A 110,395-nucleotide genomic window follows, 5' to 3' on the forward strand; every position below is an offset into this window, starting at 1 on the left:
GAAGACGGCGGCATCGCCGTCACCTGCGGATCCGCACGATTCACTCTCGCGGCCATGCCCGTCGAGGAATATCCCTCCATTCCCGAAGTCTCCGGATCATCGGGCGTCGTCCCGGCGGACGACTTCGGCACCGCCATCGCCCAGGTCGGGTTCGCCGCCTCCCGAGATGATGTGACGCCGGTGCTCACCGGTGTGCAGCTCGAGGTGTCCGGCCATAGCCTGAGCCTGGTCGCCACCGACCGCTACCGTGTCTCGCTGCGGGATGTGCCGTGGGACGGCGACGCACCGGAGCAGACCGCTCTGGTTCCCGCCCGCACGCTGACAGAGGTCGGAAAGACGTTCGGTCACGCCGGCACGATCCAGGTCGCCTTCTCCGGCGAGGGCGATCGCGAGATCATCGCGTTCACCGCGGGCAACAAGACGGTCACCTCGCTCCTGATCAAGGGGAACTTCCCTCCCGTGCGGCGTCTGTTCCCGGAGCAGACCGAGCATTACGCGGTGGTGAACACGGCCGATCTCATCGAGGCTGTTCGCCGTGTGGCCCTGGTTCTCGATCGTGCAGCGCCGCTGCGGTTCACCTTCACGTCCGACAGTGTGACCATGGATGCTTCCGGTAGCGAGCACGCCCGTGCATCCGAGTCGGTCGACGCGCACCTCTCCGGTGGCGATGACGTCACTCTGGGTCTGAACCCGCAGTACCTGACCGAGGCGCTCAGCGCTGTCAAGAGCGAGTTCGTCCGCGTGACGTTCACCTCGAGCGACAACGCGAACAAGCTCAGTCCCGTCCTGATCACCAGTCAGACCTCGGTCGACCAGGCCGGAAACGATTCGTTCAAGTACCTGCTCCAGCCCAACCTCCTCCTGCGCTGACGACCCGAACGGCTCGGCGGCGGCCGAGGCATGTCGGCGCCGAAAGGTAGGGTGAATCCGTGATTGTGGAGCATCTGAGCCTGGTGGACTTCCGCAATTATGCGACCGCCGAACTGGCACTGCTCCCCGGGCCGAACGTGCTCGTCGGACGCAACGGACAGGGCAAGACGAATCTTGCGGAAGCGGTCGTCTTCCTCGCGACTCTGGGTTCGCATCGGGTGTCCTCCGATGCGCCGATGGTCAGAGACGGCCACGAGTTCGCCGTGATCCGAGCCCGCCTGTCGGTCGGTGAGCGGAAGGTGCTCGCCGAGGTGCAGATCAACCGTCAGGGTTCGAACAAGGCGCGCATCAACGGCTCTCCATCGAAGACGAACGAGCTCCCCCGCTACGCGCACGTCGTGCTCTTCGCACCGGAAGACCTGCAGATCGTGCGGGGTGACCCGTCGTCGCGGCGGCGTTTCGCAGATCAACTGCTGATCCAGCGCACTCCCCGCATGGCTGCGGTGCTCGGCGACTACGACCGCGTGCTCAAGCAGCGCACCGCGCTGCTGAAATCGGCTCGAGCCCGCGGCATCCGCGGTGAGGCCCTCGCGACTCTCGATGTCTGGAACGACAAGCTCGTCGCCCTCGGGTCCGAGATCATCGACGCCCGTCTGCGTCTGGCTGCCGATCTGCAGCAGCCGCTCGCCGAGGCGTACACGGCGATCGCCGGGGAGGATCATCGTCCCGAGATCGAATGGGCGCTGTCGGTGCGCGGCGGAGATCCCGAAGAGGGTGAAGAGGGCTCATCCGATTCGCGCGGTGAGATCGCCGAGATGTTCCGTGCTGCGCTCGATGCCAAGCGCACCCAGGAACTCGATCGCGGCCTCACGCTCGTCGGTCCGCACCGCGACGACCTGTTGCTGCGCGTGCGCTCACTGCCGGTGAAGGGTTACGCCTCGCATGGCGAATCGTGGTCGGTCGCCCTCGCGCTGCGACTGGCCTCGGCCGAGTTGCTGCGTGCGGAATCCCCTGCCGGCGATCCCGTGCTGATCCTCGACGACGTCTTCGCCGAACTGGATGCGGATCGACGAAGACGACTCGCGGCACTCACCGTCGGCTACGAGCAGGTGGTGGTGACCGCCGCTGTCGAGGAGGATATCCCCGAAGAGCTGCACCGTCATGTGGTCCGCATTCACGCGGGCACCATCACCGACGACCGCACCGGATCCGACCAGGGCACCGGCGATGACGCAGAGGAGGAAGCAGATGAGTGACGCGGCATCCGAGACCCCCGAGACCGTCGCGACCTACCTGCGCCTGCGCGGTCTGCAGCCGAGCTCGAAATCCTGGAAGCGCAAGCGCCGCATCCGCGACGACGACGAGAACGCGCCGTTCACGCCCGGCCGCGACCCTGGCGCCCTCGGCGCCGTGCTCGACAAGCTCAGCCGGGAGTCCGGATGGGAGATCACTCTCGCGCGTGAAGACCTCGTGCGGCAGTGGGCGGATCTCGCGGGGTCCGACACCGCGAAGCACTCAGAGCCGGTCTCATTGGAGAACGGGATGCTGACGGTCAAGTGCGATTCCACGGCGTGGGCGAAGAACCTCCAGTTCATGCGTGCGACCATCCTCACCGAGATCGGCAGACGCTATCCGCAGGCGGGTGTGAACAACCTCCGTTTCATAGGACCGGACGTTCCCTCTTGGAAATGGGGCCCGAGAGCCGTCCCAGGGCGCGGTCCACGCGATACCTACGGGTAGGGCATCAACGGAGCCCCCTCAATTGATTTCAGGGCCACACACGGCCGTATAGCCGTATCTTCGGGTTCCAGACGCGCTAGACTGGGCATTCGAGATATCGATGTGGAGAATCACCTCTGATGACGCCTGAAACCCCTGCTGACGAGCCTGAATCGACAACCGGGGGCACCCCCGACGCCGAGTCCACCGCAACCCCCAAGCAGAAGCAGCAGGGCGAGTACGGAGCCAACGAGATCCAGGTTCTCGAGGGTCTCGAGGCGGTGCGCAAACGCCCCGGCATGTACATCGGCTCCACCGGACCGCGCGGTCTGCATCACCTGGTGCAGGAGATCGTCGACAACTCCGTCGACGAAGCGATGGCGGGTCACGCCGACACCATCCTCGTCACACTGCTCGCAGACGGCGGAGTCCGCGTCGTCGACAACGGTCGCGGCATCCCGGTCGATCCGCACTCCTCCGACCCGAGCAAGTCGACCGTCGAGGTCGTGCTGACGATCCTGCACGCCGGCGGCAAGTTCGGCGGCGGAGGATATGCCGTCTCCGGCGGTCTGCACGGCGTGGGTTCGTCGGTCGTGAACGCGCTCTCCACGCGATTCGACATCGAGATCAAGCGTCAGGGCCACGTGTGGACGCACGGCTTCTCGAACGGCGGTGTCCCCCGGGCCGAGGGCCTCATCAAGGGTGCCGAGACCGACGAGACCGGCACGAACATCACGTTCTGGCCGGATGCCGAGATCTTCACGGAAGGCGTCGAGTTCGACTACGAGACGCTGCGCACCCGGTTCCAGCAGATGGCGTTCCTGAACAAGGGCCTGCGCATCGAGCTCCAGGACGAGCGCGAGGGCGCGACCTACGAGGTCGAGGAAGAAGGCACGACGATCACGAAGCAGCGCAGTGATGTGTTCCTCTATGAACGCGGCCTCGTCGACTACGTGGAGTACCTGAACAGGGTGCGTCACGCCGAGGTCGTCAACGACGAGATCATCGACTTCGAGTCCGAGGACACCGAGCGCAAGATCTCGCTCGAGGTCGCGATGCAGTGGACGACCGGTTACACCGAGAACGTCTTCACGTACGCCAACACGATCAACACCCACGAGGGCGGTACGCACGAAGAGGGCTTCCGCGCCGCACTGACCACGCTGGTCAACAAGTACGCGCGTGCGAACAACCTGCTCAAGGAGAAGGACGACAACCTCTCGGGCGACGACGTGCGCGAGGGGCTCACCGCCGTCATCTCGATCAAGCTCGGCGAGCCTCAGTTCGAGGGCCAGACCAAGACCAAGCTCGGCAACACAGAGGCGAAGGCGTTCGTGCAGAAGGTCGTCGGTGATCAGCTCGGCGACTGGCTGGAGCGCAACCCGGCCCAGGCGAAGAACGTGATCCGCAAGTCGATCGATGCGGCTACCGCCCGCATGGCCGCGCGCAAGGCCCGCGAGACGGCGCGCCGCAAGAGCGTCTTCGAGTCGGCCGCGATGCCGGACAAGCTCAAGGACTGCACGAGCAAGGATCCGTCGATCAGTGAGATCTTCCTCGTCGAGGGTGACTCGGCAGGCGGTTCGGCCGTGCAGGGTCGCGACCCGCACACCCAGGCGATCCTCGCGCTGCGCGGCAAGATCCTCAACGTCGAGCGTGCTCGCCTCGACAAGGCGCTCGGCAACCGTGAAGTCCAGGCGATGATCCAGGCCTTCGGCACCGGCATCGGTGAGGACTTCGACATCGAGAAGGCGCGCTATCACAAGATCGTGCTGATGGCGGATGCCGATGTCGACGGCCAGCACATCACGACGCTGCTTCTCACGCTGCTGTTCCGCTACATGCGCGGGCTGATCGAGGCAGGCTTCGTCTACCTCGCGATGCCGCCGCTGTACAGGCTGAAGTGGTCGAACCAGCCTCACGAGTACGTGTACTCGGACGCCGAGCGCGACGCTCTGCTCAAGCACGGCCTCGAGAGCGGCAAGCGCATCCCCAAGGACAACGGCGTGCAGCGCTACAAGGGTCTCGGCGAGATGAACGCCAAGGAACTGTGGGAGACCACGATGGACCACAACACCCGCACGCTTCGTCAGGTGACCATCGAGGATGCCGCCGCGGCGGATGAGATCTTCAGCGTGCTGATGGGGGAAGACGTCGAGTCCCGCCGCAACTTCATCCAGCGCAACGCGAAGGACGTCCGTTTCCTGGACATCTAGACGTTCGTCTCCCCTCGCGTGAACGACCGGAATCGAAAGAACACACATGACTGACGAAGAACGCCCCGACGCCGCAGCCTTCCACGAGCACGGCAAGATCGATCAGGTCGATCTGAAGTTCGAGATGGAGCGCAGCTACCTCGACTACGCCATGGCGGTCATCGTCGGGCGAGCGCTGCCGGATGTGCGCGACGGCCTGAAGCCCGTGCACCGCCGTGTGATCTACGGCATGTACGACGGCGGCTACCGCCCGGACAAGGCGTTCTCGAAGTGCGCCCGCGTGGTCGGCGAGGTCATGGGTCAGTACCACCCGCACGGCGACACCGCGATCTACGACACCCTCGTGCGCCTGGTGCAGCAGTGGGCGCTGCGCTACCCGCTCGCTCTCGGCCAGGGCAACTTCGGCTCGCCGGGCAACATGGGCGCCGCGGCCCCGCGTTACACCGAGACGAAGATGGCCCCTCTCGCTCTCGAGATGGTGCGCGACATCGAAGAGGAGACGGTCGACTTCTCGCCGAACTACGACGGGCAGACCCAGGAGCCCGACGTCCTGCCGGCGCGGTTCCCGAACCTGCTCGTCAACGGCTCCGTCGGCATCGCGGTCGGTATGGCCACCAACATCCCGCCGCACAACCTGCGCGAGGTGTCGGATGCCGCCCTCTGGGCGCTGGACAACCCCGATCTGCCGCGTGAGGAGCTCCTCGAGGGACTCATCCAGCGGATCCCCGGTCCCGATTTCCCGACCGGTGCGCAGATCCTCGGTTCCAAGGGCATCCACGAGGCCTATCGCACCGGCCGAGGGTCGATCACGATGCGCGCGGTCGTCAACGTCGAGGAGATCCAGGGCCGTACGTGCCTCGTGATCACCGAGCTGCCGTACCAGGTGAACCCCGACAACCTCGCGGTGAAGATCGGTGACCTCGCTCGCGACGGCAAGATCACCGGCATCGCCGACATTCGCGACGAGACCAGCGACCGCACGGGCCAGCGCCTCGTGGTCGTGCTCAAGCGGGATGCCGTCGCCAAGGTCGTGCTGAACAACCTGTACAAGCACACTCAGCTGCAGGACAACTTCGGCGCGAACATGCTGGCGATCGTCGACGGCGTGCCGCGCACGCTCGCGCTCGACGGGTTCATCGCGAACTGGATCGCGCACCAGATCGACGTGATCGTGCGCCGCACCACCTTCCGCCTGCGCAAGGCGGAGGAGCGCATGCACATCCTGCGTGCGTACCTCAAGGCGCTCGACGCCCTCGATGAGGTCATCGCGCTGATCCGCCGCTCCCCCACGGTGGACGAGGCGCGCACCGGACTGAAGTCGCTTCTCGACATCGACGACGTGCAGGCCGACGCGATCCTCGCGATGCAGCTGCGTCGCCTCGCGGCGCTCGAGCGTCAGAAGATCATCGACGAGGCCAATGAGATCGAAGCGCAGATCGCCGAGTTCAAGGCGATCCTCGCCGATGAGGGGCGTCAGCGCACGATCATCCGCGAAGAGCTGACCGGTATCGTCGAGCGGTTCGGCGACGACCGTCGCACGCACATCCTGCAGGGCTTCGACGGCGATGTGTCGATGGAAGACCTCATCGCCGAAGAGGAGATGGTCGTCACGGTCACCCGTGACGGCTACATCAAGCGCACCCGCAGCGACAACTACCGTTCTCAGCACCGCGGAGGCAAGGGCGTCAAGGGCGCCCAGCTGCGGGCGGACGACATCGTCGAGCACTTCTTCGTCACGACCACTCATCACTGGCTGCTGTTCTTCACGGACAAGGGCCGGGTCTACCGCACCAAGACGTACGAGGTGCCGGAGGCCGGTCGTGACGCGAAGGGCACGCACGTCGCGAACCTGCTCGCACTGCAGCCGGATGAGAGCATCGCGCAGGTGCTCGACATCCGCGACTACGACGTGGCGGAGTACCTGGTGCTCGCGACCCGCGACGGACTGGTCAAGAAGACCCGCCTGACCGAGTACGACACGAACCGTCAGGGCGGTGTCATCGCGATCCGCCTGCGCGAGGAGGACGAGCTGGTCAGTGCCCTGCTCGTCGACAACACCGACGACATCCTGCTCATCTCGCGCCATGGCATGTCGTTGCGCTTCAACGCCACGGATGAGGCGCTGCGACCGATGGGACGCGCGACAGCCGGCGTGAAGGGAATGGGCTTCCGCGGCGAGGACAATCTGCTCTCGGCATCCGTCGCTGATGAGAACGCGTTCGTGTTCGTCGTCACCGACGGCGGCTATGCGAAGCGCACCGCCGTGGACGCATATCGCGTTCAGGGACGAGGCGGAATCGGCATCAAGGTCGCCAAACTCAACGACGATCGGGGCACTCTCGCGGGCGGTCTGATCGTGTCTGAGGACGACGAGGTCTTGGTGGTTCTGTCCAGCGGCAAGGTGGTACGCTCTGCCGTGGCCGAGGTGCCCGCCAAGGGCCGAGACACCATGGGAGTGGTGTTCGCCAGGACGTCCGAGAAGGACCGGATCCTCGCCATCGCACGTAACGGAGAACGTCGTATCGTCGAAGAACTGGACGAGGCGGACTCCGACACTGAGACCCCTGAGGAAAGCAACGACGTATGAGCACAGTAGCCGACAAGCTGGCGAAGAAATCGACGCGTAAGACCGGCGGCAAGCAGGTTCGCCTGCGCCTGGTCTACGTCGATTTCTGGTCGGCGGTGAAGCTCTCGTTCCTGGCAGCGGTCGCACTCGCGATCGTGACCATGGTGTCGTTCTTCCTGATCTTCCTCGTGCTGCAGGCGACCGGCATCATGTCGCAGGCGGACGAGTTCGTCGGCAACATCACGGACGGTTCCGTCTCGCTCGCCTCACTCATGGGCCTGCCCCAGGTGATGGCGTTCGCGGCGGTCGTATCGATCCTCAACCTGATCGTGGTCACGGTGCTGGGCGCTGTCGGCGCCGGCATTTACAACCTGGCCGTCAAGGTCACGGGTGGCCTGCTCGTCGGGTTCACCTCGAACTGACTCGAAGAACGAAGGGGCGGATGCTGCGGCATCCGCCCCTTCGTCGTCATACGACGCCGGCGGTGCCGAGCAATGTGCCGATCAGCCAGGTGGCGGCCAGTGCGAGCGCCCCGCCCACCACGAGTCGTATCGACGGCCGAAGCGGTGGTGATCCTCCGATTCGCGCGGCGACCGCGCCTGTCACAGCGAGGGCGATGAGAACTGCGACGAACGTGACGGGCACGCGCCATTCGGGCGGCGGGAGCAGGATGGCGAGCAGCGGCAACAGGGCGCCGAGCGTGAACGCGATCGCAGACGACATGGCCGCGTGCCACGGATTGACGAGGTCTTCCTGATCGATGCCGAGTTCGACCTCGAGATGTGCAGCCAGTGCGTCGTGCGCGGTGAGCTCTTCTGCGACCCTGAGCGCCGTCTCATCGCTCAGCCCTCGGTCACGGTAGAGGCCGGCGAGTTCGGTGAGCTCAGCATCCGGCATCGTCCGCAGCTCTTCGCGTTCCTTCGTGATGAGCGCCCCCTCGCTGTCACGCTGGCTGCTCACCGACACGTATTCGCCGAGCGCCATCGAGACCGCGCCGCCGACAAGACCGGCAAGGCCGGCGGTCAGCAGCGCCGCGTTGTCCGTGGTCGCGCCGGCCACGCCGACGACGAGGGAAGCGACGGACACGATCCCGTCGTTGGCACCGAGCACCCCGGCACGCAGCCAGTTCAGACGCTGGCCGAGCCCCGCACCGTGTGGTTCGTCCTCATGTGTGGTCATGGCATCAGTGAAGCAGATCACGTGGTCGCAGTAGGGGAAACCCGAACGGAGCTCTCCGGGTGACACGGTGTCGGGTCGGACGCCCGCGTCCTACCTTTGAGACATGACCACTCAGACTGTCCCGTCCCCGGTGTCCGCGACGCCGGCGAAAGCGCCGCCGTTGCGGCTTTTCCTCACGATCCTTCACCTGGCCGCGCTCGGAACGCTCGGCGGTGTCGTGCTCGGCATCCTCGCCGCGGCGTTCGGAACCGGTCTGGCACTGCTGTTCGTCCTCGGAATCGGACTGCTGGTCCTGGTCGGCTTCGTTTACGCCCTGTTCGGTCTCGGCTGGTTCGAGGTCGTTCGCATCAGAGGGCTGTACGCCCTTGACGTCCCCGACCTCCAGCCTCGCCGTCGCCAGCGACCCGGCTTCGGGGGGTGGCTGCGCTCGCTCGGACGTCAGAGCATCGACGGGCGCATGTGGCGGGCAGTGGCCAGCTTCGTCATCGCGTGCATCTTCGGTGCATTCGTGCTGCGGTTGTTCTGGGCACTGATCTTCTCCGCGATCACGATCTTCGCTCCACTCGGCGCGGCGGAGACGATCTCCATCCCGCTCGCGTTCGGTGTCGGACAGATCGGCGTCGAGTGGGCCGTGCTCGTCGGCATCCTCGGTGTGCTCGCCGCAGCGGCCGGAATCATCGGCCTCGCGCTGCTGCATCGTACGATCAGCCGCGCACTCGTGGTTCCGAACCGCGAAGCCGAGCTCACGGCGCAGGTGCGCACGACGAGCGCTCAGCGGGAGGGCGCGGTCCGCGCAGCCGACGTCGAGCGCACCCGCATCGAGCGCGATCTGCACGACGGCGTCCAGCCCCGGCTGGTTTCGGTCGGCATGACACTGGGTCTCGCCCAGCAGAAGATCGACGACGACCCGGCGGCGGCCAAGCAGCTGATCGGTGAGGCGCACACCTCGACGAAGGCGGCGATCACCGAGCTGCGGCAGCTCGCCCGTGGCATCCATGCGTCCGTGCTCGACGATCGCGGCCTGGATGCTGCGCTCTCGGCGCTCGCCAGCAGATCTCACATCCCCGTGCAGCTCGACGTGCGCATGGACGGACGCTGCAGCCGTGACGCCGAGGCGGCGGTGTACTTCTCGATCGCGGAATCGCTCACGAACGCCGCGAAGCATTCGCGGGCCAGTGAGTGCCGCGTGATCGTGCGACTGCGCGAAGGCGGTGTGCTGTGGGCGCGGGTCGAGGACAACGGCATGGGCGGCGCGCAGGTGCAGCCCGGTGGCGGACTCGATGGCATCTCCAACCGGGTGCTGGCGGCGGGCGGCACGTTCCGCCTCGACAGCCCCCAGGGTGGACCGACGTCGCTGGAGGTGAGTGTGCCATGCGCATCCTGATCTGTGAGGACTCCGTGCTGCTGCGTGAGGGACTCGTGCGACTGCTCGAGGACTCCGGTCATGAGGTCGTCGCGGCGCTGCCAGACACCGAAGGACTCACCGATGCGATGCAGACGACGGATCCCGAACTGTGCATCCTGGATGTGCGACTGCCTCCCACGTTCACGGACGAAGGCATCCGCGCGGCACTCGGGCTACGCAGGACGCACCCCTCGCTCCCCCTCCTCGTGCTCTCGCAGTACGTCGAGGAGCGCTACGCCAGCGACCTGATCGCCGCGCAGGGCGGCCCACTCGGCTACCTGCTCAAGGACAGGGTCGCCGACGTCTCCGAGTTCGTCGCCTCGATCGAGCGCATCGCCGAAGGCGCATCCGTTCTCGACCCGGAGGTCGTCGCGCAGTTGCTCACTCGTCGCAATCGAGACGATCGGATGCTGCAGCTCACCGAGCGCGAGCGCACGGTGCTCTCGCTCATCGCCGAGGGCAAGTCGAACCAGACGATCGCAGGGCTGCTGTTCCTCTCCGAGGGCAGCGTCGAGAAGTACATCACCTCCATCTTCCAGAAGCTCGGCCTCGAACCCGAAGCCGGCAACCGTCGAGTGCTCGCAGCGCTCGCCCACATCGAGAACACCGGAAGCGGCAACGGTCCGCACGGAAACCCGCCACAGACAGGAGCGGCACGATGAACGCCGAATCACAGAACAATCAGGGCGATCAGGGCGGGCACGACGTGCCGCTCAATCCGCCACCGGCAGCGCCGACCGTCGCATCCTCGGTGTCGTCTTCAGGTCCTGAGGCGCCCCGCGGCTCGGGCGCGCGGGCGGGTGCCATCGCGATCGCCGTCTTCGGCGGCGTGGCCCTGTTGGCGACGGGCGGTACGGCGGCGGTCGCCGCGGTGAACGACGTCACGGCGTCGACCGGTTCGCAGCAGCAGATCGACGCGACGGGCGTCACTGGACTCGACCTGGAACTCGGCGGTGCGGAAGTGCATGTCGCGTTCGGCGATGTCGACGAGGCCGAACTCGAGGTGTCCGGCAACGGGAGCGAGCGGTGGACCCTGCTCCGCGATGATGACGAGATCGTCGTGAACAGCCCCGACATGGACTTCGGCTGGTGGTTCGGGGACTGGATGGAGGACGAGGGCACCGTGGTGCTCACCCTTCCGGAGGAGCTGCTCGATGAGAGGATCGACGCCGACATCTCGCTGGGCGCGGGAAGCCTTGACGTGGAAGGCGAGTTCGGAGCCGTGGATGTCGAGATGGGGGCCGGCGCGCTGTTCATCACTGGATCGGCGGACTCGATAGAAGCGGATCTGAGCGCGGGGCGCGCCGAGTTCGAGCTCGCCGATGTGTCCAAGGCAGATTTCTCGATCTCGGCCGGCCGGCTCGAGGCCGAGCTCACCGGCACGGCGCCGGATGAGGTGCAGCTCGACGTGAGTGCGGGTTCGCTCGTGCTCACCCTGCCGGATGAAGAGTACGACGTGCGCCAGGAGGTCAGCGCCGGGTCGCTCGACAACAACCTGCAGACGTCGTCGAACGCGCGGAATTCGATCGTGGTCAGCGTCTCTGCCGGCAGTGCGGTTCTGCGGCCGGGGGACTGACCGGCGCCGATTCGGATTTTCCGTCGATCTCCGGTAAAGTCTTGGAGGTTGACGGGGCTATAGCTCAGTTGGTTAGAGCGCTTCACTGATAATGAAGAGGTCCCAGGTTCAAATCCTGGTAGCCCCACTTTTCACCTCAACTAAACACCCGTTTCGGGGCCTTAGCTCAGTTGGTAGAGCGCCTGCTTTGCAAGCAGGATGTCAGGAGTTCGAATCTCCTAGGCTCCACAGAACCAGAATCCTCGGAGTTTACGCTGAACAGCGGAATCCCGGGGAATTTCTTCTCTCCACCGCCCATTTCTCTCGCCTGACTGGTAGTGAAATGGTGAGAGAAGGTAGTGGTTCGTGTTGGGTCGAGTGCGCCCCGTGCGTTGCAGAGTTCCGCAGAATCACGGGAAACTGAGTCCGCCCACTTGCCGTCGTGCGTCTCGTGCGCCCCAGCAGGCTCCCGGAGCCAGCGGCGGGCTATCGCCCTTGCGCTGTGCTGTGCGGTCCCCTCGGCGATGCCTTCGTCCGATGCCAGACTGTACTTGCAGGCGGCGGTGACGCACTAGGCGAAGCCGCTGGGTTGCCGAGGCGGTAATAGACGATGGAGGCGAGTTTTGGGTAGTCGGCTAATCGCCGTGCTTCACAGCCGCCCGACCGGTTCGGGAGCCATCACACGCCGACGCGTCGAAGGCGTATGCGCTGCACTTGGCTGCGACTCGTTCGAGATCGTGAATCTGTACGCGGCTGAGCTGCCGACGTCCGGGTCACTGGGTGCAGCGACCTCTTCCCTGGCATGGACGGAGGGACGCAGTGAGATCGAAAGAGCGGTGCATTCTTCGGACACGAAGGCGGTGCTACTGGGGTACGGCGTGCGGTCCCCCACGGGACCGCAGCGCACGCGCTACCGCGAGCAGCTCCAGTGGCTCGCTGACCTGTTGTCCTCAAGCGGGCATGCGCCATGGACCTACGGGGATCGCCCGTCTCATCCGTCGCGATGGCAGCGAATCGCTCATCGCCACAGGCCGGGCAGCTCCGTCTATGACCTGGCTTCTGAGTTTCTCCAGCAACATGAGACCAGGAAGGAAGCCGGCAACGCCGCGTTCTAGTCCTTCGGCGCGCGAGGCGGTCGCGAGTACGGGAGCGGACGGGCGTTCCGCGTCGCGGTGGTTCTCGCCCCGTTCCCGAGACGATCACCGGTCAGTCCAGTCGCCGGCGAAGCGCCGAAGATGTCCGGCGAGCTCGGCGACGTAGGCGGTCCAGTTCTGCTTTTCCCTGAGGTCGATCGGGCGAGGGAACGGTAGGCGCGCCAGCCATAGCGGGTAGTTGCGGTCCCTCAGGCGTTCGAGCTCGGCTTGTCCGGTCCGCCCGTCGGCCCTGGTCGGGTAGAGCAGGACCGCGAGGTCGGAGGGACGGCCGTCGAGGGTCGCCAGATGGCTGTACGCGACTAGTTGGTAGCCGTCGGATGCCCCGGGAGCCCGTCCGGTGCCGAGCTTGTACTTCGCGTCCGTGACGACGACCTGACGACCCGCCCGCAGCATAAAGTCCGGGAATGAGGTCGTGGCGGGATCGACGGCCCTGTCCACCTCGATGGCGGCCGGCGGTACCCAGGGCGTAGGCACGCTCACGCCTTCCCCCGGCTGGGCGTCGCGGCTGACCGCCAGCGTGCTGAAGGCGCTCTCGAGCGCCATTTCCAAGCACTGCTCCCAGAAATTTTCCGTTGAGACGTGGACGAGCAGGGCATCGGTGGCGCTGTCGACGGTCTCGGGTTCGACCGCCACCGGCAGCGCCGCGTCCATGGCGGGCTTCCAGATCTGGTCGAGCGGCCCGAGCCACAGGCTCTCGGCGAGAAGGATGGCCTGTTCACGCTCGATCAGCGTCACGCCCGAGAGGAATCGCAGCAGATGACGTCGTCAGCGTAGCAATCGGGTCTACACCGGCCAGCTGTCCGCGTTCGGTGCCGCGGACGATCCAATGACGAGCGGCGTCAAGTCGATAGTGAGTGTCGGCGGGAGCACGAGGTCGGCAGGTTTGGGCTGGAACATTCAGGTCTCGCTTTCCATAGATTCAGCAGGTTGGTCGCTCTGCACGAGCGCCGGGTCGAGTGCGTCTCGAAGGATTTCTCTTGCCTTCGCCAGCCGGGATCGCGCTGTGGAGGCGTTGAGACCGAGGATCGCTGCGGCTTCGTGTGAGGCGAACCCATCCCAGTACGTCAGGCGTACGAGTTCGGCGTCGATCATCGGTAGAGCATCGATTGCTGCCCGAATTTCGACAGCGGCGCTTGTGCTCACGCCTGCTGGCGGAGACGCCGTCATTTCTGACGCTAGACGCTCGACGGCGGCAGAGCGTCGAGCGCGCGTCCTTCGTGAGTTGAGCATGACATTGCGCGCGGTGGTGAAGAGCCACATTCGCGCCTCGGTCGAGTCGACGGGAATCTTGCGGCGGAGCTTCCACGCAGTGAACAGCAACTCTCCGAACGCCTCAGCTGCATCCGCAGTGTTGGTCAAGCGGCGTTGGTGGTATCGCAGCAGGTCGGCTTCGTTGGCGCGGATGAGTTCCTCGAAACGGACTTGTTCGGCAGGTGACGTGGCGTCGTGATTTCGACCCACCATTATCAGTTGCAGTTCTCTGACTGACTCGAGAGGCTCACTTCGTGCCCGGGGGTCATCGCGTACCCCTTCGCGAGCAGCTCATCGAACATTGCCTTTCCAACCAACTCATGCACCGCCATCTGTGACAGCTCAGCGTCGCTCAGCTCAATACGCACGAGATCGCCATGTTCATTCAGCACAGGGTCCGCAGCCGCCATATCGGCCTTGAGCTCCGCCTCCTTCTGCGTTGTGTCCAGGCTTTCGAGGTCTAGGATTCTGACGAACTCCTGCGCATCTTGAACCAGCGGGTCGTCGGCTGCCAGCCCTTCCCACTGCACACGGATACCTTGGAAGCACGCAGACCCATTGGTACTGTTCGCGATGAACACATTGTCCGCGAACCATCCCCACGGGGTCTGATACCCATCGCCAGCTGTGGCAATCGAACCGCCGCCGACGAACAGCGCAGCTACCGCCACACTTCCAGCCCAGATGCGCGCTCGGCGAGCACGGCGTCGCCGCACATCGTTGAGAATGCACTCACGGTGCGCGGCAAGCTCCACAACCGGCGTCACGGGCGGTGCGGAGTCGCGCAACAACGTTTCGAACTCAGTGTCATTCATCGGAGAGCCTCTCTCGAACTCGTGCCTCTACTAAGTACATGTCCGTAGCTCGAGCGCTTGTCCAAGATCTGCAGAAGAAGTTCTACGACCTGGACATGTGCAAATGGATCGACACATCCTTACTGTGTCAAAACGCATCGAGATGTGAGACATCTCGTCGATGCCCACAGCTAGTTGTACTTCCTCGGGAGGGTTGCGAACACGGTTCGTTAGCCTGGTGCATCACTTTCGATTGATCCGGCCATTACATCGGTGACGGGGAGAGCTCCCGTCACTGGTGGAATGGGAGTGTCATGAGTAAGCCGAGTGTGGATGAACTGCTGCGCGGCAGCGCGAAGTCGTACGAGCCGTCAATTGCCACGAGAGCCGCATTGGAGTCGCTCGCCGATGCGTCCCGCGAGGAAGCCGTACACAGTCGAGCTAAGCGGCGTCGGCGGAACCTTTGGCTCATCCCGGGAGCCGTGGTCGCCGCAGGCGCGTTGACCGCGGGTGCGGCCGTGTTCGCCCCATACTTCGATCCCGACGTGCGGATCCCCATCGAGTACGTCACCGACACCGGGGTGGAGGTCACTTGCACATATGCGTTACGAGTGGGTTCTGTGGTTGGCGGAGAGAACCCGAAGCTTCGCGAATGGTTGACATCGCAGGACTGGAGCGGAGTCGGCCAGCGCATCTACGAGGACGCCGTCGCGAACCCGTTCATCCCCGGCGAGGACGACGAGGGCGAATGGACCCCCGAGATCGTCGACTCCGTGTCATTCTTCAACGCTGTGGGCAGGCAGACCGACGTCCCTGACGGTCTCGTTGTGTTCGGCGACGAGATCGCGGGCACCTCCGACTGCACGGGACAGCTGCATTGAGCGTGCACGTGCGCGACAACGCCGACCTCGTGCCCGGCGATCTGGCCTACACATTCCGCCAGGAGGCCCCCGGACTCCTCGGCTTCTTCGTGCGGCGCGTGTCGCCGCCGGAGGATGCCGCAGATCTGGTGAGCGAGACGTTCCTGGCCGCCTGGAAGTCGAAACAACGGGACGCGGTTGTGCCAGATCTGCGGAGGGCATGGCTGTTCGGCATCGCGCGCAAGGTCCTTTCGCAGTACCGGCGTGGCCGACATCGACGCGCGGCGCTTTCGGAACGCGTTCGCGCGTCGATAAGTGCCGATCCGGCTTCGAGCAGCCTCCATCCGCCAAACGAGTTTGATTCCGACCTCGTCGAGCATGTGCGCGAGCTCATCAGTTGTCTCTCACCGCTCGATAGGGAAATCATCGAGCTTGTTTACTGGGAGGGATTCACGCAAGAGGAAGTCGCGACGATCCTCGGAAAACCGTCTGCGACGATCCGCAGCCGTCTCTCCCGTGCGCGTGCTGTTCTGCGGGGCCAGATCGCGGAAAGCGGTGATGTCTCGTGAACGACCTACTGCTTGTCGTCGCTTCAGCGACTCTCGTGGGAAGAACACCTAGTCATCGAGGAAGCTCTCTCGGAGCATCCTCGATGTGCGGTGTCACGTAGACAGTGGCAGAAAGCGCTGGCTCGACCAGAGCCGACTAGCTTCGATCAGCTCTGCGCGCCCTTCGCTCGACTGACCCGCCGATTGTGCAGGCCGATCGCAATGAGCGCAGCGACCGGGCCGGCGAGCACGACCATCACGGTCCAGTGCCATCCGGCCGTGCTCATCAGCACTGCGCCCAGAACGATCAGGCCCGCACCCAATGCCCGCATCTGAGCCGACCCGCGCGGTGACACCTTCGGGCGTCTACCCATCGGGATCTGATCTGTTGCGTTCGCGCGCAGGGTCTTCCCCAGCGCGATGTGAAAGAAGACTATCCCGAGGACGGCGGCGACCAGGCCTGTGACGAACATGCCCTCGACGGTACCAAGGCACACCCGCCAGCGAGACATGTTGGAATCCTCACGCCGTGGAATCCTCTGGCAGCGCACGCGAGCTGGGCAATGCCCCCCTCGCGTACATCTCGAGGATGATCACAACTCAGTCTGACGCCCGATGCAGTCATCTCCGGGCCTCCGCGAGGCTGGAGTTCATGCCTTCATCGCCGATGCCACGCCACTCGTTGATCCCCCTCGTGAGCATTGGACTGCTCGCGATGGCGGTGCTGATCGTGCCCGCACCAGGCAGCGTCAGTGTCATCGGAACGCAGTGGTTCGCAACTGTCGGCTCGGGCATCCGAAACATTGATCTCATCTCGGAAGCGGGGTTGCTGCTTCTCGCTGCGACGACGATTGCCAGCATCGTGATCGCATGGGTCCGTCATCCTGAGCGCCGCGCCCGACTAGTCGCGGGCGCCGGCGGGGTGGTCGTCGCCTATGCGGTGAGCGAGGGGGCGAAGCTGCTGTTCGCGCAGCCGCGACCCTGCAACCGCTGGCCGATCGCCGCTGAGTGCCCTCCCGCCGGCGACTGGTCTTTGCCATCGAATCACGCAACGCTCGCGTTCGGTGCGGTCGTCGTGATCGCGATTGCCCTCGGGCGAACGTGGATCACGTGGCTCGCAGTGGCGATCGCAGCGCTCGTCGCGATCGGACGCGTCGCCCAGGGCGTGCACTACATTCACGATGTCGCACTCGGTGCCCTGCTGGGGCTGACGGTGACAATTGCTCTTGTCAGGCTGGTAGCGCGTCGACGACCGCGCGATCAGGATCTCCCCTGATCGTGGCGAAAGACGATCGGGCGCCGCGGCCGACGAAGAAGGGCGAGTACGAGATCCATTTCGCCTCGGCCTGCACTCGGAATGGAGGCGATCTGTAGTGTGGGCGCGCCCCACTATGGTTGCAGAGATCTCCTAGCGCTGAAGGGTCACCATGCCGAGTCATCTGTCACGCTTGCTCGCTGCCGTCGGCGCCGCGGCTCTTATCGTCACACTCGCCGCATGCTCGTCTGGCGACGACACCTCTGCCGCTCCATCGGCTGCGCCAACACGAGCAACTGAAGCTCCGAGATCGACGCCGACCCCGACGCCGGCCGCGATCGATCCGGTCACCTTCACTCTCGATTGCAGTTACGAGGATCCTTCCTTGTATGACCCCAAGAAGGTTGGCTCGACGCCCATGGATGCCATCGTCCATGTGGGGTACGACAAGTTCGAGGACGCGTGGGCCGCTGAGCTGCCCTTCACATCGTGCACGGCCCTTCGCAGCGGCGGCAGTGACTTCACATCCACCCAGCGCGCTGCCAGCCAGCAGGCTGGTCAAGCCGCGTTAGACGAGGTCAAGTACCTCTACGCCCTGTGCGCCGAAACCTCCGGTTTCTATGTGACCAAGGGTCCTGTGAGCCCGGAACAACAGGCCGAGATCGCTGGCATGTTGGTCATTTGCCCCGAGTTCCCCGGGGCCGACGCACTCCGGGCCTCGTCCGAAGCCGCAACAATCGCGGAACAACAGCGCCAACAGGGTCTGCGGTTCTGGGGTGCCGGTCTCTACATCGTCGGCACCGATGTGCAGCCAGGGACGTTCCAGACAAATGGCGACATCAAGGACTGCTACTGGGCACGGCTCGATGCGGCCGGTGAGATCATCGACAACAACTTCGTGACCGCAGCATCCCAGGTGCAGCTCACTATCGATCCAGGCGACTACTCGCTGAGTATCGAAGGTGGTTGCGGCGAGTGGGTCAACGTCGGTTGAGCCATGCTTGCGACGGCCAGTGCTCGGCGCACCTCGACGCGTCAACCTTGATTGCATCGCGTATCCCGTAGTATCGGCGGCCTCTCGATAAAGTGTCGCCATGACCCATCTGGCCGCGCGAGACGCCGACAGCCCACCTCGCACCGCGACGTCGTCCGAAGAATCCACGATGATGCAAGCTGCGCGTTCCAATGGTCGTACCCACGGTCGTGGGATGGCGCTCTCTTTTCTCAACGATGAGAACTGGGGGCCGTCGCTAGTTCTAAAGGCCCGTGGAGCGGTACACGAGATCCCGCCTCGACCTCGGCTATTGTCTCGGCGCGACGTCGGGATCGGCATACTGATTCTCTTCGCCTTGATGGTGGTCGTGCCGTTCGCACTCGCCAGTACAGGGCGAAGCGACTCGGCATACGGGGCCCTTGTACTCATCATGCTGACCGGCTGGATCGGCTTGGTTGTTGTCGCGGTTCGGGGCGTCAACCGGGACACGAAGGTCTTCGATGAGCGCATCGAGTGGTTGACACACGTCTGGTTCGACGCGGCGCTCATGATGGTGCAGCAGCGAGTTGACGACGCCCGAATCGAGGTTGAACGTGAAGATGCAGCGCATCGAGCCCGCGCGGCTGCGCGACCGAACCCCGCACCACTGGCTCAGCCATATGGCGTCTCGCCTCGTGGTGCAGAGCTAATCGTCTGCGAATGGATGCGTCACCTCGGAGCGCTGGATGCCGAAACCACGCAATTTACAGGGGATGGCGGAGTGGACGTGTCCAGCGACGCATGGATTGCCCAGGTGAAGCACTACCAAGGGACGGTCGGCGTGCAATCGGTGCGCGAGCTCGTCGGGGTCGCAGCGGTTGACGGTCGTCGCGCTCTGTTCTTCACGTCGACCGGCTACGCAGCCGGTGCTGCTGAGTTCGCCGAACGCGCAGGTGTCGGACTGTTCACCTATTCAGCCGAAGAAGGCGAACTATCTGCTGCCAACGACCTGGCAGCTTCCTTCCTTGAACACGGACTCAACTGATCCGCTGAGTCGCGTAGCGCCTTGGGAGAGCGATCCGGTGATCAGGCGCCTCTGAGCGATCGGCTATCGAACGTCGTCGAGCGGCCGCAGTGGAACGCTAAACGTTGCCGGCCGCGTCTGCGGGCGACCGTTCGGCGCGATAAAGACATAGAAGTACTGCGTGGTCAGGCGGGTTGTCCTGGTGTCTCCGGTCGTGCTTAGCGCGCCAGCCGCGTAGGCATGTCTTGCCCACTCCTCACCGAGGATCTCGGCGATCCACGCAGCAGCTTCTCCCACATCCACGGAGAGGCGCGAGTGGAGCTGCCGGTGGTGCGCTGCGACAGACAGCGTCACGACCATGCCGTCCGATGCAACATCTCCGAGGAGCGCTTGCTGGTCGACCACGTCACCGATGACGGTCAGTTCCGCGTGCCGGTCGGTCACGGACTTCAAGGGCCCGAGCGGTCGAAGCGATGGCATCTTCGAAATGTCGCCGGAACGCACCCACGTCGTGGAATCTGTCTCTTCGGAGAACAGCGCGCGGCGAAAGACGCGGATGTCCGTGGCGTGCTTTCGGGCCGGTATCGTGACGTCGATCATGGGGCAACTGTAAGCCGAGCGTCAGACGTAATGTCGCTCGGGGCATAGCAGCGACGTGCTCTCTCGGGGATATCTGGGGCGAGGGAGAACAATGACTGGGAATACCGGCGCGCACACGGACGCACCGTTGACCGTGGACGTGAAGTACGACACTGCCACCGTCAAGGTCATCCGCGGCACCGAGGGCAAGACGATCGCGAAGCGCGAGAGCGACGGCTGGGAACTGATCAGCCAGAACACCGGCACGCTCCGGACGGAGCTCGTCTTCCGCAAGCCCACCCCCAAGACACCGTGGCGCACGTACGCGATCCTCGGCGGGGTGCTGGTGGTCTTGTTCATCTTCATCGGCATCATGGCTGCCCTCAGCAACGAAGGTGAGGCCGGCGACGCAGATCCGGCGCCGGTCGAGACTCGCAGCGCGGAAGCCGCCACCCCGAGCAACGAGCGTTCGGCCGAACCGGAGGAGAGCGCGCTTGCGACAGCAGAGACCGCGCCCGAGGCCCCGGCCGGAGTGCCGACCACGGTCGACGAGCTGCTGGACAAGCTCAACTCCGCCGGAATGGGCGGCATCAAGACCGGCGACCGCTTCACCCTCACGGGCGAGCTCTTCATGTCCGAACTGTGGATGACAGGTGCAACAGGCGACTACTTCGTCATGCTGAAGGCACAGGGCGGCGCACAGGATTTGACTGTCTTCGTCGACGAAGCTGAAGCATCCGGATGGAGCAACGGGACGATCGTCGAGATGACACTTGAAGTCGTGGACGCCACGATCGATGGCGAGACATCCAGTGGGTGGCTGCGGGCAATCGCGACGAGGGTCGTCTCCTAGAACGCGTCCCTCTCGTTCGAGTCGGGGCGTCGTCGGACCGCTCAAGGCTGACTTCGGCCGCGAAATGCGACGCCGCACGACAATCCACATACAGGGAAGGAGCACTGCCTATGGAGATCCTCATCGGCCCGACTATCATCGCGGCGGGCATACTCCTGCTGATCTTCCGCTACCCCTTCATGCGATTAGGCCGTCGCTGGCTGAGCACGTGGTTCGGGCCCGCTGTCGGCGAGGAAGCCATGGATCCCCGCACTGCGGGACCGGCGATGGTCATCGTCCCGATCATCTTCATGATCTTCGGCTGCTATGTCTTCGTTGACGCTCTGCTGTTCTGAGAGGCTCGGCTCGCCAGGCTGCCGTTCTACGCGGAGAGGGAATCCTCATAATGGGTGTGTGCGTCCCAGGTGCGCCCCGCCTGTTCTAGTACTGCGGATTGATGGGGCAGAACCGGGATTATCGCCTGCTTTGCAAGCAGGATGTCAGGAGTTCGAATCTCCTAGGCTCCACAGAAAGAAGAAGCGCTGCTCCGTTCGGGGTGGCGCTTCTTGCGTTCCTGGGTCCGCCGCTCGACCATCCGCTCCTCCTCGCCCTCGTGCTGTCACTCACCCGGCCGGTAGCGATCCGGATCGATCTCCCAGTTGTGGACAGGCGGCGCCGAGCCACCGTGGCGCTGTGAATACTCCAGAAACGCATGCGCCTCGACCTCGAGCGAGTCGTCACCGTTCGCGAGCCGTTCTATGAACGGGGCCACCCACTCCCATCCGCGTTCGATCAGACGACCCGACCATCGCTCAAGGAAATCCTCGGCGATCCAGATTCCCGCGTGGTTGTCGGGCCCGTTGCGTTCACCGGTCGCGACCAGTCGCTCGTCGAACGCGATCCACACGAACTGGTTGATGTAGCCCACCGGGCTCCAATCACCGAGCTCGGTGAACCCCACAGGACGCATCACTGCTCGCTCCCTTCGCCGGAGTTCGTGTCCGCGATCTCGGGCCAGCTCCAATCGATGTCCGCTGCGTCTCGCTGCCGCGCGATCCGACTCCGACGGGACTGCTCCCGGTTCGCGTCCGGGTGGGGGAACTTCGGCCAGATCCACTCAGGCGGAAGGATGTGCAGAGCGAGCATCGTGGTCGATTGCTGCGGGTCGACGGTTCGCACCAGCACCGCCGCGTAGTCCCGCACCCTCCAGGCGTAGGTCCTGTCGACGGCGCCGGTCCTCGCCAGCTTTCGCCCGTATCCCTCGTCGGCGTCGAGCGCGGTCTCGGCATGGATGAAGTCACCGCCGAAGAAGTGAATGCAGTCGCGCTGCAGCACCGATTTCACCTGCAGCAGCCGCGCTTGTGCTTCCGGTGATCCTGATGCCTTCGCGAGAGGGAAGATCTTGACCCTCGCGCGGTCGATGACGTACGGGCTGAGTTCCTCCCAGTGAACCTCCACGCCGGAGTCCAGGCCACTGCGGATCCGCTCGAGCGTCAGCAGGATGGACAGTCCATCCGCGATCTGCGTGAAACCGGTCATATGTCCAGTATCGCGACCGCGTGGTCCACGAATGCGACGCGTGCGCCTAGAAGATGTGCGCCGAGGGGAAGGCTCCGAGGTAGTGCAACCCCGCGAATCGCTGTTCCGCAGCGATGGGCAGTGGTGGTTCGCCGTCACCCGCGGTGCCGGACATGAAGGCACTGATCGAGTCCAGCCCGCGGTCGCGGCAGGCGCGCTCGACCTCATCGATGACGACGTCGAGGACGATCCGATGTCGCACGATCGGCAGATCGAAGAAGTCCCGCACCGACAGGCGGGCATCGCCTTTGCGGAGCTCGTATCCGTAATACTGATCATCTTCGAGCTGGACTCCGACCTCCGTGGCGAGTGCACCGTCCACCACGTAGGAGCGCATATCCGCCAGGGTCGGCAGCGTCGTGACTCCGACGAACAGGTGGGTGAGACGTTCCGTCAACGGCGGCGGCGGAGTCCGGTATTCGACCGTGGCCAGGAAGCAGAAGCCGTGGAAGTCGACCGTCTCGTCGCCCTCATACGTGTGCTGTGCGAGCACGATCCACGCATTGGCCTCGATGAGACCGCGCTCGCGCGACACGTCGATCAACCGCGACGTCGCCTCCGCCGGCAGGTCATAGCTCTGCGCCAGCTCTGTGATCACCTCGGCGGCAGGGCGCGGGGAGCGCTGCTTCTGCGCATCGAGGAAGTCGTGGTCGTACCAATCGTCTCCCGCGTCCTTCACGAACTGCGCGCGTTCGGGGGAGCCAGGGGAGAGGTAGGCGTTGAGCGCCTTCTTGCTCGAGACCGTCCCCACCCAGATCGATGCGCATCTGAGTTGAGGGTCGGCGCGGTAGCGCGGCGCGTCGAAGCGATCGATGAAGTCGAGCATGGGCAGGTCTCCTCCTCGTTGTCGTCGACACGGACAGTCTGGCGCGGTCGGCCGTTCTCCCGATCACAGTCGACATAGGATCGGAGTGTGCTGATCGGTCTGATGCGTCCTGTGGAAACCCGCTCCGTCGACGTCGAAGCCGCAGATCTCGCCGGCGTCCAGACGCAGCTCGCCGCACAACGACCGGAGGGCTTCGACCTCGTCTCGGCCCCCGTGGTGATGATCAAAGGGGCAGCCGTCCTCAAGGCGAAGGGCACCTTCCAGAGCCGCGATCGCATCGAGCAGATCGAGGCCGACGACATGGATGCGCTCCTCGCCAAGGTCCCAGAGGGCTGGCAGCTCCTCAGCGTGCGCGCCGCCTGACGCCGCGAGCATCCGGCATTTCAACGCCGATGGGAGCTTTTCGCACGCTCCGAGCGTTCGAGGCGTGCGAAAAGCTCCCATCGACGCGAGTCGACGGGAACCTGACGGAAACGGGCCTAAGCCGACCTCGCGGCGAGTCCGTCCAGAACGATGCCCAGATGCCGCTCGAAGCGAGGGTCGCCGTCGTCGCGCAGGCGACCGGCTTCCTTGACCAGAGGCGCACCCTCCCCCAGCCAGGCCTCGCGCTCGGCGACGGAGTACCGCTCGGGATCGCTTTCGTCCCACTGGCGCTTCTCCTGCTCCTCGATCACGAACCCGACCACGAACGCCGTGACCAGGTCGATCGCGTCGTCGGCTTCGACTGGTGTCCACCCGGATGCTGTCGCCCAGCGTTCGAGCAGCGGCTCCTTCATTCGGATGACCTGTGGATCCGCGAGTCTCGTACCGCTGAAGATGCGGGCGCCGTCGCGGCGTGACAGGTATTCGGCTCTGAGCACGCGCGCATAGGCGGCGAGGTCTTCGCGCCAGTCGGCACCGGCAGGAATCGCGGAGAGGGCATCGGTGACGTGACGCATGACCGCGGTGGCCATCTCGTCGAGAAGCTCCTGCTTGTTGTGCACGTGCCAGTAGAGCGTGGGTGCACGAACATCGAGTCGCGCGGCGAGGGCGCGGACGGTGAGGGCGTCCATGCCCTCCTCATCGAGGAGCTCGAGCGCCGCTGCGACTATACGTTCCCTGGTGATGTCTTTCGCCACGCTTGACACTCTAACAAAGTTAAAGGAGGATGACTGCATCGTCTAACTTAGTTAAAGGAGCGAGATCATGCGTGCTGCCGTCGTCACCGAACCGGGTACCCCACCCGTCTGTGCAGAAGTCCCCGAGCCGTCCGCGCCCGACGGGCGGGAGGCACTCGAACTGGTCGGAGCAGGGGTGCACAACATCGTGCGGGGTCTGGCCTCGGGACGGCACTACAGCAGCGGCGGCGGGTTCCCGCTCGTGCCGGGGATCGACGCGGTCGCCCGAACCGACGACGGGCGCCTGGTATACACCGGATTCGCGCGTCCCCCGATGGGGACCATGGGCGAGCGGCTGTACGCGCCGATTCAGCTCGATGTTCCGTTGGGCGCCGATCCGCTGATGATCGCGGCCGGCATGAACCCTGCCCTGTCGGGCTGGGTCGTTCTCTCCGCTCGGCGCCAAGAAGTGGGCCGGCTCGGCACGGTGCTGGTCCTGGGCGCGACCGGGATGTCGGGGAGCCTGGCCGTTCAGACGGCCCATGCACTCGGAGCGGAACGAGTGATCGCCGCAGGGCGTGATCCGCAGGCGCTGGACCGACTGCGCGCCGGCGGCGCGACCACGGTGTCGCTGGAGCAGGACGGACCGGAGTCAGTGGAGGACGCGCTGGCCGCCGCCATCGGCGATGCATCCCCCGGTCTCGTGCTGGATTACGTGTGGGGTCCGGTCGCCGAGGCGGCTTTCGGTGCGCTCGGGCGCAGTGGTGAGGATCCTGATGCCGACACGTCGTACGTGCAGATCGGTTCCATGGCCGGTCCGCGGGCGTCCGTGCCCGCAGACCTTTTGCGGAGCAGACGGATCAGGATCAGCGGCAGCGGTGCGGGCTCCGCGTCGCCGGAAGAGATGCTCGCTGAGGCGCCGGAGGTCATGGCGCGGTTCGCCGACGGATCGTTGCACGTTCCGTACACCGCGTATCCGTTGGGCCGCATCGGCGAGGCCTGGGCGCACGCCGGGCGCAGCCGGGCCGTCGTCGTCCCGGACTGACGGCGGACAGAGTGATCGGACGGGAAAGGCACCGTGATGAAGAAGAGAGCGTTGGTCGTGGGGTTGGGCATCGCAGGCATGGCCGCTGCGATAGGTCTCGCGAAAGCGGGGTGGATGCCGGTCGTCATCGAGCGTTCGCGCGAACGACGGACGGGAGGCTACTTCGTCGGATTGTTCCCCGAAGGCAGGCGTGCCGCGGTCGAGCTGGGGATCGCCGATCATCTGCACATCCGCAACCCTGAGCGGAAGCCGGAGGGGAACACCTGGTCGATCGACCGGCGCGGTCGTCGCGCACCGGGCCTGGGCTTCCTCGACCAGCCGGGCGATCCTGCAGCCGTGCTGCGGGGTGACATCGAGGCGGCGCTGTGGCACGGCATCTCCGCACACGCGGTCGAGGTGCGATTCGGGACCACCGTCACGGACATCCGTGATGCGCATGGCGCCGTCGAGACCGTGCTCGAGGAATCGGCGACCGGTGCGCGTTCTCACGAGGAGTTCGACCTCGTGGTGGGTGCGGACGGGATGCGCTCGAGCGTGCGGCGGATCGTGTTCGGTCCGCAGGAGGATCACCTGAAGAACTGGGACGCGATGATCTGCGCGTTCCGGATGACGCGGCAGGTGCCGTCCTTCGGCGCGAGCGACAGCATCATCGACGCGCAGCCCCGCCGGGCGGCGTGGGTGTTCGGCTTCGCCGACCACCCTCCGACGGCGCTGTTGACCTACCGCACCCGCAATATCGAGCAGCAGTTCGCCGGATCGCACATCGATCAGCTGAGACATGTCTTCGCGGGGATGGACGGACCGGTCGTGACGCACGTCCTCGAGGAGCTGGACGCCGCACCCGAGATCCTGTTCGACTCCGTGCACCAGGTGCGGATGCCGCGGTGGAGCGCCGGCAGGGTCGTGCTCGTGGGGGATGCGGCGTGGTGCCTCAACCTCTACTCGGGCATGGGTGCCTCGTCGGCGCTGCGCGGCGGAGCCGCACTGGGGTCGGCGCTGCACGAGCATCCTGACGACCTGACGGCCGGACTGGATGCCTGGGAGGCGGGACTGCGTCCGTTCATCACCGCGCACAGACGCACAGCGCGGATCAAGCAGCAGCTCTTCGTCCCGTCAGGACCGGGTGCCGCAGTCGTGCGTTCCGGCACCCTCCGGATGGTGCGTGCGATCCGTCAGCGCCAGGTCGGCAACGATGGGAGCTTTTCGCATGCTCCAGGCCTACGACACGTGCGAAAAGCTCCCGCCGATGCCGGCAAGTGACTCGATCACGTGCGGCGGCGACGCACACCACCGGCCAGCGCCGCAAGCGCGATCTCCGTGGCGTCCCAGCCCATGCAGGCATCCGTCACACTCTGCCCGTAGACCAGGCGGCCGCGCGAGGAGACATCCAGCTTCTGCGCACCGGCGACGAGGTTGCTCTCCAGCATGACGCCCGCGACCGCCGTGCCGTCCGCGGCGATCTGCTCGCCGATCTCCGCCGCCACGATCGCCTGGCGCACGTGGTCCTTGCCGCTGTTGCCGTGACTCGCGTCGATGACAACGCGCGGCGCCAGCATCGCCGCGTCCAGGCGACGAGCCGCTTCTGCGACATGAGAGGCGTCGTAGTTGGGACCGTCGGCACCGCCGCGCAGGATCACGCCGGTGTCCGGGTTGCCGGTCGTCGCCACCAGGCTCGCGCGACCGTCGGATCCGATGCCGAGGAACGCCTGCGGGGCGGATGCTGCGGCCGCAGCATCCAGCGCCACCTGAAGCCCCCCGTCCATGCCGTTCTTGAAGCCGATCGGCATCGAAAGTCCTGACGCGAGCTGCCGGTGGATCTGGCTCTCGGTGGTACGTGCGCCGATGGCGCCCCACGTGATGAGGTCGGCGGTGTACTGCGGGCTGATCGGCTCGAGGAACTCGGTGGCGCACGGCATCCCGAGCGCGGTGACATCGCGAAGGAACCCGCGTGCCTGACGCAGCCCCTCCTCGATGTCGTGGCTGCCGTCGAGGTGCGGGTCGTTGATGAGGCCCTTCCAGCCGATCGTCGTCCGCGGCTTCTCGAAGTACGTGCGCATCACGATCAGCAGGTCGTCACGGTGCTTCTCGGCTTCGCGGACCAGCCTTCCGGCGTATTCGAGCCCTGCGGCGGGATCGTGGATCGAGCAGGGGCCGGCGACGACCAGCAGGCGGTCGTCCTCCCCGGACATGATCGCGCGCACCTGGTCCCGCGTGCGGGAGACCAGCGCGGCGCGCTCCTCGCCGACCGGCAGCTCGGCGGCGATGTCGCCGGGGGTCGGAAGAGTCGTGAACTGCGAGACGTGCAGATCGGATGTCGCGTCGAGAGTGTTCATGGGTCCTGTCCTGTCGGCAGGCGGACCCCGGATGCAGAGCCCGCCGATGAAACGGCGAAAGCCAGAGCAAATGCTCTGGCTTGTCGGCTCTGAAGGTGTCGGTATGCGCTAGATCAGCTCCGGCCCCTCCAGAGCCGACTCGAAATACGCATACCAACGGGTTGTCATGCGAAAGACACTACCGCATGGGACGGGGACTCGGTGCCGCCCTGAAACCTCGGCGCCCCTCCGCGCCGCCCACGCCCCCTTGTACGTACGCATGCAGGAGGGGGTCTGGGCGGTGGGAGGGGGCGCCGATGCGAGATCACACTGGCGACAGAGCTCAGCCCAGGGGCGTGAAGTCGCGGTTCGCGATGTGGCCTGGGCGCGGGCTCTTCGCGGCGAACGGTTCGACGAGCGCGTTATCGACGCTGTTGAACACCATGAAGACGTTCGAGCGGGCGTAGGGCGTGATGTTGTTCCCAGAGCCGTGCATGATGTTCGAGTCGAACCACAGTGCAGAACCCGCGGCGCCGGTGAACTGATCGATGCCGTACTTGTCTGCCAGCGCCGTGATGGCCGCGTGACTCGGCACCCCCGCCTCCTGCGCCTGCAGCGACTGCTCGTGGTTGTTCTCCGGCGTCTCGCCGACTGCGGGGACGAACGTGCGGTGCGAACCCGGCATCACCATGAGCCCGCCGTTGAACGGGTAGTTGTCGGTCAGGGCGATCGACAGGCTCACCGCCCGCGGCACCGGCATGCCGTCCTCCGCATGCCAGGTCTCGAAGTCGGAGTGCCAGTAGAACCCGGTGCCGGTGAAGCTCGGCATGTAGTTGATGCGCGTCTGGTGCAGGTACACCTCCGAGCCGACGATCTGCCGCGCCCGGTCGAGCACCTTCGGATCGCGGGCGAGGGCCTCGAGCACGGGGCTCAGCTTCTCGACCTCGAAGACCGAGCGCACGGTTCCGGTCGTGCGCTCCGTGATCAGTCGGTCGTCGCCCTGCAGTGCCGTGTCGGACGCGAGCCGGTCGAGCTCACCGGAGTACGACGCGACGTCCTCCGCGGAGATGAAGTCGTCGAGCACGGTGAACCCGCGCTGCTCGTGCGCCTGCAGTTCGGCCTCGGAGAAAGGCCCGTCGTCTGTGCTTCCCCACACGGCGGGTTGGGTCCTGGTGATGAAATCGGAGGGCTGCGCCAGTCGGGTCGGGAACAGGTCCTCTGCGGTGGTCGTGGTGGTCATGCGTCGTTCTCCTGTCTCTCGTGCGGATGGTGCGGATGCTGCGGGTGCGGTCACGCGGGTTCGGTGACCAGCGGGTACACGCCGTTCTCGTCGTGCACCTCGCGCCCGGTGACGGGCGGATTGAACACGCACACGACGCGCATCTCGGTGCGGGGGCGCACCTCGTGCTTGTCGTGGTCGTTGAGCAGGTACAGCGAACCGGGTGCGAGCCGGTGGGTCTCGCCGGTGCCGAGATCGGTGATCTCGCCCTCCCCCTCCACGACGAAGACGGCTTCGATGTGGTTCGCGTACCAGAACCGGCTCACGGTGCCGGCGTACAGCGTGGTCTCGTGCACCGAGAAACCGACCTTCTCCTTCGCGAGGATGATGCGCTTGCTGCGCCAGTTCTCGGTCTTGATGTCGGCGTCGGTGTCGGTGATCTCGTCGAGTGTGCGGACGATCATGCGGGGGTGTGCTCCTTGTTCTGTGCGTCGTGTGCTCTGCGGTCTGCGTCGTGGTCGACAGTGTGGTCGGCGGCATGCGGGTCCGGTTCGCCGAGCACGGCGCGCACGGAGTCGTCGATGATGCGCAGGCCGCGCTCGAGCTCGACGTCGGTGATGGTGAGAGCAGGGAGGATCTTCATGACCTCGCCCTCGGGACCGGAGGTCTCCATGAGCAGACCTCGCTCGAAGGCCGCCTGGCACACGGCATCCGCCAGTTCGCCCGACGGGAACTGCAGCCCGCGGGCGAGGCCGCGGCCCTTCGCGATGAGCTCATGCTGCGGGTAGCGGGCGACGAAGGTGTTGAACCATCCCTCGACTCGCGCGCCCTTCATGATCGTGGAGTCGCGCAGCTCGTCATCAGACCAGTAGCGACGTATGGCCGCGGCGGCCGTCGCGAACGCGGGACTGATACCGCGGAAGGTGCCGTTGTGCTCCCCTGGCTGCCAGACGTCGAGTTCGGGCTTGATCAGGGTGAGTGCCATCGGGATGCCGTAGCCGGAGATCGACTTCGACAGGCAGACGATGTCGGGCACGATGCCGGCCTCTTCGAAACTGAAGAAGTCACCCGTACGGCCGCAGCCCATCTGGATGTCGTCGACGATCAGCAGGATCTCGTGCTGCGTGCACAGCGCTGCGAGCTGACGCAGCCACTCCGCGCGTGCCGCGTTGATGCCGCCCTCGCCCTGCACGGTCTCGACGATCACGGCGGCCGGGATGTTGAGGCCGCTGCCGGAGTCCTCGAGAAGCCGTTCGAAGTAGAAGAAGTCGGGATAGTCGCCGTCGAAGTAGTCGTCGTACGGCATAGGGGTCGCGTGCACGAGGGGAACACCGGCGCCGCCGCGCTTGAGCGAGTTGCCCGTGACCGAGAGCGCGCCGAGGGTCATGCCGTGGAAGGCGTTCGTGAAGTTGATCACCGACTCGCGGCCGGTCACCTTGCGCGCCAGCTTCAGTGCGGCTTCAACGGCGTTCGCGCCGCCGGGGCCGGGGAAGACGACCTTGTAGTCGAGATCGCGAGGCTTCAGGATCAGCTCGTCGAACGTCTCGAGGAAGTCGCGCCTCGCGGAGGTGAACATGTCGAGCGAGTGCACGATGCGGTCACCGGCCAGATAGTCGAGCAGCACGCGCTTGAGCTCAGGATTGTTGTGACCGTAGTTGAGCGCGCCGGCGCCGGTGAAGAAGTCGAGGTACTCCCTGCCGTCCTCGTCGTACATCAGGCTGCCGACTGCGCGGTCGAACACGACGGGCCATGAGCGGGAGTAGCTGCGAACCTCTGATTCCAGCTGCGTGAAGATATTCATCTTGTGGGTGTTCTCCTCCTTGATAGATCACGTGCGGGGAGTGCACGCCGCCCCGGGTGGGCGGAAGTGACGGCTACATCGACGGACCGATCTCGTAGAGCCGTTCGGGTTCGTGATGCGCGGCATCCGACGGGTGCGTCAGATGTGCGCTCTCGAAGAGCGGGGTGACGACCATCGGCGCGTCGTTCCAGCGCCGTGCGAGGCTGCGGAACGTCTGCTGCGAGGCGGCGTTGTCGTCGGTGATGGTGGTCTGCAGGCTGCGCACCGGGGGGAGCACCGTCTGATCGTGGAGCAGGTCGTCCAGCATCCGCCCCGCGAGACCGAGCCCGCGGAAGCGTGCATCCACGGCGACCTGCCAGATGAACAGGCACGAGGGGTCTGCGGGTCGGCGATAGCCGATGACGAAGCCCGCGGGCTCACCGTCGACCAGTGCGATCCGGCACGTCGAGGCGAAGTCCCGGGCGTAGAGCACGTAGGCGTACGACGAGTTCAGATCGAGCGTCTGCGAGTCGCGCGCGATCCGCCACAGCTCGATCCCCTCATCGACGAGGGGCGGGCGGATCAGGCTCGTCTCACCCGACCGCGCATCGATATGCGCGGCCTGTGCTGACGTGCTCGGCTCGAGAGAGCCGGGGGAAGTCAGAGCGTGTCACCGTCCCGGATCGGGGTGTGCAGCTCGAAAGAATTCGTGTCCATGGGGTGTGATCTCCGCCGGGTGAAACAGCTTCGGTCCGCCTTCCACACTGTCATGCACGCCGGTCGACCTCAAATCCATCACGGCGTGATCGCCGTGCGCGGGCTGCTGTGGGATGCTGGGCGCATGAGCCTGCCGCACGATGATGTCGACCCCGATGGCCTGCTGGAGTACTCGGTCGTCTTCACCGACAGATCCTTGAACCACATGTCCGCACGCTTCATCTCGGTGATGCAGCAGACCTTCGAGATCCTCGGTGCGGCGTACAACGCGCACACCTCGGTCATCGTCCCGGGTGGAGGCACCTACGCGATGGAGGCGGTCGCACGTCAGCTCGCGACCGGCCGGCGCACGTTCGTCGTGCGCAACGGGCTGTTCTCGTTCCGGTGGTCGCAGATCCTCGACACCGGTGGCATCAGCGACGACGTCACGGTGCTCGCCGCCCGGCCGGAATCCGACGACGTGCACGCGGCATGGGCGCCCGCGCCCCTCGAGGAGGTGGTGGCCGCCATCCGCGCTCGCCGCCCGGAGGTGGTCTTCGCTCCGCACGTCGAGACGGCTGCCGGAATGATCCTTCCCGACGACTATGTGCGGGCGCTGGCGGATGCCGTGCACGAGGTCGGCGGGCTGCTCGTGCTGGACTGCATCGCCTCCGGAGCGATGTGGGTCGACATGAAGGCACTCGGCGTCGACGTGCTGCTCAGCGCTCCGCAGAAGGGGTGGAGCGGATCGCCCTGCGCCGGTTTCGTCATGCTCAGCGAGGCGGGAGCGGATGCTGTGCGCGAGCGGGTCTCGACGAGTTTCGCCGCAGATCTCGGCAAGTGGCTGGCCATCGCCGACGAGTACCGCGCGGGTCGCGCGGCGTATCACGCGACCATGCCGACCGACGCGCTGACCCGCAACCTGGCCGCGATGATCGAGACGCAGAGCCGCGGTTTCGAGGCGCTGCGCGGCGCGCAGATCGAACTCGCCGGACGGGTGCGGGAGCTCCTCGCAGAGCAGGGATTCCCGTCGGTCGCGGCAGCCGACTTCGCCGCTCCCGGCGTCGTCGTCGTGCACACGGATGACCCCGCGCTGAAGTCGGGTGCGGCGTTCAAGGAGCAGGGGCTGCAGATCGCCGCCGGGGTGCCGCTGCACTGCGACGAACCGGAGGGGTTCTCGACCTTCAGGATCGGGCTGTTCGGCCTCGACAAGCTCGCCGATGTCGACGGGACCGTGTCCAGGCTCGCCGCGGCGCTGGAGTCGATCGAGCGCTGATCCGCGTCTGAGTCGGGTCAGGCGACGGCGTCGACCTGGGTCAGCTCATGCGGGGCGACATTGAGCCGCTCGCAGCCGTCGGCTGTGACCACGACGATGTCCTCGATGCGTGCTCCCCACTCACCGGCGAAGTAGATACCGGGCTCGATGCTGAACGCCATGCCCTCCCTCAGTACGAGGTCGTTGCCGGGGGCGATGTACGGTTCCTCGTGCACCGAGACGCCGATGCCGTGTCCTGTCCGATGCAGGAACGCGTCGCCAAGGCCCGCGGAGGTGAGTACGTTGCGAGCGGCCGCGTCCACGTCGGATGCCGTCGCTCCCGGCCGCACGGCATCCACGGCGGCCTGCTGGGCTTCCACGAGGACGGCGATGCTCTCGGCGGCTGCGGGGTCTGGTTCACCGACCACGTACGTGCGGGTGCTGTCGGAGTTGTATCCGCTGGGCACGGCGCCGCCGATGTCGACCACGACGATGTCGCCGTTGTGGATCATCCGGTCCGACACCTCGTGATGCGGATCCGCGCCGTTCGGCCCCGATCCGACGATGACGAACTCGACCGATCGATGCCCCTCGGCCATGATCGCCTCGGTGATGTCGGCGGCGACCTCGCGTTCGGTGCGTCCGGCGCGCAGCCACTGCGGCACGCGGCGGTGCACGGCGTCGATCGCCTCTCCTGCACGACGGAGTTCGGCGATCTCGGCGGCGTCCTTGGTCATTCGGCCCTCGCGCAGTACCGGCGTCGCGAGCTCCAGTCGCACGTCGAGCCGTTCCCCGATGGGGATGACGTGCAGCGCCGGGAGTGCATCCGATATGCCCACCCGTGTCACGGTGCCGAGCGCGCCGCTCACCAGGGCGTACGGATCTTCACCGTCGACCCAGTCGAGCACGGTGAGACCGAGTTCGCCCACCGCCGTGGATCGCACCTTCGCGAGCTCCATCCGTGGAACGACCACGGTCGGCGCGAGGGACGGTCCGAGCAACAGCACCGTCAGCCGTTCGATCGTGTCGCCCTCGACCCCGACGAGGTACTGCAGGTCGGGGCCCGGCCCGACGACGACCGCATCGAGACCGGCGTCGGCAGCGAGGGCGGCCGCGCGCTCCAGCCTGGCGGTGTACACGGACGCGGGAAAGGGCAGGGTGCTCATTCCCGCCACGCTACTCCGCGGGGATCGAAGAAGCAGGAGATTCAGCGCGTTCGGCCCTCCGCCCTGCCAGACTGACGCCATGACGACAGTCTTCACCGGCCGCATCCGTCCGCTCGCCGGAGATTCCGAGGCCGACACCGAGGTCGAGTTCGAGGCGTTCGCCGTCGAGGACGGGCGGATCGTCGCACTCGGAACTGCCGCCGAGCTGAAGGCGCAGCATCCGGATGCCCACACCGTGGAGCTCGACGGCTGGGTCATGCCCGGCCTCATCGAGCCGCACGGACACCCCGCGTACTCGTCGATCCTGCTCTCGCACCTCGTCGTCGACATCCGGCCGGTCACGATCCCGGATGCCGCGGGCGTGCTCGCGGCGCTGAAGAAGGCCGTCGCGGACGCCGACGGGCAGGCCGTGTTCGCGAACGGGTGGGATGCGCTGCTGCAGCGCGGACTCCCCGACCCCGACATGAAGTGGCTCGATGAGCTCGCCGGCGACGTTCCGCTCGTCGTGATCCACAACTCGGGGCACTCGGCGTACTTCAACGCCGCCGCTGCTCGTGCCGCCGGCGTGGATCGGGACACTCCCGACCCCGCCGGTGCCAGGTTCGCCCGTGACGCGAAGGGCGACCTCTCCGGTGCCGCCTTCGAGGAGGCGGCGGTCGAGCAGGTCGTCGCCCCGATGCTCGCCCGCGCCGAGCAGCATCTTCCCGAGTTGCTCGTCGCGCACCTGCGCGATCTCTCGAGCCGCGGCATCACCACTGTCTCCGATCTGTCCTGGAATCCCGACCTGAACCCGCTGATCCGGGCGCTGCACGCGCAGGGCCGGCTGCCCGTGCGGCTGCGCTGGTACGAGATGTCGCGGCCGGGTGGTGCGGCGGCGCCGCGCGGCGATGACGACCCGATCATCCGGCAGACGGGCGTGAAGACCTGGTCGGACGGCTCGCCCTGGATCGGCAACATCGCCACGTCCTTCCCCTACCTCGACACCCCGGCCACGCGCGACCTCGGCCTGGAACCCCATCACGTCGGCACTGCGAACTACACCGCCGCGCAGCTGCTCGAGATCGCAGAGCCCTACGCGGCCGGCGGCTGGCAGCTCGCCTGTCACGCCCACGGCGACCGCGCGATCGACTCGACCCTCGACGTGTACGAGCAGATCATCACCAGGCACGCACTCACCGATCACCGCTTCCGGCTCGAGCACTGCGGAGCCATGACGTCCGCGCAGTTCGCGCGCGCAGCATCCCTCGGCGTCACCGTCAGTCTGTTCGTCGCCCACATCACCTACTGGGGCGAGGTGCTCGTCGACGATCTTTTCGGTCCGGAGCACGGGGGTGCATGGGCGGATGCCGGCGCCGCGTTCGCGGCAGGACATCGCGCCACCTTCCACAACGACGGGTGGGTCACGCCGAACGAGCCGTTCCGCAACATGGCCGTCGCCGAGACGCGCACGACCCGTTCGGGATTCCGGATGCCGGCCGGTGCACCCGTCACGCGCGCTCAGGCCCTCGCGGCCCAGACGAGAAACGCCGCCTGGCAGCTGTTCAGCGAGCACGAGGTCGGAAGCCTCGAGCCGGGGCTGCTCGCGGACTTCATCGTCGTCGACCGCGACCCGGTGACCGCGACTGCCGAAGAACTCGCCGAGACGATGGTGCGGGCGACCTACCTCGCCGGCGTGCAGGTGACCTGACCCACGGCGCGCTCCCGCTAGTGTGAAGCGCATGGATCTGCGCGTCGCGGCGTATGCCGTCGTCACCGATGACGACGACAGGGTGCTGCTCGCGCGCTGGACCGAGGGGCGACGCGTCGCGTGGACGATGCCGGGGGGCGGCCTCGAGGAGGGCGAGGATCCCGAAGACGCCGTCCGCCGCGAGGTCCGCGAGGAGACCGGCTACACGGTGCATGTGCAGGAGCTGCTCGGCATCCATTCCCGCGTGATCCCCGCCGGCAGGCGGGTGAGGAAGGCGGGCGTACCACTGCACACCCTACGCATCGTCTACCGCGCCAAGATCAGCGGCGGCAAGCTGCGCTTCGAGGAGAACGGATCCACCGATATGGCCGGGTGGTTCGCCCTGCCCGCCCTGGCGGAGCTGCAACGAGTCAAGCTCGTCGACATCGCCCTGCGGATGGCCGAGATACTCTGACCCGTACCGCGGCGAGAGTCAGCGCGGCTGCTCCGGCACCGTGATGTCGGCCACCGTCGCGCCGTAGGCCGCGATCAGATCATCGGCTTCGACGAAGAGGCTGTATCCGTGCGCACCCGCACCCATGGCGACGCGCTGTCCGACGATCGACTCGTCGGCGTAGATCGGCCAGTCGGTGGTGCTGCCGATCGGCACGATCGTGCCGCGCTCGTACCCGGTCGCGGCCAACGCGAGGTCGGGCTCCGGCAGGCGCAGCCTGTTCACGCCGACGACCGCGCGCAGCTTCGGCCACGAGATCGACCGTCCGCCCGGTACGAGTGCGAACAGGTACGTGTCATCCGAGCGTTTGACGACGAGCGTCTTCACGATGCCGGACGGGTCGAGTCCCAACAGCGCCGCCGCCTCATGAAGGCTGTTCGCCTGCGGGCGTTCGCGGATCTCGATCGCGAGACCACGGGCCGCAGCGGCATCCTTCACACGCGAATGCGGATCCGGCTCGGCCGCGGCCGCGCTCACGCGTCCGGTGCGGAGAGCGGGTCGTCCGCGACCCAGAGCTCGTCGTCCGTGCGCAGCGCCTGCCATGCGGCGTAGAGGACACCGACGGCCGCGGCAGCGCCGAGGACGATCGCGATGACCGAGCCGATGCCGGGGCCCTGCTTCTTCTTCACGATGCGGCCCTTGGAGAACTCCAGGCCCTGACGCTTGGCGTTCGCCACGTCCCACGCGGTGAGCGCGGAGCCGACGACGCCGCCGACGAGCGGGACGACCTTGTCGTCCACGACGTGGCGACCGAGCTTCATGCCACGGTCCACGGTCGGAGCGACCCGGCGGTTGTAGGCGTCCTGCACGACAGGAAGCACCTGCTCACGGCCGACGCCTGCGAGCTGACGGCTCGCCTCGCGGGCGACTTCGGCAGCGTGGCCGACGACCTCCTGCTGGGATTCCCAGAGCTCGGTGGCGTTGTCGCGCAGACGGCGCAGTTCTTTCTTCCGCTTGCGGGTGAGGCTCACGATGTTCTCCTGTCGACTTGGAGTACGGGTTCCCCATCTTGCCAGACAAGACTGGATGCTGGCAGTGATTGTGCCGACCCTTGTCATCCGGAGCGTCGCACGCTAACGTGACCGCGCGTCCGGCCGACACACTGCAAGCTCTGCGACAATAGGGGCATGGCTCAGCACACTCACGTCGCAACCCTGCACACCAACCACGGTGACATCGTCGTCAACCTCTTCGGCGACCACGCCCCGAAGACGGTCAAGAACTTCGTCGGCCTGTCCGACGGCACTCAGGAGTGGACCGACCCCGCAACGGGCAAGCCCGGTGAGGGCGCCCTGTACAAGGACGTCATCTTCCACCGCATCATCCCGAATTTCATGATCCAGGGCGGCGACCCGCTCGGCCAGGGCGTCGGCGGCCCAGGCTACAACTTCGACGACGAGATCAACATGGAGCTCAACTTCAACGAGCCCTACATCCTCGCCATGGCCAACGCCGGCCTGCGTCGCAACGCGATCACCGGCAAGGCCGAGGGCACCAACGGCTCGCAGTTCTTCATCACCACCGACCCGACGGCGTGGCTGCAGGGCAAGCACACGATCTTCGGCGAGGTCGCCGATGACGCCTCCAAGAAGGTCGTCGACGCGATCGCCGCCGTCCCCACTGCCGCCGGTGACAAGCCGCTCCAGGACGTCGTCCTGCAGTCGGTCGACGTCACCGCAGTCTGAGCTCGAACCCCTCAGGCCGATCCGGATGACGTCACCCGAGTTCACGAGCAATCGTGACAACTTCTGCTACCGCCATCCGGATCGGCAGAGCTTCGTGCTCTGCCAACGGTGCATGCGCACCATCTGCCCCGAATGCCAGACACAGGCGGCCGTCGGGGTCATCTGCCCCGAGTGCATGAAGGCCGAGCGCGGCAACCGCACCCCCGCGCAGAAGCGCGCCGAGCGCCGGTGGGGTCGCAGCGGTCGTGCCCGCGGCTCGCTGACCGCCGTGCAGTCGGGCAGGCCCATGATGACCTACGGCATCATCGCGGTGACCGGCTTCGTCGGCCTCCTGCAGCTCGTGCCGGGTCTGAACATCACCGGGCTGCTCGAGTTCTGGGTCGGCTATCTCTTCCCCGAGCTCTCCGGAGCGCCGTTCCAGCCGTGGCGCCTGCTCACCGCGGCCCTGGTGCACAGCGGCATCTGGCACATCGGCCTGAACATGCTGGCGCTGTGGATGATCGGGCGAAGTCTCGAGCCGATGCTCGGTCGCTGGCGCTTCCTCGCCCTCTACGTGCTGGGCGGTCTCGGCGGTTCAGTGGCGGTCGGGATCATCTCGCCGACCACGGCGACGGTCGGCGCGTCCGGAGCGGTGTTCTCGCTGTTCGGCGCCCTCCTCGTGATCGGCCTGCACCTGGGTGCCAACATGACCGGGCTGTTCGTCCTGCTCGGCATCAACCTCGTGATCGGCTTCGTCCCGGGCTTCAACATCGCCTGGCAGGCCCACGTGGGCGGCGCGGTCGTCGGTGCTCTCGTCGGCCTCATCGTGCTGCGCACCCGCAAGCGCGAGCAGCGGGTGTGGCAGATCCTGCTGCTGATCGCACTCGCCGCGCTCCTGCTCGCTGCGGTCTTCATCGTTCCGCCGCTGCTCGTCGGCGCGTGAGGCGAGACCCGTCCTGTCGCCCTCGCACCCGGCCAGCAGTTGTTAACACCGTTCTCCACCCCTGTGAATAACACCGGTGTAATTCTCCCCACCCTGTGCACAACCCTGTGGATAACTCCCTGCACGGCATGACGAGAGAAGGCCCCCCGCATCAGCGAGGGGCCTTCGGAAGAAGAGGGGCGGTCAGCGCCACCGCGTCGTCATCAGGAATCCGATCAGTGCGATGCCGAGGCCGATCGCGAGATTCCACGAGCCGATGCCCGGAACCGGGAACTGCATGCCCGAGATGTAGAACACCAGGATCCACACCAGGCCGAGCAGCATGAAGCCGAGCATCACCGGCTTGAACCACACGGCGTTGGGCGCCGCCTCGCCTTCAGCGCGCTCGACGGCGGGTTCTTCGCTCTTACGGTCTCGTGCCATGAGGTCAGTCTACCCAACAGCGCGATGACTGCCTGCTTCGATCGCAGGCGTACACACGGGCGGGATAAGATCACGCCTATGAGTGCAGCTGGGGCGACGATGAGCGCGCGCACTCGGCATCCTCGCCGACGTTCGCGGGCGACGTTCACCAGCGTCCTCGGCGAACTGCTGCTCACCGCCGGAGTGCTCGTCCTGCTCTTCGTCGCCTGGCAGATGTGGATCGGTGACATGATCATCGGTGCCCAGAGCAACAGCGCCGGCAACGCGGTCTCCGAGACCTGGGAGCAGCAACCAGCCCCCGAACCACCGCCGATCGTCGAGAACGACGACGGCGAGACCTGGTTCGAACCGCCAGTGCTCCCGCATCCGGCAGCGGGTGAGACCTTCGCGCAGATGCGCATCCCGCGGTTCGGCGACGACTACAACGTCGCGATCGCCGGGGGCACCTCGCGACCGGTCACCCTCGACAACGGGTGGATCGGCGTGTACGACCAGTCCGTCATGCCCGGAGAAGTGGGCAACTTCTCCGTCGCCGGTCACCGCACGACCTGGGGTGCTCCGCTGAACCGGATGGACAAGCTGCGCATCGACGATGCCATCGTCGTCGAGACTCCGGAGGGCTGGTACACCTATCGATTCCGCACCCTCGAGTACGTGCAGCCGGATCAGGTCGACGTGCTCCTCGACGTGCCGCAGGTACCGGATGCCGTCACAGGAGAGCGCTACCTGACGCTGACCGCCTGCTCCCCGCTGTACTCGCTCGCCGAGCGCATCATCGGCTACGCCGTCTTCGAGGGGTTCCAGCCCCGCGTCGAGGGCGAACCCGATTCGCTGTCCGCCGTCGCCGACGTCGCACCCCCATCCATCTGAGGAAGATCTGATGTACGCAGCAATCTGGCGCATCCTGCCCGGCCCCTGGTGGCTGCGGCTGTTCATCGTCCTGGTCGTCGTCGCCGCGATCCTCTACGGACTCTTCTTCTACGTGTTCCCCTGGGTGAGCCCGCTCATCACGCCCGGTGAGGTCGACCTGGAGTGAGCGTGCGGGTGCTCGTGGTCGACAATCACGACAGTTTCGTGCACACGCTCGTCGGGTATCTTCACGAGCTCGGCGGCGTCTGCGAGATGGTCGAGGCGGATGCTGCGGATGCGGCGGGGTTCGCCCGCCTCCTGCCCTCCTTCGATGCCGTGCTGCTCTCTCCCGGCCCCGGCCGCCCCAGGGATGCCGGTGCTTCGGTCGAGATCGTCGCGCTCGCCGCAGAGCTCCGGATGCCGCTGCTCGGGGTGTGCCTCGGGCATCAGGCGATCGGCGCCGCGTTCGCCACCGAGGTCTCAGAGGCGCCGGAACTCATGCACGGCATGGTGTCCACGGTCACGCATGACGGTTCGGCGTTGTTCGACGGCATCCCGTCGCCCTTCGAAGCCGGCCGTTACCACTCCCTCGCCCTCGCCGAGTCCGAGCTTCCCGAGGCCCTCCGCGTCACCGCACGCACGGCATCCGGCACCGTGATGGCCATCGCCCACGACGAGCTGCCGCTGCTCGGCGTGCAGTTCCACCCCGAGAGCGTGCTCACACCCTTCGGCTATCGGTTGCTGGCGAACTGGCTCGCCATGCTCGGCGACGCGCAGGCCGTCGAGGTCTCATCCCACCTGCATCCGCTCGCGCCGTAGTGGCGGCCCGCATCCGTCGCCCGACGGCGACGGGCGGTCACTTCGCGGCAGCCGTGCAGTGACGCAGCTGAACTTCGGAGTGCACGGGGACGTCTCCGGGTGCCGCGGACATCGAGGCGACGGTCGCCGGATCGGTGGCAGGGCAGTCCGCCATCTCGGTCGGGATGGCCGTGAGGCCGAGCTCCTCGAGCTTCGCCGTCGCGGCATCCAGGGTCCAGCCCGAGACGTCGGGCAGCGTGACCCGGCCGCTTGCGACCACGAGGTTGACGACCGTCTTGGGTGCGACCTCGTCGCCCTCATCCACGCTCGCCTCGAGCACCGTGTCGGCAGCGCTGTTCGGATCATTGCGCTGGATCACGTTGCCGAGCGCGAGGCCGGCCTTGCTCAGGGCGTCCTTCGCGGCTGTCTGCGAGAGCCCGACGAGGGAGGGGGCCTGAACCGTCTCGGTGCCGGAGGAGACGTAGACCGTGACGCTCTGCCCGGCTTCGACGGACTGTCCCGCCTCGGGGTCGGTGCGGATCACGTTGTTCTCGGTGATCGTCGCGCTCGCCTCGTAGACCAGCGTGTACTGCAGGTCGAGCGCTTCGAGGTCGTCCTGGGCGCGTTCGTACGACACGTCGATCAGATCGGGAACCGTGCGCGACGAGGTGGGGATCTGCTCCCCGCGCGGCATGGTGAGCACCCAGACCAGCACCGAGATGAGAAGCACCGCGAGCAACGCGACGCCCGCCCAGATCCACACCACAGGAGGTCCGGACTGCGTGCGCGTCATCGTGGTGTCGCTGCTGAGCTGGCGCAATGAACGTGCGGTCTCCTGCGCCTGCCGCGGGCTGGGCCCGTAGAGCTCGCTGGTGAGAGCGCCGAGCTGCTTCTTGCTCGGAGCCTTGCCCGCCACGGCGTCGTCGAGCGCCGCGCGGAAGTGCGCAGCATCCGGATACCGCTGATAAGGGTCCTTCGCGAGCGCACGCAGCACGATCGGGTCGAGCGCGCCGGGTGAGCTCTCGTTGACCTCGGTGGGCGCCAGCGGGGTCTCGCTGACGTGCTGGTAGGCGACGGCCACGGGGGATTCGCCGCGGAACGGCTGGCGACCGGTGAGCAGTTCGTAGAGCACGACGCCGGTCGAGTACAGGTCGGCGCGCGCATCGACGGGCTCGCCCTTGGCCTGCTCAGGCGAGAAGTACGCGGCCGTGCCGATGATCTGCGTGGTCTCGGCGACCGTCGATGACGAGTCCGACACCGCGCGGGCGATACCGAAGTCCATCACCTTGACCTGGCCGGCGGGGGTGACCATGACGTTGCCCGGTTTGATGTCGCGGTGCACGACGCCGGCGCGGTGCGAGTAGTCGAGCGCCTCGAGGATGCCGTCGACGTAGCGCACCGCATCCTCGACGGGGACAGGACCCTCGGCGATGATCTCCTTGAGCTGGCGGCCCTGGACGAGCTCCATGACGATGTACGGCTCGCTGCCCGCTGATCCGACGGCCGGGGCTCCCTGCGCCGCCGAGGTCGGGTCTCCGGCGTCGAAGACGCGCACGATCGACGGATGCGACATGCGCGATGCCGCCTGCGCTTCGAGCCTGAACCGGGTGCGGAACGCGGTGTCGCGCGCCAGGTCGGGATCGAGGATCTTGATGGCGACCTCACGTCCGAGCGTGACGTCATAGCCGCGGTAGACCTTCGCCATGCCGCCGTGGCCGATGAGCTCGTCCACGCGGTATCGCTCAGCGATGATGCGCGGCTCTGCGGTCACTGGATGCTCCCCCTGGTACGACGACGACATGGACTTCCTAAGGTTACCCTCAGCTCTGCTGTGAGATCACTCTCAGCCCTCGGGGAGTTCGCCTCCATCGCCGGGGAGCACGCTCGCTGGCTGGATCGTCACGGACCTCGGCGGCGACGACGGGGTGACGCGCTCGTCACTGCTCGCGCAGGTCGCCGTGTACGTCGCGATGAGCTCCTGGCCCTCCGCGTCTGCGACCGTGACCTCGGCGCTGCGCTGCGTCGGCGGGAAGTTCGGTCCGCCCGAGACGAAGGTGCCGTTGGTGAGCTGTACCGTGTAGCGGGTGAGGTTCGTGCCGCTGGGGCATACGAAGTCCGCGCCCCACGAGAGCGTCACCGTGCCGCCGGCGACGGGGTCGCCGGTGATCGCGGGAGCGTCCGTCGGTGCGGGGAGCGCTGCGCGGTCGCCGTACGTGGTCAGGGTGATCGTCTGATCGATCGAGACGTTGCCGAGCGGCTCGACCTTGTAGACCTTGCCCACCTGGTCGTCGGATCCGGCGGGATCGCCCGGCACGCAGGTGATGTCGCTGAAGCCGTTGTCCGTCAGGGTCGTGGTCGCGGCCGCGCAGTCGAGGCCGACCAGGTTGAGCGATGCCACATCGACGCGATCCGGCTCGGGAGGCGGAGTGGGCGTCTGAGACGTCGGCTTGGGCGTCGGGGTGGTCGCCGAGGTGGTGGTGGTCGTCGGGTCGGGTTCGGGGTCGCCCTGGTTCAGCAGCGCGAACACCGTACCCGCGAGCACGATGGCGATGAGCACGATCAAGGCGATCAGCGGCCATGTCCACGGGCTGCGCTTCTTCTTCTTGCCCTCGGCGTCTGCCTCAGCGCCGTCGGCGGGGAGCGCGGCGGTCGTCGGCAGGATGCGCGTCGTACCGTCGTCGCCGGTGGCGGTGAGGATGCGTGTGGCGTCGTCCCCGGCGATACCGCCGGTGGCGATCGCGGGCACCGCGATCGCCGCGGAGTTCAGGTCGCCGCGGCGCAGCGCCTGCGCCGCGCGTGCGACGGTCGCGGAAGACGAGGGCCGGTCGGCCGGCTTCTTCGCGATCATCGCCATCACGAGGTTCTGCACCGGGATCGGCACGGTCGGCGGAAGAGGCGGCGGCTGCTCGTTGATCTGCGCCATCGCGATCGCGACCTGCGACTCGCCGGTGAACGGACGCTTGCCCGCCAGCGACTCGTACGCGACGATGCCCAGCGAGTACGTGTCCGTCGCAGGCGACGCCGGGTGACCGGAGGCCTGCTCGGGCGAGAGGTACTGCACGGTGCCCATGACCTGACCGGTCGCGGTCAGCGGCACCTGATCCGCGATTCGGGCGATGCCGAAGTCGGTGATCTTGACGCGGCCGTCAGGGGTGATCAGCAGGTTGCCGGGCTTGATGTCGCGGTGCACGAGTCCTGCCGCGTGCGCGGCCTGGAGCGCGGATGCGGTCTGGGCGACGATGTCGAGCGTCTTGTCGGCGCTCAGCGCGCCGTCGCGCTCGAGCAGCGTCGAAAGCGCCTCGCCGGGGACGAGCTCCATGACGAGGAAGGCGCTGCCGTTCTCCTCGCCGTAGTCGAAGACACTGGCGATGCCCTCATGGTTGACGAGCGCGGCGTGCCGGGCCTCGGCGCGGAAGCGCTCGAGGAAGCCGGGATCCCCCATGTACTCGTCCTTGAGGATCTTGATGGCGACGGTACGTCCGATGACGTGATCCGTGGCTTCCCAGACCTCGCCCATGCCACCGATCGCAATACGCGACTGAAGCTCGTATCGACCACCGAACGACACACCCTGCGTCGGCCTCATCCGTTAAGCACCGCCTCAATGACCTTCTTCGCGATCGGGGCGGCGAGCGTGTCACCGGATCCCGACTGTCCCATTCCGCCGCCGTCTTCGACGACGACCGCCACAGCTACCTGTGGATTGTCCGCCGGTGCGAAACCGGTGAACCACAACGTGTACGGCTCGTCGCCATCGTTCTCGGCCGTCCCCGTCTTACCGGCGACGTCGATGCCGTCTATTCTTGCACCCGTCGCCGCACCGTCTGCGACGCTCGCCGTCATGGCGTCGGTCACGGCGTTCGCGACGTCCGCCTCGGTCGCTCGGCCGAACTCGCTGTTCTCGTACTGACGGATCACCGAGAGGTCGTTGCCGATCACGGCGTCCACCAGTCGGGGGTTCATCACGACGCCGTCGTTCGCGAGCCCGGCGGAGACCATCGCCATCTGCAGCGGGGTGGCCGTCACCTGTCCCTGCCCGAACCCGGTGAGCGCCGTCTGCGCGTCGTCCAGTCCGCGCGGGTAGCGGGATGCCGTCGACTCGAGCGGTGTGGAGAAGCTCTGGTTGAAGCCGAACTTCTCGGCCATCTCGAGGATCTTCGCATCGCCGAGCTCGACCGCCAGCTCGGCCATCGGGATGTTGCAGCTGAGGCGGACGGCGTCGGCGATCGTCACGGTCGCGCCCGGTCCGCAGGTGCCACCCGTGGCGTTCGAGACCTGCGAGGAGGAGCCCGGCAGCGTGTAGCGGGCAGGGTTGGGCAGCGTCGACGACGGCGACCACTCCCCCGTCGCATATGCGGCAGCGGCGACCAGGATCTTGAACGTCGAGCCAGGAGGGTTCAGGTTCCCCGCGATCGCGCGGTTCTGCAGCGGATTCGGCCGCAGCGCGTCGAGCTCGTCGTATGCGGTCTCGGCCTGCGCGCCGCTGTGCACGGCGATCGCGTTGGCGTCGTAGCCGGGGGTCGAGACCATCGCGAGGATGCGTCCGGTCGCCGGCTCGATGGCGACCACGGCGCCCTGCAGGCCGCCGAGCGCGTCATACGCGGCCTGCTGAGCCGCAGCATCCAGCGTCAGTTCCACGCTGAAGCCCGTCTGAGCCTGGCCGGAGACGATCCGCTCGATCTCCGCGAGGAAGGCGCTCGCGCCCGTACCGGAGAGATCGGCGTTGAGCGCGCTCTCGATGCCCGTGGACGACTGCAGCGCCGGGTTGAAGAATCCGGTGACGCTCGACCACATCGGCGAATCGGCGTACACCCGCTGGTAGCGGAACTCGTCCTCGCTCGCGACGGAGTACGCGATCTGCACCCCGTCGGCGATGATCGAGCCGCGCTGGATCTCATAGCTGTCGCGCAGCGAGCGCTGGTTGTTGGGGTTCTGCGCGAGGCTGTCGGCGTCGACGACCTGGATCCAGCTCGCCGCCGCGAACAGCGCGATGAACATGAACAGCATCACGATGCTGAGACGTCTGAGTTCCTTCGTCATCCGATCACCACCCTGGGCTGGCGGCGCACGCCGTCGGAGATGCGCAGCAGCAGTGCCACGATGAGCCAGTTCGCGACCAGTGACGATCCGCCGGCCGCGAGGAACGGCGTGGTCAGACCGGTGAGCGGGATGACGCGGGTCACGCCGCCGACCATGATGAACACCTGCAGGGCGATCGTGAACGACAGCCCCGTCGCGAGCAGCTTGCCGAAGTCATCCTGCCCGGCGATGCCGATGCGCATGCCCCGACTGACGAACACCATGTACAGCGCGAGGATCGCGAACAGGCCGATCAGCCCGAGCTCCTCGCCGAGGCTGGGGATGATGTAGTCGCTGTGCGCGAGCGGCGTGATCGTCGGGCGTCCCTGACCGAGGCCCGTGCCCAGCAGCCCGCCGTGCGCGAGCCCGAAGATGCCCTGCTGCAGCTGGTAGCCCGCGCCCTTGGGGTCGACGATCTCGGGATCGAACGCGTACAGCCAGTTCGTGAAGCGCCCGTGGACGTACGCGAGCACCTGCGTCGCCACGAACACCCCGACGGCCACCATGGCGAGCCCGATCAGCACCCAGCTGGTCTTGCCGGTGGCGACGTAGAGCATGGCGATGAACATGCCGAAGATGAGCATTCCGGTGCCGAGGTCCCGCTGCACGACGATGATGCCGAGCGAGATCAGCCAGACGACGATCACCGGGCCGAGCTCGCGCATCCGCGGCCACGTGATGCCCAGGAAGACCTTGCCGACCGAGGTGAGGCTCTCGCGTGTGCGCACCAGATAGCCGGCGAAGAAGATCGCCAGGCAGATCTTGGCCAGCTCACCCGGCTGGAATGCGAAGATCCCGCCGATCGTGACCCAGACGTCGGCGTTCGCACCGGAGTCGCCGAGTCCAGGCACGAACGGGAGCAGCAGCAGCACGATTCCGGCGAGACCGAACAGATACGTGTAGCGGAACAGCACCCTGTAGTTGTGCAGGAGGATGACGATCGCGATCGCGCCGGCGAGCGAGATGCCCGTCCAGGCCAGTTGCTTGGTCGAGTACGCGTCCCACCCCGTGTTGTGCAGGGCGATGTCGATCCGGTAGATCATCGCGATGCCGAGGCCGCTGAGCAGTGTCGCGATGGGAAGGACGAACGGATCGGCGTCGGATGCGACGACGCGCAGCACGATGTGCAGGGCGAAGGCCAGCACGGCCAATCCGCCGCCGATGAAGAGGATGAAGGGGTCGATCAGCCCGAGTGCGCCGAGCTGGACGAGGCTGAGGGCTGCGCCGCTGATCGCGCAGGCGAACAGAAGCAGCCAGAACTCGCGATTGCGCTGCGTCTGCGGCAGCCGCATCCGCTTGAGGGCCTTGATGACCGCGGTGTCCGCGGCGACGTCGGTGCTCATCATCCGGCATCCCCTCCGTCGGTCTCGGTCGGAGCAGGCGTGGGAAGCGGGGTCGGCGGGGGCGTCGGAGCGGGTGTCTCCCCTGTCACAGCCTCGGATCCGGCCCGCAGGCGGTCCACGATCGCCATCGCGTCTGCGAGCGAGCGCGCGTTGATCGTGCGCTCGACAGATGCGCGCTGATACGGCGGCAGGTCGGCGAGCAGGATGCCGGTGTCCTCGAGCTCTGTCGACAGGGAGATGGGGCCGATGCTCTGCTGCACCCCCTGGAAGATCACGACGCTGTCGTCGTCGGCACCGATGAAGTACCGCGTCTGCGTCCAGCTGTACGCCAGCATCCCCGCGCCGGTGAGCGCGAGCAGCACGACCAGGAGCGCGGCGAACCATCCGACGCGTCGACGTTTCGCACGACGGCGGTCCTCCTCGATGAGCTCTTCGAGGTAATCGGCGGCCGGCTCGAAGTGCGAGGGCTCGTTCGCGGCCTGACGCACCGGGTGCAGCCAGTTCGTGCGCCCCGCCCTGGCGGCGGGGATCAGCACACCGGACGGCGTCGATGCCGCGCCGACGATCGTCGCAGTGCCGGATGAGACCGGGTGCACGCCGCCGACCTCGACGAGCACGACGGTCACGTTGTCGGGGGCGCCGCCGTCCAGGGCCTGCTTGAGCAGGTTGTCGGCGGTGCGTCCCGGTGGGAGCCCGAGTCGCATGGCCTTGAGGATGTGCGGCTCGTCCACGACACCCGAGAGGCCGTCGGAGCACAGCAGCCAGCGGTCGCCGGGCAGCGTGGGCATGACGAACATGTCCAGCTCCGGGTCGTGGTCCATGTCGCTGAGAACACGCATCAGCACCGAGCGGCGCGGGTGGTACCGCGCTTCCTCGGGGGTGATGCGGCCCGAGTCGACCAGCCGCTGCACGAACGTGTGGTCGGCGGTGATCTGGGTCAGTTCGTCGTCGCGATACAGGTAGATGCGCGAGTCGCCGATGTGTCCGATGACGGCGTGATCCTCGACCATGATGATCGCGCTGACGGTCGTGCCGAGTCCCGCGAGCTCCGGGCGCTCCTTGGCGGCGCGGATGAGATCGCCGGCGGCCGTGGTGACCGCAGCCTGCAGCGAGGCCTGCGCCTCGTCGACGTCGGGGAACGGATGGTCCAGGCGCTCGAGGTGCTGGATCGCGATGCTGGAGGCGACATCGCCCCCCGCGTGCCCGCCCATGCCGTCGGCGACGGCGAACAGGTTGGCTCCGGAGTACCCGGAGTCCTGGTTGTTGGAGCGCACCTTCCCGGTATGGGAGATCGCCGCACTCGATCCTTCGAAGACCATGCCGGCGTCAGGCTCGCAACTCGAAGGTCGTGGCGCCGACCTTGACGGCGTCGCCGATGTTGATGATGACCGGCGCGCCGGAGATGCGCTTCGCGCCGAGGAACGTGCCGTTGGTGGAATCGAGATCCTGGATGGCCCACGTGTCGCCGCGCAGCAGCAGGCGGGCATGGTGGCTGGAGGTGTAGTCGTCGCGGATGACGAGGCCGGACTCGCTGGAGCGGCCGATCGTCATCGGCTCCGTGCCGAGGGGGAGTTCGAGCCCTGCCTTGGGGCCGGAGGTGATGACGAGTTTGGAGACCGTGTTCACACGAGCCGCACCACCTGCGCGCGGGGAGGGCGAGGCCTTCGGCTTGGCGGCGGGAGCGGGAGCTGCTGCGGCTCCGCCCGCGGCAGCCTCGGCGGGGAGCTTTCGCACCTTCACCCCGAACAGGTCGGCGCGCAGCGAGTACACGACACCGAACACGAAGAACCACAGCAGCACCAGGAAGCCGATGCGCAGCAGCAGGAGGACGAGTTCACTCATCGATTCGCCCCCGATGGCCGGTCGGCTGCCACGGGGACGACCCGGAAGGTCAGCTCTGTGCGCCCGATGGTGATCGTGGTGTCGGTGGGCAGCGGAGCCTCGCGCACCTTCTGCCCGTTGACCTTGGTGCCGTTGGTGGAGCCGAGGTCGCGCATCATGGCGCGCTCGCCGTCCCACAGGATCTCGACGTGCTTGCGGCTGGAGCCGGCATCGGAGATCGTGATGTCGGCGTCGCTGCCGCGTCCGATCACACTGCGGGCCTTGGTGATCGAGTGCCGTTGCCCGTCGACGTCGATGACGGCCTGCCAGCTGACGCGTCCTTCGACAGTGCCCGAGTTCACCCGCACGGTGCCGGTGGAGACTCTTTCATCCGATTCGAGAGCGATCGAGAGCGGGCCGGCGAAGCTGTACCCCTGAGATCTGGCGTGCGTGTTCATCAACGCATGCAGCTCTTCGGTGAGGGCTCCGCCGAGCCCCTGCATGCGCTCCAGGTCGTCCGCGCTGAGACGCACGACGTAACTGTTGGGGGTGATGATGCGGTCGCGGCTGACCACGGCGGCCTTGATGTCGGCCTCGCGACGGATCGCTGATGCGATCTCCACCGGCTGGATGCCGCTGCGGAAGGTCTTGGCGAATGCGCCGTTGACGGCGCGCTCAAGACCCTTCTCAAAGCTGTCAAGTAGTCCCACTGGGCTCCTCTGGCATGGCGACGGTAGCAACATCGTAGCCAGGTGACCTGGAAATGCGCCTCTCGCCCCCATCCTGGCGCGCTCCGGACACGATCGTGGCGCGAGAATCAAACCCCTTCTCACCGGATGACGTGGTCCGGGCGTGGTCGGGCGAGTTAAGCAGCAGGGAAAGTGCGTGATATCCTCGTGAAGTTGACTTCTTCGGAACGAGACGCTCGCGCGAGTGGCGGAATGGTAGACGCGCTGGCTTCAGGTGCCAGTGTCCTTACGGGCGTGGGGGTTCAAGTCCCCCCTCGCGCACAGCGAGCAGAACAGCCTCTCACCAGGTGATCCGGTGAGAGGCTGTTTCTTTTCATTCACAGCCCGAGCTGCGCGAACGGGATGCCGCGCACCACTCGGCGCCACGGATGCTCGCCCAGCGTCCACAGCATCCGCCCCTCCGGATCGAGGGCCAGGTCTTCGCAGCCGATCGGCAGGGGAACATCGCTGCGCTGAGGCGCGGTCCCGTCGCCCTCCCACAGCGCACCCGGCTGCATGCCGCGCGACTGCGAGATGAATCGTCGATCGCCCCACTGCACGGCGCCCTGCATCCGGGCGATCTGCGGCGCGTCCTGATCGACGGCGATGAACGAGCCGTCGACATCGCCGGGGATCGTGAACTCGCCGATACGGCCGAGCTTGTCGCCGCGGTACTCGCCGATCAGCACGCGCGGCAGCGAGGTGCCCTGGTCATCGAACACCCGGCCGAGGAATGAGCATCGCAGCGGCACCGGATGAACCCGGGTACGGACCGCCACCAGCGCCACGGCACCGAGACCGCGACCTCGTGCACCCACGACACGCCGCGCCGCCGCCCCCCGCAGCCGGCGCGATTCGCCGAGGTCGAACTCCCAGATCCCCTGACCTGTCGCGGCGACGAAGAGGCGATCGCCGAACCAGGCGAGGCCCCCGGCATGGATCTGCGCGGGGACGAGCTCGCCGTCCTCTCCCTCGATCGTGAGTGCGACATCCAGGTGCCGCGAGCGCTCCAGATCGATGAAGGTCACCCGAGACGCGAGATGTTCACCGCTCTTCGCCTTGCGGAACCAACTCACCGCGAGCGTCCGTCGCCCCTGCCACGTGCCGAAATCGACGCCCTGCGGGTACCACTTCATCGTGTACGTGCGCGCGCTGAGCCATTTCAGCTCGACGGTGCCGCGGCGCCGATGGCGCATCGGGCGCCACATCGACCCGAAGAGTCCGGAGAAGGTGAAGAGTCCAGTGAGTCCGAACACCGCGGTCAATCTCCCAGCGCGGCGGCCAGCGCGGCATCGACGTGGAGCGAGGTGGTGGGATAGACCGGCACACTCGCATCGCCGGCGCTGATGAGCAGTTCGATCTCGGTGCACCCGAGGATGATGCCTTCGGCGCCGCGTTCCACGAGTCCTGCCATGACGCGCTGGTAACGCTGCCGCGACTCCTCTCGCACGACGCCGTGGACGAGCTCGTCGTAGATCACCTCGTGCACGATGCGTCGTTCCTCCTCGTCGGGCACGATCGTGCGGATGCCGTGCCCCGCCATGCGATCGGCATAGAACGGCTGCTCCATCGTGAAGGCGGTGCCCAGCAGCCCCACCGTGCGCACGCCGGAGGGGAGGATCGCCGCGGCCGTGACGTCGACGATGTGCAGGAACGGGATGCTGACGGCATCCTGTATCCGGTCGGCGACCAGGTGCATCGTGTTGGTGCACAGCACGAGAAGTTCCGCTCCGGCCTTCTCGAGCGCGAGAGCGCGGCCGGCGAGCAGGTCGCCGGCCGCCTCCCAATCGCCCGCGGCCTGCATGGCCTCGATCTCGGCGAAGTCGAGCGAATCGAGCAGGATGCGGGCGGAATGATGACCTCCGAGCTGGTCCCTGACGCGCTCATTGGCGAGGCGGTACCACTCGAGTGACGACTCCCAGCTCATGCCGCCGAGCAGTCCGATCGTCTTCATCGCATCACCTTCCGCGTCAGATCCAGCCGCGCTCTTCTGCGACCAGCACTGCCTGCTGGCGCGTCGTGACATGCAGCTTCCCCAGTACGGTCGAGACGTGATTGCGCACGGTTCCCGGCGCGAGCGACAGAGCGCGCGCGATCTGTCCGGTCGTCTCCCCGCGCCGCCCTGCCCGCAGCACGTCGAGCTCACGGTCGGTGAGAGGAGAGCGCTCGTCGCTCAGCGCATCTGCCGCGATCTCCGGGTCGACGTAGCGCGCACCAGCCGCGACGCGCCTGATGACCTCGGCCACCTCGTTCGCGCCGCGCGATTTCGGCAGGAATCCGGCAACTCCGGATGCCAGCGCTCGCCGCAGGACGCCGGGCCTGGCGTGACGCGTCACGACCACGCAACGGATGGACGTCTGGCGCCGCAGGCGCTCCGCCACCTCCACGCCGTCGATCCCGGGCATCTCCAGATCGAGCAGGCAGATGTCGGGCGTCAGCCGGATGGCCTCGGCCAGCGCCTCCTCGCCGTCGGCGCACTCCGCCACGACGTCGATGTCCTCCTCCAGCCGCAGCAGGGCGGCCAGTGCCGAGCGGATCATCGCCTCGTCATCGGCGAGCAGTACACGGATCATCGTGCATCTCCTTCCACGCCCTCGGCCGGAACGATCACGACGACCGCGAACTCCTGCTTGCCGCGTCGCACCTCCAGGGCGCCCCCTGCTTCCGACGCCCGTCGACCGACGCCGTCGAGCCCTGAGCCGTCCTCCGAGACCGTCTGATCGCCGCCCGCGTCGTTCACGATCTCGTACCGCCACGCCTCCCCCGCCCGTTTCAAGGAGAGATGAGCCCACCGGCCGCCGCCGTGACGCAGCACATTCGTCGTGGTCTCGCGGATGACGGGTCCCAGAACGGATGCCGGCGCGTGATCCGCTCCGGCGTCGATTGTCGCCTCAGCGGATGTGCCTGCGGCCCTCAGCAGATCCACCGCGTTGGCGATCTCGTCGGTCAGCGGCGCGGAACGGAATCGCAGCGCGAGGTCGCGGGTTCCCTGCTGCGCCTCGGCCACGCTCCCCCGCGCCGCGCGTAACTGTTCGAGCGCAGCATCCGGATCCTTGGCCATGAGCCGCTCGGCGAGCTCGAGCTGGAGGGCGATGACCTGAAGATGATGTCCCTGCAGATCGTGCACGTCGGTCGCGACTCGCAGGCGCTCCTGCGTCGCCGCGAGGCGACTCTCCGACACGCGTGCACGGTCGAGCCGCACCAATACGTCCCACCACCACAGCGAGGCGACGGTCATGGCCGGCAGCATCGCCGAGAACACTGCCAGCGGCCCGAAACCCGCCGCTGCGCTGTCGAGCATGCGGAAGTCGACAACGGCGAGACCGATGATCACGACGGTGGCGGTGAGCATCGCGCGCATGCGCACCCCTGGCTGCCAGTTGAGCAGCAGGAGCGATTGCAGTACGGGCACGGAGGCGACCGTCCACAGCCCGGACATCGTGCCGGCCAGGATCGCATAGGCCACTGCCACCAGCAGCGGGAGGAGTTGTCGACGCCACCGCACCAGCCCTGCGGTGTCCGTGCGGTGACGGTAGTCGACCATCAGCGCCACGGTCGAGACGACCCAGACGAGTCCGCCGATCGCGATCGCGACGGCTGCGGCCGATGGGCGGATGCCGGCGCCGAGGATGAGGAGCACGGTGTTCGCGACGATGAACAGTTCGAAGAAGAGCAGGGCAGAGATCGTGTAGTACCAGGTGGCGGTCACTCCCCTGGCCAGGCGCACGGAACCCTTCAACGCTGCGGCATCGGAGTCGTCGGGGACGGATGCGGACGCGCTGCTCATGCCGTCCACATTACGGCCATGACACATGTCACCCACCCGTCGGGCGATCGCCCCGGAAAGCGGTGACAGCGGGGCACTTCTGGCACCAGAAGGAAAGCGATGAACTGGAGTCATCGCCGGGGAGATGCCCAGGCCGTCGCAAGGACAGGAACATCCATGAACCTCATCGAGACCTTCCAGAACCTGGTCGCGCAGGTGCCTGAGCTGGTGCAGCCCCTCATCGTCGCCCTGGCGGGCGCGGTGCCCTTCATCGAGGGTGAGGGAGCGGCGAGCATCGGCATCATCGGCGGCATCCATCCCGTGATCGCTGCGATCGCCGGGATCATCGGCAACTTCCTCTGCGTGCTCGTGCTCGTGCTTCTCAGCTCGGGAGCGCGCAGCGCCGTGATCGGTCGCAACCAGCAGCGCAAGGCGCGTCTGGCCGCGGCCGGCGGCGCCGGCGGCGTCACGGTGGTCGAGGCCGACGACGAGGCCGACGGCAGCCGCAGCGCGGCGCGCAAGGTGAAGTTCCGTCGGGCGCTCGACCGTTACGGCGTGCCCGGAGTCAGCCTGCTCGGCCCGCTCCTGCTGCCCACCCAGTTCACGGCGACGATGCTCGCCGCCACCGGGGTCAGCAAGGCACGCGTCCTCATCTGGCAGGCCGTCGCGATCATCGGATGGACCACCATCCTCTCCGTGTTCGTCGGCAGCGTCGTCCACGTCGTCAGCTGAGCGGACCCGCCTGGATCGGACGCGGCGCCATGATCGGCGCCGCGTCCAGTGCGCATGATCAACCTTTCGAGCGATGTCGGACGGCGACACGGTTGATGGGCTGGCCCCGGCGCATGTCGGCCGGCCTCATGCCGCCGCAGGCTGCGGAGCGCTGACGAGCGCGCGCAGTCCGGCGATGCCGGCGGCGTGATGCGCGGCGCGTTGACGCTGTGCACCGTTCCCCTCGCGGAGCACGCGTGAGAGGCGCTCCTGCACGTAGTCCAGGTCGCCGGCCTGCTCGAGTGCTGGTGCGATCGTCTGCAGCAGGAGATCGGTCGCCGCTCTCGCCGTGACGGGCTCGGTCGAGACGGGGTGCACGAGCGTCGCCTCCATCCCCCACCGCGCCGCCGACCACAGAGAGGTCTGGATCGCTTCCGCGTCGTGGACGGGACCGTCGACCGGTTGCGTGAGGGCCAGAGCCCTGCACAACGAGGCGAGCAGCAGAGTGTCGGCCGTGCAGAGTTGGGCGTCGAAGACCCTGATCTCGAGGGTCGGATAGCGGGCGGACGCACGGGCCACCCAGGCCACTGATGCCGCATCGGGGATGACGTGCGCATCGATCAATCGGTCCACGGTCGAGTGATAGTCGTCAGCGTCGGCGAAGTGCGGAGGTGCGCCGAAGAGCGGGAGGCGACGCATGACGATGCTCCGCCAGCTGTCGTGGCCCGTGTCGCAGGCATCCGCGAAGGGGGAGTTCGCCGACAGTGCGAGCAGCACGGGCAACCACGGGCGGACCGCGTTCATCGCACGGACCCTCGCCTCTTCATCCGGGATCTCGACGTGGACGTGCAGGCCGTTGACGTGGTGCGTGTCGCTGATGCGGCCGAGCCAGTGCGCGATCTGGCCGTACCGCTCGGAGCGCGTGACGGTTCCCGCCGGTGCGATCCCGAACGCCGTGCCCATGCCGATCGCCACCGCTCTGTGCTGGCGGGCGAACTCCGAGAGCGATCGGCGGCACGGCTGCAGCTGCGTCTGGGCCTCAGCGAGGGTGTGCACGGGAGAGGTGGCGAACTCGACCTGCGAGTTCAGGAACTCCTTCTTCACGGTGCCGGCCCTGTACGCGCCCGTGCCACCGGACAGCGCATCGATCGCGGCGCCGCCCAGTGGCACGGGAACGAACGTCTCCTCGTCGAGGAGGGCGAACTCCTCCTCGACACCGAAACGCGTCATGTCAGTGTTCCGGACGCAGGGAGAGAAGGTCCGCCTCAGTTCTCGAAGGCGTCCTTCGCCTTGTCGCCGGCCTTCTTCAGATCGGCCTTGGCCTGTTCGGCTTTGCCCTCGGCCTCGAGCTTCTCGTTGTCCGTGGCCTTGCCGACGCCTTCTTTGAAGTGACCAGCGACGTCTTCAGCTGCGTGCTTCGCCTTGTCTCCAATACCCATTGATCCATTCCTTTCGTCGGGGATCAGGTGATCCGTAGGAACGACTCTCACATCGGCACAGATATTCGGCGACGGGGTTGACGCGCGCGACGACGACCGTTAGGGACGCCGCGATGGCGACGGTGAGCGAAGGGCGTCCGTCCGCAGCGGCATTGAGATCCCGCGGTTTCGGGAGGGACGAGATGCCGGAGTCGCCTCCGTGCTGTGCATCCCATCTCTTCCCGAAACCTGCGATCCACGCGGGATCAATCTCCCCGGACCTTCGTTGACCTCGTCCCGGATCTCCCTGGACGAGGTCGTTCATCCTCCCCTAATGTGAAGGTGCATGCGCACGGGGATTGATCGTCGCCGTCGTCCCCAGATGACGGCTCCTGGCTTCCCCAGAGCCAGACGATCCGCGCATGCGATTGGGCCCTCTCGAGTAGTTCAGTCCCCAATGGACTATTCGAGGGGGCCGCTATCGGCTCATCATCCCACGTTTTTCAGAATTTGTCCCCCAAATGGGGGACAAGATTCAGCTTTTGGGGTTAGGGTGTTCTATGACGCACCCTCCGGTCGTCTTTGGCCCTCACCGCTCCCCCCGCGGTGAGGGCCGCACTCTTTTCCGCGCCAGGTCGCCTCTGTGCCGTCGGCGTGACGCTCATGCAACATTTGGGTTACCTTCTGCCCCGGGCTATTCCGCTCCAGCGCTGCACAGATATTGTGGGCATCGTCGGGGCACCCTGCGTCGACACACATTTCAGCAGAACGGCAGTACATGAGTACCCAAGGCACGGTCAAGTGGTTCAACTCGGAGAAGGGCTTCGGCTTCATCTCCCCCGATGACGGCGGCGCTGACGTCTTCGCGCACTACTCCGCCATTGAAGCAAGCGGCTACCGCTCACTCGACGAGAACCAGCGCGTCGAGTTCGAGGTTGCACAGGGCCCCAAGGGCCTGCAGGCCGAGAACATCCGCCCCATCTGAGGCGATAACACAGCACTCTCCGCCCCGGCGTGCGTAAACAGCGTGCACCGGCGGGGAGTGTTGTGCTCTCTACGGCAGCAGCAGCGTTCGCAGTGCGTCGGCATCCGCGACGCGGTAGGCGGCCGAGTCGCCCTCCGAGGTGTCTCCGAAGCCCCATTCCGCGAAGATGACCGGGATGCCGTGCTCGGCTGCGCCCTCCACATCGTGGTGGCGGTCGCCGACGAGCACGGGTCGTGAGGTGTCGACGCCGGCTGCCGTCAGCCGGTCCATCGCCCATCCGACGACGTCGTACTTGCTGTCGCTGCGCCCGATCGTGCCGCTGCGTGCGCCTGAGACGGCGGCGAAGAGCCCGAGCAGATCGTTGTGCTCGAGGATCGCGATGACCTGGTTCTCGGGCTTCGTGCTCGCGGTCGCCTGCGGGATGCCTGCCGCCGCGACCGCGCGGATGATCTCGGGGACTCCGGGGTAGATGTCAACCGAGGCCGCGTAGCCGTCGCGGGCGGCGAGAGTCCGGTAGCGGACCAGGGCGTCCTCGGCCTGCGTGGCGCTCAGCCCCGCCAGGCTCTGGAACGACTCGTACATCGGCGGTCCGACCCATCGGGGCAGCGATGCGGGGTCGGGTGCCGGCTGGCCGAACGATGCCAGTACCTCGAGGAGACGGGGGAAGATGCCCGGCGTCGCGTCGGCGATGGTGCCGTCGACATCCCAGAGCACGCAGGAGAAAGGGGAGTGAGGCATCCCTCCAGCCTATGGGCAGTCGTCGGCGCGCCAGTGCGTCAGAACAGCCGCGGTACCCCTGACTCGATGCCCTTCATGTCGTCGTAGTCGAGCACGAGGCAGCGGATGCCGCGGTCCTCGGCGAGCACGCGGGCCTGTGGCTTGATCTCCTGGGCGGCGAACACGCCCTGCACAGGCGCGAGGTGCGGATCGCGGCCCAGCAGCTCGAGGTAGCGGGTGAGCTGCTCGACGCCGTCGATGTCGCCGCGGCGCTTGATCTCCACGGCGATGGCCGCTCCCGAAGCATCCCGGACCATCAGATCGACCGGGCCGATCGCCGTGGGGAACTCGCGGCGAACGAGCGTCGCGCCCTCGCTGATGCGATCGACCTGCTCCGCGAGCAGGCGCTGCAGGTCGGCCTCGACGCCGTCCTTCTGCAGACCGGGGTCGATGCCCAGCTCGTGCGCGGAATCGTGCAGCACTTCGTAGATCTGCACGCGCAGCGCGTCGCCGGTCTTCTTGTGCGTGACGCGCCACACGTCGATGACGCCGGCGCTGGCCTCTTCCTCGCCAGGGACCTCTGTGACGAGAGTGCACGGCGGGCTCATCCAGTTCAACGGCTTGTAGCTGCCGCCGTCCGAGTGCACGAGCAGGCTTCCGTCGCCCTTGTGCACGAGCAGACGCGTCGCGAGGGGGAGGTGGGCGTTGAGTCGACCCGAGTAGTCGACGGAGCAGCGGGCAATGACGAGGCGCACCCGTCGAGCCTAACCGTCGATCGAGTCGAGGATCCCCAGTCCGAGGTCGAAGAGTCCGAGTTCGACCGCCGCTGCGCGCGCGATGAGAAATCCGAGGATGCCGATGATCCACGCCGTGTTCTCCGCGCCGGTCCGCTGCATCCAGTCGGCGAGGCGCTGCAGTGGTCTGGTGATGACGGGAGCGGCGACGATGCGCAGAAGCAGGAGGATGAGCGCGGGAACGATCATGACGAGGCAGTAGCCGACCAGTGACACGATGCGTGCCGGCGTGTCGAGGCCGGCATCCGCGAGCATCGTCATCGCGACGATGTACGGCAGCATCGTGGCCACCTCGACCAGGCCCGCGGCCACGGCGACCGACATCAAGGCGGTGCGCGTCGCCTGCGGGGCGAGCAGGCGATCACGCCATCGCATGATCCTGCCGGGTGCCCGGGGCTGTTCCGGCGTGGGTGCGGAGGCGGCAGCATCCGGCGTCGCGAAGCCCTCGAGAGAGGACGAGGCCGATGCGGAGATCGGCTGCTCGGCCTTCTTCCTGGACGACGAGGGGATGAGGAACGACGCCACCAGCAGTCCGACGCCCACGACGAGTCGGATGATGGTGCCGGCGGGGGACGAGAGGAAGTCCGACGCGACGTCGACCACGTTGACGAGGCCCCAGAGGAACAGCAGCCCGACGGCGAGGTAGAACGCCGCGATCGTGGCGAGGTAGAGCAGCACTCTGCCGATCCGCACCTTGCCGGGGCTCAGCAGGAGGAAGACCGGGATGAGCAGGGTGCCGATGCTGAGGCTGTCCACGAGTGCGAGGACGGCGAGCGACAGCAGGAGGGGTGCGCCGGCGAAGAGTTCCATGCCTCCACCGTGTTCCATGTGCGCGGACAGCGGATCGGGCGAAGGTCGCGACGTCCTCTCATCCTTTGGTCGGATGCGGCAGTGCGCACGACGTGATTGCATGAGGTGATGCAGCAACAGGCGACCGAGCGATTCGGCAGCTGGTACCGCCGCACGAGGTGGATCGTCGATCCGGTCGCGATGGCGCTGCTGGCAGTGGTGATGGCCGCCCTGGGGTTCCGGTCGGTCTGGACGCCGTTCTCGTTGCTCGGCACCGATGTCTCGGCCTGGTGGGCTCTCGCGTTCGCTCTGCCGGCGTGCGCACTGGCCGTGCTGAAGTACCGGGCCCCGATGCTCGTCCTCGCGGCGGTGTCCGTGCTGTTCGTGGCCGATCTGCTCACCGTCGGGGGGATCGGAACACTCGTCGTCCTGCTGGATGTGCTGTGGAGGGCGGCATTCGTGGCCGGTGCCAGCGCGCGACGGATCCTGTTGGTGCTCCTCGGGGTCGCCACGCTCGCCCTGTCGGCCGCAGCCCTGCTGCTCGCGGATGCTCCTCTGCCGGTCGCCTTCCTCATCGCCGTGCAGTTCGGGGCGATCTTCGGGACCGACTACTGGTGGGCGGTGGCGGTGGCGCAGGCGAACGAGCTCGCCGACCTGCACCGGCAGCGCGCCGAAGCCGCTGAGCGCGAGGCGGAGCGCGATCGCTCGGAGGCCGTGCTGCGCGAGCGGGAGATGATGGCGCGCGAGCTGCATGATGCGGTCGCCGGACATGTCATGGCGATGGCGATCCGTGCCGAGGCCGTGCTGTCGACGCCGCCGGACGAGGAACGCGATCGCGCGGCGTTGCAGGCCGTGCGCGATGCCGGGCTCGACGCGCACACGGCGCTGCGCACCATGATCGCGGTGCTGCGGGGCGGCGCCGGTGAGCTGACGCCCGCGCCGAGGATCGAGGATCTCGAAGGGATCATCGCGAACGCACGGCGCACAGGGCTGCGCGTGGCGTCGACACCACTGCAGGAGGACCGCTTTCCCGTGCTCGTCGAGCAGACCATCGTGCGCATCGTGCGAGAGGCGCTGGCGAACTGCATCCGGCACGCGTCTGGAGCGGATGTCGACGTCGAGATCATCGCCGACGACATGACCGTGTCGGTCCGCGTCGACTCCCGTGGCGGGACACCCGTCACGCACGCCGGCGGCAACGAATGGGGTCTGAGCATGCTCGGAGAACGGGTACGTGCACTGGATGGAACCTTCCGCGCCGGTCCGGTCGACGGGGGCTGGTCGGTGCACGCGGAGCTGCCGATCGGGGTTCCGGCATGACCTCGCCGACGGTACTGCTCGCCGACGATCACGCCGCCATCCGCGCGGGGCTGCGCATCATGCTGGAATCACACGGGGTCACGGTCGTCGGTGAGGCGGCCGACGGTGACATCGCGGTGCGCAACGCCGCATCGCTCCGCCCTGACGTCGTGCTGATGGATCTGCGCATGCCCGGACGCGACGGGATCTCCGCGACGGGCGAGATCGTCGAGCGGGGTCTCAGCGAAGTGCTCGTGCTCACGAGCTTCGATGAGGACGAACTCGTCTTCGGGGCCATCAGGGCGGGTGCGGCCGGATTCCTGCTGAAGACCGCCGACGCGCACACACTGGTCCAGGCGGTGCGCACGGTCGCCTCGGGGGACGGCGTGCTCGACGCACGGGTCACGCGGCGCGCGCTCGCTGCCATCATCAAGGCCGAGCACGGTGCCGCGATGGTGGCGGATGCCGTGGACGACACGGCGCTCACCGCACGCGAGCGGGATGTGCTGGACGGCATCCTTCAGGGATGGTCCAACGCGCAGCTCGCGGAACGACTGGTGATCTCCGTCCCCACGGTGAAGACGCACGTGTCGAACGTGCTGGCCAAGCTCGGAGCGGAGAGCAGATCGCACGCGGCGGCGATCGCCCGGACCCGAGCGCGCTGAGCCCTACTTCTTCGGCGCCTCGGCGTTCGAGTTCAGCGGCCGGGCGGCGCCGGATGCGAGACCGGAGGCCGCGACGAGCACGACCAGGATGAACAGGGTGTTCAGCAGGCCGATGTGCTCGCTGATCAGTCCGAGGATCGGCGGGCCGCCGAGGAACGCGACATACCCGATCGTGGCCGCCGCGCTCACGCGGGCCGCAGCCTTGGCCGGGTCGTCAGCCGCCGCCGACATGCCGAGAGGGAATCCGAGTGATGCGCCGATGCCCCACAGTGCTGCGCCGACGAAGACGAGGGGGAGTGAGGGGGCGATGATGAACAGCAGGATGCCGCCGGTTGCCGCCACCGCGAGGATGCGCAGCACGAGCACACGGCCGAACCTGTCGACGAGCGGTCCGCCGAAGATGCGCACCGTGGTCATCGCGACGGAGAACACCGTCAGGGCGGCCGCGCCCATTGCAGCGCCTCCGCCGTGGTCTTCGCTCATGCCGAGCGCCAGCCAGTCGTTGGCTCCGCCCTCTGCGAAGGCCATGCCGAGCATCACGACGCCGAGCGCGTAGGTGCGCGGCTCGCGCCACGCCGACATCGCCATGTGCATGCGTTCGCGCCAGTGGGGCTTGTCGCCCGACTCCTCAGGATCGAGCGTCGCGTCGCGGTTGGGCACGTTCGCGATGCAGACGAACGCGCCGACGAAGATGAGCACGGCGACGACGATGGCATGAGGTGCGACGGCGATGTGCCAGTTGGTGGCCGCCCAGCCGAGGCCGGCGCCGATAACCGTTCCGAAGCTGAAGAACGCGTGGAACAGCGGCAGGATCGTCTTCCCTGCCTCCTGCTCGATCGCCGTCGCCTCGACGTTCATCATCACGTCGAGGCATCCGTTGCCGTAGCCGAACAGCGCCAGGCCGATGATGACGACGGGGAACGATGCGAACAGCGTCGTGCCGACGCCGATCAGCACGAGGCCGATCGACAGCATGATCATCATCGACAGCATCCCGCGACGTGCTCCCGTGCGCGCCATGACGGCGGGCCCCGTCGAGATGCCGAGGATCGACGCGATGCCCATCCCGAGCAGCAGCAGCCCGATCTGCGTGTTGTCGATGTCCAGCGCGAGCTTGATGTCCGGCACGCGGGAGGCCCAGGTCGCGATCGAGACGCCACTGGCGAGGAAGATCGCGAAGGTCGCGTTGCGCCAGCGCACGTACTGCGAGCGGGTGAGGGCGTAGTCCATGGAGAGAGCGTATCGAATCGATTCGATTTCGGGAAATGGTCCGGGTTATCCTCGAAGGATGACACCGTCCGCGCTCCCGCAATCCACTCCGCGTCGTGCGACGCTCGCGGATGTCGCCCGCGCGGCTGGCGTGTCGACGTCGACGGCATCGGTCGTCTTCAGCGGCGCCACGCGCGTGTCCGAGGCGACGCGAGAACGTGTGCTCGCAGCGGCGGCCGAGCTCGAGTACGCGGGCCCCGATCCGCGGGCGGCCTCGCTGCGTCGCGGACGGAGTGGGATCGTCGCCGTCGTCCTCGAGGGGCAGCTGCGCACCGCGTTCCTCGACCCGGTGACGATTCCGATGATGGACGGTCTCACGGACGGACTCGCCTCGCTCGGCGCCGGAGTGCTGCTGCTGCGCGACGAGCCGGGGGAGGGCGAGGTGTCGGCGTTGAGCACGGCCCCGGTCGACGCGGTCGTGCTGATCGGATGCTCAGGACGAGCCCGTGCGTCATTGGAGATCGTGCGCGGCAGAGGCCTTCCGGTCGTCGTGATCGAAGGAGACGCGGGGGAGGGGATCCCCCAGATCACGCTCGACAACCGCGAGGCGGCGGCGGAGATCACGCGGCACGTCAAGCAGCTCGGCCACGAGCGGGTCGCTGCCGTGACGCTGCCTCTTGACAGCGATCGCATCCGAGGCAGGGTCACGGATGACCGCCTGGCGCGCGCCACGATCGACGTCACGCTGGAGCGCCTCGCCGGCGCGAGGGACGTCTACCCCGACCTGCCTGCCATCTCGGCCGGGAGCAGCTCGATTGACGACGGGGTGATCGCGGGGCGGGCGCTGCTCAGCGATCCTGTCACCCGTCCGACCGCGATCCTGGCGCAGAGCGATCTTCTCGCGGCCGGGGTGATCCGTGCCGCGGAAGACCTCGGCCTGCGTGTTCCGGAAGACCTGAGCGTCGTCGGCTTCGACGGCATCAGGGTCGACGGGATCGGACCGCACATGCTCACCACCATGGTGCAGCCGGCTGCCGAGAAGGGCAGAGCGGCGGGGGAGCAGGTCGCGCGGATGCTGCGCGGTGAGCCCGCATCGTCGCTGCACTTCACCTGCCGCTTCCGGGCCGGCACGACGACGGCTGCGCCGGCGGCCTGACGCCGGTCGAGCGCCGACGTCAGGAGCGGGCCGGCCCGAGAGGCAGCTCGACGGGCGTGAAGTCGTGGATCGTGTACTGGCCGCACGGGATCACGGCGGTCGGGAGCGCGTTGGTGCCCAGCGCCCAGGGTGAGCTCTGCGAGTCCTCGACGAGGAAGGTGACCTTTCCGACGTCGAAGTCCGAACGGTTGATGAGCCATGCGTAGGCGTTCAGCTGATGGTCGACCTGGACGAGCTGAGACGGATCATCGAGGTGCAGCTTCGGCAGGCGCACCGTCCAGAACTGGCCTGCGCCGGTCTGCCCGGATGCCGTGATCCAATCGTTCACGCACGCGAGGTCGGCATTCGGATGCTGTGCCGCGACTGCGATACGGGGAGCACTGACGCCCGCGCCGACGACCAGCAGCACACCCGCGCCGGCGGTGGCGGCAAGAGCGGCACGACGTGGCACGCGCAGCGCGCGAGGAGAGGCGACCAGCGCGAGGACGGGCGCGAACGCCACCGGCTCGAGATACCGGGCGGCATGTGTTCCGAGCGCGACGGCTCCGACCGTCACGAGGACCGGGAGCAGCCAGGCCGCGGTCGCCACGATCCGAGCGCCAGGAGTCCGTGCACGGAGCGAGCGCACGACCGCCAGCAGCACAAGGCCCACCAGCATCAGCGTGCCGATCGCGCCGAGGGGAGTGGACAGCCGCTCGCCGAGAAGGCCGCCGTAGTAAGCGGCCGATTGCGGCCACAGCGTCGGCTGCGCATAGGTGGATCCGTCGTTGGCAATCCATTCCGAAAGTGGAATGCGGGCGACGAAACCGGTCACGGTGCCGCCGATGAGCCATGCGAGCAGCCGCAGGGCCTGTTCGCGGGAGGGCTGATACACCGCGGCGAGACCGAGGAGCAGGCTCAGCGGCACCGTCGCCCACGCCGCGTAGAGCGGATTGGAGAGCGTGGACACGACGGCGACGACGCCGAGCAGCACGTGCAGCAGTCGCGGTGGCCGACCGGTGCTGTCGAACACCCGCCGCACGATGCCGACGCTCACGAGGACCGCGATCACCGTGGCCGAGTAGTACGTCGTGGTCGCGAGCAGTGACGCGAGCTCGAGCGAGTCCCGAGAGGCGGACGTCTCGGTCATCGCGACGAGGCCGAACACCCCGACCGCGAGAACCGACCAGACGACCGGTGCGGTGCCGACGCGCCGGCGACCCGCGGCCAGACGGACAGCGCCGTACAGCGCCGTCAGGTTGAAGACCGCGTTGATCACGAAAATGGCATTGACGTCGAGAGCGAACACGCTCCCCAGCATCCAGAGCAGTGCGAAGACCGCGATCTCCGGCAGGAACAGGACGCTCGACATCACCCAGTCGAAGGATTCCCCCTCGGCCACCGAGCGCACGAGCAGCGCGACGACCAGTGAGTCACTGTCGCGCAGCAGCAGATCCACCCTCGCGGTCGATGCGATCTGAGCCACGGTGACGACGGAGATGAGGGCGGCGGCGAGCCAGCCGCTCAGTTCGCGGACCCACGTCTGTCGCATGTCCACCACTCTTTCATGCATGGTTGTGCGCCGAACGCGGAACTCTCACGACGTATGAGCCGGTAAACTCTCAGAAAGCCCGCCCGCCTGTGCCGCAAGGCCTCGACGAGCCATTGAGGAGCCGCTTATGCTGTTGCTCCTTGCCGTGTTCCTTCTCGGGGCCCTTCTCCTCCCCGCGCTGGTACGTTGGCTCGGAGCGCGGGCGTTCGCGATCGCTGCTCTCATTCCCGCCGCGGCATTCGTTCAGGCGCTCGTCATGACGCCGCAGGTTCTCGCCGGCGACGCGATGCCGTTCGAGAGCGTGGAGTGGATCCCCCAGCTCGGGTTGAACCTGTCGATGCACATGGACGTGCTGGGCTGGGTGATGACCCTCATCGTCACCGGCGTCGGCGCCCTGGTGCTGCTCTACTGCCGCTGGTACTTCCACGACGAGGCCGCCGACCTGGGGCAGTTCGCCGGAGTCCTGCTCGGCTTCGCCGGTGCGATGTACGGGCTCGTCCTCACCGACGACCTCGTCATGCTCGTGATGTTCTGGGAAGTCACCAGCATCCTGTCTTACCTGCTCATCGGGCACTATCGCAGGCGCGCCGCCAGCCGTCGTGCGGCGCTGCAGGCGCTGCTGGTGACCACCCTCGGCGGCCTCGTGATGTTCGTCGGCGTGGTGCTGCTGGTCGTGGACACCGGAACGTCGAGCATCACCGAGATGCTCACCCTCGCACCGACCGGACCGCTCGTGAACGCGGCCATCGTGATGCTCTTGATCGGAGCGCTCAGCAAGTCGGCCATCTTCCCGTTCCACTTCTGGCTCCCCGGCGCGATGGCGGCGCCGACCCCGGTGAGCGCCTACCTGCACGCCGCGGCGATGGTGAAGGCCGGCATCTACCTCATCGCGCGGTTCGCGCCGATCTTCGCGCTGTCAGAGCCATGGCGGCCGATCGTCATCTCGCTCGGGGTGCTCACGATGCTCCTCGGCGGCATCCAGGCGCTGCGAGAGACCGACCTCAAGCGCATCCTGGCCTTCGGCACCGTCAGCCAGCTCGGCTTCTTCACCGTGATGGTCGGATACGGAACGCAGGCGACGGCGCTCGCAGGTCTGGCGCTGGTCGTCGGGCACGCGCTGTTCAAGTCCGCGCTGTTCCTCGTCGTCGGAGTCATCGACCGCCAGCTCTCGACGCGTGACATCGATGAGCTCTCCGGCGTCGGCAGACAGGCGCCGGTCATGGCCACGGCCTCGTTCATCTCGGTCGCGTCGATGGCGGGAATCGCGCCCACTGTCGGATTCGTCGCGAAGGAATCGGCGCTCACCGGGCTGCTCGACGACGCACTCGGTGGATCGCCGTGGGCCCTCGTCGCTCTGATCGGAGTCATCCTCGGATCCATGCTCACGGCGGCATATGGAGTCCGTTTCCTGTGGGGCGCGTTCTGGAAGAAGCGCGACGCGCAGGGTGAGCGGATGCCGGACACCGTCTGGCCCGACCCTCCGGTGGGCTTCCTGTCGGCACCGATCATCCTGGCCGGCGCGACGGTCGCTCTGGGCATCGGCGCACCCGCGCTCGACACCGCGCTGCACGGCTACGCGGTCACCGCGGTGCCGGGGCTCGACGCCGACGGTCTCGCGGTCGAGGGCCCCGGGCATCTCGCGCTGTGGCACGGCTTCGAGCCGGCGCTGGGCATCTCCGTGCTGTCGGTCGTGCTCGGCATCGGACTGTTCCTGCTCAGCAGGCGCACCGGCTGGGACCGCAAGGCACGCGCGCTGAAGTTCACCGCCGCCGATGTGTACTACCTCGTGATGCGCGGCATCGACCGCCTGTCGGTGATCACCACGACGCTCACGCAGCGGGGTTCGCTGCCCGTCTACGTCGGCACGATCTTCGTCGTGTTCGTGGCGGCGGAGACCACAGCGCTCCTGGCGAGCGACATCGATCAGCTGAACCTGTCGGCCTGGCACACCCCGACCCAGATCGCCGTCGCCCCGATCATGGCCATCGCCGCCGTCGTCGCGGTGCAGGCGCGCAAGCGCTATACCGGGGTCGTCCTCGTCTCGGTCACGGGCTTGGGCATGGTCACGCTGTTCGCGACGAGCGGCGCCCCCGATCTCGCTCTCACGCAGATCCTCGTCGAGACAGTGACGATGGTGACCTTCGCCCTGGTCCTGAGGCGCCTGCCCTCGCGCATGGGCGAGCACAACGCCTCGGTCTCCCGCATCCCGCGCGCGGTGCTCGCGATCGGCGTCGGGGTCACGATGGCGTTCATCGCCGTGGTCGCGACCCAGGCGCGCATCACCGAGCCGATCTCGATCACCTTCCCCGAACTCGCCTACGAGCTCGGCCACGGCAAGAACGTCGTCAATGTTGCGCTCGTCGACCTGCGCGGCTGGGACACCATGGGCGAGCTCTCCGTGCTCGTGCTGGCCGCGACCGGCGTGGCATCCCTCGTGTTCGTGACCCATCGCGCCGACATGCTCTCCCAGCGTCCGTCGCTGCCCAAGCGCATCCGGCGCAAGGCGCGCATCGCGCCGCTCGTGGAGACGACCGACGGCATCCGCTTCCAGACCACTGAGAATCGCAGCAGCCCCCGTGCCTGGCTCATCGGCGGTCAGCAGATGAAGCCGGAGAACCGATCGATCCTGCTCGAGGTGATCGTCCGCATCCTGTTCCACACGATCATCGTCGTCTCCATCTACCTGCTCTTCGCCGGCCACAACGGGCCCGGCGGCGGCTTCGCCGGCGGACTCGTCGCCGGTATGGCGCTCGTGATGCGATACGTCGCCGGCGGACGCTGGGAGCTCGGCGCCGCAGCGCCCACGGATGCCGGCCGCCTGCTGGGCGCCGGTCTCATCCTGGCCGTCGGCAGTGCGGTGCTGCCGTTGTTCTTCGGCCTCGCGCCGCTCACCAGCTCGTTCTGGGAATGGGAGATCCCCGGTCTCGGGCACATGGAGTTCGTCACCTCGACCGTCTTCGACATCGGCGTGTACCTCGTCGTCATCGGTCTCGTCCTCGATGTGCTCCGCAGCCTCGGCGCCGAGGTCGACCGGCAGGCCCAGGAGATGCGCTCGCGGGGGGTGAGCGTCTGATGGATGTGTCGCTGACCCTCATCATCGTCATGGCCGTGCTCTTCGCGTGCGGCGTGTACGCGATGCTCGAGCGCAGCCTCACCCGCGTGCTCATCGGGTTCCTGCTGCTGGGCAATGCCACCAATCTGCTCCTGCTGATCGTCATGGGCGTGCCGGCGGGTGCGCCGTTCTTCGGCGCTGAAGGCGACGTGAGCGACCCGCTGCCACAGGCGCTCACGCTCACCGCCATCGTGATCACGTTCGCGGTCTCCGCATTCCTCCTCGCCCTGATCTACCGTTCCTGGCAACTGGGCCAGGCCGACACCGTCGAGGACGACGAGGCCGACATCGCGCTGCGCGAGCGCACGGATGAAGACGAAGACGTCATGGACGACGAGGGGGATGCCGAGGACGAAGAGGCCACGACCGACTTCGTCGACGTGCGCACCTCGCCCATCACCGTGCTGCAGATGCGCGATCACGCATCCATCCGCGACGACGCCCCCATGGATCGGCCGTGGACAAGGGTCGAACCCGCCGACACGACCACGACCACTGACGACGACGAGGAGGACCGCACATGAGTGCACTCGTCCCCCTGCTCGTCGCACTCCCGCTGCTGGGCGCGGCGATCACCCTGGTGTTCGGACGAAGCCCGCGCCTGCAGGTTTTCGTCACGGTCGCGGCCCTCGCGGCGGTGGCCATCATCGCCGCCGTACTGCTCATCGCGGTCGACGGAGGATCCCCACTGGCCGTCTCGGTAGGTGGATGGCCGGTGCCGTTCGGCATCGTGCTCTACGTCGACCGGCTCGCCGCCCTGCTCGTGCTGATCTCCAGCATCGTGCTGCTCGCGGTGCTGCTCTTCTCGATCGGCCAGGGCGCCGCCGACGGGTCGGACGAGACACCGATCTCCATCTTCAACCCCTCGTACCTGATCCTCGCGGCCGGCATCTTCAACGCGTTCATCGCGGGTGACCTGTTCAACCTCTACGTCGGGTTCGAGATCCTGCTCGTGGCGTCGTACGTCCTCATCACGCTCGGCAGCACCGAATCGCGCATCCGCACCGGTGCGGTCTACATCGTCGTCTCGCTCGTCTCGTCGATCCTCTTCCTCGCCTCGATCGCGATGATCTACGGCGCCCTCGGCACCGTGAACATGGCGCAGATCGCCGAGCGGATGACCGAGCTGCCGCAGGAGACGCAGCTCGTGCTGCACCTGATGCTCGTGGTCGCGTTCGGCATCAAGGCGGCCATCTTCCCGGTGTCCTTCTGGTTGCCCGACTCCTATCCGACCGCGCCGGCACCGGTCACCGCGGTGTTCGCCGGATTGCTGACCAAGGTCGGCGTCTACGCGCTGATCCGCACCGAGACGCAGCTCTTCGCCGAGAACAGCATCGACACGCTGCTGCTGATCGTCGCCCTCGCGACCATGATCATCGGCGTACTCGGTGCGGTCGCGCAGGCGGAGCTGAAGAGGATCCTCTCGTTCACCCTCGTCAGCCACGTCGGCTACATGATCTTCGGCCTGGCGATCGCGACGCCAGCGGCGATCGGCGCCACGGTGTACTACATCGTGCACCACATCGTCGTGCAGACCACCCTGTTCCTCGCGGTCGGACTCATAGAGCGAAGAGCCGGCAGCACGTCGATCCTCAGGGTCAAGGGGCTGCTGAAGGCGGCGCCGCTGCTGGCCGTGCTCTATTTCGTACCGGCCATCAACCTCGGCGGCCTGCCGCCGTTCTCCGGATTCATCGGCAAGTTCGCACTGTTCGAGGCCGCGGCATCCGTCGGCACCCCGATCATGATGGTGCTGATCTTCGGCGGCATCCTGACCTCGCTGCTCACCCTCTACGCGCTCATGCGCGCCTGGAACCTGTCGTTCTGGCGCGAGGAGGAGGATTCGGCCGAGACCGACGGGCGGATCGAGTACCTCGGCAACGCACCGGCCGCGGACGAGCAGCAGGAGCGCCGCCGCATCCCGAGGATCATGACGCTCGCGACCGGGGGGATGGTCGGCGTGACACTGCTGCTGACGATCTTCGCCGGACCGCTGTACGCACTGTGCGATCGCATCGGCGACGCGCTGCTGCAGCCGGTGAGCCTCGTGCAGCTGGAAGAGGAGGTGGTGGCGCCATGAGTCCCGAGACCCAACGCCATCGCCTTCACGACGTGTGGCTGCAGCTTCCGTTCCTCGCGTGGCTCGTCGTGCTGTGGATGCTGCTGTGGAACCAGTTCACGCTGCTGTCGTTCGTCACCGGGCTCGTCGTCGCGGTGTTCGTCACCCGCGTCTTCCGCCTGCCGACCATCGAGCTCTCCGGACGCATCAACCTCTGGTACGGAGCCTTGTTCGTCGTGCAGTTCCTGTTCGCCGTCCTGCGCGGCGCGATCGCGGTGTCGATCCAGGTGTTCGACTTCCGTCGTCAGCCGGGTGCGGCGATCATCGCCGTGCCGCTGAAGTACGCCGACGACCTGGTCATGACGCACGTCTCGGTCACGTCATCGCTGATCCCCGGATCGCTGGTGGTCGAGACGGATCGTGACCGCAGGGTGCTCTACCTGCACGTGATCGGGGTGCGCACGCGGGCGGACGCCGACGCGCAGCGCGACGGGGTGCTGCGCTGGGAGAAGCGGATCGTACGGGCGCTGGGCAGCCCGGCGCAGTATCGTGCCCTGAAGGCCGACGAGCGCGCGGGGGGTGGGCGATGAACGTTCTGATGATCCTGATCGTGGCGGTGTTCGCCATCGCGGCGATCCTGACGATGTTCCGGATCATCCGCGGCCCGTCGATCCTCGACCGCGCCGTGGCATCCGATGTGCTCCTCACCGAGGTCATGTGCGTGCTGGGCGCGGAGATGGCGATCAACGGACACACCCGCAGCGTCCCCGTGCTGCTCATCATCGCGGCGGTAGGGGTGTTCGGATCGATCTCGGTCGCCCGCTACGTGGCGAGAAGGGACAACACGACATCATGAACGTGTTCGACTTCGAGATTCCGGATGCCGTCATCGACGTGACGGTGCTGGTACTGATCCTGTTCGGCGCGGTGCTGTGCCTCTCGGCGGCCGTGGGACTGCTGCACTTCCGCGATGTGCCGTCGCGCCTGCACGCGGCGACCAAGCCGCAGGTGCTCGGAGTGATCCTGATCTGCCTGGCCGTCGCGCTCGCGCAGCGTTCGGTCGGCGGCATCCTCCTCGGGCTCGCGCTGGTCGCACCCATCGTGCTGATGCAGTTCGCGACCGCGCCGCTGTCCGCGCACATGGTCGGACGCCAGGCCTATCGCAACGGAACGACGGAGGAGCGCCGGCTCGTCGTCGACGAGCTCGCCGAGTCGAAGCAGACCCCACCCGGGGCCGGGTAGCGCCTGGGGTTGGTGCCCATCGGTTCATAACTCCTCAAAGAACTGGTGTCAGTGGTCGGATCGACGGCTGAAGGGCATCGCGCCGTCGATTCTTGAGGAGTTGTGAACCTGAGTCGGGTGAACACTCTCGCTCCACATTGAGCATTCTGTCGAACTCGTCCCCAATCGCCGGCTATCGATCAGTGGCGCCGGGGCGGCGTGCCAAGAATTCTGTGATGAGCGACACACACAAGAGCGTGGCCGAGCGCTGTCGGGCCGCATACTCGCAGGTCGTGTTCACGCGCGCCGAATTGATGGAGGCGGGATTCTCCGGCCGGGACATCACGGCGGCCGTGCGTTCCGGTGCGCTTGTGCGACTTCGACGCGACCGCTATGCGCGGCCGACGATCGACGATGACGTCGCAGAGGCGGTGAGGATCGGCGGGCACGTGTCATGCCTGTCGTTGCTCAGGTCAATAGGGATCTTCGTGCTGGCGAGCACGGGCATCCACGTGCAGATCACGCCGGGCACATCGAGAATCCGCAGACCCAAGCTCGAGAGCACGAGTCTGCACTGGAAGGCGACGCGCGAGTGCGAGACCCACCACGCTGCGCATCTGCAGGACGCGTTGCGTCAAGCCATTCGTTGTCAGACACCGCGTGCCGGACTCGCGACGATCGACAGCGTGCTGCACCACAAGCTGATGACGCGACGCGAGGTGGAGAGCGTCTTCACCACTCTCCCGGCACGATTCTCCGTACTGCTGTCTCTCATCGATCCGTCGGCCGCGTCGGGCCCGGAGACGTTCGTGCGGTTGATCCTGCGGAGTCTGGGGTTGCGGTACGAGACACAGGTCCACCTGGCCGGGGTGGGCTACGTGGACTTCCTCGTGGAAGGGTGGCTCATCATCGAATGCGACAGCAGGCAATGGCACGAGGGCTGGGACAAACAGGTCGAAGACCGACGGCGAGACCTTGCCGCCGCGAAGCTCGGGCATGTCACCATCCGACCGCTCGCGACCGAGGTCCTGCACGATTCGGCCGGCGTGCGTGAATCCATCGCGCGTGTCATCGCGGTGCTCGGCCCGCACTTCACGACGGACTCTGGTCACAACTCCTCACGAAAGAGGACGTTGGCGTCCAGTACGCGTGCAAACGCCCTGATTCCGGCGAAGTTTGAGGAGTTGTGAACAGGAATGCCGGGGCAACCGCGCGTCAGAGCGCGCGGGCGAACTCCGTGATCAGGGCGGCGGCGAGGGCCGCATCGCTGATGAGGGTGCTGTGGCCGTGGTCGGGGATCTCCTTCACCTCGGCACGCCCGGGCACGAGAGAGACGATCTCGCGGCACCAGACTGCCGGAGCGAGGGGGTCGCGCTCGCCGCGCACCACGAGCACGGGGCACTTCACCCTGGCGTACGCCTTCTCGGGTTCGTGCACCACGGTGGCGCGGATCTTCCGGATCAGATGCGGACCGCCGCGCAGGTACTCGCGCGCACCGCGCAGCAGCACGATCGGGCGCTCGCCGATCAGGTCGCGCAGCAGATACGTCGCCTGTTCACGGATGCTGCGCGTGGCGCTGTTCACCGTGGGGCCGGCGAGCACCAGGCCGTCGACGAGCTTCGGATGCCGCGCCGCCAGCTCCGCGCCGATCTGGCTGCCCATCGAATGGCCGATGATGACGGCATCCGTCACGCCGATGCTGCGCAGGAACGCCGCGATCAGGTCGGCGTGGCGCGCCATGGTGAGGGTGCGCTCGGGCTCGGGCGCCTCGCCGAACCCCGGAAGGTCGAGGGCGATGATGCGTCCGGGCAGGCGTTCGATGAAGTCGAGGTAGACGCTGCGGCCCATCCCGATACCGTGCACGAGCACGTAGGGGCGATCGCCGGTGCCGAAGTCTTCGGCGATGAGCGTCGCGCCGCCGTGCTCGAACTCGATGACGGATGCGGGTACGCCCTCAGGAGCGAGAAGACGGGAAGGCATGGATCGACCTTATCGAGGGATGCTGGACGACTGCGGGAGCGGGCCGTGTCCGTGCCCCGTGTGAGACTGGCATGTGCTCTCGCAAGACCCGTCCCCGACCGCCTCCGCGAAACCGAGACTCAGTGACCGTCTGGCGCAGACGTTCGCCGACCCGGTGCTGCGTGCACTCGTCACCGCGACGGCGGTGTCGCGCATCGGCCGAGGCGTGTTCCTCACCGTCACCGTGCTGTTCTTCACGCTGATCATCGGCCTGAGCGCTGGCGAGGCCGCCGTGGTGCTCGCCGTCTCCAGCGCCTGCGGAGTGCTCGCCTCCTTCCTCGGCGGCTGGCTCGCCGACCGGTGGAGCGCTCGCCGTCTCTCCTACGTCTTCGAGACGCTGGGCGGACTGCTGCTGGCGACGTACGCCTTCGCCGACACCTTCATCGCCGCCGTCGTCATCGCGAGTCTCGCCGGCTTCTTCGACACGATCGGCTACTCGGCGCGATCCGCCATCATCGCCAGGGGATTCGCACCCGAACGACGAGTGCACGCCCGCGCAGTGCTGCGCACGGTGACCAACCTCTCGATCGCGATCGGTTCGGGCATTGCCGCGGTGGCGCTGGCGTGGGGAACCGCCGAGGCGTACCGCATCGTGATCGTGTTCGCGGGGCTGATCGGCGTGCTCGGCGCGGTGCCGCTGCTCCGACTGCCGGCATCCGTCGACGCGCCGGTGCGCGAGGTCGACGAGGTGCGCACGGAGACGGGTTCGATCGACACCCTCGGCACGGCGCGGGCCACGCTCGCCGCCCGGAAGGACTGGCGCCGCCGATCGCCATGGCGCGACCCGCGCTACCTGCTGCTCTCATTCCTCTCGGCGGTGTTCGGCATGCAGTTCGGCGTCGCAGAGCTGGGGATGCCGTTGTGGGTGACCCAGCGGACGAACGCTCCCGAATGGGTCGTCGCGCTGCTGTTGATCGTCAACACCTCACTGGTCGTGCTCTTCCAGGTGCGCGCGTCGCGCGGCACCCACGATGTGCGCATCGCCGGAAGGGTGACGATGCTGGCCGGATGGCTCATGGCAGCGGCCTGCGTGGTCTACGCGCTCGCCGCAGGGCTGCCGGCGTGGGTCGCGATCGTCGTGCTGATCGTGGCGGCCGTCACGCACACCTTCGCCGAGATCCTCTCCCAGGCCGGAGCGTGGGGGCTGAGCTTCGAACTCGCCGATCCCGTGCGCGCCGGTGCCTATCAGGGAGTGTTCGGCATGGGGTTCTCGCTCGGCGCCCTCGCCTCGCCCATCGTGGTGAACGCCACGGCGATAACTTTCGGCCTGCTGGGCTGGGTGATGCTCGGTGCGATCTTCCTCGCTGCCGCGTTCGGCATCTGGGTGATCTCGCGGCGCGCGGTCGCCGTCGTCGACGCCTGAGCCGCGGCTCAGAGCACGGCGGAGAGGAAGTCCCTGGTCCGCTGCTCCTGCGGGTTGCTGAAGATGTCCTCCGGCTTGCCCTCTTCGACGATGCGTCCGCTGTCGAACATGAGCACGCGGTTGGACACGTCGCGCGCGAACTGCATCTCGTGCGTCACGATCAGCATGGTCACGTCGGTCTCACGGGCGACATCGCGCAGGATGTTCAGCACCTCACCGACCACTTCCGGGTCGAGCGCACTGGTGACCTCGTCGAGCAGCAGGATCTCGGGTTCCATCGCCAGCGCCCGCGCGATCGCGACGCGCTGCTGCTGTCCACCCGAGAGCTGGGTGGGATGAGCGTTCTCCTTGTCGGGCAGGCCGACCTTCTCGAGCAGCGCGCGGCCTCGTGCCAGAGCATCCTTCTTGGAGAGACCGAGCACGTGCACCGGTGCCTCGATGATGTTCTCGATCACCGTCATGTTCGGGAACAGGTTGAACTGCTGGAAGACCATGCCGATGCGCTTGCGCATCTCGTTCTTGTGCTTCTCTTTCAGCTCGACCCGCTTACCGTCGCGCGAGTAGTGCGTGAGCGGCTTTCCGTCGATCAGGATGTAGCCGTCGTTCGCCTCCTCCAGCGTCATGACGAGGCGGAGGATGGTCGTCTTTCCCGAGCCGCTCGGGCCGATCAGTGTCACTCGGTCCCCGCGGCGAACGGTGAAGTCGAGATCGTGCAGCACGACGTGGTCGCCGAATCGCTTCTCGACCTTGTCGAAGAGGATCGCCGGCATCTCGCCGTCATCGAGCGTGATCGCGCCGGTATGGGTGTCAAGCGGTGGTGTATTCAAGACGTTTCTCCAATCGCCTGGCCAGCAGCGAGCTCAGAAGGCTTGCGACCAGATAGATGAGTCCGGCGATGATGATCGCCTCGACGAAGCGGAAGTTCTTACTGCCGTACAACTGCGCCTGGCGCACCATCTCGACGACAGTGATGACCATGAGGAACGGAGTGTCCTTGAACATGGAGATCACGTAGTTGGCCAAGGCCGGCAGTGTGGAGCGCAACGCCTGGGGGATGATCACGGCGGTCCACGTGCGTCCGGGTGACATCGACAGCGCCGTCGTCGCCTCCCACTGGCCGGGAGGGACCGCATCGATTCCGGCACGGTAGACCTCGGCCATGTACGTGGCGTAGTGGATGCCGATGATTATCGTCCCGAGCACGAGCGGCGGGACAGTCGTGAACACGTAGTACGCGAAGAGCAGCTGCACCACGAGCGGGGTCATGCGCACGAAATTCATCAGCAGAGTGATGACGGCGGCGACAGGACGCGGTGCCGTGCGGCGGCCGAGCGCGATCACGAGTCCGAGGATGGCGGCGATGATGCTGCCGATGATCGTCACGACCAGCGTGACCGTGAGGAACTTCTCCAGAATGTCGGGGAACGCCGCAATGGCGTGGTCCCAGCTCCAGAAGCTGTTGTCGTCGTTCATGCGGCTTGACCAGCCCCCTTCATGTCGGGGACCGGAGTGGTGGTGATGGAGTCACGCCACTTCCCGCCCTGCCCCAGACGATGCTTGGCACGCGTCTCGAGCGCGTTCATGCCCAGCGTCAGCAGGTAGGCGATCGCGAAGTAGATGAGCAGACCGAGACCATACGCGAAGTACACGTCGGTCTGCACCCGCAGCTTGTTCAGCTCGGCTGTGAGGTCGACGATCGTGATCAGGTAGACGACCGCAGTCCCCTTCAGCAGTTGGATCAGCAGGTTGTTCAGAGACGGGAGCATGAGCGCCCAGGCCTGCGGGAAGATCACGCGCCACATCCGGTGCGTGCGAGACAGGCTCAGCGCCGTGGTCGCCTCCCACTGGCCGGCCGGCACCGAGTTGATCGAACCGCGCACGACCTCGGCACCATAGGCGCCGTAGTTCAGGCCGAGGGCAAGGATGCCGGTGAAGACGGCGGGCATCTCGATCTCGAAGGGCGGCAACGGGAGCACGAAGAAGAAGAAGAACAGCTGCACCAGCAGGGACGTGCCACGGAACAGCTCGATGATCGTTCGCGCGATGCCGCGCAGGAAGACGTTCTCGAACCGTGCCAGCAACCCGAGGCCGATGGCGACGACGATCGCCAGGAGGGCGCCGCCCGCCGTCAACTGGAGTGTGATGAGCACTCCGTCGACGAGTTGGGGCAGCGCCCTCCAGAGCGCTTCGAAATTCTCAGTCACAGGAGTCGGATCAGCCCAGCTCGCCGGAGCAGAGCTGCTCGGTGGTCAGGTCGGCCGGGGGCAGGTTCTCCGCCGTGAAACCGAACGGCTCGACGAGGTCGAGGTAGCTCTGCTCGTCGCCGGTGATCTTGGCGAGCTCCTCGTTGTACGCCTCGAGCAGCTCGGTGTCGTCCTGGCGGAACACGGTGGCACCGGCGCCGATCTGCTCGACCCCGTCGATCTCCTGCACGAAGGCCTCGGTGGTCTCGACGTCATCCATGCCCTCTGTCATCCAGTTGAGCGAGACGGCGGTCAGGGTGAACGCGTCGGCGCGGCCGGACTGCACGATCTCGATACCGGCCTGGGCGCTGTCGACCGGCACGGTGTTCGCGATTCCGAGATCGGTCGCGTAACCCTCCTCGATCGCTCCTGACTGCACCGCGAGAGTGACGTCGCCGGCCGCGGCGACCGAGTCGAGGTCGCTGAGGTTCTTGGGGTTGCCCTTGGGGACGACGAGGGTGGTCGTGTACATGATCTCGGGATCGCTGAACGCGGCTTCTGCGCAGCGCTCAGGGAGGATCGACATACCGGCGCTCACAGCATCCCAGCGGCCGGCGTTGAGCCCCGGGATCAGCGAGTTCCAGTCGACTTCCTCGATCTCGATCTCGTCGATGCCGAGGTTCTTGAAGATCTGCTCGTGCATCGCGATGGTCGCGCCGGTGGGCTCGCCGTCCTCCACCCACGAGTACGGCTGCTCGGAGGCGATCGCGAGTGTGATCTTGCCCTCCTCCTGCGCCTTCTCGAGCGTGTTCATGCCCTCGGTGTCGCTGCCGCCGCCTGCTGAGCACCCGGCGAGAAGGCCGAGCGTCAGGGTTCCGACGGCGACTGTGGCGATGCCGATCCGTGTCGTTCTCTTCGTCATGATGTCCTCGCGTTCCGTATGAGTTCCGTATCCGGGCGCTCTGCACGGGCGCCGTTGACCGTGCCCCAGACTATGGAATCTGTCGATGGATGTACAGTCAGGCGCGCAGATTGTCGACATGTATACAAAAACGTGATCATGAGGCAGACTGAGGAATCCTGATTCGACTTCGCAGAATGACGCGGAGGATCGACAATGAGATGTCCGCGGTTTCGCGCGACGGCTGGAAGGGATGCACATGGCTTCACACACCCCTCGCGCGGTATCGCCGATCTCCATGGTGCGGGTGGCGCGACCGTCGACCGTCGACCTCATCACCGCCGAGTTGCGCAGTGCCATCTTCACCGGCGCGCTGCCGGTGGGCAGCCCGATCGGCGAGGTCGAGATGTCGTCGCAGTTGGGTGTGTCCCGCAGTCCGCTGCGGGAGTCCACGCAGCGACTCGTGCAGGAAGGGCTGCTCACGGCATCCCCTGGCCGAGGTATGCGCGTGAGCGTGATCGGACCTGAGCATGTCGCCGACGTGTACGACGCGCGGCTCGCGATCGAGGGCCAGGCGGTGCGCCTGATCATCAGGTCGGGCGCCGCGTCGGTGCTGGACCAGCTCGAGCGCGCTTACGACTCCCTTGTCGCGGTGAGTGAGGGGACGGATGCTCGCGCCATCGGCGACGCCGACATCGAGTTCCACCGTCTGCTGGTGGACTCCGCGGGCAGCCGCCGACTGTCGCACTACATGGCCACGCTCGCGATCGAGACACGCATCGCGAGCTTCAGCGACGCCCACGGGTACACCGTGCGCCGTTCGGTGTCCGATACCTATCGGAAGCTGCTCGATGCGCTCGCCGCGGGTGATGTCGCGGCGGCATTCCTCGCTCTCGAGAAGCAGTTCGCTGAGGCCGTGGCCCGCTTGACCGGCGAGGACGAGGACGTGGAGACGGTCGAGACCCCGGCCGACGCCGCGCCGCCGTCGATCGGGCCGATCGAGATCACCGAAGAGATCTGACTGCAGCTTCTCAGGGATCCACGCGAGTCAGACCCGCCGTCGGGTGAGGTTCGAGACTCAGGTCGCATGGACAGCGACCTGAGGCGGACGCTCTGACGACCGTCCGCGGCGAACGATGAGAGGCATGGACACCTTCATCTCGAACCCCGCGTCGGCCCCCATAGCCCCTCGGCCCTCCGTCCCTTCGCCCGTACCCCTGCTGGTCGCCGCAGCGCTCGTGGCTGTCGTGACAGCAGTCGCCTTGCTCGTCGGCCCCAGTGCCGAGTACTCCGCGATCTTTCCGCCTGCCTGGCTGGGATTCGTGGGGGCAGCGTCGGCAGCGGTGGCGATCATATGCAGTCGCTCCGCTGAACGGGTGGCCGAGGCGAGCGCGTGGGTCGCCGCGCTGCTGCTGCTGGGGGCTTCCGGTGGCGTCGTGCTCGACGCGTTGCGCGGCTTCTTCGCCGTCACGGGCATCCCAGCGGGGGCCTTCTCCGTCGTCGACCTGTCCGGCTTCGCAGCTCGGCTGATGTCGTTGGTCGCCGCGTTCGTCGCCCTCAGGTTCGCCCGCGCCCTGCGCCGGTCGACCGTCGATCCTGCACTGGCCGGCGAGCGACGGGGTGCGCGTCGGAGCCTCTTGCTGAGCGGGCTGGCGCTGTGCGTGCCGTATCCGCTTCTGAAGATCGTGTGGTGGATGAGCGGTGATCAGAGCGAGTTCGAGGTCGGCTTCCCGGCGATGGAGCTGGCCGCGTTCTCGATTGCAGCCCTCGGGTTGGTGACGCTGTGCACTCGCGCGGGAGCGCGACTTCCTCGGCGGCTGGTATCCCTCGGCGGCTGGTGCGGCTCGTTCGTACTGCTGAGCATGGGCGCGCTGATGCTGTTCGGGCTCCTCTCGCAACGGCTGGGCCTCGTCGCAGCGGACGTGGACCTCGGCGACGGTGGCCGGGCGGTGATGGTCTTCGCCGTGTACAGCACGTGGTTCGCACTCGGTGCGATCGTCGCGGCCGCTACGGTGCTGTATGAGGAGGCGACGCGTGATGTGTCGGCAGGCCGCAGCGCGGCGTCGACACAGCACGGACAGGTCACGTGAGAGGAGGCGAGCGTGCGCACGTTGCTCATGGTCGGCGCGGCCGTCCTGCTGTTTCCCGCGACCGTCCTGATCGCATTCGCTTCGCTCTCACCACCGGACGCGATCATCATCACCGCCTGCGCGCTCGGCGCGCATCTGACGCTGTTCGGCCTGTTCCGCAGAACCACGATGACGCTGCTGATCATCTCCGCGCTGGTCGCAGTGCAGGGGATCATCACCGGTCTCTTCGTACTGTTCCCGAGCACGCTGCTGGTGCTTCCCTCGCTGCATGGAGCCGCTGCACGGGGTAATCGATACGCGGCGTCGACGGTCGCAGTGCTCGGCCCGTTGGCGGCGGCCGCGCGGTACGCCATCGATCCCAGCATCGTGGACAGCGAGTTCGGGCCTGAGCCGTGGCTGCTCGCACTCCTCCTGCTCGCAGGCTGCGCGGTCGCCGTCACCCTCGGCTTGCTGCGCCGTGCGGAACTGCGCACGGTCGAACTGACCGCCGCTCAGCTCGATCTCGAGCAACGAGAGCGATCGCATCGTGAGGCGCGTGCGGCCGCGGACGAGCGGGCGAGGATCTCCCGCGATCTGCACGACGTGCTGGCGCACTCGCTCACCGTGATCGTCGGGCAGGTGAGGGTCGCCAGATTCCAGGCGGAGGACTCCGCGGCGGCACTGCAGGTCATCGAGGAGACCGCACGCGAATCGCTGCGGGATCTGCGCGGTACGCTCCAGTCGCTGCGGGATCCGGACGCGGACACGCGGTGGCGCATCGGCACGGATGTCGGATCGCCGTCACCTGCATGGGATGTCCCGCTGCAGCCGACGCCGTCGCTGTCCGGCCTTCCCGCGCTCGCCGCGAGGATGCAGGATCTCGGTGTCGTCGTGCACCGCCGCACGGAGGGCCGTATCCGTCCCCTCGGATCGGCGGCCGAGCTCGCGTTGTACCGATTCGTTCAGGAGGGGCTCACCAACGCTCTACGACACGGTGAGGGCCCCGTCGAGTGGCGGGAGACATGGGGGCAGGACTGTGCCATGATCACACTGCGCAACGCCGTCCCGGCGGTCGATCGGGGCTCGGACGGACTGGGGATGGGACTGCAAGGAATGCGAGAGCGCCTCACTGCGGTGTCCGGCGTATTGACGGTCGACCGCGCGAGCGGATTCGCCGTGACCGCATCGGTGCCGTACGTCGAGACGCGCGACTCGGGAGACCGCGCATGATCCGCGTAGTGGTCGCCGACGATCAGGATCTGGTGCGCGCAGGGATCGTCGCCACTGTCGAGGCGCAGCCCGACATGCGCGTCATCGCCGAGGCGCGGGACGGGGATCAGGCCGTACGCGCTGTCACGGAGGGATCGCCGGACGTCGTGCTGATGGACATCCGCATGCCCGGCATGGACGGCATCGAGGCCACCGGGAGGATCGTGGAACGGGGTTCGAGCGCACGAGTGCTGGTGCTCACCACGTTCGACGCCGATGAACACGTGTACGGCGCGCTTCGTGCCGGCGCGAGCGGGTTCCTGGTGAAGGACGCCCCCGTCGATGAGCTCGTCACCGCGATCCATGCGGCCGCGAGGGGAGACGCCGTGCTGTCGCCGTCGGTGACCGCACGAGTGGTCGGGCACCTGTTGGAACGTCCGTTCCGCGGCGCTCCGGAGGACGCGATCCCGGCCGGGCTGTTGACACCGAGGGAGATCGAGGTCATGCAGCTGGTCGCCGACGGTCTCAGCAACGCCGAGATCGGCCGGGTCGTACACCTGTCGGAGGCGACGGTGAAGACGCATGTCGGGCGGATCCTCGTCAAACTCGGACTGCGCGATCGGGTGCAGGTCGCCGTGTGGGCTCACCGCCGCGGGGTCGCCAAACCGCCAGGATGATGCTTCTTCCGCTTCGCGGCATTCGGCGGGTCAGTCGCCTGGCCTGAGCACCAGTGTGTCCACGGTCGCCTCGTCGACGGCATCCGCGGTGAATGCCCAACGGGTCTGGATGCCGCGTGACCAGTTCTCGGTCTGATCGACGTAGTGCGGGTGGAACGCGTGTCCGGATGCGCCGGTCAGGTGATTCCACGTCGACGCGTCGAAGTCGGACAGATCGATCACCATGCGCATCGACGGCACGGTCGTCGTCGCATACCCCTCGCCGAGCTCCCATCCCGTGGCGTTGACCACGGAGGGCCCGCCGCCGACCGGATAGGGGCCGCGATTGAACAGCGCCTCGATCGGTGCGATGCCGGACGAGCCGAGCGTGGCGCTGGTCAGCGTGATCGCGTGAAGGCCGCCCCAGTTCCAACGCGAGACGACGGTGCCCTGCAGTGCGGACAGCTCGTCATAGGCCTGCTCGGCAGACAGCGCGAGCATCTCCTCCATCGTGGTCGTGCCGAGTTCCTCGTTCGTCCAGAGGGGATCGGTCGGATCGTCGAGAAGTGCGGAGACCACTGTGTACAGGCGGGCCTGGCCGTCGTGCGGCAACGGCTGCTCCCGGTTCTGGAACAGGTTCAGCACGAGGTTCGACCACAGCACGTTGGCGTATGCCGCGGCCGAGGAGTCGGCGTTGTTCTGGGCGTCCCAGGTGCGCAGCAGGCCGACGGCCTCCTTCACGCCCTTGCCCTCCACCTCGACGTCGGCCATCGCTGCCGCGAGCTTCTTTCCGATCCACATCTCGTTGTCGTTCTGGATGTCGCGCATGTCCTGCGCGGTGAGCGGAGCGGCCGCCGCGCGGCGCTCGATGAGGTGGGCGATGCGGGCGGCGCGATAGCCGTAGTCCCAGTCGCGGGAGAGGAAGTGGTCGTAGTCGTCGGTGACGATCGCGTTGTTCGCCGTGACGATGTATCCCGAACTCGGGTTGTACGAGACGGGAAGCTCCTCGAAGTCGATGAACCCTGTCCAGTCGTAGCTGCTGTCCCATCCGGGCTGCGGGATCCATCCGTCGCCTGCACCGCGCAGCGGCAGACGACCGGGCGCCTGATAGCCGATGTTGCCCTCGACGTCGGCGTAGATCAGGTTCTGCGCCGGAACGTCGAACAGCGACGCCGCATGCCGGAAGTCGTCGAAGTCCCGAGCCGTCGCGAGTGCGAAGATCGCGGTCGCGGTGCTGCCGGCGTCCAGGGCCGTCCAGCGCAGGCTCACGGCGTACTCGCCGGACATCGCTGCCGACGCGTCGGTCTCGCCCTGGGTGAGGGCGTCGCCGTCGGCTGAGACCTGTCCGTCGGCGACCGCGGTGAGATCGTCGGTGAGGCCGGAGATGATCGGACCGTGCACCGTGGAGCGGATCGTCAGGTCGATGTCTTCCCCACCGGCGACCTTGACGGTCTCCTCCCGCACGTCGAGCGGGACGAGCGCGCCGTCGCGCCAGTACGCGTCGCCGTCGACCCTCTCGATGTAGAGGTCGGCGACGTCGGTCGTGAGGTTCGTGAAGCCCCAGGCGACCTGATCATTGTGGCCGATCACGATGCCGGGGAGTCCGGAGAACGAGAAGCCGCCCACGTCGAACGGGCACTCATCGGTGACCTCCGAGCAGCGCAGCTGCACCTGGTACCAGACCGAGGGGAGAGACGAACCGAGATGAGGGTCGTTCGAGAGCAGGGGCATGCCGCTCTCGGTGAGCTGGCCCGAGACGACCCACGAGTTCGAGCCGATGCCCTCGCCGACGTCGCCGACCAGCAGGCTCGCCGCGGCGACGACGCTGTCGGCCTCCTGCCATTCGATCGTGGTCACCGCGGTCTGGATCTGAGAGTCGTCGGCCGCTTCGTCGGTCGAGAGGGCTGCCGGCGCGGCATCCGCTTCCGCCTCGAGAGCCGGAACGGTCGAGATCTTGGGGACGATGACGGGATTCTCGTCGAAGGGATACGCGGGGTAGAGCTGCTCGAGAAGCTCGAGACTGTCTGCGGGAAGAGCGGGGTCGCCGACGTCGGAGACGAGCAGCGCTCGCTCCGTCTCGTCTTCGATGTTGGTGCGAAGGTCCCACGCCATCGCCTTGAGCCAGGCCACGGAATCCGCGGGCTGCCAGGGCTCGACCTCGTAGTCGGGGTTCTGTATGCCGAGGACGGCATATTCAAGGGAGAGGTCGGCGCCGTCACGGGTCGAGAGGTACGCGTTCACGCCGTCGGCGTAGGCCTGGTAGTAGGCGAGAGTGGTCTCGTCCATCGCCTCGACCTCCTGCTCGGCGACCTCGCGCCAGCCCAGGGTGCGCAGGAACATGTCTGTCGGAGCCTGCGATTCGCCGAACATCTCCGCGACGCGGCCCGAGGTCACGTGCCGGCGGAAGTCCATCTCGAAGAAGCGGTCCTGGGCGTGCACGAACCCCTGCGCGTAGAACAGATCGTGCGAGGAATCGGCGGTGATCGTCGGCACGCCCAGACCGTCGCGCTGCACCGTCACCTCGGCCGTCAATCCGTCGAGGTCGAGCTCGCCGGCGGTCTGCGGGAACGAGCGCTGGATGGTCCAGACCACGAAGAAAGCCGCCGCCACCGCTATCACGAGCAGCCCGGCGACGACGCCGAAGGCGATGCGTCCGATCTTGGCGCCCAGCGCGGGACGTGCTGCAGGTTCGGAGGAGCCGGAAGGTTCGATCGTCATTGAGGCGTTCTTTCAGGGTCGTCGGTGGGATCCGGTTTCACCGTTCCCCAGAGCGCGTTTCGGGACGCGCTCTCGAAGCCTAGTCGGATCGACGCGTTTCGGCAGGAGGCACGGCACGCATCCGGCTGTGCAGGAAGAGTGCGGATGCCGCACCGTCAGCACTCCGGATCGTCTCCTTCGCCGTGCTCATCCGATCAGGCTCGGCTGCAGATCCCGCAGTGTGCGGCGATGCGTCATCCGCGTCACGCCGATCATCGCGAGCAGCAGAGCGCCGACCAGCCACATCGCGAGCACGGCCAGATCCCACCACGCGCGTGCGAAGTCGCCGCCGTACATCAACTGACGCATCGCATCCACGACGTACCCGAGCGGCAGCACATGATGCAGGGCTGCGAGTGGTGCGGGCAGTGTCTGCCATGGGAACGTCCCGCCTGCGGTGACGAGTTGCAGCACCATGAGCACGAGCCCCAGGAACTGCCCGACCGAGCCCAACCAGACGTTGAGTGCCAGGATGATCGCCGCGAACGTGGCGGACGCGAGCACCATCACCCCGAGCGTGCCGAGCGCGTTGTCGAATCGGAACCCGAGCGTGATCGCGAGGACGCCCATCAGCCCGACCATCTGCAGGGCGCCGAGAGCGGCGGGGGTGAGCCAGCCGGCCAGAGTGATCCGGATGGGGGAGTGCAGCGCGGTCACCGCGCGGCGGGAGATCGGCTTGACGATCAGGAACAGCGCGTAGATGCCGATCCAGGCCGCCAGTGCAGCGAAGAACGGCGCGAGCCCCGCACCGTAGTCCTCGGCGGAGGCGACCTTGTCGCTGGAGACCCGGAGGGGATCGGAGATCGTGTCGGCCTGCAACCGGCGCAGTTCGGGAGTGGATGCCGGGATCTGCTCGACACCCGCAGCGAGACCGTCGCGCAGTTCCACTGTGCCGTCGGCGAGGGTGACGAGACCGTCGCGCAACTGCGCTGCCCCGTCGTTCGCTGCAGCGGCGCCGGTGGAGACCGTGCCGGCGCCGGTGGCCAGCGTGGCGGCGCCGTCGGACAGCGTGCGTGCGCTCGATGCGAGCGTCGCCGAGCCCTCCGCGAGCCGATCTATCCTGCTCACGGCATCCTGAACCGTCGTGTTGCCCTGCTGCAACCGCTCTCCGAGCGGGTCGAGCGTGGCGAGGACCGTGTCGATCTCCTCCTGCGTCAGCCCCTGAGATGCGAGGGTCTCCGCGATGTCGGTGCGGATCTGCGGCAGAGTGTCTGCGGCATCCTGCACGATCCCGCCTGCCTGATCGGCGACGTCGGCGATCTGCTGATTGCCTTCGCTGACCTGCTGCGCACCGTCTGCGAGTCGGGATGCCCCGCTCGCCAGCTGGGCGGTCCCATCGGCCAGTCGTGCTGTTCCGTCCGCGAGCTGCGCCGTGCCTTCGGCGAGCGTGGCGCTGCCGTCGGATGCCGTGGCTGCACCGTCCGCGAGCCGGGAGGCGCCGTCGGTGGCATCGGACAGGGAGTCGCGTACATCGCTGAGCCCGGTGAGCAGACGTTCGGCCGCCTCGCTCCCGACCATCTGGGCGACCGAACTGCGGATCTTCTCCACGGCCTGCGTGCCCATGGAGGAGGCCAGGTAGTTGTTGGCGTCGTTCGTCTCGAGCTCGATCAGCGCCTGGTGCGGATCCGTACCGGCGGCCGAGGTCAGCGCTGCGGAGAAGTCGGCGGGGATCGTCACCGTGAAGTCGACCGAGCCGTCGTGCAGGGCCGTGGCTGCGGCATCCGCCGTCATCTCCTGCCAGTCGAACGCGTTGCCCTCAATGAGGTTCTCGGCGACCTTGTCGCCGTAGTTCACGCTCTCGTCGGTTCCGTCGGCGTTCGTACCGGTGGCGCCGTCGTCCTGCACGACCAGCGCCACCGGCACCTCGGAGAACTTGGCGTACGGGTCTTGATTCGCCCACAGGTAGAGCCCGCCGTAGAGGATCGGCACGCACATGAGCGCGATCAGCGCGACGATGCCCATCCGGCTGGCTGTGAGGCGCCGCAGTTCGGCGGCGATCATGGCGGGAACCTTCATCGCGGGCCTCCTGCCTCGGTGTCATCCGAATCGGATGCGGCGGGCTGCTCCAGCACGAGCGGTGCGATCGGGCCGGAGGCGTTGATCGCATCCAGTTCCTGCATCCGCTCGAGAGCGACGGCTGCGGCGCCGCCGATGATGACGAGCATCGCGTAGCCGCGGTCGGCGAACTCCGATGCGATGCGCCACCAGCCGTCCGGTCCGCCGCCGTGGCGGTCGGGCGAGACGAGCACGATGCCCTCAGTGCCTTCGCGGAGCACGGCGAGTTCGCACATGATCCGCACCCGTGCGGCCGGGTCGACGTTGCCGATCGGCGTCGAGGCGAGTTCGGCGTAGCCGAGCTGCCTGAGCCAGCGACGGGCGTGGATCGGCGTCGCGCCCGTGCCCGCGAACATCAGCTCTTCTCCGACGACACCGGCCACGGTGATGTCGGCGTGCGGGTCGCTCACATCGGGAGCGTCCACCAATGCGATCACGCGGCGCAGCCGGCGGTCATCGGTGGCTCCGTCGATCGTCACCCGGCCGGCAGCAGGCCGCATCCGACCGCTGGCGATCAGGCCGAGCACGGTGGGACGCTGCTGGGTCTCCGCGAGGGCGAACCGCACGGCGCCGGTGTGGAACTCGAGGCTCGTGGTCGGCAGCGCCTGACCTTTGCTCACCTCGCGGAGCGCGATCCTCATTCGTCCGCCGTCCCGGTGGAGGTGAGGATCTCGGGGTGGGCCGCGAGCAGCGCGTCGGCGTCGCGCCAGGAGAGCCCGGCGATGCTGAGGACGGCGCGCACGGCGGTGGCTGCGGCATCCGGTCCCACCACGTCGACGCGCACGACCATGCGAGCGGTCTCCTCGATGAGTCGGGCGAGCACGTCGCCCGGGATGTCGGTGCGCATCGTGTCCGCACGGTTGCCGCGCTCGACGATCTCCGTCACGACCCTGCGCAGCGGTGCCAGCGCCGCGGCGGTGTCAGCGACATGCGCGTCGTCGAGCGCGATGGCCGTGACGGTCTGGATGTGCGCGACCTCGTGCCAGAGCCGCGCGGCGAGCTGGGCGAGCGCGACCGGGGCGTCGTCGTCGAGTGGCTGCTCGGCGATCGTGTTGAAGCGTTGTGCACCAGTGCGGATGAGCTCGGTGACCAGTGCGGACCGATCGTCGAAGTGGCCGTAGAGAGCGCGACGGGAGAGGCCGGCGGTGCGGGCGATCAGATCGATCGACGCGTTCGGGTCGCGCGTGAGCGCCGTGCGTGCCGCCGTGAGGATGCTCTCGCGATTGGCCCGCGCGTCGCGGCGGGGTGCGCGGATCTGTGTCATGCGCCCATTCTACGATCTTGCACAGGTGTGTGCAAGATAGAATCGGTAGGGGCGCGCGGGCCGTCGAGCCTCGCTGACCGGGTGCGCGTTAGCCGCCGTCGGGACCTCGAGACGACTTCCGGGGGCGGATGCCGTAGCATCCGCCCCCGAACGTGAAGGTCTCAGAAAGTGGGTGTGTCAGTCGGTGCCGGAGTCGAACGCCGCGCCCTCGGACGCCGTGTCGACGGCATCCGAAAGCTTCTCGTCGGTGTCCTCCACCGAACCCGTGATCTCGGATGCCTCCCCGGCGGTCACGCGACCGACGAGCTCGCCCGTGGCGCCGCCGACGAGGCCGAGGCCCGCGTACTGCTCGAGGCGCGAACGCGAATCGGCGATGTCGAGGTTGCGCATGGTGAGCTGGCCGATGCGGTCCACGGGGCCGAAGGCCGCGTCGCCGACTCGCTCCATCGAGAGCTTCTCGGGTCCGTAGGAGAGGTTGGGGGAGACGGTGTCGAGGATCGTCCAGTCGTCACCGCGACGCAGGCGGATCGTGACCGTGCCGGAGATCGTGAGGCCCACCCAGCGCTGGATCGACTCGCGCAGCATGAGCGACTGCGGCTCGAGCCAGCGTCCCTCGTACATGAGGCGGCCGAGGCGGCGGCCCTGCTCGTGGTAGGTCGCGAGGGTGTCCTCGTTCAGGATGCCGTTGACCAGGCGCTCGTACGCGATGAAGAGCAGCGCCATGGCCGGGGCCTCGTAGATGCCGCGCGACTTCGCCTCGATGATGCGGTTCTCGATCTGGTCGCTCATGCCGAGGCCGTGGCGTCCGCCGATCGTGTTCGCCTCGTTCACGAGCGCGACAGGATCGGAGTACTCGACGCCGTTGATCGCGACCGGGCGGCCGGCCTCGAACGTCACGGTGACGTCTTCGGTCTCGATCGCGACGGACGGGTCCCAGAACTTCACGCCCATGATGGGGTCGACGGTCTCGAGCGAGACGTTCAAGTGTTCGAGGGTCTTCGCCTCGTGCGTCGCGCCCCAGATGTTGGCGTCGGTCGAGTACGCCTTCTCGGCGGCGTCGCGGTACGGGAAGCCGTGCTCGACGAGCCATTCGCTCATCTCCTGGCGGCCGCCGAGTTCGGTGACGAAGTCGGCGTCGAGCCAGGGCTTGTAGATGCGAAGGCGCGGGTTGGCGAGCAGGCCGTAGCGGTAGAACCGCTCGATGTCGTTGCCCTTGTAGGTGGAGCCGTCGCCCCAGATGTCGACGCCGTCCTCCTTCATGGCGCGCACGAGCATGGTGCCGGTAACGGCGCGACCGAGAGGCGTGGTGTTGAAGTACGTCTTGCCGCCGGAGCGGATGTGGAACGCGCCGCACTGCAGCGCGACGAAGCCCTCTTCGACGAGCGCGGTCTTCGCATCGATGATGCGGGCGATCTCGGCGCCGTACTCGAGCGCGCGGCCGGGGATGGACTCGATGTCGTCCTCGTCGGGCTGGCCCAGGTCGCCGGTGTACGTGCAGGGGATCGCGCCCTTGTCGCGCATCCATGCGACGGCGACGGAGGTGTCGAGTCCTCCGGAGAAGGCGATGCCGACGCGCTCGCCGACGGGCAGGGACTGGAGGACCTTGGACATGACGTCCAGTCTATCGGCGCGCGGCGTGTCGCCCGTCCGGTGCCGGACCTGCCACGAACGAGCGGATGCCGGGGCTAGGGTGTGGGCATGATCGTGGCGGTGCTGTGGGGCGCGGTCGCGGCCGCGCCGCTGTTCGTCGGTGCGGTGCTCGCGCTGCTGCGGAAATGGCCGCCGAAGTGGCTCGGGATCGTGCTCGGCTTCGGGGCCGGAGCGCTCATGGCGTCGATCGCGTTCGAGTTGTGGGAGGAAGGGCTGCAGCTCGGCGGTCCGATCCCGCTCGTCCTCGGCGTCGCCGCTGGCGCGCTCTGCTACTACTTCGCCGACCGGATCGTCGAGCGCCGCGCCTCCGCATCGCAGGGGTCGGCCGGTGGGCCGCTCGCCGTGGGTGCTCTGCTCGACGGCATCCCCGAACAGCTCGTGCTCGGCATCGGACTGGCCGCCGGCGAGGGGGTGAGCGTCGCGCTCATCATCGCGATCGTGGTCTCCAACCTGCCGGAGTCGATCGGCTCGGCCGCCGACCTGCTGGACGGCGGGATGAAGCGCTCGCGGGTGCTGTCGCTGTGGGGAGCGGTGGCCGTCATCTGCGCGATCGCGACGATCGCCGGCTATGCGCTGGCGGATGCCGTGAGCGCCGAGTTCAGCGCCGGAGCGAGCGGCTTCGCCGCCGGTGCGCTGCTGGTCATGCTCGTCGACTCGATGGTGCCGGACGCCCAGTCCAAGGCCAAGGAGGCGACGGGGCTCGCCACAGTGCTCGGATTCGCGCTCGCCGCGGGGCTCTCTTTCGTGGCGTGAACCGCTCCGCCGCGGCCAGGCGCTCAGTACTCCGGGTACTCCTGCATCCGCGTCTCGAACTCCTCGCGGTCGGCCTCGCTCAGCAGTTCCGGAGCGAGGAAGTAGATCTGCAGACCCTCCAGCGGCTCACCCGTGCGGGCGCTCTGGGCCTCGCGCTCGCCGATGAACTCTCCCGTGCTGTCGTGGGAGGTGTCGTAGATCACGGCGTAGAAGCGCAGCGGATCCGGATAGTTGTCCGAGTAGTACTCCCAGGTGTTCTGCGAACGCGGATCGGCGCTGCCGTAGAACTTCTCCTGGATCGAATCGTCCATGCCCGAAGAAGGCTCGTTGAACGAGTACAGGTCGTACATGCCGTACTGCGTGACGACGTCTTCGATGACGTCCATCACGGCGACCTTGCGGTCGTAGTCCTGGATGGGCTCGTTCGTCATCCACGGCACGGAGGTGTACTGGACGAGCATGGATTCCCCGCCGTAGCCGTTGCGCTCAGGGCGGAGGTTCTCGGTGCCGGCCTCGGTCCACGTGTAGCCGTACTGCGCGGAGAGGCGGCTGCGGATCTCGGCGAGGATCTCCTCGCTCTGCGTGCGCACCTGTTCGAGCGAGGGCTGGGCGAGGATCGTGCTCGACGAGAGGTCCTTGATCCCCGGGTACGCCTCCTCGTGCTTCTGCTCCTCGGTCTTCTCGCCCTGATAGTCGCCCGATGCCGAGGTCTGCAGCGCGCTCATCGCCCCGACGGTGGGGACGTTGAGCAGCAGTGTGACGACGAGGGCGGATGCCGCGAGCACGCGCCCGCGTCGGGAGAACAGGGCGGCGATCACGACGGCGAGCACCACGAGCTGCAGAGTGAGCATGGTCACGCCGTACAGCGCGTCGGTGCCGCCGGCGAGCAGCGTCCCCAGCAGCACGACGGCGAAGAGGATGGCCGTCACGAGAGCGATCCACCCGATCACGCTCGCAGGCTTCTTCTCGTCCGGCTCCTGCGCGCTGCTGAAGACCGGCAGCGGGGCGCCCTGCGGCAGTGCGGCGGGGGTCTGCTGCACCCGACGGGCACCGTGATATCCGCCGGGCGGTGGCACGGGAGGGGCGCCCTCGGTGCCGGCGATGTAGCGTGCGCGCTGCTTCTCGGGCTCTACCATGGCTTGTCCGTCCCGCCGCCTGGACCGTCTTCGTCGCCCTGGTTCTGCTCGCGCTCCTCGGCGCCCTGATCGAGCTTGTCCTGCAGTTCATCGAGCTTGTCCTGGCCGGGCTGCTGCGGCTGCTCCTGCTCTTCGCCCTCGCCCTCGGAGGGCGGCGGCTGCTGCTCCTGGGCCTGCTGCTGCTTCTCCTGCAGCCGGTCGCCGAGTTCGTCGATCGTCTCGCCCATGCTGCGATCGGGGTCGGGCGACTGCGCATCGGCCTCTTCGCTGTTGCACTCCTCCGGCGTATCGGCGGTGATCTGCAGCGCTTCGCCGTACAGGGCCGCGCCGCCGAGTCCATCGCCGCCGTCGACCGCGGCATCGCCCTGACGCTCGATCACGATCGCGAGGTTCACCCGCACCGCGCAGACCTCGAGACCCTGTGCCAGGGGCAGCGCCTCTTCGAGCTTCCCGCGCGCGCCGTCGAGGTCTTCCGAACCCGCCAGAGCCGTGCCGACGTTGTACGGCGCCTTGTAGGGCTCGAACCAGTTCAGGAACTCCTGGCCCTCGGCCGCGGCCGTCGACCCAGCGTAATCGTCGACGACGTAGGCGGTGATCGCCTGGTGGGCGAACGCGTACATGCTCAGCAGCTTGCCGACGAAGAGCAGCGCGGCGAGCGTGAGCGGCAGCGTGCCGATCGCGACCCAGCGACGGATCAGCCGGCGCCGACGATTCGCGGCGAGCAGAGCTGCCGCGGCATCCGGTGCGACGGTCGCAGCCGCTGAATCGGTCGGTGGAGTGGTCGTCTGCGAGGTCATGCGTCACCTCCCCGGGTGGCGAGTCCGCGCATCTGCGCGATGAGGATCGTGGCGCGGGCGATCTCGACGCCCAGCAGCACCACGATCACGAGGGCGAAGATCCAGTACAGCTCGATCACGTTGCCCACTGACCCGGACTCGGTGTAGTTCGTGGTCGTGGTCGGCGCTTCCGGGAGCTCGATGCCGGCGTCGGCGGAGCGCAGCTGGTACGGCACGCCGAGGTCGTCTGCGATGGTCTGCAGATTGTCCTCGTCGATCACCGACCTCGCCGGCTCGCCCTGATACTCGATGTACTCGCCGCCCTCTTCGGATGCCGCGAAGCTCCCGGAGGTGACCTTCATCGGGCCGCCCTCGCTCGTGCCGTAGCCGAGCACCGCCCCGCCGTCGGTGAACTCGGCGCTCGCGGAGAACGACTCGGGTTCGGTGCTCACCGTCTGTTCGCCGTCGCCCAGATAGAACACCATCCGGGAGCGGTCGGGGGCCGATTCCGCGGCAGCGGCGAGCGTCTCCTCGACCATGGCGCTCGCGATGCCGATCGAGCTGCCCTGCGACTGCGCGGTGACCTCGGGACGCAGCACCTCGAGGGAGGAGATGAGCGCGGTGGCGTCGGTGGTGAGCGGCAGCCTCAGCTCGGCAGCCGCGTCGAAGCTGATCAGCGCGAAGCGCGCACCGGGGTACTCATCGACGATCGACTGCACGTCGGCGCGGACGCCGTCGAGCCGCTGGCCGTCGCCGTCCCAGTCCTCCGCCACGATGCTCGCGGTGGTGTCGACGACGATGAGGATGTCGGTGTCGGTCGCGAGGGTCTCGGTCGCACCACCGGGGATGCCGGGCCGCAGCAGCATCATGAAGCAGGCCACGAGCATGAGCAGGCGCAGCCCCCAGATGACCGGAGGGGCCCCGGTGCCGGCATCCGCCGACCCGGCCTGAGGCCGAACCGCCTTCACCAGCATCCACACGACGACGAACGCGACCGGTGCGAACAGCAGCACCAGCAGGAAGATGTTGAGCACGGGTTGGAAGATCACAGCCTGACCCTCCACAGCAGCACCAGGAAACCGAGGGCCGCGACGAGCAGCACCGCGATCCAGAGGTTCGGGTTGTCGGTCCACACGACCTGCGCCTGACCGCGCAGCTCCGTCGCCTCCTGCTCCTGCACGTCCTCGATGATGTCGGACACGGTCGTCGTGTCGCGCAGGCCGTATGCCTCGCCGCCGGTCGTCTCCGCGGCCGCGACGAGTTCCGCGCTGATGTCGGTGTCGACGCCCTGCACGGGGTTGAGCGCGAAGACGCGCACGCCGACGGAGGCCGCGTAGTTCGCTGCCTCCTCGAGGGTGACGATCGAGTCGCCGTTCACCTCGTTGTCGGTGGCGAGGATGATCGAGCGGGAGCGCTCGTCGTCGAGGTGATCGAACCGCATGGCACACGAGGCGAGCCCGTCGCCGATGAGCGAGGCGCCGGGGCCGTTGAGCGTGCCGACCCAGTGCTCCGGAACCTCTTCGAGATAGTCGAAGCTCTCCCTGATGCTCTGCAGGTGCTCGCGGATGAAGTCGTAGTCGTCGGTGAGCGGGAAGATCTGCACCGGTGAGCTGTTGAAGATCGTCAGGCCGATGCGCTCGCCCTCGAAACCGTCGAGCAGCTCTTCGAACACTCCGAGCACCTCGACGTCGACCTCGCTCATCGACCCTGAGACGTCGAGGCACAGCATGATGTCGCGGCTGGTGTTGACCGGCTGGATGGTCTCGGAGGCCATGGGGCGTGCGGCCACGATCCCGGCGGTCACGCTGGCGAGAACGCCGAGAGCCAGCACACCCGCGAGGGCGACGGTGCGGCGCCGGACGGCGTGCTGGAACGACGGCAGCGCGCGCAGCCGCTCCGCCCTGGCGATCGGGGCGCTCTGCTGTTCACGGTGGCGCGCGCCCCGGCGCAGGCCGATCGCGAGTCCGACCCCGATCGCGATCAGGATGACGGCCACAGCGATGAGGAGCACCCACCAGTTCGCTAGTGCCATGAGCCCACCACCTTGTGCGCTGCCTCGGCGCCGGCGATCGGGTCGACCGCCGGGCCCTTGCGGAAGATGCTGGGGTAGTAGTGCCGCTGCAGCGCGTCGATCAGCGACGGCGGCACACCGAGGCGCACGAGGTCGTCGAGCGCGAGCACGGGGGCCTCGAGGCCGCTGTACTCGTTGACGAACGTGCGCACGACGCGGCTCAGCTCGAGGTTGGCGTGCCGCGCGGTGAGCGACCCGCCCCGGTAGTCCGCTTCGATCTGGCCGATGCGCTCGTGGTACTCCTGCCGCAGCTGCGTGAGCACGTCGGCGGTCATCGGCACAGAGCCCTGCGCGTCGCCCTGCACGACGATGCCGCGCCGCGGCTTCGTGAGGAAGAGCAGCAGCCAGGCGGCCAGGATCAGCACGGCGATGATGCCGAGTGCCAGCAGCATCCACCCCCACCCGTACTGCGCGGGTGGGTACAGCTCGTCAGTTCCGGACATGCGCCCTCCGGTTCAGCATGCGCAGCAGCTGGGCCACCGCGTCATCCTGGGTGTCGAGGGCGGTGTGGCTGATCTCGAGCCGATCGAGCAGTTCGTTGAGCCTGGCGGCATCCGCCTGTGTCCTGGCGATGAGCTCGCCGAGCACCTCGCGGTCGCCGTGCACGAAGTCGGGGACGGCCCATCTGGTGTTCACGTCTGCGCGCACCGAGTGCGATGCATGATCGAGCACGGGGTCGGCGTCGCGGAGTGTGATCCACAGCACGTCGTGCTGCACGCGCAGCCGGCGCAGCATCCGCTCGGTGTCATCGGTGACCGGCGCGTCGTCCGTGATGATCACGACGATGCAGCGCCGCGCGATCGTGCGCGCGACGAACGAGAGCAGAGCGTCCCGGTCGCTGGGCGCTCGACCCTCCGAGATGGCCTGATCGATCGTGCGGAGGGCGTGCTCGAGCGCCCCTTCACTACGGCCCGGTGCACGTCGACGCACGCCCTCGGCGTCGCCGTGGACGACGCTGAAATCGTCGCCGTGTCGCAGGGCGAGGATGCCGAGCGCACCTGTGGCGAGGATCGCGAGGTCCTTCTTCGGCTTCTCGTCGTGCGCGAGCGCCGTCATGGACCTGCCGGTGTCGACGACGAACAGTACGGTGTGCATCCGGTTCGCGCGGTGCCGTTTCACGAGCGGGGTCCCCAGGCGCGCAGTGGCCCGCCAGTCGATGTCGCGCACCTGATCGCCGTACTCGTACTTGCGCAGATCCTCGAAGTCGAGGCTGCGCCCGTGCAGCAGCGACGCGTAGGCGCCGTCGAGCGCGTGCATCGACTTCTGCGACGAGTGGATGAAGAGCTTGCTCTTCACCTGGGTGATCAGGCTGGCCATGAAGGGATTACGGCGTCGGTACTGCCGCGAAGATCTGGTCGATGATCTCCTCGCTGCGGATGCCCTCGGCGTCGGCCTCGAACGTGAGCAGCACGCGGTGGCGGAGGATGACATGGCGGAGGGTGCGGATGTCCTCGGGCAGCACGTGCGAGCGGCCGTTGAGCAGGGCCAGCGCACGCGATGCCTGCAGGAACGCGATGCTCGCGCGGGGGCTCGCGCCGTACTTGATGTAGCGGGCGCGTTCCTCGCCGATGTACGGGCCGGGGTTACGGGTCACATAGGCGATCGAGACGATGTAGTTGCGGATCGCGGCGTCGACGTAGATGCGGCTCGCGACGTCCTGCAGCAGCTGCACGTCTTCCAGCGTGACGGCGCTGGCGACGTGGCGGTCGGGATCGAGCACGCCGGAGTCGATGCGACGGAGGATCTCGAACTCATCGGAGGGGCTCGGGTACTCGACGATCTCCTTCAGCAGGAAGCGGTCCATCTGCGCCTCGGGCAGCTCGTAGGTGCCCTCCTGCTCGATCGGGTTCTGCGTCGCGATCACGAGGAACGGCTTGGGCAGGTGGTGCACCTCTCCGCCGATCGTGGTCTGGTGCTCCTGCATCGCCTCGAGCATCGCCGACTGCGTCTTCGCGCTCGAGCGGTTGATCTCATCCAGCAGCACGAAGTTCGCGTGCACAGGACCGAGCACGGTGCGGAACGAGCCTGCCTGCGCGTCGTAGATCTGGTTGCCGGTGATGTCGCTGGGCAGCAGATCGGGCGTGCACTGGATGCGCTTGAAACTGGCCTTGACGGTGTCGGCGAGGGTGGATGCCGCGGTCGTCTTGGCGAGTCCCGGTACGGACTCGAGCAGGATGTGGCCGCCGGCGATGAGTGAGACCAGCAGGCTGGTGCGCAGGCGCTCCTGCCCCACCATCTTCGCGGAGTACGCGTCGGAGACGACCTTCAGCACGTTCGCGGCACGGGTCATTTCGGCGTCGCTCGGCGTGGAGTCCGATCCGGCGGCCGGTGCCGGCGCCGCCGACGGGGCGGTGCGCGGGGCGGCGGGCGCCGGTGCCGCGGCGGGCGCTGCGGCAGGTGCCGCGGCGGGCGTTGCCGGCGCCGGTGCCGGCAACCCGGAGGGCGCGGGTGGCCGTGGGGGCGGCGGTGGGGAGGCTGCCCCGGAAGCGGTGGCGTTCGACTCGTTCATCACTGTCTCCTCGCATGCGCGGGGGAGACGGTGCTCCGCTCTCCCCCGTGCACCAGCGTAATCGCAGCATCCGCCTCGGACATCCCGGCGGCACGGGCAGAAATCCCCATACCGATCATATACTTGTGCAGTCCTATATATGCGTGGTCTACTAGGTTCATGCATCTGAGACACGCCATCCTCGGCCTGCTCGACATCGCCCCGCAGAGCGGTTACGACCTGGGCCGGGCATTCGCCGGATCGGTAGCGCACTTCTGGCATGCCGACCAATCACAGATCTACCGGACCATCGACCGGCTGGAGGCCGACGGCGCGGTGGAGACGGAGCTGATCGTCCAGACCGGACGCCCCGATCGCCGCGTGCATGCGCTGACCGACGTCGGACGGGAGGAGCTGCATGCCTGGCTGCGTTCGCCGATCGAGGCGCCGCTGCCCAAGGAGCCGTTCCTCGCCCGGCTCTTCTTCGCCGAGCCGCTCGGCGTCGATGGTGTGCTCGCTCTGCTCGACGAAAGGGCCGACTCGATCCGCGCGGAACGCGAGCAGCTCGCCGGCCTTCCGCGGCCCACGAACGGGCTCGGGGCCGTGCTGCGCAACGCGACCCTCGACGCGGGGCTGCGAGTGGCGGATGCCGAGCTCGCCTGGCTCGCCGACGTGCGCGACGCCGTCACCGAGGAGACGCGCTGATGGACCGGTATCCGATCGAGCACGGCGTTCGCGCGGGCGAGTCGATCATCCTGCTGCACGGCGGCAACGTGGGCAACTGGATGTGGGAACCGCAGGTGCAGGGGCTCGCCGGCCGGCACGTGATCACGCCCGACGTCGTGGCCTTCGGCGCGCGGTCGGGTGAGCGATGGCCCGGTCTCGCCGGCGCGGCCGACGACATCGCCGAGATCATCCGCGAACGGGCGGCGGAGGGGAGAGCGCACGTCGTCGGCCTGTCGATGGGCGGTGTGATCGGCGTGCATCTCGCCATGCGGCATCCGGATGTGGTGCGCTCGTGCATGGTGACCGGCGCGGCCATGACCGGAGTCGGCGGGTGGGAACGTCGGCTCGCCGAACTGCAGCTGCGTTCGTGGGACAGGCGCTGGTTCTGGAGCATGCAGGCGGCGATGTTCCGCATCCCGGACGACTCTCGTGAGCTGTTCGTCTCAGACGGGATGGGCGTCGCCAAGGACGCCGCGATGCGCATGTACGGCGAGATCTTCGCGGGCGCGATGCCCGAGGGTCGTTCCCGATACGACGGGCCCATGCTCGCGATCGCCGGTGGGAGGGAGTCCAGGAGCGTCGCCGCGGCGTTCCCGGCGCTCACGGCGGCGATGCCGCAGACGCGAACCTGGACCGCACCGGGGATGCGCCACGTGTGGAGCATCCAGGACCCGGAGCTGTTCACGAGAACGATCGTGGACTTCGTCGACCGCGACGTCGTGCCGGTCTGAGGTCAGATCGAGTCGCGCGTCGCCTGGATGTCGGCGCCGACCGTGCCGCCCGTGTACGAGACGCGGATGACCGGGTCACGGAGGCCGGCGCTGATCAACGATCCGCCCAGGGTGATCCGGGCCCGACCACCGGCGTCGAACGTCACGGAACCGGCGGTCGCGCCGTCATATACGACGGATGCCGTCGCCCCTGGCTGCCCTGAGAGCGACAGCGTGTAGCTCGACAGGATCCGGATGCCCAGGAGACCGATCGCGTGATTCTCGCTGATCCCCGTGAAGGCAAGCGGCCGTGCGGCCGGTGAGGGTGCGGGAGGTGCGGGTGCCGGTGGTGCGGGTGCCGGTGCAGGAGATGAGGGAACCGCGGGTGCGGCGGGTGCGGCGGATCCCGGGGGCGAGGCGGGAGCATCGTCATCGGGTACTCCGGCGGACTCGTCCGACGGGCTGGCTGCATCCGGCGTCGCGCCGATCGTTGTCGCGGGATCGTCCCGAACGCCCTCCTCGGCGGCGGAATCCTGTTCCTCGACGGCGTCGGGGGCGGGTGCGTCCGGTGCGCGCGGTGGGGCCACGACGGCGTCAGCCGTCTCGCTGCACCGGTCGACGCGTTCGCCGCTCTCGCCGAGCGCTCTCGGCACGCAGTGCGCACTCAGCGCGTCGCGACCGATGATCGGGTCGCTGCCGGATGCCGTGACCGCGGCGTCATCGCGCAGACCGGTCGCGAGGGCACCTGCGATGATCACTCCGACGAGCACCAGTGCGGCTCCGCTCACGAGGAGCCACGGGGCGATCCGTCGCCTTCGAGCAGGCGCCGGGACGGACGCGCGGGCGCTCTGCACAGGCTGCGCGGCGGGCAGAGGCGTCTCGGTGGCGTGGACACGGTTGTCGCGACGCCGGGGGCTCATCACGGGTGTCGGCACGGATCCATCCACAACGACACCATATCGATCACCCGAGCACTCCTCGTGGCGGGAAGGCGCTCAGACCGTGCGGGCCTGGACCATCGGGTCGGCCTGCTCAAGGGAACGTGCGCCGCGACGGCGTCCGACCCAGATGACGAGCGCGGCCACGCCGATGATCGCGACGGCGATGCCGATGATGTAGACGACGACCCCGCCGTAGCCGCCCTGCCGGTGCGGATCGAGGAACGGATAGGGATACCACCAGGCGTTTCCGTTCGTCGGGCTGATGATGAAGTTCGCCCGGATCAGCGTGTACACCGCCCAGACGATCGGGAACGCGACCGCAGTGAGCATCGCCTTCCACGGCAGTGCCCGACGCTTCGGCGCGAACAGCACGTCGACGAGCATGAACAGCGGAATGACGACATGCAGGACCTCGTTCGACCATGGCACGGTCTGACCCTGCGGCAGTGCGTATCCGCGGAGCAGGAGGTTGTAGACGATGCCGGTCACGATCATGTACGTGCTCACGCAGACGAGAAGAGTGGCCAGCCACGCCGGCTCGCGATCGGAGTTCTTGCCGGACGTCCAGGCCCAGATCGCGCCGATCGTGAGCGCGATGGCAGCCAGGATGTTGGACTCGACGGTGAAGAAACTGATGAAGTTCGTGGCCACCGTGGGGATGTGGCCACCCCATTCGGTGGTCGCCGTGAGCGCGTTGGTCATCGTCTGGACAAGTTGCGCGATGATCGCCGCTGCGGCGAGCACGGCGAATGCGAGACGGGCGTAGGGCCACCAGGTTGTCATGTTGCCTCCTGCGGGATCACTTTAGCGAGGGCGTCGCGCCGCGCGATGAAACGGCGAAAAAAATCTCGGTGTTGCCGATCGATCCGCGATATGTTGACCGCATCTGACTGCGGGAGAGGGCGCCGCGTCATGCCTGGGGGCATCGGGATGGGGAATCGTCTTGACGAGGGTCTGAAACAGGAGCGGCGAGTGTCGGAAGCAACAACCCCAGAAGCGGCGATCAGGCGAGAAAAAGGCAGGTCGCGTTTCGCGCGCGGCGGACTCAGCATCCAGTCCAAGCTGCTCATCATGCTGTTGGCCGTCAGCCTGGTCTCGTCGATCGTCGTCGGCGCGATCGGTTTCATCAACGGCAGACAGTCCCTGCATGACGCGGCCGTCGACCAGCTCATCACCATTCGTTCGATGCGCGCGGCCGAGGCGATCGAATCGATCGACGATGCCAAGGAGACCGCGTCCCTGAACTCCCGCAACCTCAGCGCGCAGAACATGTCGCTTGCTCTGAACGCCGCTTTCGATGAGCTCCAGGCACAGCAGCTCACGCCCGATCAGCAGACGGAGCTCGAGTCGTACTACGCGGAGACCTACATTCCCGAGCTGGAAGCGCGAGCGGGAGAGGACTATGGGGAGACCGCCTTCATTCCGGAGTCCAATGCCGGCCGTTATCTGCAGCTGCAATACACGACCGGAAACCTGGACTTCGACGCCGACTATGACATGCTGCTCAACCGTAACGATGCCGGCGACGGTACCTCGTACTCCACGGCGGCGAACCGTTACGGCGACTACTTCTCGCGCCTGATCGAACACGTCGGATACGAGGATGCCCTGCTGTTGAATCTCGAGGGCGATGTCGTGTATTCGGCCTACAAGGGGATCGATCTGGGAGTGAACCTCAACACCGGTCCCTATCGCGACACGGCCTTCGCCGAGACCTATCGCGAGACGATCGCGACGAACTCGGTCGAAGCGGTAGGAATGACCGACTTCGAACGCTGGATCCCCTCGCTGAACATCCCCTCCATGTGGGTGGTGTCGCCGGTCGGCAACGATGAGCGGATCACGGGCGCCATCGCGTTCCAACTGTCGATAGATCAGATCAATGACGTGATGACGGGCAATGAGCAGTGGAAGGCGCAGGGTCTCGGAGACACGGGCGAGGTCTACCTCGTCGGGCGCGACGATCTCATGCGCAGCAACGCCCGAAGGCTCATCGAGAACCCGGAATCGTACGGTGAGCTCATCGTCAACGGCGGCGTCGCCCCGAGCATCGCCGAGCGGATTGTGGAGATCCAGGGGACCGTTCTGCTCCAGCCTGTGAACACCTTCGCCGTGGCAGAGGCCCAGGCCGGTCGCAGCGGCACGATCGTCGGCAGGGACTTCATGGGCGGGGACAGTGTCACCGCCTACGCGCCGCTGGAGGTCGAGGGGCTCGACTGGGTGGTGATCGCGAGAATCGACACGGCCGAGGCGTTCGCCCCCGTGACCGAGTTCACCAGGAACGTGCTGCTCTCGCTTCTCGGCATCCTGCTCGGCGTCGCACTTCTGTCGCTGCTGCTCGCGCAGATCTTCACGCGGCCGATTCACCGGCTGGTGGGTGCGGTGCACAGGGTGGCGGAGGGCGACCTCGATGTGCAGGTGCCGCAGGGCTCGCGCGACGAATTCGGCGATCTCGGCAGTGCCTTCAACGACATGGCCTCGAGCCTGAGGATCAAACAAGACCTCATCGATGAGCAGAAGAAGGAGAACGAGAAGCTGCTGCACACGCTCATGCCGGCGAGTGTCGCGAGCAGATACAAGCAGGGCGACGAGGCGATCTCGGAAGCGCATGAGAACGTGTCTGTCGTCTTCGCGGAGCTCGTCGGCTTCGACGACTACGCGCGAGGTCTGACCGGCGACCAGGAGATCGCGCAGCTGAATGCTCTGATGCGCGGGTTCGACGAGGCCGCGGACAAGGCCGGCGTGGAGAAGGTCCGCACGCTGCACGGCGGCTACTTGGCGTCGTCGGGAATGGTGATCCCGCGGGTCGACAACGTGCGGCGCAGCGTCGATTTCGCGCGACAGCTCGTCGATGTCGTCGAACGGTTCAATGTGCAGAACGGCACGTCGATCGCGCTGCGCGCCGGAGTCGACACCGGAACCGTGACGAGCGGGCTCGTGGCGCGCACCACCCTCGCGTACGACCTGTGGGGTGATGCCGTGAACCTCGCCTACCGCGTGCGTTCGGTGACCGGCGAGCCCGGCGTCTACGTCAGCCAGACGGTGCGCGATCGCACGCAGGAAATTGTCGACTATGTGGAGGCGGGAACGGTCGAATCGCAGGGCAGGACCGAGACGGTGTGGAAGGTGGCGTGAGATGACCGAGGCGTTCGAGGACGGGTGGGCCTGGTGGGTGATCGCGCTCGCCGTCGGCGTGCCGGTGCTGCTTGTCGTGCTCACTGAGGCGATCGGCACTCTGTCGCGTCGCAACAACCCGATCGCCGGTCCGCTGCGGCTGCTGCGCAACTGGGTCGTCCCTGCCGGAGCCCTGTTCGCCTTGCTGGGTTTCGCAATCCGATCGCCGGCTGATCAGGTGTGGGTTCGGGTGGTCGCGACGGTCTTCGGCTTCCTCGTCATCCTGCTCGTGCTGTCCTCGTTCAACGTCGCCCTGTTCGCGAACGCCGAGCCTGGATCATGGCGAGACCGCATCCCCACGATCTTCGTCGAGATCGCTCGCCTCGCACTCGTGGTGGTCGGGCTCGCGCTGTTGTTCTCCTGGGTATGGGACGCCGATGTCGGCGGTCTGATCACCGCGCTCGGCGTCACCTCGATCGTGATCGGCCTCGCGTTGCAGAACGCTGTCGGCGGTGTGATCTCGGGACTGCTGCTGTTGTTCGAGCAGCCGTTCAAGATCGGTGACTGGCTCGATGCTGCAGGCGTGAAGGGCCGTGTGGTCGAGGTGAACTGGAGGGCCGTGCATATCCAGACAGGCGCCGGCATCCAGATCGTCCCGAACTCCACGCTGTCCGGAGCCTCGTTCACGAACATGAGTGAGCCGGAGGGGCCCTACTTCGCGACCACCTCCGTGAGCTTCTCGACGGATGACCCGCCGCACGAGGTCATGGCGCTGCTGCTGGAGATCGCCGACGCTCTGCCGATGCGATTGCCCGAACCGCGCGCATCCGTCGACTATTCGGGCAGCGGGGCGTACGGAGTCTCCATTCCGGTCGCGGGTCCTGCCGACGCCGGGCGGGCCCTTTCGATGTACCTGTCCTGGCTCTGGTACGCCGCTCGCCGCCGCGGTTTCGCGCTGGACGGCGATGCCACCGATCCGCTCGCCGAACCTCAGCGGCTCGTCGAGGCACTCGCGGCGATCGCGCCCACACTGCATCTGCGCGAGGAGGACACCGAATCGCTCCTGGCGTCGGCGCGCCTGGAGCGCTATGGAGTCGGAGAGGTCGTGCTCCCGGCAGGAGTGATCCCCGACGAGGTGAAGATCGTGCTGTCGGGACGGGCAGTGCTCGCACTCGACGTCGATGGGGGGAGGATCGAGTTCGCCGAGGCGGAGAGGGGCGACCTGATCGGTCAGACGGCTCTCACCCGCGAACGCACCCAGGCTGTCACCGTCGCCGGTGAGATCCTCACGATCGTCGCCCTCCCGCTGGCGACAGTGGACGAATTGATCCGCACCCGCCCACGGCTCGCCGCCGAGATCGGCGAGTCGCTCGAGCTGAAACGTCGTCTTGCGGCCGAGACGCTGGCGACCCTGGGCATCGAGCGCAACCGTCTGATCGGGCGCTGATCCTTCACAGCGTTCGCGTCATGCGCGTCCGCGGGTACGACGACCGATCAGGAACAGGAGCCCGCCGCTGAGGAGAGCGATCAGTCCTCCGGCGATGAACGGTGTGCTGTCCGCACCGGTCGTGGCGAGCGGATCGGATCCGCTCGCACTCGAGCCGGGTGCCTGTCCGCCGGGATTCGTCGTCGGTGGGTCGACGGGGTCCACCGGCACGATCGGGTCGGCGATCAGCGCGAAGTCGCGATCCACGACGACGTCACCGGATGCTGTGATCGTCGCGGTCACGACGGCGGGCCCGTCGACCGTGTAGCCGTCGGGGGCGATGACCGAGATCTCGTACGTGCCGGGCAGGAGGTCACCGACCGAGTACGTCCCGTCCGCGCCGCTCGTCGTGGTGGCCGTGCCCGCGGGTCCGTCGAGCGAGACCGTCACGCCGTCGAGCGGATCGCCGTCGGAGTCCGTGATCGTCCCGGAGATCGAGCCGAGCCTGGCCAGCTCGAAGTCGATGCCCGTGAGGTCCGTTCCCGCCACGGTCTCGTTCCTCGTCGCCGGTGTGACCGCCACCGTGCCCGCTGGCACGGTGATCGCGACGTCGTACGTGCCGTCTCCGATCAGGGGGAACGAATAGGTGCCATCGGCCGCAGTCGTGGTCGTGAGGGTGCCGCCCGGGCCGGTCGCAGTGACCGTGACGCCACCGATGCCGGAGCCTGCTGCGGTCACGGTGCCATCCAGCGAGGCGATGTCGCGCACCGTGAGGTCGACCACGGCGTCTGCCGTGCGCAGGTCAGCGGTTCCGGTCGCGATCACTCCGACCTTGCCGGGCGGCGGCGTCGCGGTGACCTGGTAGCCGTCGGTCGCGAAGAATCCGGGGAAGGAGTAGAGGCCGCCGCCGGACGTGGTCGTGGTGGCAACGACTGTGCCGTTCGCATCGGTGAGCGAGAGCGCGACGCCGTCGAGCGGTCCGTCTTCCACGTCGCGGACCGTGCCGGTGATGTCCCGCGCCATCGAGGCGAACCAGGTCTGGTAGATCGGGAAGCCGGAGCGCTGGGAGTACTCGAAGGTGAGCGTGCTGATCGACACGGTCGGCTCGAACCATGCCGCCGCTCCGGCGGTGTCCGCTGCGGTCGGGTTTCCCATGAGCGTGAGCGTCGCCGGGTCCCAGGTGGGCACGTCGCCGACATATCCGGCGCAGGACATGCCGACGCCGACGCCGGGGTCGCAGTAGTTGAATGCGTCCTGGAAGCCGAGATCCGCGGCGGTGATCTCGCCGCCCGTCGCAGTGGTGCCCGAGATGCGCAGCGAGTCGGCGTCGATGTCACCGAGCGCGAAGGCCCAGCCGGAGGCCGGAGCAGGAGTGTCGAACGTGTACGTCGTGGTGGAGGGGGAGGTGGCGTTGTTCGCCTGCGGGCGGAGGTTCAGATAGGGCTGGTCGCGGCTGGACCCGTACTTCGCGCCGATCGGCGTGCCCTCGGAGAGCCACGTCGAGCCACCGGAGATGACGCCGATTCCTCCACCGCCGAGCGAGTCGCTGGTGATCGTCGCCGCCAGGGCCGGTTGTCCGGCGAGCGTCATCGATGACGTGTAGTTCCCGCCCGTTCCGGCAAGCGGATCCCACGATGCCCACGCGGTCGTCGTCGCGGCCGAGGCGATGGGGGCGACGGCCACGCTCAGCGCGGCAGTCGCCACGACCGCTGCAAGCGCTCTCCCCGATGCGCGAAGGCGAGCGGAGAATCCCTGTGAAGAGTCATCATGACGCATGGTGTCAGTCTGTCGGAGGGTCGTCCTTCGCCGCAATCAATTCTGATCGGCTGCCAGTCCGGGTCGGCCGATCAACGGGAGGGGCGCCGCCGCATCCTCGTGACGAGAACGCCGAGCAGGCACAGGGCCCCGCCGATGAACATCATCAGCGTCGGCACCTCGCCGAGGATCATCCACGACATGAGGATCGCGATCGCCGGCACGACGTAGGTCGTCGCGGAGGTCTGCCCGGCAGTGCTCCGCTGAAGCACGTACGCCCAGGTCGTGAAGGCGATCGCCGTCGGGAAGATGCCGAGGTACACGACCCATAGCGTCGCGTCCAGCGGCGCGGTCTGCAGGTCGGCGACGAGACGGCCGGCCCACGGCAGCAGTGCGACGGTGCCGACGATCGCCCCGAGCCAGGTCAGCGTCGTCGCGTCTACTCCTGAGGTCAGCAGATGCTTCTGCACCAGCGTGCACCCCGCGTACATCACGGCCGCAAGCAGGGCGAGCAGCAGACCGGTGATGTCGAGCCCGGCGCTCGTAGAGGAGTTCATGCCGATCAACACCACGCCGAGGAATGCGATCGGAGCGCCGATCAGCAGCGGTCGGGGGAAGCCCTCGCGGAGGAACAGTCCGCTGAAGAAGACGACCATCAGAGGCGCGAGGTTCACGACCATCGCGGCGGTGCCGGCGTCGAGTGTCAGCTCGGCGCTGTTCAGCGCCAGGTTGTAGACGCAGAACCAGCCGATCCCCCATACGATCACCAGCGGCCAGTAGCGGCGCTGCGGCAGCCGGATGCCGTGCCGCAGAGCGATGATCGCCAACGCGGCGCTGCCCACAGCCATGCGCAGCAGGGCCAGCGCACCGGGGTCGAAATGCGGACCGGCGCCGCGGATGCCGATGAACGCGGACGCCCACAGCACGACGGTGACGAGAGCGGCGATGAGGGTGAGCGATCCGCGGGAGCGCGGTGCGGCGTCAGCAGGCGAGGCGCCATCGGGCCCGGCGGCGTTCGTCGCGCGCGGGGTGGGGCGGATGGGCGCATCGGGCATGATCCGATCCTCCCAGTGGCCGCCGACATCGTCGACCGGCCCGAGAGCCAGATTCCGTGCTTTTCCCGCCAGGGTCGACGTCGTCGGTCCGCCCACGCGGGCGTCTCAGAGGGCTTCGCTAAGATGGAACGGCCCGATCGGGCCAGCTCATCGGCCGGTGCAAACCCGGCGAGAAGCATTACCCAGGGGGTTACCCATGCCAGGAATCGTGATCATCGGCGTCCAGTGGGGCGACGAAGGCAAGGGCAAGGCGACCGACCTGCTCGGCGACCGCACCGACTGGGTGGTGAAGTTCAACGGCGGCAACAACGCCGGGCACACGGTCGTGGTCGGCAATGAGAAGTACGCCCTGCACCTTCTGCCCTCCGGCATCCTCTCGCCCGGCGTCACGCCGGTGATCGGCAACGGCGTCGTCATCGATCCCGAGGTGCTCTTCGATGAGCTCACGGCGCTGTCAGCGCGCGGCATCGACGTCTCGAAACTGCGGGTCAGTGCGAACGCGCACCTCATCACGCAGTTCCACCGCACGCTCGACAAGGTGACGGAGCGCTTCCTCGGCAAGCGCAACATCGGCACCACCGGCCGTGGCATCGGTCCCGCCTACGCCGACAAGATCAACCGCATCGGCATCCGCGTGCAGGACCTCTTCGACGAGAACATCCTGCGCCAGAAGGTCGAGGGCGCGCTCGATCAGAAGAACCACCTGCTGGTGAAGGTCTTCAACCGCCGTGCGGTGACGGTCGACGAGATCGTCGAGGAGCTGCTCTCCTACGCGGAGCGGCTGCGTCCGATGGTCGCCGACACCGGGCATCTGATCGACGAGGCGCTCGAGCGCGGTGAGGTCGTGGTGTTCGAGGGCGGTCAGGCGACGATGCTCGACATCGACCACGGCACGTACCCCTTCGTCACCTCTTCGACCGCGACGGCTGCAGGCGCGGCATCCGGTTCCGGAGTCGGACCGGGGCGCCTCGACCGCATCGTCGGAATCGTCAAGGCGTACACGACGCGCGTCGGCTCGGGCCCGTTCCCGACCGAGCTCTTCGACGAGAAGGGCGACTGGCTGCGTTCCGCCGGCTTCGAGTTCGGCACCACCACCGGCCGGCCGCGCCGGGTCGGCTGGTACGACGCGCCGATCACGCGCTACGCGACGCGCATCAACGGCATCACCGACCTCGTGCTGACCAAGCTCGACATCCTCACCGGACTCGAGCAGATCCCGGTCTGCGTCGCGTACGACGTCGATGGCGAGCGGTTCGACGACGTGCCGGTGAACCAGACCGATTTCCACCACGCGAAGCCCATCTACGAGAACTTCCCCGGCTGGAGCGAGGACATCTCCACCGCGCGCACCTTCGAGGACCTGCCGCAGACCGCGCAGGAGTACGTGCTCGCACTCGAGAAGATGAGCAGGACCCGCATCTCGGTGATCGGCGTCGGCCCGGAGCGCGATCAGGTGATCGTGCGTCACGACCTGCTCGACTGAGTCGTGCCCCGGTTCTGGGTCGGCGGCTATGGCGCCGACATGGGTGGGAGCGCCTCCGGTGTCGGTCTGCTCGCGGGAGACGAGGGCCGTGAGCAGACCACACTCGCGTACCGCGGTGCGGTCACGCAGATGCCGTCTCCGTCGTGGCTCGCGCAGCATCCGTCGGCCGATGTCGTCTACGCCGCCGCTGAGGGCCAAGGCACGGTGCAGGCGTTCGCCCGCACCGGCGAGCACGCACTCTCTCCGATCGGTCGTCCTGTCGACGCGGGGGACTCCGTCTGCCATGTCGCCGTCGCGCCCAGCGGCGCGTACCTGATCGCCAGTTGCTACGGCGACGGCCGTGTCGTGCGCATCGAGCTCTCCGCTGACGGCTCCCTTCTCGCACCGACGATCGCGGCGCCCGCGCGCGACCCTCGCGACCCGGATGCCGTGCAGGGTGCCGCGGATCCCGATTCGGAGCAGCCGTCGGCGCAGGAGATCGCTGCGGCGATGCTCCGCGCCGGATCGATGGCCTTCGAGCAGCCGGCCTCCGAGGTGGATGAACCGCCGCGATCGGGGCTGCTGCTGTTCGACGACGTGCTCGGGTTCAACGCGCCAGCCGCACCGGAACCGGAAGCAGTGGTCGAGGAGGTGGACCAGCCTGCCCGCGCGTCGCACGCGCACGCCGCCGTTTTCCTCCCCGACGGACGCATCGCCACCACCGATCTCGGCTTCGACCTCGTGCGCATCTGGCGTCCGGCCATGGGCGGCTTGGTGCTCGATCACGAAGTGGTGCTCCCGCTCGGAACCGGCCCGCGCCACATGGTCCTGCACACGAGCGGGCACCTGCACGTCGTGACCGAGTACTCCTGCGAGATCTTCACGCTCGCCGTGCAGCCGGACGGACGATGGGCGCTCGCCGCCGCCACCCTCGCCACCCCTGCGGTGGAGGTCGGCGTCGACTTCCCCGCCGAGCTCGCCCGCTCCCGCGACGGCGAGACGCTGTACACCGCGCTGCGGGGCAGCAACACGATCGCCGCCCTCCGCGTGCGCGGCGCGGGCGAGACGGTCGAGCCGCTCGCGCTCGCCGATTCCGGAGTCGACTGGCCCCGTCACCACCTCGTCTTCGAGGGCAAATTGCTCGTCGCAGGGCAGCGCTCCGACACCGTCGCACTGCTCGACCTGGACGATCGCACCGGCGTGCCCCGCGGCATCCGCCACCGCACCGCGGTCCCGTCGCCGACGAGCATCCTGCCCGTGCGCCAGGCGCGCTGAGCTTGGCGCGACTCGCCGTCGCCCGTGCTCGCCGCGCCCTCGCCGGTACACCTGTCAGCCCGAATCACACATGCATGTCGGAATCGGCCCGGATCGACTGACATCTGTATTTCGGACTGACAAGTGTGCCCCGCTTGACCTCAACCATGGTTGAGGTTCTAACGTCGGGGGAATGACGACGGACACAGGAGAAGTGCGGGCCGCCGAGCCGCCCGCACCGGGCATCATGAGCGGCACGTACCTCTGGATCACGATCGGGGCATGCGCTCTCGTGTTCCTCGGAGCATTCGAATCGCTGGCCGTCACGACGGTGATGCCGGTCGTGAGCGACGAGCTCGGCGGAGAGCGGCTGTACGCGCTCGCCTTCGCCGGACCGCTGGCCACGGGAGTCATCGGCATGGTCGTCGCAGGAAACTGGTCCGATCGCCGAGGACCGACCGCCGCGCTGTACACGTCTGTGGCGGCGTTCGTCGCAGGCCTGCTCATCGCCGGACTCGCGCCGACCATGGAGATCCTCGTGGCCGGCCGCTTCGTGCAGGGGCTGGGCAGTGGGGCGATGATGGTTGCGCTCTACGTCGTGGTCGCCAGGGTGTACCCACAGGACAAGCATCCGGCGATCTTCGCCGCATTCGCCGCGGCGTGGGTCGTGCCGTCGCTGATCGGCCCCACAATCGCGGCTGTGGTGACCGATCTGTGGAGCTGGCACTGGGTCTTCCTCGGCGTCGTCGTGCTCGCCCTGGCCGCGCTGCTGATGGTGGTTCCGGCGCTTCGCGGTCTGTCCGGCGGCGGTGATGCGACGGCGCCCTGGGCGCTCGGCCGGCTCGGCTGGTCGGTTCTCGCAGCGCTCGCCGTACTCGCGCTCAATCTCGTCGGCGACATACCCGGTGTCGGTCCGGTGCTGGCGGTGGCCGCGGTCGTGATCGCGTTGATCGCCGTGCGGCCGCTGGTGCCTCGGGGGACGCTGATCGCACGCCGCGGCCTTCCATCGGTGATCCTCGTGCGCGGGCTCATGTCCGGCGCCTTCTTCAGCGCCAACGTGTACGTGCCGTACTTATTGACCGACCGCTACCTGCTCACGCCGACCCTCGCCGGGCTCGCACTGACGGGCGGGGCACTGGCGTGGTCGACCGCGTCGACGGTGCAGGGGCGGATGGGCGCCCGACTGTCGAATGTGACCGCCCTGCGCGTCGGAACGGCGCTCGTGCTGGTGGGCATCGCTCTCGTGCTGGCCACCTCCGCCTTGCAGTGGGATGCTCTGGTCATCGCCGTCGCATGGGTCGTCGCGGGTTCGGGCATGGGACTCATGAGCCCCCGGAGCAGCGTGCTGACGCTGTCGTTGTCGACGCCAGCGAATCAGGGCTTCAACAGTTCGGCCATGACGGTCGCCGACTCGTTCGGCAGCGCGATGGTGCTGGCGATCACCGGCACGTTGTTCGCCGCGCTCGCGACGATCGCGGATCCGTTCACCGCGGTGTTCGCACTGGCGGGGGCGATCGCGGCCGTGGCGGTGGTCCTGGCGAAGCGGGTCGGGTCCCCGGACGATGTCGCGACCGTCAGAGTCGCAGCAGACGTC

General features: G+C 67.3%; 111 protein-coding genes and 4 tRNA genes (2 of these 115 cut by a window edge). 57 read left to right on the plus strand and 58 right to left on the minus strand.

What is annotated here, in order from left to right; genetic code table 11:
• The 6 genes from dnaN to ACYVG2_RS05125 form a co-directional block, all read left to right on the plus strand.
• Positions 1-870, plus strand: partial view of a DNA polymerase III subunit beta gene (gene dnaN / locus ACYVG2_RS05100; RefSeq protein WP_448967142.1) — the 3' portion only. 273 nt of this gene lie to the left of the window's left edge; only the last 870 of its 1,143 coding nucleotides appear in the window; its start codon lies beyond the left edge, outside the window; the stop codon is at positions 868-870.
• Positions 871-929: 59 nt separating this feature from the next.
• A complete protein-coding gene (recF, locus tag ACYVG2_RS05105) occupies positions 930-2,126 on the plus strand; it encodes a DNA replication/repair protein RecF (protein ID WP_448967141.1) in 1,197 nt (398 codons plus the stop codon).
• Positions 2,119-2,610, plus strand: a complete 492-nt coding sequence (locus ACYVG2_RS05110) for a DciA family protein (RefSeq protein WP_448967140.1) — start codon at positions 2,119-2,121, stop codon at positions 2,608-2,610. The genes recF and ACYVG2_RS05110 overlap by 8 nt, the downstream gene beginning before the upstream one ends.
• 119 nt (positions 2,611-2,729) lie before the next feature.
• A complete protein-coding gene (gene gyrB, locus ACYVG2_RS05115) occupies positions 2,730-4,802 on the plus strand; it encodes a DNA topoisomerase (ATP-hydrolyzing) subunit B (RefSeq protein ID WP_460779981.1) in 2,073 nt (690 codons plus the stop codon).
• Between the two features lie 46 nt (positions 4,803-4,848).
• On the plus strand, positions 4,849-7,389 hold the full coding sequence (gyrA, locus tag ACYVG2_RS05120) for a DNA gyrase subunit A (RefSeq protein ID WP_460779983.1): 2,541 nt from the start codon (positions 4,849-4,851) through the stop codon (positions 7,387-7,389).
• Positions 7,386-7,790 carry a DUF3566 domain-containing protein gene (locus tag ACYVG2_RS05125; protein ID WP_307360399.1) on the plus strand — a complete coding sequence of 135 codons (405 nt, stop codon included), beginning with the start codon at positions 7,386-7,388 and terminating at the stop codon, positions 7,788-7,790. Before gyrA ends, ACYVG2_RS05125 begins: the two co-directional genes overlap by 4 nt.
• A 46-nt stretch (positions 7,791-7,836) precedes the next feature.
• Here ACYVG2_RS05125 and ACYVG2_RS05130 read toward each other — a convergent pair whose 3' ends face one another.
• A complete protein-coding gene (locus ACYVG2_RS05130; protein WP_460779984.1) occupies positions 7,837-8,547 on the minus strand; it encodes a VIT1/CCC1 transporter family protein in 711 nt (236 codons plus the stop codon).
• Positions 8,548-8,650: 103 nt separating this feature from the next.
• Here ACYVG2_RS05130 and ACYVG2_RS05135 point away from each other — a divergent pair, with 103 nt between their 5' ends.
• The 6 genes from ACYVG2_RS05135 to ACYVG2_RS05160 all read left to right on the plus strand — a co-directional run bounded on the left by ACYVG2_RS05135 (position 8,651) and on the right by ACYVG2_RS05160 (position 12,622).
• A complete protein-coding gene (locus tag ACYVG2_RS05135) occupies positions 8,651-9,931 on the plus strand; it encodes a sensor histidine kinase (protein WP_460779985.1) in 1,281 nt (426 codons plus the stop codon).
• Positions 9,919-10,614, plus strand: coding sequence for a LuxR C-terminal-related transcriptional regulator (locus ACYVG2_RS05140; protein WP_460779986.1), 696 nt, complete (start codon positions 9,919-9,921; stop codon positions 10,612-10,614). Before ACYVG2_RS05135 ends, ACYVG2_RS05140 begins: the two co-directional genes overlap by 13 nt.
• A complete protein-coding gene (locus ACYVG2_RS05145) occupies positions 10,611-11,528 on the plus strand; it encodes a DUF4097 family beta strand repeat-containing protein (protein WP_460779987.1) in 918 nt (305 codons plus the stop codon). The genes ACYVG2_RS05140 and ACYVG2_RS05145 overlap by 4 nt, the downstream gene beginning before the upstream one ends.
• Before the next feature lie 53 nt (positions 11,529-11,581).
• A tRNA-Ile gene (locus ACYVG2_RS05150) sits at positions 11,582-11,655 on the plus strand.
• Positions 11,656-11,683: 28 nt separating this feature from the next.
• A tRNA-Ala gene (locus tag ACYVG2_RS05155) sits at positions 11,684-11,756 on the plus strand.
• Positions 11,757-12,151: 395 nt separating this feature from the next.
• Entirely contained in the window at positions 12,152-12,622 is a 471-nt protein-coding gene (locus tag ACYVG2_RS05160; protein ID WP_460779988.1) for a DUF1643 domain-containing protein, read from the plus strand.
• 84 nt (positions 12,623-12,706) lie between these two features.
• Here ACYVG2_RS05160 and ACYVG2_RS05165 read toward each other — a convergent pair whose 3' ends face one another.
• The 3 genes from ACYVG2_RS05165 to ACYVG2_RS05175 all read right to left on the minus strand — a co-directional run bounded on the left by ACYVG2_RS05165 (position 12,707) and on the right by ACYVG2_RS05175 (position 14,727).
• Positions 12,707-13,396: a hypothetical protein gene (locus ACYVG2_RS05165; protein WP_460779989.1), complete on the minus strand. Its 690-nt coding sequence runs from the start codon at positions 13,394-13,396 to the stop codon at positions 12,707-12,709.
• Between the two features lie 162 nt (positions 13,397-13,558).
• Complete coding sequence (locus ACYVG2_RS05170) at positions 13,559-14,125, minus strand: RNA polymerase sigma factor (protein ID WP_460779990.1); 567 nt, start codon at positions 14,123-14,125, stop codon at positions 13,559-13,561.
• Positions 14,126-14,127: 2 nt separating this feature from the next.
• On the minus strand, positions 14,128-14,727 hold the full coding sequence (locus ACYVG2_RS05175; RefSeq protein WP_460779991.1) for a hypothetical protein: 600 nt from the start codon (positions 14,725-14,727) through the stop codon (positions 14,128-14,130).
• Positions 14,728-15,020: 293 nt separating this feature from the next.
• On the opposite strand from ACYVG2_RS05175, the gene ACYVG2_RS05180 reads away from it, so the two are divergent.
• Both ACYVG2_RS05180 and ACYVG2_RS05185 read left to right on the plus strand, forming a co-directional pair.
• Positions 15,021-15,587 (plus strand): hypothetical protein, encoded by a 567-nt coding sequence (locus ACYVG2_RS05180; protein ID WP_460779992.1) that lies wholly within the window; start codon positions 15,021-15,023, stop codon positions 15,585-15,587.
• 8 nt (positions 15,588-15,595) lie between these two features.
• Positions 15,596-16,135 carry an RNA polymerase sigma factor gene (locus tag ACYVG2_RS05185; RefSeq protein WP_460779993.1) on the plus strand — a complete coding sequence of 180 codons (540 nt, stop codon included), beginning with the start codon at positions 15,596-15,598 and terminating at the stop codon, positions 16,133-16,135.
• 146 nt (positions 16,136-16,281) lie between these two features.
• On the opposite strand, the gene ACYVG2_RS05190 is transcribed toward ACYVG2_RS05185, so the two are convergent.
• The gene (locus tag ACYVG2_RS05190; RefSeq protein ID WP_460779995.1) at positions 16,282-16,626 is read right to left on the minus strand and encodes a hypothetical protein; all 345 of its coding nucleotides are present in this window, start codon (positions 16,624-16,626) and stop codon (positions 16,282-16,284) included.
• Between the two features lie 182 nt (positions 16,627-16,808).
• Between ACYVG2_RS05190 and ACYVG2_RS05195 the strand changes: the two genes are divergently transcribed.
• The 3 genes from ACYVG2_RS05195 (at position 16,809) to ACYVG2_RS05205 (ending at position 19,387) form a co-directional block, all read left to right on the plus strand.
• Positions 16,809-17,390 (plus strand): phosphatase PAP2 family protein, encoded by a 582-nt coding sequence (locus ACYVG2_RS05195; protein WP_460779996.1) that lies wholly within the window; start codon positions 16,809-16,811, stop codon positions 17,388-17,390.
• Between the two features lie 364 nt (positions 17,391-17,754).
• Positions 17,755-18,363: a hypothetical protein gene (locus ACYVG2_RS05200; protein ID WP_460779997.1), complete on the plus strand. Its 609-nt coding sequence runs from the start codon at positions 17,755-17,757 to the stop codon at positions 18,361-18,363.
• A gap of 100 nt (positions 18,364-18,463) precedes the next feature.
• Positions 18,464-19,387 (plus strand): restriction endonuclease, encoded by a 924-nt coding sequence (locus ACYVG2_RS05205; RefSeq protein WP_460779998.1) that lies wholly within the window; start codon positions 18,464-18,466, stop codon positions 19,385-19,387.
• Between the two features lie 63 nt (positions 19,388-19,450).
• On the opposite strand, the gene ACYVG2_RS05210 is transcribed toward ACYVG2_RS05205, so the two are convergent.
• Entirely contained in the window at positions 19,451-19,966 is a 516-nt protein-coding gene (locus tag ACYVG2_RS05210; protein ID WP_460779999.1) for a hypothetical protein, read from the minus strand.
• A 91-nt stretch (positions 19,967-20,057) separates the two neighbouring features.
• Between ACYVG2_RS05210 and ACYVG2_RS05215 the strand changes: the two genes are divergently transcribed.
• The 3 genes from ACYVG2_RS05215 to ACYVG2_RS05225 all read left to right on the plus strand — a co-directional run bounded on the left by ACYVG2_RS05215 (position 20,058) and on the right by ACYVG2_RS05225 (position 21,304).
• Positions 20,058-20,798 carry a hypothetical protein gene (locus tag ACYVG2_RS05215; RefSeq protein WP_460780000.1) on the plus strand — a complete coding sequence of 247 codons (741 nt, stop codon included), beginning with the start codon at positions 20,058-20,060 and terminating at the stop codon, positions 20,796-20,798.
• A gap of 110 nt (positions 20,799-20,908) precedes the next feature.
• Positions 20,909-21,133, plus strand: a complete 225-nt coding sequence (locus ACYVG2_RS05220; RefSeq protein WP_460780001.1) for a hypothetical protein — start codon at positions 20,909-20,911, stop codon at positions 21,131-21,133.
• A gap of 103 nt (positions 21,134-21,236) precedes the next feature.
• Positions 21,237-21,304, plus strand: a tRNA-Ala gene (locus ACYVG2_RS05225).
• Positions 21,305-21,396: 92 nt separating this feature from the next.
• Here the strand turns inward: ACYVG2_RS05225 and ACYVG2_RS05230 are convergent.
• From ACYVG2_RS05230 to ACYVG2_RS05240, 3 genes are read right to left on the minus strand one after another with little or no spacing between them, the layout of a single operon-like run.
• Complete coding sequence (locus ACYVG2_RS05230) at positions 21,397-21,750, minus strand: hypothetical protein (RefSeq protein ID WP_460780002.1); 354 nt, start codon at positions 21,748-21,750, stop codon at positions 21,397-21,399.
• Entirely contained in the window at positions 21,747-22,316 is a 570-nt protein-coding gene (locus ACYVG2_RS05235; RefSeq protein WP_460780003.1) for a hypothetical protein, read from the minus strand. The genes ACYVG2_RS05230 and ACYVG2_RS05235 overlap by 4 nt, the downstream gene beginning before the upstream one ends.
• Before the next feature lie 46 nt (positions 22,317-22,362).
• Positions 22,363-23,181, minus strand: coding sequence for an immunity 22 family protein (locus ACYVG2_RS05240; RefSeq protein WP_460780004.1), 819 nt, complete (start codon positions 23,179-23,181; stop codon positions 22,363-22,365).
• A gap of 87 nt (positions 23,182-23,268) precedes the next feature.
• On the opposite strand from ACYVG2_RS05240, the gene ACYVG2_RS05245 reads away from it, so the two are divergent.
• Complete coding sequence (locus tag ACYVG2_RS05245; RefSeq protein WP_460780005.1) at positions 23,269-23,544, plus strand: hypothetical protein; 276 nt, start codon at positions 23,269-23,271, stop codon at positions 23,542-23,544.
• A 116-nt stretch (positions 23,545-23,660) separates the two neighbouring features.
• On the opposite strand, the gene ACYVG2_RS05250 is transcribed toward ACYVG2_RS05245, so the two are convergent.
• Positions 23,661-24,299 carry a TetR/AcrR family transcriptional regulator C-terminal domain-containing protein gene (locus ACYVG2_RS05250; protein ID WP_460780006.1) on the minus strand — a complete coding sequence of 213 codons (639 nt, stop codon included), beginning with the start codon at positions 24,297-24,299 and terminating at the stop codon, positions 23,661-23,663.
• A gap of 67 nt (positions 24,300-24,366) precedes the next feature.
• Here ACYVG2_RS05250 and ACYVG2_RS05255 point away from each other — a divergent pair, with 67 nt between their 5' ends.
• Together ACYVG2_RS05255 and ACYVG2_RS05260 are read left to right on the plus strand one after the other, a co-directional pair.
• A complete protein-coding gene (locus ACYVG2_RS05255) occupies positions 24,367-25,323 on the plus strand; it encodes a zinc-binding dehydrogenase (RefSeq protein ID WP_460780007.1) in 957 nt (318 codons plus the stop codon).
• 36 nt (positions 25,324-25,359) lie between these two features.
• Positions 25,360-26,583: an FAD-dependent monooxygenase gene (locus ACYVG2_RS05260; RefSeq protein ID WP_460780008.1), complete on the plus strand. Its 1,224-nt coding sequence runs from the start codon at positions 25,360-25,362 to the stop codon at positions 26,581-26,583.
• A 5-nt stretch (positions 26,584-26,588) separates the two neighbouring features.
• Here ACYVG2_RS05260 and ACYVG2_RS05265 read toward each other — a convergent pair whose 3' ends face one another.
• The 5 genes from ACYVG2_RS05265 to ectA all read right to left on the minus strand — a co-directional run bounded on the left by ACYVG2_RS05265 (position 26,589) and on the right by ectA (position 31,247).
• Positions 26,589-27,656 carry a 3-deoxy-7-phosphoheptulonate synthase gene (locus ACYVG2_RS05265; RefSeq protein WP_460780009.1) on the minus strand — a complete coding sequence of 356 codons (1,068 nt, stop codon included), beginning with the start codon at positions 27,654-27,656 and terminating at the stop codon, positions 26,589-26,591.
• A 322-nt stretch (positions 27,657-27,978) separates the two neighbouring features.
• Positions 27,979-28,875, minus strand: a complete 897-nt coding sequence (gene thpD / locus ACYVG2_RS05270) for an ectoine hydroxylase (RefSeq protein WP_460780010.1) — start codon at positions 28,873-28,875, stop codon at positions 27,979-27,981.
• A 50-nt stretch (positions 28,876-28,925) separates the two neighbouring features.
• Positions 28,926-29,318 (minus strand): ectoine synthase, encoded by a 393-nt coding sequence (locus ACYVG2_RS05275; protein WP_460780011.1) that lies wholly within the window; start codon positions 29,316-29,318, stop codon positions 28,926-28,928.
• On the minus strand, positions 29,315-30,655 hold the full coding sequence (gene ectB, locus ACYVG2_RS05280; RefSeq protein WP_460780012.1) for a diaminobutyrate--2-oxoglutarate transaminase: 1,341 nt from the start codon (positions 30,653-30,655) through the stop codon (positions 29,315-29,317). The genes ACYVG2_RS05275 and ectB overlap by 4 nt, the downstream gene beginning before the upstream one ends.
• 73 nt (positions 30,656-30,728) lie before the next feature.
• The gene (ectA, locus tag ACYVG2_RS05285; protein WP_460780743.1) at positions 30,729-31,247 is read right to left on the minus strand and encodes a diaminobutyrate acetyltransferase; all 519 of its coding nucleotides are present in this window, start codon (positions 31,245-31,247) and stop codon (positions 30,729-30,731) included.
• Between the two features lie 189 nt (positions 31,248-31,436).
• On the opposite strand from ectA, the gene ACYVG2_RS05290 reads away from it, so the two are divergent.
• A complete protein-coding gene (locus tag ACYVG2_RS05290; protein ID WP_460780013.1) occupies positions 31,437-32,606 on the plus strand; it encodes an aminotransferase class V-fold PLP-dependent enzyme in 1,170 nt (389 codons plus the stop codon).
• A gap of 17 nt (positions 32,607-32,623) precedes the next feature.
• Here the strand turns inward: ACYVG2_RS05290 and ACYVG2_RS05295 are convergent, their stop codons facing one another.
• A complete protein-coding gene (locus ACYVG2_RS05295) occupies positions 32,624-33,751 on the minus strand; it encodes a M24 family metallopeptidase (RefSeq protein WP_460780014.1) in 1,128 nt (375 codons plus the stop codon).
• A 79-nt stretch (positions 33,752-33,830) separates the two neighbouring features.
• Here ACYVG2_RS05295 and ACYVG2_RS05300 point away from each other — a divergent pair, with 79 nt between their 5' ends.
• Both ACYVG2_RS05300 and ACYVG2_RS05305 read left to right on the plus strand, forming a co-directional pair.
• The gene (locus ACYVG2_RS05300) at positions 33,831-35,438 is read left to right on the plus strand and encodes an amidohydrolase (protein WP_460780015.1); all 1,608 of its coding nucleotides are present in this window, start codon (positions 33,831-33,833) and stop codon (positions 35,436-35,438) included.
• Positions 35,439-35,469: 31 nt separating this feature from the next.
• Positions 35,470-35,892, plus strand: a complete 423-nt coding sequence (locus ACYVG2_RS05305; protein ID WP_448967120.1) for an NUDIX hydrolase — start codon at positions 35,470-35,472, stop codon at positions 35,890-35,892.
• Between the two features lie 18 nt (positions 35,893-35,910).
• Here ACYVG2_RS05305 and ACYVG2_RS05310 read toward each other — a convergent pair whose 3' ends face one another.
• A complete protein-coding gene (locus tag ACYVG2_RS05310; RefSeq protein WP_460780744.1) occupies positions 35,911-36,369 on the minus strand; it encodes an aminoacyl-tRNA deacylase in 459 nt (152 codons plus the stop codon).
• A 35-nt stretch (positions 36,370-36,404) separates the two neighbouring features.
• Positions 36,405-36,902, minus strand: a complete 498-nt coding sequence (locus ACYVG2_RS05315; protein ID WP_448967119.1) for a DNA helicase — start codon at positions 36,900-36,902, stop codon at positions 36,405-36,407.
• A gap of 156 nt (positions 36,903-37,058) precedes the next feature.
• On the opposite strand from ACYVG2_RS05315, the gene ACYVG2_RS05320 reads away from it, so the two are divergent.
• Positions 37,059-37,616 carry a peptidylprolyl isomerase gene (locus ACYVG2_RS05320; protein WP_448967118.1) on the plus strand — a complete coding sequence of 186 codons (558 nt, stop codon included), beginning with the start codon at positions 37,059-37,061 and terminating at the stop codon, positions 37,614-37,616.
• A gap of 25 nt (positions 37,617-37,641) precedes the next feature.
• A complete protein-coding gene (locus tag ACYVG2_RS05325; RefSeq protein WP_460780016.1) occupies positions 37,642-38,538 on the plus strand; it encodes a rhomboid family intramembrane serine protease in 897 nt (298 codons plus the stop codon).
• Between the two features lie 183 nt (positions 38,539-38,721).
• Here the strand turns inward: ACYVG2_RS05325 and ACYVG2_RS05330 are convergent, their stop codons facing one another.
• Complete coding sequence (locus ACYVG2_RS05330; RefSeq protein WP_307360439.1) at positions 38,722-38,961, minus strand: cell division protein CrgA; 240 nt, start codon at positions 38,959-38,961, stop codon at positions 38,722-38,724.
• 78 nt (positions 38,962-39,039) lie between these two features.
• Here ACYVG2_RS05330 and ACYVG2_RS05335 point away from each other — a divergent pair, with 78 nt between their 5' ends.
• Genes ACYVG2_RS05335 through ACYVG2_RS05345 form a run of 3 tightly spaced genes read left to right on the plus strand, consistent with a single transcriptional unit; the run spans position 39,040 to position 40,629 of the window.
• A complete protein-coding gene (locus ACYVG2_RS05335; RefSeq protein ID WP_460780017.1) occupies positions 39,040-39,831 on the plus strand; it encodes a class E sortase in 792 nt (263 codons plus the stop codon).
• Positions 39,832-39,841: 10 nt separating this feature from the next.
• The gene (locus ACYVG2_RS05340; protein WP_448967115.1) at positions 39,842-39,997 is read left to right on the plus strand and encodes a hypothetical protein; all 156 of its coding nucleotides are present in this window, start codon (positions 39,842-39,844) and stop codon (positions 39,995-39,997) included.
• On the plus strand, positions 39,994-40,629 hold the full coding sequence (locus ACYVG2_RS05345) for an anthranilate synthase component II (protein ID WP_460780018.1): 636 nt from the start codon (positions 39,994-39,996) through the stop codon (positions 40,627-40,629). The genes ACYVG2_RS05340 and ACYVG2_RS05345 overlap by 4 nt, the downstream gene beginning before the upstream one ends.
• Before the next feature lie 37 nt (positions 40,630-40,666).
• Here the strand turns inward: ACYVG2_RS05345 and pknB are convergent, their stop codons facing one another.
• Genes pknB through ACYVG2_RS05380 form a run of 7 tightly spaced genes read right to left on the minus strand, consistent with a single transcriptional unit; the run spans position 40,667 to position 49,561 of the window.
• On the minus strand, positions 40,667-42,409 hold the full coding sequence (gene pknB / locus ACYVG2_RS05350) for a Stk1 family PASTA domain-containing Ser/Thr kinase (protein WP_460780019.1): 1,743 nt from the start codon (positions 42,407-42,409) through the stop codon (positions 40,667-40,669).
• Positions 42,410-42,451: 42 nt separating this feature from the next.
• Complete coding sequence (locus ACYVG2_RS05355; RefSeq protein ID WP_460780020.1) at positions 42,452-44,194, minus strand: protein kinase domain-containing protein; 1,743 nt, start codon at positions 44,192-44,194, stop codon at positions 42,452-42,454.
• Complete coding sequence (locus ACYVG2_RS05360; protein WP_460780021.1) at positions 44,191-45,648, minus strand: peptidoglycan D,D-transpeptidase FtsI family protein; 1,458 nt, start codon at positions 45,646-45,648, stop codon at positions 44,191-44,193. The genes ACYVG2_RS05355 and ACYVG2_RS05360 overlap by 4 nt, the downstream gene beginning before the upstream one ends.
• Positions 45,645-47,030 carry an FtsW/RodA/SpoVE family cell cycle protein gene (locus ACYVG2_RS05365; RefSeq protein WP_460780745.1) on the minus strand — a complete coding sequence of 462 codons (1,386 nt, stop codon included), beginning with the start codon at positions 47,028-47,030 and terminating at the stop codon, positions 45,645-45,647. The genes ACYVG2_RS05360 and ACYVG2_RS05365 overlap by 4 nt, the downstream gene beginning before the upstream one ends.
• Entirely contained in the window at positions 47,030-48,349 is a 1,320-nt protein-coding gene (locus ACYVG2_RS05370) for a PP2C family protein-serine/threonine phosphatase (RefSeq protein WP_448967110.1), read from the minus strand. The genes ACYVG2_RS05365 and ACYVG2_RS05370 overlap by 1 nt, the downstream gene beginning before the upstream one ends.
• 7 nt (positions 48,350-48,356) lie before the next feature.
• A complete protein-coding gene (locus ACYVG2_RS05375; protein ID WP_448967109.1) occupies positions 48,357-48,872 on the minus strand; it encodes an FHA domain-containing protein FhaB/FipA in 516 nt (171 codons plus the stop codon).
• Complete coding sequence (locus ACYVG2_RS05380) at positions 48,869-49,561, minus strand: FhaA domain-containing protein (protein WP_460780022.1); 693 nt, start codon at positions 49,559-49,561, stop codon at positions 48,869-48,871. Before ACYVG2_RS05380 ends, ACYVG2_RS05375 begins: the two co-directional genes overlap by 4 nt.
• A gap of 217 nt (positions 49,562-49,778) precedes the next feature.
• Here ACYVG2_RS05380 and ACYVG2_RS05385 point away from each other — a divergent pair.
• Positions 49,779-49,861 (plus strand) — tRNA-Leu (locus ACYVG2_RS05385).
• A 56-nt stretch (positions 49,862-49,917) separates the two neighbouring features.
• Here ACYVG2_RS05385 and ACYVG2_RS05390 read toward each other — a convergent pair.
• Genes ACYVG2_RS05390 through ACYVG2_RS05405 form a run of 4 tightly spaced genes read right to left on the minus strand, consistent with a single transcriptional unit; the run spans position 49,918 to position 53,366 of the window.
• Positions 49,918-50,835 (minus strand): hypothetical protein, encoded by a 918-nt coding sequence (locus tag ACYVG2_RS05390; protein WP_460780023.1) that lies wholly within the window; start codon positions 50,833-50,835, stop codon positions 49,918-49,920.
• Between the two features lie 5 nt (positions 50,836-50,840).
• Positions 50,841-51,533 carry an aspartate/glutamate racemase family protein gene (locus ACYVG2_RS05395; protein ID WP_460780024.1) on the minus strand — a complete coding sequence of 231 codons (693 nt, stop codon included), beginning with the start codon at positions 51,531-51,533 and terminating at the stop codon, positions 50,841-50,843.
• A gap of 16 nt (positions 51,534-51,549) precedes the next feature.
• Positions 51,550-52,152 (minus strand): response regulator, encoded by a 603-nt coding sequence (locus ACYVG2_RS05400; protein WP_460780025.1) that lies wholly within the window; start codon positions 52,150-52,152, stop codon positions 51,550-51,552.
• Positions 52,149-53,366, minus strand: a complete 1,218-nt coding sequence (locus ACYVG2_RS05405; RefSeq protein WP_460780026.1) for a sensor histidine kinase — start codon at positions 53,364-53,366, stop codon at positions 52,149-52,151. The genes ACYVG2_RS05400 and ACYVG2_RS05405 overlap by 4 nt, the downstream gene beginning before the upstream one ends.
• A gap of 156 nt (positions 53,367-53,522) precedes the next feature.
• Here ACYVG2_RS05405 and ACYVG2_RS05410 point away from each other — a divergent pair, with 156 nt between their 5' ends.
• The gene (locus ACYVG2_RS05410; RefSeq protein WP_448967103.1) at positions 53,523-54,077 is read left to right on the plus strand and encodes a small multidrug efflux protein; all 555 of its coding nucleotides are present in this window, start codon (positions 53,523-53,525) and stop codon (positions 54,075-54,077) included.
• Between the two features lie 126 nt (positions 54,078-54,203).
• On the opposite strand, the gene ACYVG2_RS05415 is transcribed toward ACYVG2_RS05410, so the two are convergent.
• Together ACYVG2_RS05415 and ACYVG2_RS05420 are read right to left on the minus strand one after the other, a co-directional pair.
• On the minus strand, positions 54,204-55,286 hold the full coding sequence (locus tag ACYVG2_RS05415; RefSeq protein ID WP_460780027.1) for a carboxylate-amine ligase: 1,083 nt from the start codon (positions 55,284-55,286) through the stop codon (positions 54,204-54,206).
• A 35-nt stretch (positions 55,287-55,321) separates the two neighbouring features.
• Positions 55,322-55,495 carry a CsbD family protein gene (locus ACYVG2_RS05420; RefSeq protein WP_448967100.1) on the minus strand — a complete coding sequence of 58 codons (174 nt, stop codon included), beginning with the start codon at positions 55,493-55,495 and terminating at the stop codon, positions 55,322-55,324.
• A 757-nt stretch (positions 55,496-56,252) separates the two neighbouring features.
• On the opposite strand from ACYVG2_RS05420, the gene ACYVG2_RS05425 reads away from it, so the two are divergent.
• Complete coding sequence (locus ACYVG2_RS05425) at positions 56,253-56,459, plus strand: cold-shock protein (protein ID WP_033105552.1); 207 nt, start codon at positions 56,253-56,255, stop codon at positions 56,457-56,459.
• Between the two features lie 69 nt (positions 56,460-56,528).
• Here the strand turns inward: ACYVG2_RS05425 and ACYVG2_RS05430 are convergent, their stop codons facing one another.
• Genes ACYVG2_RS05430 through ACYVG2_RS05440 form a run of 3 tightly spaced genes read right to left on the minus strand, consistent with a single transcriptional unit; the run spans position 56,529 to position 58,780 of the window.
• Positions 56,529-57,197, minus strand: coding sequence for an HAD hydrolase-like protein (locus ACYVG2_RS05430; protein ID WP_460780028.1), 669 nt, complete (start codon positions 57,195-57,197; stop codon positions 56,529-56,531).
• A gap of 38 nt (positions 57,198-57,235) precedes the next feature.
• Positions 57,236-57,931 carry an endonuclease NucS gene (nucS, locus tag ACYVG2_RS05435; protein WP_448967098.1) on the minus strand — a complete coding sequence of 232 codons (696 nt, stop codon included), beginning with the start codon at positions 57,929-57,931 and terminating at the stop codon, positions 57,236-57,238.
• A 9-nt stretch (positions 57,932-57,940) separates the two neighbouring features.
• Positions 57,941-58,780, minus strand: coding sequence for a GAP family protein (locus ACYVG2_RS05440; protein ID WP_460780029.1), 840 nt, complete (start codon positions 58,778-58,780; stop codon positions 57,941-57,943).
• 108 nt (positions 58,781-58,888) lie between these two features.
• Here ACYVG2_RS05440 and ACYVG2_RS05445 point away from each other — a divergent pair, with 108 nt between their 5' ends.
• Together ACYVG2_RS05445 and ACYVG2_RS05450 are read left to right on the plus strand one after the other, a co-directional pair.
• The gene (locus ACYVG2_RS05445; protein WP_460780031.1) at positions 58,889-60,079 is read left to right on the plus strand and encodes a sensor histidine kinase; all 1,191 of its coding nucleotides are present in this window, start codon (positions 58,889-58,891) and stop codon (positions 60,077-60,079) included.
• Positions 60,076-60,723, plus strand: a complete 648-nt coding sequence (locus ACYVG2_RS05450) for a response regulator transcription factor (protein ID WP_460780032.1) — start codon at positions 60,076-60,078, stop codon at positions 60,721-60,723. Before ACYVG2_RS05445 ends, ACYVG2_RS05450 begins: the two co-directional genes overlap by 4 nt.
• Before the next feature lie 3 nt (positions 60,724-60,726).
• Here ACYVG2_RS05450 and ACYVG2_RS05455 read toward each other — a convergent pair whose 3' ends face one another.
• A complete protein-coding gene (locus ACYVG2_RS05455; RefSeq protein ID WP_460780033.1) occupies positions 60,727-61,953 on the minus strand; it encodes an MFS transporter in 1,227 nt (408 codons plus the stop codon).
• A gap of 58 nt (positions 61,954-62,011) precedes the next feature.
• Here ACYVG2_RS05455 and ACYVG2_RS05460 point away from each other — a divergent pair, with 58 nt between their 5' ends.
• The gene (locus ACYVG2_RS05460; protein ID WP_460780034.1) at positions 62,012-63,088 is read left to right on the plus strand and encodes a LacI family DNA-binding transcriptional regulator; all 1,077 of its coding nucleotides are present in this window, start codon (positions 62,012-62,014) and stop codon (positions 63,086-63,088) included.
• A 19-nt stretch (positions 63,089-63,107) separates the two neighbouring features.
• Here the strand turns inward: ACYVG2_RS05460 and ACYVG2_RS05465 are convergent, their stop codons facing one another.
• Entirely contained in the window at positions 63,108-64,619 is a 1,512-nt protein-coding gene (locus ACYVG2_RS05465) for a hypothetical protein (protein ID WP_460780035.1), read from the minus strand.
• Between the two features lie 127 nt (positions 64,620-64,746).
• Here ACYVG2_RS05465 and ACYVG2_RS05470 point away from each other — a divergent pair, with 127 nt between their 5' ends.
• From ACYVG2_RS05470 to ACYVG2_RS05500, 7 genes are all read left to right on the plus strand, one after another.
• A complete protein-coding gene (locus ACYVG2_RS05470; RefSeq protein WP_460780036.1) occupies positions 64,747-67,692 on the plus strand; it encodes a Na+/H+ antiporter subunit A in 2,946 nt (981 codons plus the stop codon).
• Entirely contained in the window at positions 67,692-68,255 is a 564-nt protein-coding gene (locus ACYVG2_RS05475) for a Na(+)/H(+) antiporter subunit C (RefSeq protein ID WP_460780037.1), read from the plus strand. The genes ACYVG2_RS05470 and ACYVG2_RS05475 overlap by 1 nt, the downstream gene beginning before the upstream one ends.
• Entirely contained in the window at positions 68,252-69,808 is a 1,557-nt protein-coding gene (locus ACYVG2_RS05480) for a Na+/H+ antiporter subunit D (protein WP_448967089.1), read from the plus strand. The genes ACYVG2_RS05475 and ACYVG2_RS05480 overlap by 4 nt, the downstream gene beginning before the upstream one ends.
• Positions 69,805-70,377 (plus strand): Na+/H+ antiporter subunit E, encoded by a 573-nt coding sequence (locus ACYVG2_RS05485; protein WP_460780038.1) that lies wholly within the window; start codon positions 69,805-69,807, stop codon positions 70,375-70,377. The genes ACYVG2_RS05480 and ACYVG2_RS05485 overlap by 4 nt, the downstream gene beginning before the upstream one ends.
• Positions 70,374-70,643 (plus strand): monovalent cation/H+ antiporter complex subunit F, encoded by a 270-nt coding sequence (locus tag ACYVG2_RS05490; protein ID WP_460780039.1) that lies wholly within the window; start codon positions 70,374-70,376, stop codon positions 70,641-70,643. The genes ACYVG2_RS05485 and ACYVG2_RS05490 overlap by 4 nt, the downstream gene beginning before the upstream one ends.
• A complete protein-coding gene (mnhG, locus tag ACYVG2_RS05495) occupies positions 70,640-71,029 on the plus strand; it encodes a monovalent cation/H(+) antiporter subunit G (RefSeq protein WP_460780040.1) in 390 nt (129 codons plus the stop codon). Before ACYVG2_RS05490 ends, mnhG begins: the two co-directional genes overlap by 4 nt.
• Before the next feature lie 215 nt (positions 71,030-71,244).
• Positions 71,245-72,198 carry a hypothetical protein gene (locus ACYVG2_RS05500; protein ID WP_460780041.1) on the plus strand — a complete coding sequence of 318 codons (954 nt, stop codon included), beginning with the start codon at positions 71,245-71,247 and terminating at the stop codon, positions 72,196-72,198.
• Positions 72,199-72,223: 25 nt separating this feature from the next.
• On the opposite strand, the gene ACYVG2_RS05505 is transcribed toward ACYVG2_RS05500, so the two are convergent.
• Entirely contained in the window at positions 72,224-72,988 is a 765-nt protein-coding gene (locus ACYVG2_RS05505; protein ID WP_448967084.1) for an alpha/beta fold hydrolase, read from the minus strand.
• Between the two features lie 73 nt (positions 72,989-73,061).
• Here ACYVG2_RS05505 and ACYVG2_RS05510 point away from each other — a divergent pair, with 73 nt between their 5' ends.
• A complete protein-coding gene (locus ACYVG2_RS05510; RefSeq protein WP_460780042.1) occupies positions 73,062-74,390 on the plus strand; it encodes an MFS transporter in 1,329 nt (442 codons plus the stop codon).
• Positions 74,391-74,398: 8 nt separating this feature from the next.
• Here the strand turns inward: ACYVG2_RS05510 and ehuA are convergent, their stop codons facing one another.
• From ehuA to ehuB, 4 genes are read right to left on the minus strand one after another with little or no spacing between them, the layout of a single operon-like run.
• Positions 74,399-75,160, minus strand: coding sequence for an ectoine/hydroxyectoine ABC transporter ATP-binding protein EhuA (gene ehuA, locus ACYVG2_RS05515; RefSeq protein ID WP_448967273.1), 762 nt, complete (start codon positions 75,158-75,160; stop codon positions 74,399-74,401).
• A 37-nt stretch (positions 75,161-75,197) separates the two neighbouring features.
• Positions 75,198-75,863 (minus strand): ectoine/hydroxyectoine ABC transporter permease subunit EhuD, encoded by a 666-nt coding sequence (gene ehuD, locus ACYVG2_RS05520; protein ID WP_033105538.1) that lies wholly within the window; start codon positions 75,861-75,863, stop codon positions 75,198-75,200.
• A complete protein-coding gene (gene ehuC / locus ACYVG2_RS05525; protein WP_448967082.1) occupies positions 75,860-76,594 on the minus strand; it encodes an ectoine/hydroxyectoine ABC transporter permease subunit EhuC in 735 nt (244 codons plus the stop codon). Before ehuC ends, ehuD begins: the two co-directional genes overlap by 4 nt.
• 10 nt (positions 76,595-76,604) lie before the next feature.
• Positions 76,605-77,495, minus strand: a complete 891-nt coding sequence (gene ehuB / locus ACYVG2_RS05530; RefSeq protein WP_448967081.1) for an ectoine/hydroxyectoine ABC transporter substrate-binding protein EhuB — start codon at positions 77,493-77,495, stop codon at positions 76,605-76,607.
• A 238-nt stretch (positions 77,496-77,733) separates the two neighbouring features.
• Between ehuB and ACYVG2_RS05535 the strand changes: the two genes are divergently transcribed.
• From ACYVG2_RS05535 to ACYVG2_RS05550, 4 genes are all read left to right on the plus strand, one after another.
• On the plus strand, positions 77,734-78,495 hold the full coding sequence (locus ACYVG2_RS05535) for a GntR family transcriptional regulator (RefSeq protein ID WP_460780043.1): 762 nt from the start codon (positions 77,734-77,736) through the stop codon (positions 78,493-78,495).
• A 124-nt stretch (positions 78,496-78,619) separates the two neighbouring features.
• Complete coding sequence (locus ACYVG2_RS05540) at positions 78,620-79,564, plus strand: hypothetical protein (protein ID WP_460780044.1); 945 nt, start codon at positions 78,620-78,622, stop codon at positions 79,562-79,564.
• A 12-nt stretch (positions 79,565-79,576) separates the two neighbouring features.
• Positions 79,577-80,773, plus strand: coding sequence for a sensor histidine kinase (locus ACYVG2_RS05545; protein WP_460780045.1), 1,197 nt, complete (start codon positions 79,577-79,579; stop codon positions 80,771-80,773).
• Positions 80,770-81,429 carry a response regulator gene (locus ACYVG2_RS05550; RefSeq protein ID WP_460780046.1) on the plus strand — a complete coding sequence of 220 codons (660 nt, stop codon included), beginning with the start codon at positions 80,770-80,772 and terminating at the stop codon, positions 81,427-81,429. The genes ACYVG2_RS05545 and ACYVG2_RS05550 overlap by 4 nt, the downstream gene beginning before the upstream one ends.
• 30 nt (positions 81,430-81,459) lie before the next feature.
• On the opposite strand, the gene ACYVG2_RS05555 is transcribed toward ACYVG2_RS05550, so the two are convergent.
• The 5 genes from ACYVG2_RS05555 to argG all read right to left on the minus strand — a co-directional run bounded on the left by ACYVG2_RS05555 (position 81,460) and on the right by argG (position 89,095).
• Positions 81,460-84,126 (minus strand): penicillin acylase family protein, encoded by a 2,667-nt coding sequence (locus tag ACYVG2_RS05555; RefSeq protein ID WP_460780047.1) that lies wholly within the window; start codon positions 84,124-84,126, stop codon positions 81,460-81,462.
• Positions 84,127-84,312: 186 nt separating this feature from the next.
• On the minus strand, positions 84,313-86,181 hold the full coding sequence (locus ACYVG2_RS05560; RefSeq protein WP_460780048.1) for a YhgE/Pip family protein: 1,869 nt from the start codon (positions 86,179-86,181) through the stop codon (positions 84,313-84,315).
• Positions 86,178-86,861, minus strand: coding sequence for a hypothetical protein (locus ACYVG2_RS05565; RefSeq protein ID WP_460780049.1), 684 nt, complete (start codon positions 86,859-86,861; stop codon positions 86,178-86,180). Before ACYVG2_RS05565 ends, ACYVG2_RS05560 begins: the two co-directional genes overlap by 4 nt.
• Entirely contained in the window at positions 86,858-87,484 is a 627-nt protein-coding gene (locus ACYVG2_RS05570) for a TetR/AcrR family transcriptional regulator (RefSeq protein WP_460780050.1), read from the minus strand. Before ACYVG2_RS05570 ends, ACYVG2_RS05565 begins: the two co-directional genes overlap by 4 nt.
• A 177-nt stretch (positions 87,485-87,661) precedes the next feature.
• Entirely contained in the window at positions 87,662-89,095 is a 1,434-nt protein-coding gene (argG, locus tag ACYVG2_RS05575; RefSeq protein ID WP_460780052.1) for an argininosuccinate synthase, read from the minus strand.
• Positions 89,096-89,182: 87 nt separating this feature from the next.
• Here argG and ACYVG2_RS05580 point away from each other — a divergent pair, with 87 nt between their 5' ends.
• Positions 89,183-89,887: a ZIP family metal transporter gene (locus ACYVG2_RS05580; RefSeq protein ID WP_460780053.1), complete on the plus strand. Its 705-nt coding sequence runs from the start codon at positions 89,183-89,185 to the stop codon at positions 89,885-89,887.
• A gap of 23 nt (positions 89,888-89,910) precedes the next feature.
• On the opposite strand, the gene ACYVG2_RS05585 is transcribed toward ACYVG2_RS05580, so the two are convergent.
• From ACYVG2_RS05585 to ACYVG2_RS05615, 7 genes are read right to left on the minus strand one after another with little or no spacing between them, the layout of a single operon-like run.
• Positions 89,911-91,023, minus strand: coding sequence for a hypothetical protein (locus tag ACYVG2_RS05585; protein WP_460780054.1), 1,113 nt, complete (start codon positions 91,021-91,023; stop codon positions 89,911-89,913).
• Complete coding sequence (locus ACYVG2_RS05590) at positions 91,017-91,820, minus strand: hypothetical protein (RefSeq protein ID WP_460780055.1); 804 nt, start codon at positions 91,818-91,820, stop codon at positions 91,017-91,019. The genes ACYVG2_RS05585 and ACYVG2_RS05590 overlap by 7 nt, the downstream gene beginning before the upstream one ends.
• Positions 91,817-92,848, minus strand: a complete 1,032-nt coding sequence (locus tag ACYVG2_RS05595) for a vWA domain-containing protein (protein ID WP_460780056.1) — start codon at positions 92,846-92,848, stop codon at positions 91,817-91,819. Before ACYVG2_RS05595 ends, ACYVG2_RS05590 begins: the two co-directional genes overlap by 4 nt.
• Complete coding sequence (locus ACYVG2_RS05600) at positions 92,845-93,831, minus strand: VWA domain-containing protein (RefSeq protein WP_448967067.1); 987 nt, start codon at positions 93,829-93,831, stop codon at positions 92,845-92,847. Before ACYVG2_RS05600 ends, ACYVG2_RS05595 begins: the two co-directional genes overlap by 4 nt.
• Positions 93,822-94,313, minus strand: coding sequence for a hypothetical protein (locus ACYVG2_RS05605; RefSeq protein WP_460780057.1), 492 nt, complete (start codon positions 94,311-94,313; stop codon positions 93,822-93,824). The genes ACYVG2_RS05600 and ACYVG2_RS05605 overlap by 10 nt, the downstream gene beginning before the upstream one ends.
• A complete protein-coding gene (locus ACYVG2_RS05610) occupies positions 94,300-95,187 on the minus strand; it encodes a DUF58 domain-containing protein (protein WP_448967065.1) in 888 nt (295 codons plus the stop codon). The genes ACYVG2_RS05605 and ACYVG2_RS05610 overlap by 14 nt, the downstream gene beginning before the upstream one ends.
• Before the next feature lie 7 nt (positions 95,188-95,194).
• Complete coding sequence (locus ACYVG2_RS05615) at positions 95,195-96,160, minus strand: AAA family ATPase (protein ID WP_448967272.1); 966 nt, start codon at positions 96,158-96,160, stop codon at positions 95,195-95,197.
• 378 nt (positions 96,161-96,538) lie between these two features.
• Here ACYVG2_RS05615 and ACYVG2_RS05620 point away from each other — a divergent pair, with 378 nt between their 5' ends.
• Together ACYVG2_RS05620 and ACYVG2_RS05625 are read left to right on the plus strand one after the other, a co-directional pair.
• Positions 96,539-97,063 (plus strand): PadR family transcriptional regulator, encoded by a 525-nt coding sequence (locus ACYVG2_RS05620; protein ID WP_460780058.1) that lies wholly within the window; start codon positions 96,539-96,541, stop codon positions 97,061-97,063.
• On the plus strand, positions 97,063-97,815 hold the full coding sequence (locus ACYVG2_RS05625) for an alpha/beta fold hydrolase (RefSeq protein WP_460780059.1): 753 nt from the start codon (positions 97,063-97,065) through the stop codon (positions 97,813-97,815). Before ACYVG2_RS05620 ends, ACYVG2_RS05625 begins: the two co-directional genes overlap by 1 nt.
• A gap of 2 nt (positions 97,816-97,817) precedes the next feature.
• On the opposite strand, the gene ACYVG2_RS05630 is transcribed toward ACYVG2_RS05625, so the two are convergent.
• Complete coding sequence (locus ACYVG2_RS05630) at positions 97,818-98,729, minus strand: hypothetical protein (RefSeq protein WP_460780060.1); 912 nt, start codon at positions 98,727-98,729, stop codon at positions 97,818-97,820.
• Between the two features lie 60 nt (positions 98,730-98,789).
• Positions 98,790-99,518, minus strand: coding sequence for a Pr6Pr family membrane protein (locus tag ACYVG2_RS05635; RefSeq protein WP_460780061.1), 729 nt, complete (start codon positions 99,516-99,518; stop codon positions 98,790-98,792).
• Positions 99,519-99,707: 189 nt separating this feature from the next.
• Between ACYVG2_RS05635 and ACYVG2_RS05640 the strand changes: the two genes are divergently transcribed.
• Entirely contained in the window at positions 99,708-101,870 is a 2,163-nt protein-coding gene (locus ACYVG2_RS05640) for an adenylate/guanylate cyclase domain-containing protein (RefSeq protein ID WP_460780062.1), read from the plus strand.
• 1 nt (position 101,871) lies between these two features.
• On the plus strand, positions 101,872-103,296 hold the full coding sequence (locus ACYVG2_RS05645; RefSeq protein WP_460780064.1) for a mechanosensitive ion channel domain-containing protein: 1,425 nt from the start codon (positions 101,872-101,874) through the stop codon (positions 103,294-103,296).
• An 18-nt stretch (positions 103,297-103,314) separates the two neighbouring features.
• On the opposite strand, the gene ACYVG2_RS05650 is transcribed toward ACYVG2_RS05645, so the two are convergent.
• Entirely contained in the window at positions 103,315-105,051 is a 1,737-nt protein-coding gene (locus ACYVG2_RS05650; protein WP_460780065.1) for a carboxypeptidase regulatory-like domain-containing protein, read from the minus strand.
• 71 nt (positions 105,052-105,122) lie between these two features.
• A complete protein-coding gene (locus ACYVG2_RS05655) occupies positions 105,123-106,085 on the minus strand; it encodes a DMT family transporter (RefSeq protein ID WP_460780066.1) in 963 nt (320 codons plus the stop codon).
• A gap of 196 nt (positions 106,086-106,281) precedes the next feature.
• Here ACYVG2_RS05655 and ACYVG2_RS05660 point away from each other — a divergent pair, with 196 nt between their 5' ends.
• From ACYVG2_RS05660 to ACYVG2_RS05670, 3 genes are all read left to right on the plus strand, one after another.
• Complete coding sequence (locus ACYVG2_RS05660; protein ID WP_460780067.1) at positions 106,282-107,568, plus strand: adenylosuccinate synthase; 1,287 nt, start codon at positions 106,282-106,284, stop codon at positions 107,566-107,568.
• Between the two features lie 3 nt (positions 107,569-107,571).
• Complete coding sequence (locus tag ACYVG2_RS05665) at positions 107,572-108,822, plus strand: lactonase family protein (RefSeq protein ID WP_460780068.1); 1,251 nt, start codon at positions 107,572-107,574, stop codon at positions 108,820-108,822.
• A gap of 172 nt (positions 108,823-108,994) precedes the next feature.
• Positions 108,995-110,395, plus strand: partial view of an MFS transporter gene (locus ACYVG2_RS05670; RefSeq protein WP_460780069.1) — the 5' portion only. 48 nt of this gene lie beyond the right edge of the window; the window shows 1,401 of its 1,449 coding nt (coding positions 1-1,401); its start codon is at positions 108,995-108,997; its stop codon lies off the right edge, out of view.

The organism is Microbacterium shaanxiense (assembly GCF_054779995.1).

What these genes read in the sequence shown, in the direction of transcription:
- ACYVG2_RS05590 (WP_460780055.1), bottom strand. Translation starts at nt 91,820, where the DNA reads ATGACCTCGCAGACGACCACTCCACCGACCGATTCAGCGGCTGCGACC.
- ACYVG2_RS05415 (WP_460780027.1), bottom strand. Translation starts at nt 55,286, where the DNA reads ATGACGCGTTTCGGTGTCGAGGAGGAGTTCGCCCTCCTCGACGAGGAG.
- ACYVG2_RS05405 (WP_460780026.1), bottom strand. Translation starts at nt 53,366, where the DNA reads ATGAGCAGCGCGTCCGCATCCGTCCCCGACGACTCCGATGCCGCAGCG.
- ACYVG2_RS05460 (WP_460780034.1), top strand. Translation starts at nt 62,012, where the DNA reads ATGACACCGTCCGCGCTCCCGCAATCCACTCCGCGTCGTGCGACGCTC.
- ACYVG2_RS05635 (WP_460780061.1), bottom strand. Translation starts at nt 99,518, where the DNA reads ATGACAACCTGGTGGCCCTACGCCCGTCTCGCATTCGCCGTGCTCGCC.
- ACYVG2_RS05440 (WP_460780029.1), bottom strand. Translation starts at nt 58,780, where the DNA reads ATGGAACTCTTCGCCGGCGCACCCCTCCTGCTGTCGCTCGCCGTCCTC.
- ACYVG2_RS05205 (WP_460779998.1), top strand. Translation starts at nt 18,464, where the DNA reads ATGACCCATCTGGCCGCGCGAGACGCCGACAGCCCACCTCGCACCGCG.
- ACYVG2_RS05300 (WP_460780015.1), top strand. Translation starts at nt 33,831, where the DNA reads ATGACGACAGTCTTCACCGGCCGCATCCGTCCGCTCGCCGGAGATTCC.
- ACYVG2_RS05240 (WP_460780004.1), bottom strand. Translation starts at nt 23,181, where the DNA reads ATGCTCGACTTCATCGATCGCTTCGACGCGCCGCGCTACCGCGCCGAC.
- ACYVG2_RS05125 (WP_307360399.1), top strand. Translation starts at nt 7,386, where the DNA reads ATGAGCACAGTAGCCGACAAGCTGGCGAAGAAATCGACGCGTAAGACC.
- ACYVG2_RS05585 (WP_460780054.1), bottom strand. Translation starts at nt 91,023, where the DNA reads ATGGTAGAGCCCGAGAAGCAGCGCGCACGCTACATCGCCGGCACCGAG.
- ACYVG2_RS05500 (WP_460780041.1), top strand. Translation starts at nt 71,245, where the DNA reads ATGAGCGACACACACAAGAGCGTGGCCGAGCGCTGTCGGGCCGCATAC.
- ACYVG2_RS05620 (WP_460780058.1), top strand. Translation starts at nt 96,539, where the DNA reads ATGCATCTGAGACACGCCATCCTCGGCCTGCTCGACATCGCCCCGCAG.
- ACYVG2_RS05265 (WP_460780009.1), bottom strand. Translation starts at nt 27,656, where the DNA reads ATGAACACTCTCGACGCGACATCCGATCTGCACGTCTCGCAGTTCACG.
- ACYVG2_RS05170 (WP_460779990.1), bottom strand. Translation starts at nt 14,125, where the DNA reads ATGGTGGGTCGAAATCACGACGCCACGTCACCTGCCGAACAAGTCCGT.
- ACYVG2_RS05535 (WP_460780043.1), top strand. Translation starts at nt 77,734, where the DNA reads ATGGCTTCACACACCCCTCGCGCGGTATCGCCGATCTCCATGGTGCGG.
- ACYVG2_RS05140 (WP_460779986.1), top strand. Translation starts at nt 9,919, where the DNA reads ATGCGCATCCTGATCTGTGAGGACTCCGTGCTGCTGCGTGAGGGACTC.
- ACYVG2_RS05175 (WP_460779991.1), bottom strand. Translation starts at nt 14,727, where the DNA reads ATGAATGACACTGAGTTCGAAACGTTGTTGCGCGACTCCGCACCGCCC.
- ACYVG2_RS05275 (WP_460780011.1), bottom strand. Translation starts at nt 29,318, where the DNA reads ATGATCGTCCGCACACTCGACGAGATCACCGACACCGACGCCGACATC.
- ACYVG2_RS05425 (WP_033105552.1), top strand. Translation starts at nt 56,253, where the DNA reads ATGAGTACCCAAGGCACGGTCAAGTGGTTCAACTCGGAGAAGGGCTTC.
- argG (WP_460780052.1), bottom strand. Translation starts at nt 89,095, where the DNA reads ATGTCCAAGGTCCTCCAGTCCCTGCCCGTCGGCGAGCGCGTCGGCATC.
- ACYVG2_RS05430 (WP_460780028.1), bottom strand. Translation starts at nt 57,197, where the DNA reads ATGCCTCACTCCCCTTTCTCCTGCGTGCTCTGGGATGTCGACGGCACC.
- ACYVG2_RS05480 (WP_448967089.1), top strand. Translation starts at nt 68,252, where the DNA reads ATGAGTGCACTCGTCCCCCTGCTCGTCGCACTCCCGCTGCTGGGCGCG.
- ACYVG2_RS05335 (WP_460780017.1), top strand. Translation starts at nt 39,040, where the DNA reads ATGAGTGCAGCTGGGGCGACGATGAGCGCGCGCACTCGGCATCCTCGC.
- ACYVG2_RS05625 (WP_460780059.1), top strand. Translation starts at nt 97,063, where the DNA reads ATGGACCGGTATCCGATCGAGCACGGCGTTCGCGCGGGCGAGTCGATC.
- ACYVG2_RS05130 (WP_460779984.1), bottom strand. Translation starts at nt 8,547, where the DNA reads ATGACCACACATGAGGACGAACCACACGGTGCGGGGCTCGGCCAGCGT.
- ACYVG2_RS05375 (WP_448967109.1), bottom strand. Translation starts at nt 48,872, where the DNA reads ATGAGTGAACTCGTCCTCCTGCTGCTGCGCATCGGCTTCCTGGTGCTG.
- ACYVG2_RS05355 (WP_460780020.1), bottom strand. Translation starts at nt 44,194, where the DNA reads ATGAGGCCGACGCAGGGTGTGTCGTTCGGTGGTCGATACGAGCTTCAG.
- pknB (WP_460780019.1), bottom strand. Translation starts at nt 42,409, where the DNA reads ATGTCGTCGTCGTACCAGGGGGAGCATCCAGTGACCGCAGAGCCGCGC.
- ACYVG2_RS05180 (WP_460779992.1), top strand. Translation starts at nt 15,021, where the DNA reads ATGAGTAAGCCGAGTGTGGATGAACTGCTGCGCGGCAGCGCGAAGTCG.
- ACYVG2_RS05340 (WP_448967115.1), top strand. Translation starts at nt 39,842, where the DNA reads ATGTACGCAGCAATCTGGCGCATCCTGCCCGGCCCCTGGTGGCTGCGG.
- ACYVG2_RS05565 (WP_460780049.1), bottom strand. Translation starts at nt 86,861, where the DNA reads ATGAGGATCGCGCTCCGCGAGGTGAGCAAAGGTCAGGCGCTGCCGACC.
- ectB (WP_460780012.1), bottom strand. Translation starts at nt 30,655, where the DNA reads ATGAATATCTTCACGCAGCTGGAATCAGAGGTTCGCAGCTACTCCCGC.
- ACYVG2_RS05605 (WP_460780057.1), bottom strand. Translation starts at nt 94,313, where the DNA reads ATGTCCGGAACTGACGAGCTGTACCCACCCGCGCAGTACGGGTGGGGG.
- ACYVG2_RS05330 (WP_307360439.1), bottom strand. Translation starts at nt 38,961, where the DNA reads ATGGCACGAGACCGTAAGAGCGAAGAACCCGCCGTCGAGCGCGCTGAA.
- ACYVG2_RS05220 (WP_460780001.1), top strand. Translation starts at nt 20,909, where the DNA reads ATGGAGATCCTCATCGGCCCGACTATCATCGCGGCGGGCATACTCCTG.
- ACYVG2_RS05325 (WP_460780016.1), top strand. Translation starts at nt 37,642, where the DNA reads ATGACGTCACCCGAGTTCACGAGCAATCGTGACAACTTCTGCTACCGC.
- ACYVG2_RS05650 (WP_460780065.1), bottom strand. Translation starts at nt 105,051, where the DNA reads ATGCGTCATGATGACTCTTCACAGGGATTCTCCGCTCGCCTTCGCGCA.
- ehuD (WP_033105538.1), bottom strand. Translation starts at nt 75,863, where the DNA reads ATGAACGACGACAACAGCTTCTGGAGCTGGGACCACGCCATTGCGGCG.
- ACYVG2_RS05260 (WP_460780008.1), top strand. Translation starts at nt 25,360, where the DNA reads ATGAAGAAGAGAGCGTTGGTCGTGGGGTTGGGCATCGCAGGCATGGCC.
- gyrB (WP_460779981.1), top strand. Translation starts at nt 2,730, where the DNA reads ATGACGCCTGAAACCCCTGCTGACGAGCCTGAATCGACAACCGGGGGC.
- ACYVG2_RS05295 (WP_460780014.1), bottom strand. Translation starts at nt 33,751, where the DNA reads ATGAGCACCCTGCCCTTTCCCGCGTCCGTGTACACCGCCAGGCTGGAG.
- ACYVG2_RS05255 (WP_460780007.1), top strand. Translation starts at nt 24,367, where the DNA reads ATGCGTGCTGCCGTCGTCACCGAACCGGGTACCCCACCCGTCTGTGCA.
- ACYVG2_RS05615 (WP_448967272.1), bottom strand. Translation starts at nt 96,160, where the DNA reads ATGACCCGTGCCGCGAACGTGCTGAAGGTCGTCTCCGACGCGTACTCC.
- ACYVG2_RS05660 (WP_460780067.1), top strand. Translation starts at nt 106,282, where the DNA reads ATGCCAGGAATCGTGATCATCGGCGTCCAGTGGGGCGACGAAGGCAAG.
- ACYVG2_RS05465 (WP_460780035.1), bottom strand. Translation starts at nt 64,619, where the DNA reads ATGCGACAGACGTGGGTCCGCGAACTGAGCGGCTGGCTCGCCGCCGCC.
- ACYVG2_RS05445 (WP_460780031.1), top strand. Translation starts at nt 58,889, where the DNA reads ATGCAGCAACAGGCGACCGAGCGATTCGGCAGCTGGTACCGCCGCACG.
- ACYVG2_RS05135 (WP_460779985.1), top strand. Translation starts at nt 8,651, where the DNA reads ATGACCACTCAGACTGTCCCGTCCCCGGTGTCCGCGACGCCGGCGAAA.
- ACYVG2_RS05540 (WP_460780044.1), top strand. Translation starts at nt 78,620, where the DNA reads ATGGACACCTTCATCTCGAACCCCGCGTCGGCCCCCATAGCCCCTCGG.
- thpD (WP_460780010.1), bottom strand. Translation starts at nt 28,875, where the DNA reads ATGACCACCACGACCACCGCAGAGGACCTGTTCCCGACCCGACTGGCG.
- ACYVG2_RS05395 (WP_460780024.1), bottom strand. Translation starts at nt 51,533, where the DNA reads ATGAAGACGATCGGACTGCTCGGCGGCATGAGCTGGGAGTCGTCACTC.
- ACYVG2_RS05420 (WP_448967100.1), bottom strand. Translation starts at nt 55,495, where the DNA reads ATGGGTATTGGAGACAAGGCGAAGCACGCAGCTGAAGACGTCGCTGGT.
- ACYVG2_RS05470 (WP_460780036.1), top strand. Translation starts at nt 64,747, where the DNA reads ATGCTGTTGCTCCTTGCCGTGTTCCTTCTCGGGGCCCTTCTCCTCCCC.
- ACYVG2_RS05505 (WP_448967084.1), bottom strand. Translation starts at nt 72,988, where the DNA reads ATGCCTTCCCGTCTTCTCGCTCCTGAGGGCGTACCCGCATCCGTCATC.
- ACYVG2_RS05610 (WP_448967065.1), bottom strand. Translation starts at nt 95,187, where the DNA reads ATGGCCAGCCTGATCACCCAGGTGAAGAGCAAGCTCTTCATCCACTCG.
- gyrA (WP_460779983.1), top strand. Translation starts at nt 4,849, where the DNA reads ATGACTGACGAAGAACGCCCCGACGCCGCAGCCTTCCACGAGCACGGC.
- mnhG (WP_460780040.1), top strand. Translation starts at nt 70,640, where the DNA reads ATGAACGTGTTCGACTTCGAGATTCCGGATGCCGTCATCGACGTGACG.
- ACYVG2_RS05655 (WP_460780066.1), bottom strand. Translation starts at nt 106,085, where the DNA reads ATGCCCGATGCGCCCATCCGCCCCACCCCGCGCGCGACGAACGCCGCC.
- ACYVG2_RS05450 (WP_460780032.1), top strand. Translation starts at nt 60,076, where the DNA reads ATGACCTCGCCGACGGTACTGCTCGCCGACGATCACGCCGCCATCCGC.
- ACYVG2_RS05320 (WP_448967118.1), top strand. Translation starts at nt 37,059, where the DNA reads ATGGCTCAGCACACTCACGTCGCAACCCTGCACACCAACCACGGTGAC.
- ACYVG2_RS05570 (WP_460780050.1), bottom strand. Translation starts at nt 87,484, where the DNA reads ATGACACAGATCCGCGCACCCCGCCGCGACGCGCGGGCCAATCGCGAG.
- ACYVG2_RS05190 (WP_460779995.1), bottom strand. Translation starts at nt 16,626, where the DNA reads ATGTCTCGCTGGCGGGTGTGCCTTGGTACCGTCGAGGGCATGTTCGTC.
- ACYVG2_RS05485 (WP_460780038.1), top strand. Translation starts at nt 69,805, where the DNA reads ATGAGTCCCGAGACCCAACGCCATCGCCTTCACGACGTGTGGCTGCAG.
- ACYVG2_RS05560 (WP_460780048.1), bottom strand. Translation starts at nt 86,181, where the DNA reads ATGAAGGTTCCCGCCATGATCGCCGCCGAACTGCGGCGCCTCACAGCC.
- ACYVG2_RS05580 (WP_460780053.1), top strand. Translation starts at nt 89,183, where the DNA reads ATGATCGTGGCGGTGCTGTGGGGCGCGGTCGCGGCCGCGCCGCTGTTC.
- ACYVG2_RS05455 (WP_460780033.1), bottom strand. Translation starts at nt 61,953, where the DNA reads ATGGACTACGCCCTCACCCGCTCGCAGTACGTGCGCTGGCGCAACGCG.
- ACYVG2_RS05235 (WP_460780003.1), bottom strand. Translation starts at nt 22,316, where the DNA reads ATGACCGGTTTCACGCAGATCGCGGATGGACTGTCCATCCTGCTGACG.
- ACYVG2_RS05305 (WP_448967120.1), top strand. Translation starts at nt 35,470, where the DNA reads ATGGATCTGCGCGTCGCGGCGTATGCCGTCGTCACCGATGACGACGAC.
- ehuB (WP_448967081.1), bottom strand. Translation starts at nt 77,495, where the DNA reads ATGACGAAGAGAACGACACGGATCGGCATCGCCACAGTCGCCGTCGGA.
- ACYVG2_RS05475 (WP_460780037.1), top strand. Translation starts at nt 67,692, where the DNA reads ATGGATGTGTCGCTGACCCTCATCATCGTCATGGCCGTGCTCTTCGCG.
- ACYVG2_RS05550 (WP_460780046.1), top strand. Translation starts at nt 80,770, where the DNA reads ATGATCCGCGTAGTGGTCGCCGACGATCAGGATCTGGTGCGCGCAGGG.
- ACYVG2_RS05410 (WP_448967103.1), top strand. Translation starts at nt 53,523, where the DNA reads ATGAACCTCATCGAGACCTTCCAGAACCTGGTCGCGCAGGTGCCTGAG.
- ACYVG2_RS05110 (WP_448967140.1), top strand. Translation starts at nt 2,119, where the DNA reads ATGAGTGACGCGGCATCCGAGACCCCCGAGACCGTCGCGACCTACCTG.
- ACYVG2_RS05215 (WP_460780000.1), top strand. Translation starts at nt 20,058, where the DNA reads ATGACTGGGAATACCGGCGCGCACACGGACGCACCGTTGACCGTGGAC.
- ACYVG2_RS05490 (WP_460780039.1), top strand. Translation starts at nt 70,374, where the DNA reads ATGAACGTTCTGATGATCCTGATCGTGGCGGTGTTCGCCATCGCGGCG.
- ACYVG2_RS05145 (WP_460779987.1), top strand. Translation starts at nt 10,611, where the DNA reads ATGAACGCCGAATCACAGAACAATCAGGGCGATCAGGGCGGGCACGAC.
- ACYVG2_RS05600 (WP_448967067.1), bottom strand. Translation starts at nt 93,831, where the DNA reads ATGGCACTAGCGAACTGGTGGGTGCTCCTCATCGCTGTGGCCGTCATC.
- ACYVG2_RS05370 (WP_448967110.1), bottom strand. Translation starts at nt 48,349, where the DNA reads ATGGTCTTCGAAGGATCGAGTGCGGCGATCTCCCATACCGGGAAGGTG.
- ACYVG2_RS05400 (WP_460780025.1), bottom strand. Translation starts at nt 52,152, where the DNA reads ATGATCCGTGTACTGCTCGCCGATGACGAGGCGATGATCCGCTCGGCA.
- ehuA (WP_448967273.1), bottom strand. Translation starts at nt 75,160, where the DNA reads ATGCCGGCGATCCTCTTCGACAAGGTCGAGAAGCGATTCGGCGACCAC.
- ACYVG2_RS05360 (WP_460780021.1), bottom strand. Translation starts at nt 45,648, where the DNA reads ATGACGAAGGAACTCAGACGTCTCAGCATCGTGATGCTGTTCATGTTC.
- ACYVG2_RS05555 (WP_460780047.1), bottom strand. Translation starts at nt 84,126, where the DNA reads ATGACGATCGAACCTTCCGGCTCCTCCGAACCTGCAGCACGTCCCGCG.
- ACYVG2_RS05365 (WP_460780745.1), bottom strand. Translation starts at nt 47,030, where the DNA reads ATGAGCACCGACGTCGCCGCGGACACCGCGGTCATCAAGGCCCTCAAG.
- ACYVG2_RS05645 (WP_460780064.1), top strand. Translation starts at nt 101,872, where the DNA reads ATGACCGAGGCGTTCGAGGACGGGTGGGCCTGGTGGGTGATCGCGCTC.
- ACYVG2_RS05210 (WP_460779999.1), bottom strand. Translation starts at nt 19,966, where the DNA reads ATGATCGACGTCACGATACCGGCCCGAAAGCACGCCACGGACATCCGC.